105 protein-coding genes and 2 pseudogenes (1 of these 107 only partly in view) are annotated in these 112,164 nt (G+C 63.3%); 48 read left to right on the top strand and 59 right to left on the bottom strand.

The window, feature by feature from the left end; all coding sequences use genetic code 11:
• The 4 genes from kdpB to A9971_RS20560 all read left to right on the top strand — a co-directional run.
• Positions 1-673, top strand: partial view of a potassium-transporting ATPase subunit KdpB gene (kdpB, locus tag A9971_RS20575; RefSeq protein ID WP_182999942.1) — the 3' portion only. It extends 1,412 nt beyond the left edge of the window; only the last 673 of its 2,085 coding nucleotides appear in the window; its start codon lies off the left edge, out of view; it ends in the stop codon at positions 671-673.
• Between the two features lie 36 nt (positions 674-709).
• Positions 710-1,255 carry a potassium-transporting ATPase subunit KdpC gene (gene kdpC / locus A9971_RS20570; RefSeq protein ID WP_011062567.1) on the top strand — a complete coding sequence of 182 codons (546 nt, stop codon included), beginning with the start codon at positions 710-712 and terminating at the stop codon, positions 1,253-1,255.
• Between the two features lie 122 nt (positions 1,256-1,377).
• Positions 1,378-4,029: a sensor histidine kinase KdpD gene (locus tag A9971_RS20565; RefSeq protein ID WP_182999941.1), complete on the top strand. Its 2,652-nt coding sequence runs from the start codon at positions 1,378-1,380 to the stop codon at positions 4,027-4,029.
• A 101-nt stretch (positions 4,030-4,130) separates the two neighbouring features.
• The gene (locus A9971_RS20560) at positions 4,131-4,826 is read left to right on the top strand and encodes a response regulator (protein WP_011062565.1); all 696 of its coding nucleotides are present in this window, start codon (positions 4,131-4,133) and stop codon (positions 4,824-4,826) included.
• Between the two features lie 15 nt (positions 4,827-4,841).
• Here the strand turns inward: A9971_RS20560 and A9971_RS20555 are convergent, their stop codons facing one another.
• Entirely contained in the window at positions 4,842-5,876 is a 1,035-nt protein-coding gene (locus A9971_RS20555; protein ID WP_011062564.1) for a patatin-like phospholipase family protein, read from the bottom strand.
• A gap of 219 nt (positions 5,877-6,095) precedes the next feature.
• Here A9971_RS20555 and A9971_RS20550 point away from each other — a divergent pair, with 219 nt between their 5' ends.
• From A9971_RS20550 to A9971_RS20540, 3 genes are all read left to right on the top strand, one after another.
• Positions 6,096-6,374, top strand: coding sequence for a hypothetical protein (locus A9971_RS20550; protein WP_011062563.1), 279 nt, complete (start codon positions 6,096-6,098; stop codon positions 6,372-6,374).
• A 143-nt stretch (positions 6,375-6,517) separates the two neighbouring features.
• Positions 6,518-7,285: a CHAD domain-containing protein gene (locus A9971_RS20545; RefSeq protein WP_011062562.1), complete on the top strand. Its 768-nt coding sequence runs from the start codon at positions 6,518-6,520 to the stop codon at positions 7,283-7,285.
• A gap of 109 nt (positions 7,286-7,394) precedes the next feature.
• Positions 7,395-8,192, top strand: a complete 798-nt coding sequence (locus A9971_RS20540; protein WP_182999940.1) for an acyl-CoA thioesterase II — start codon at positions 7,395-7,397, stop codon at positions 8,190-8,192.
• Between the two features lie 4 nt (positions 8,193-8,196).
• Here A9971_RS20540 and A9971_RS20535 read toward each other — a convergent pair whose 3' ends face one another.
• The 3 genes from A9971_RS20535 to A9971_RS20525 all read right to left on the bottom strand — a co-directional run bounded on the left by A9971_RS20535 (position 8,197) and on the right by A9971_RS20525 (position 11,052).
• Positions 8,197-8,559, bottom strand: a complete 363-nt coding sequence (locus tag A9971_RS20535) for a terminase (RefSeq protein WP_026019949.1) — start codon at positions 8,557-8,559, stop codon at positions 8,197-8,199.
• A 119-nt stretch (positions 8,560-8,678) separates the two neighbouring features.
• Complete coding sequence (locus A9971_RS20530; protein ID WP_182999939.1) at positions 8,679-10,160, bottom strand: methyl-accepting chemotaxis protein; 1,482 nt, start codon at positions 10,158-10,160, stop codon at positions 8,679-8,681.
• Between the two features lie 85 nt (positions 10,161-10,245).
• The gene (locus A9971_RS20525) at positions 10,246-11,052 is read right to left on the bottom strand and encodes a TatD family hydrolase (protein ID WP_011062558.1); all 807 of its coding nucleotides are present in this window, start codon (positions 11,050-11,052) and stop codon (positions 10,246-10,248) included.
• A gap of 235 nt (positions 11,053-11,287) precedes the next feature.
• Between A9971_RS20525 and A9971_RS20520 the strand changes: the two genes are divergently transcribed.
• The 3 genes from A9971_RS20520 (at position 11,288) to A9971_RS20510 (ending at position 13,853) form a co-directional block, all read left to right on the top strand.
• Positions 11,288-12,709 (top strand): transglycosylase SLT domain-containing protein, encoded by a 1,422-nt coding sequence (locus A9971_RS20520; protein ID WP_011062557.1) that lies wholly within the window; start codon positions 11,288-11,290, stop codon positions 12,707-12,709.
• 103 nt (positions 12,710-12,812) lie between these two features.
• Entirely contained in the window at positions 12,813-13,247 is a 435-nt protein-coding gene (locus tag A9971_RS20515) for a DoxX family protein (RefSeq protein WP_011062556.1), read from the top strand.
• Positions 13,248-13,532: 285 nt separating this feature from the next.
• A complete protein-coding gene (locus tag A9971_RS20510; protein ID WP_011062555.1) occupies positions 13,533-13,853 on the top strand; it encodes a hypothetical protein in 321 nt (106 codons plus the stop codon).
• Between the two features lie 131 nt (positions 13,854-13,984).
• On the opposite strand, the gene A9971_RS20505 is transcribed toward A9971_RS20510, so the two are convergent.
• A complete protein-coding gene (locus A9971_RS20505) occupies positions 13,985-14,614 on the bottom strand; it encodes a response regulator transcription factor (RefSeq protein ID WP_011062554.1) in 630 nt (209 codons plus the stop codon).
• A gap of 292 nt (positions 14,615-14,906) precedes the next feature.
• On the opposite strand from A9971_RS20505, the gene greB reads away from it, so the two are divergent.
• Positions 14,907-15,380 (top strand): transcription elongation factor GreB, encoded by a 474-nt coding sequence (gene greB / locus A9971_RS20500; protein ID WP_011062553.1) that lies wholly within the window; start codon positions 14,907-14,909, stop codon positions 15,378-15,380.
• Positions 15,381-15,413: 33 nt separating this feature from the next.
• Here the strand turns inward: greB and A9971_RS20495 are convergent, their stop codons facing one another.
• Both A9971_RS20495 and A9971_RS20490 read right to left on the bottom strand, forming a co-directional pair.
• Positions 15,414-17,918, bottom strand: a complete 2,505-nt coding sequence (locus A9971_RS20495) for an ABC transporter permease (RefSeq protein WP_182999938.1) — start codon at positions 17,916-17,918, stop codon at positions 15,414-15,416.
• On the bottom strand, positions 17,918-18,601 hold the full coding sequence (locus A9971_RS20490; protein WP_011062551.1) for an ABC transporter ATP-binding protein: 684 nt from the start codon (positions 18,599-18,601) through the stop codon (positions 17,918-17,920). The genes A9971_RS20495 and A9971_RS20490 overlap by 1 nt, the downstream gene beginning before the upstream one ends.
• Positions 18,602-18,611: 10 nt before the next feature.
• On the opposite strand from A9971_RS20490, the gene A9971_RS20485 reads away from it, so the two are divergent.
• From A9971_RS20485 to A9971_RS20475, 3 genes are all read left to right on the top strand, one after another.
• A complete protein-coding gene (locus A9971_RS20485) occupies positions 18,612-19,217 on the top strand; it encodes an arylesterase (protein WP_019092884.1) in 606 nt (201 codons plus the stop codon).
• Between the two features lie 56 nt (positions 19,218-19,273).
• Positions 19,274-19,567 (top strand): hypothetical protein, encoded by a 294-nt coding sequence (locus A9971_RS20480; protein WP_007931378.1) that lies wholly within the window; start codon positions 19,274-19,276, stop codon positions 19,565-19,567.
• A gap of 134 nt (positions 19,568-19,701) precedes the next feature.
• Entirely contained in the window at positions 19,702-20,676 is a 975-nt protein-coding gene (locus A9971_RS20475; protein ID WP_015636545.1) for a L,D-transpeptidase family protein, read from the top strand.
• Positions 20,677-20,801: 125 nt separating this feature from the next.
• Here the strand turns inward: A9971_RS20475 and oprI are convergent, their stop codons facing one another.
• On the bottom strand, positions 20,802-21,053 hold the full coding sequence (gene oprI, locus A9971_RS20470) for an outer membrane lipoprotei OprI (protein WP_003448337.1): 252 nt from the start codon (positions 21,051-21,053) through the stop codon (positions 20,802-20,804).
• Positions 21,054-21,694: 641 nt separating this feature from the next.
• Between oprI and A9971_RS20465 the strand changes: the two genes are divergently transcribed.
• Positions 21,695-21,976 (top strand): GNAT family N-acetyltransferase, encoded by a 282-nt coding sequence (locus tag A9971_RS20465; protein ID WP_011062548.1) that lies wholly within the window; start codon positions 21,695-21,697, stop codon positions 21,974-21,976.
• A gap of 60 nt (positions 21,977-22,036) precedes the next feature.
• On the opposite strand, the gene A9971_RS20460 is transcribed toward A9971_RS20465, so the two are convergent.
• Complete coding sequence (locus tag A9971_RS20460; protein WP_011062547.1) at positions 22,037-23,113, bottom strand: 3-deoxy-7-phosphoheptulonate synthase; 1,077 nt, start codon at positions 23,111-23,113, stop codon at positions 22,037-22,039.
• A 140-nt stretch (positions 23,114-23,253) separates the two neighbouring features.
• The gene (locus tag A9971_RS20455; RefSeq protein ID WP_011062546.1) at positions 23,254-23,688 is read right to left on the bottom strand and encodes a PilZ domain-containing protein; all 435 of its coding nucleotides are present in this window, start codon (positions 23,686-23,688) and stop codon (positions 23,254-23,256) included.
• Here A9971_RS20455 and A9971_RS20450 point away from each other — a divergent pair.
• From A9971_RS20450 to cysB, 5 genes are all read left to right on the top strand, one after another.
• Positions 23,687-24,073, top strand: a complete 387-nt coding sequence (locus tag A9971_RS20450; protein WP_011062545.1) for a co-chaperone YbbN — start codon at positions 23,687-23,689, stop codon at positions 24,071-24,073. The two genes, A9971_RS20455 and A9971_RS20450, sit on opposite strands and share 2 nt — an antisense overlap.
• Positions 24,073-25,029, top strand: coding sequence for a putative 2-dehydropantoate 2-reductase (locus A9971_RS20445; RefSeq protein ID WP_182999937.1), 957 nt, complete (start codon positions 24,073-24,075; stop codon positions 25,027-25,029). The genes A9971_RS20450 and A9971_RS20445 overlap by 1 nt, the downstream gene beginning before the upstream one ends.
• Before the next feature lie 31 nt (positions 25,030-25,060).
• On the top strand, positions 25,061-25,966 hold the full coding sequence (locus A9971_RS20440; RefSeq protein WP_182999936.1) for a 5'-nucleotidase: 906 nt from the start codon (positions 25,061-25,063) through the stop codon (positions 25,964-25,966).
• A gap of 95 nt (positions 25,967-26,061) precedes the next feature.
• Complete coding sequence (locus tag A9971_RS20435; protein WP_011062542.1) at positions 26,062-26,562, top strand: universal stress protein; 501 nt, start codon at positions 26,062-26,064, stop codon at positions 26,560-26,562.
• 111 nt (positions 26,563-26,673) lie between these two features.
• A complete protein-coding gene (cysB, locus tag A9971_RS20430; RefSeq protein ID WP_011062541.1) occupies positions 26,674-27,648 on the top strand; it encodes an HTH-type transcriptional regulator CysB in 975 nt (324 codons plus the stop codon).
• 12 nt (positions 27,649-27,660) lie between these two features.
• Here cysB and A9971_RS20425 read toward each other — a convergent pair whose 3' ends face one another.
• Entirely contained in the window at positions 27,661-28,143 is a 483-nt protein-coding gene (locus tag A9971_RS20425) for a GreA/GreB family elongation factor (RefSeq protein ID WP_015636543.1), read from the bottom strand.
• 2 nt (positions 28,144-28,145) lie between these two features.
• On the bottom strand, positions 28,146-28,544 hold the full coding sequence (locus tag A9971_RS20420) for a hypothetical protein (protein WP_011062539.1): 399 nt from the start codon (positions 28,542-28,544) through the stop codon (positions 28,146-28,148).
• 123 nt (positions 28,545-28,667) lie between these two features.
• Here A9971_RS20420 and earP point away from each other — a divergent pair, with 123 nt between their 5' ends.
• Both earP and A9971_RS20410 read left to right on the top strand, forming a co-directional pair.
• Positions 28,668-29,801, top strand: a complete 1,134-nt coding sequence (gene earP / locus A9971_RS20415) for an elongation factor P maturation arginine rhamnosyltransferase EarP (protein WP_123472843.1) — start codon at positions 28,668-28,670, stop codon at positions 29,799-29,801.
• A gap of 48 nt (positions 29,802-29,849) precedes the next feature.
• On the top strand, positions 29,850-30,422 hold the full coding sequence (locus tag A9971_RS20410) for an elongation factor P (protein ID WP_007931398.1): 573 nt from the start codon (positions 29,850-29,852) through the stop codon (positions 30,420-30,422).
• Between the two features lie 71 nt (positions 30,423-30,493).
• On the opposite strand, the gene A9971_RS20405 is transcribed toward A9971_RS20410, so the two are convergent.
• From A9971_RS20405 to A9971_RS20395, 3 genes are all read right to left on the bottom strand, one after another.
• On the bottom strand, positions 30,494-30,913 hold the full coding sequence (locus A9971_RS20405; RefSeq protein WP_072450622.1) for an organic hydroperoxide resistance protein: 420 nt from the start codon (positions 30,911-30,913) through the stop codon (positions 30,494-30,496).
• A 220-nt stretch (positions 30,914-31,133) separates the two neighbouring features.
• Entirely contained in the window at positions 31,134-31,595 is a 462-nt protein-coding gene (locus A9971_RS20400; RefSeq protein WP_011062536.1) for a MarR family winged helix-turn-helix transcriptional regulator, read from the bottom strand.
• Positions 31,596-31,671: 76 nt separating this feature from the next.
• Positions 31,672-32,622 (bottom strand): LysR family transcriptional regulator, encoded by a 951-nt coding sequence (locus A9971_RS20395; protein WP_011062535.1) that lies wholly within the window; start codon positions 32,620-32,622, stop codon positions 31,672-31,674.
• A 105-nt stretch (positions 32,623-32,727) separates the two neighbouring features.
• Here A9971_RS20395 and A9971_RS20390 point away from each other — a divergent pair, with 105 nt between their 5' ends.
• Complete coding sequence (locus A9971_RS20390; RefSeq protein ID WP_011062534.1) at positions 32,728-33,477, top strand: sulfite exporter TauE/SafE family protein; 750 nt, start codon at positions 32,728-32,730, stop codon at positions 33,475-33,477.
• On the opposite strand, the gene A9971_RS20385 is transcribed toward A9971_RS20390, so the two are convergent.
• Positions 33,467-34,321, bottom strand: a complete 855-nt coding sequence (locus tag A9971_RS20385; protein ID WP_011062533.1) for a LysR substrate-binding domain-containing protein — start codon at positions 34,319-34,321, stop codon at positions 33,467-33,469. The two genes, A9971_RS20390 and A9971_RS20385, sit on opposite strands and share 11 nt — an antisense overlap.
• 72 nt (positions 34,322-34,393) lie before the next feature.
• Positions 34,394-34,963 (bottom strand): peroxiredoxin, encoded by a 570-nt coding sequence (locus A9971_RS20380; RefSeq protein ID WP_182999935.1) that lies wholly within the window; start codon positions 34,961-34,963, stop codon positions 34,394-34,396.
• Between the two features lie 415 nt (positions 34,964-35,378).
• Here A9971_RS20380 and A9971_RS20375 point away from each other — a divergent pair, with 415 nt between their 5' ends.
• The 5 genes from A9971_RS20375 to A9971_RS20355 all read left to right on the top strand — a co-directional run bounded on the left by A9971_RS20375 (position 35,379) and on the right by A9971_RS20355 (position 39,981).
• Positions 35,379-35,546 (top strand): hypothetical protein, encoded by a 168-nt coding sequence (locus A9971_RS20375; RefSeq protein WP_015636538.1) that lies wholly within the window; start codon positions 35,379-35,381, stop codon positions 35,544-35,546.
• Positions 35,547-35,993: 447 nt separating this feature from the next.
• Positions 35,994-37,451, top strand: a complete 1,458-nt coding sequence (locus A9971_RS20370; RefSeq protein WP_172682018.1) for a hypothetical protein — start codon at positions 35,994-35,996, stop codon at positions 37,449-37,451.
• A complete protein-coding gene (locus A9971_RS20365) occupies positions 37,448-38,350 on the top strand; it encodes a hypothetical protein (RefSeq protein ID WP_053153090.1) in 903 nt (300 codons plus the stop codon). Before A9971_RS20370 ends, A9971_RS20365 begins: the two co-directional genes overlap by 4 nt.
• 130 nt (positions 38,351-38,480) lie before the next feature.
• Complete coding sequence (locus A9971_RS20360) at positions 38,481-38,702, top strand: DUF1127 domain-containing protein (RefSeq protein ID WP_015636535.1); 222 nt, start codon at positions 38,481-38,483, stop codon at positions 38,700-38,702.
• 64 nt (positions 38,703-38,766) lie between these two features.
• Positions 38,767-39,981, top strand: coding sequence for a winged helix-turn-helix domain-containing protein (locus A9971_RS20355; RefSeq protein WP_093407882.1), 1,215 nt, complete (start codon positions 38,767-38,769; stop codon positions 39,979-39,981).
• Between the two features lie 67 nt (positions 39,982-40,048).
• Here A9971_RS20355 and A9971_RS20350 read toward each other — a convergent pair whose 3' ends face one another.
• Positions 40,049-41,395: a class II 3-deoxy-7-phosphoheptulonate synthase gene (locus A9971_RS20350; RefSeq protein WP_011062528.1), complete on the bottom strand. Its 1,347-nt coding sequence runs from the start codon at positions 41,393-41,395 to the stop codon at positions 40,049-40,051.
• A 162-nt stretch (positions 41,396-41,557) separates the two neighbouring features.
• Here A9971_RS20350 and A9971_RS20345 point away from each other — a divergent pair, with 162 nt between their 5' ends.
• Positions 41,558-42,313, top strand: a complete 756-nt coding sequence (locus A9971_RS20345) for a spermidine synthase (RefSeq protein WP_011062527.1) — start codon at positions 41,558-41,560, stop codon at positions 42,311-42,313.
• Positions 42,314-42,362: 49 nt separating this feature from the next.
• On the opposite strand, the gene A9971_RS20340 is transcribed toward A9971_RS20345, so the two are convergent.
• Positions 42,363-43,154 carry a crotonase/enoyl-CoA hydratase family protein gene (locus A9971_RS20340; RefSeq protein WP_019092873.1) on the bottom strand — a complete coding sequence of 264 codons (792 nt, stop codon included), beginning with the start codon at positions 43,152-43,154 and terminating at the stop codon, positions 42,363-42,365.
• Between the two features lie 386 nt (positions 43,155-43,540).
• Between A9971_RS20340 and A9971_RS20335 the strand changes: the two are divergent.
• A pseudogene (locus A9971_RS20335) lies at positions 43,541-45,248 on the top strand (DEAD/DEAH box helicase).
• A gap of 91 nt (positions 45,249-45,339) precedes the next feature.
• Here the strand turns inward: A9971_RS20335 and A9971_RS20330 are convergent.
• A complete protein-coding gene (locus A9971_RS20330; RefSeq protein ID WP_053159698.1) occupies positions 45,340-46,107 on the bottom strand; it encodes a class III extradiol ring-cleavage dioxygenase in 768 nt (255 codons plus the stop codon).
• A gap of 102 nt (positions 46,108-46,209) precedes the next feature.
• On the opposite strand from A9971_RS20330, the gene A9971_RS20325 reads away from it, so the two are divergent.
• Positions 46,210-46,878 carry a thiopurine S-methyltransferase gene (locus tag A9971_RS20325; protein ID WP_041119384.1) on the top strand — a complete coding sequence of 223 codons (669 nt, stop codon included), beginning with the start codon at positions 46,210-46,212 and terminating at the stop codon, positions 46,876-46,878.
• A gap of 63 nt (positions 46,879-46,941) precedes the next feature.
• Here the strand turns inward: A9971_RS20325 and htpX are convergent, their stop codons facing one another.
• Together htpX and A9971_RS20315 are read right to left on the bottom strand one after the other, a co-directional pair.
• Positions 46,942-47,829: a protease HtpX gene (htpX, locus tag A9971_RS20320; RefSeq protein ID WP_015636531.1), complete on the bottom strand. Its 888-nt coding sequence runs from the start codon at positions 47,827-47,829 to the stop codon at positions 46,942-46,944.
• A 301-nt stretch (positions 47,830-48,130) separates the two neighbouring features.
• Positions 48,131-49,342, bottom strand: a complete 1,212-nt coding sequence (locus A9971_RS20315) for a pyridoxal phosphate-dependent aminotransferase (protein ID WP_011062521.1) — start codon at positions 49,340-49,342, stop codon at positions 48,131-48,133.
• A gap of 224 nt (positions 49,343-49,566) precedes the next feature.
• On the opposite strand from A9971_RS20315, the gene msrB reads away from it, so the two are divergent.
• From msrB to A9971_RS20300, 3 genes are all read left to right on the top strand, one after another.
• Positions 49,567-49,959: a peptide-methionine (R)-S-oxide reductase MsrB gene (gene msrB / locus A9971_RS20310; RefSeq protein ID WP_011062520.1), complete on the top strand. Its 393-nt coding sequence runs from the start codon at positions 49,567-49,569 to the stop codon at positions 49,957-49,959.
• Positions 49,960-50,063: 104 nt separating this feature from the next.
• Positions 50,064-50,549: a glutathione peroxidase gene (locus A9971_RS20305; protein ID WP_015636530.1), complete on the top strand. Its 486-nt coding sequence runs from the start codon at positions 50,064-50,066 to the stop codon at positions 50,547-50,549.
• A complete protein-coding gene (locus A9971_RS20300; protein ID WP_053153076.1) occupies positions 50,546-51,007 on the top strand; it encodes a MarR family winged helix-turn-helix transcriptional regulator in 462 nt (153 codons plus the stop codon). Before A9971_RS20305 ends, A9971_RS20300 begins: the two co-directional genes overlap by 4 nt.
• Here the strand turns inward: A9971_RS20300 and A9971_RS20295 are convergent.
• A complete protein-coding gene (locus tag A9971_RS20295; protein WP_011062517.1) occupies positions 50,991-53,312 on the bottom strand; it encodes a response regulator in 2,322 nt (773 codons plus the stop codon). The two genes, A9971_RS20300 and A9971_RS20295, sit on opposite strands and share 17 nt — an antisense overlap.
• A 165-nt stretch (positions 53,313-53,477) precedes the next feature.
• Between A9971_RS20295 and A9971_RS20290 the strand changes: the two genes are divergently transcribed.
• Complete coding sequence (locus tag A9971_RS20290; protein ID WP_019092871.1) at positions 53,478-54,368, top strand: ATP-binding protein; 891 nt, start codon at positions 53,478-53,480, stop codon at positions 54,366-54,368.
• Complete coding sequence (locus tag A9971_RS20285) at positions 54,365-54,847, top strand: GAF domain-containing protein (protein WP_011062515.1); 483 nt, start codon at positions 54,365-54,367, stop codon at positions 54,845-54,847. Before A9971_RS20290 ends, A9971_RS20285 begins: the two co-directional genes overlap by 4 nt.
• Positions 54,848-54,852: 5 nt before the next feature.
• Here the strand turns inward: A9971_RS20285 and A9971_RS20280 are convergent, their stop codons facing one another.
• From A9971_RS20280 to A9971_RS20235, 10 genes are all read right to left on the bottom strand, one after another.
• Positions 54,853-57,801 carry an HD domain-containing phosphohydrolase gene (locus A9971_RS20280; protein WP_182999934.1) on the bottom strand — a complete coding sequence of 983 codons (2,949 nt, stop codon included), beginning with the start codon at positions 57,799-57,801 and terminating at the stop codon, positions 54,853-54,855.
• 120 nt (positions 57,802-57,921) lie between these two features.
• The gene (locus A9971_RS20275) at positions 57,922-59,664 is read right to left on the bottom strand and encodes a response regulator (protein ID WP_182999933.1); all 1,743 of its coding nucleotides are present in this window, start codon (positions 59,662-59,664) and stop codon (positions 57,922-57,924) included.
• A 43-nt stretch (positions 59,665-59,707) separates the two neighbouring features.
• A complete protein-coding gene (locus A9971_RS20270) occupies positions 59,708-60,334 on the bottom strand; it encodes a response regulator transcription factor (RefSeq protein WP_123431289.1) in 627 nt (208 codons plus the stop codon).
• Positions 60,335-60,536: 202 nt separating this feature from the next.
• A complete protein-coding gene (locus A9971_RS20265; protein WP_182999932.1) occupies positions 60,537-65,495 on the bottom strand; it encodes a hemagglutinin repeat-containing protein in 4,959 nt (1,652 codons plus the stop codon).
• Positions 65,496-65,599: 104 nt separating this feature from the next.
• Positions 65,600-67,324 carry a ShlB/FhaC/HecB family hemolysin secretion/activation protein gene (locus tag A9971_RS20260; RefSeq protein ID WP_011062511.1) on the bottom strand — a complete coding sequence of 575 codons (1,725 nt, stop codon included), beginning with the start codon at positions 67,322-67,324 and terminating at the stop codon, positions 65,600-65,602.
• Between the two features lie 769 nt (positions 67,325-68,093).
• Positions 68,094-69,425 carry a deoxyguanosinetriphosphate triphosphohydrolase gene (locus tag A9971_RS20255; RefSeq protein ID WP_011062510.1) on the bottom strand — a complete coding sequence of 444 codons (1,332 nt, stop codon included), beginning with the start codon at positions 69,423-69,425 and terminating at the stop codon, positions 68,094-68,096.
• A gap of 225 nt (positions 69,426-69,650) precedes the next feature.
• Entirely contained in the window at positions 69,651-70,814 is a 1,164-nt protein-coding gene (locus A9971_RS20250; protein WP_053153063.1) for an EAL domain-containing protein, read from the bottom strand.
• A gap of 125 nt (positions 70,815-70,939) precedes the next feature.
• On the bottom strand, positions 70,940-71,281 hold the full coding sequence (locus A9971_RS20245; protein ID WP_011062508.1) for a hypothetical protein: 342 nt from the start codon (positions 71,279-71,281) through the stop codon (positions 70,940-70,942).
• Positions 71,278-71,667: a phage holin family protein gene (locus A9971_RS20240; protein WP_011062507.1), complete on the bottom strand. Its 390-nt coding sequence runs from the start codon at positions 71,665-71,667 to the stop codon at positions 71,278-71,280. The genes A9971_RS20245 and A9971_RS20240 overlap by 4 nt, the downstream gene beginning before the upstream one ends.
• Before the next feature lies 1 nt (position 71,668).
• Positions 71,669-71,983, bottom strand: coding sequence for a YqjD family protein (locus A9971_RS20235; RefSeq protein WP_011062506.1), 315 nt, complete (start codon positions 71,981-71,983; stop codon positions 71,669-71,671).
• Between the two features lie 335 nt (positions 71,984-72,318).
• On the opposite strand from A9971_RS20235, the gene A9971_RS20230 reads away from it, so the two are divergent.
• Positions 72,319-73,527, top strand: a complete 1,209-nt coding sequence (locus A9971_RS20230) for an ammonium transporter (RefSeq protein WP_011062505.1) — start codon at positions 72,319-72,321, stop codon at positions 73,525-73,527.
• A gap of 62 nt (positions 73,528-73,589) precedes the next feature.
• Here A9971_RS20230 and A9971_RS20225 read toward each other — a convergent pair whose 3' ends face one another.
• The gene (locus A9971_RS20225; RefSeq protein ID WP_182999931.1) at positions 73,590-75,545 is read right to left on the bottom strand and encodes a monovalent cation:proton antiporter family protein; all 1,956 of its coding nucleotides are present in this window, start codon (positions 75,543-75,545) and stop codon (positions 73,590-73,592) included.
• 220 nt (positions 75,546-75,765) lie between these two features.
• Between A9971_RS20225 and A9971_RS20220 the strand changes: the two genes are divergently transcribed.
• From A9971_RS20220 to A9971_RS20195, 6 genes are all read left to right on the top strand, one after another.
• Positions 75,766-76,860 (top strand): acyltransferase, encoded by a 1,095-nt coding sequence (locus A9971_RS20220; protein ID WP_015636519.1) that lies wholly within the window; start codon positions 75,766-75,768, stop codon positions 76,858-76,860.
• A 36-nt stretch (positions 76,861-76,896) separates the two neighbouring features.
• Complete coding sequence (locus tag A9971_RS20215) at positions 76,897-77,868, top strand: acyltransferase (protein ID WP_015636518.1); 972 nt, start codon at positions 76,897-76,899, stop codon at positions 77,866-77,868.
• A 69-nt stretch (positions 77,869-77,937) separates the two neighbouring features.
• Entirely contained in the window at positions 77,938-78,174 is a 237-nt protein-coding gene (locus tag A9971_RS20210) for a glutaredoxin family protein (protein WP_011062501.1), read from the top strand.
• Between the two features lie 112 nt (positions 78,175-78,286).
• On the top strand, positions 78,287-78,733 hold the full coding sequence (locus A9971_RS20205) for a S24 family peptidase (RefSeq protein WP_182999930.1): 447 nt from the start codon (positions 78,287-78,289) through the stop codon (positions 78,731-78,733).
• A 40-nt stretch (positions 78,734-78,773) separates the two neighbouring features.
• Complete coding sequence (locus A9971_RS20200) at positions 78,774-79,094, top strand: hypothetical protein (RefSeq protein ID WP_011062499.1); 321 nt, start codon at positions 78,774-78,776, stop codon at positions 79,092-79,094.
• 79 nt (positions 79,095-79,173) lie between these two features.
• The gene (locus A9971_RS20195; RefSeq protein WP_182999929.1) at positions 79,174-80,064 is read left to right on the top strand and encodes a pseudouridine synthase; all 891 of its coding nucleotides are present in this window, start codon (positions 79,174-79,176) and stop codon (positions 80,062-80,064) included.
• Positions 80,065-80,137: 73 nt separating this feature from the next.
• On the opposite strand, the gene A9971_RS20190 is transcribed toward A9971_RS20195, so the two are convergent.
• Positions 80,138-80,359: a YgdI/YgdR family lipoprotein gene (locus A9971_RS20190; protein WP_015636515.1), complete on the bottom strand. Its 222-nt coding sequence runs from the start codon at positions 80,357-80,359 to the stop codon at positions 80,138-80,140.
• Positions 80,360-80,601: 242 nt separating this feature from the next.
• On the opposite strand from A9971_RS20190, the gene moaB reads away from it, so the two are divergent.
• Together moaB and glp are read left to right on the top strand one after the other, a co-directional pair.
• Complete coding sequence (gene moaB / locus A9971_RS20185; protein WP_015636514.1) at positions 80,602-81,141, top strand: molybdenum cofactor biosynthesis protein B; 540 nt, start codon at positions 80,602-80,604, stop codon at positions 81,139-81,141.
• Positions 81,125-82,351: a gephyrin-like molybdotransferase Glp gene (gene glp / locus A9971_RS20180; protein WP_182999928.1), complete on the top strand. Its 1,227-nt coding sequence runs from the start codon at positions 81,125-81,127 to the stop codon at positions 82,349-82,351. The genes moaB and glp overlap by 17 nt, the downstream gene beginning before the upstream one ends.
• A 45-nt stretch (positions 82,352-82,396) precedes the next feature.
• Here the strand turns inward: glp and A9971_RS20175 are convergent, their stop codons facing one another.
• The 13 genes from A9971_RS20175 to A9971_RS20115 all read right to left on the bottom strand — a co-directional run bounded on the left by A9971_RS20175 (position 82,397) and on the right by A9971_RS20115 (position 97,924).
• Positions 82,397-82,651, bottom strand: coding sequence for a hypothetical protein (locus A9971_RS20175; RefSeq protein ID WP_041119363.1), 255 nt, complete (start codon positions 82,649-82,651; stop codon positions 82,397-82,399).
• Between the two features lie 127 nt (positions 82,652-82,778).
• Positions 82,779-83,705, bottom strand: a complete 927-nt coding sequence (locus A9971_RS20170) for a glycosyltransferase family 2 protein (protein ID WP_011062494.1) — start codon at positions 83,703-83,705, stop codon at positions 82,779-82,781.
• A 16-nt stretch (positions 83,706-83,721) separates the two neighbouring features.
• Complete coding sequence (locus tag A9971_RS20165; protein WP_053153048.1) at positions 83,722-85,137, bottom strand: lipid II flippase MurJ; 1,416 nt, start codon at positions 85,135-85,137, stop codon at positions 83,722-83,724.
• Positions 85,138-85,146: 9 nt separating this feature from the next.
• The gene (locus A9971_RS20160; protein WP_015636510.1) at positions 85,147-85,968 is read right to left on the bottom strand and encodes an acyltransferase; all 822 of its coding nucleotides are present in this window, start codon (positions 85,966-85,968) and stop codon (positions 85,147-85,149) included.
• A complete protein-coding gene (locus A9971_RS20155; protein ID WP_015636509.1) occupies positions 85,965-87,383 on the bottom strand; it encodes an O-antigen ligase in 1,419 nt (472 codons plus the stop codon). Before A9971_RS20155 ends, A9971_RS20160 begins: the two co-directional genes overlap by 4 nt.
• A complete protein-coding gene (locus A9971_RS20150; protein WP_077934581.1) occupies positions 87,383-88,483 on the bottom strand; it encodes a glycosyltransferase family 1 protein in 1,101 nt (366 codons plus the stop codon). The genes A9971_RS20155 and A9971_RS20150 overlap by 1 nt, the downstream gene beginning before the upstream one ends.
• Positions 88,474-89,691 (bottom strand): glycosyltransferase family 4 protein, encoded by a 1,218-nt coding sequence (locus A9971_RS20145; protein WP_182999927.1) that lies wholly within the window; start codon positions 89,689-89,691, stop codon positions 88,474-88,476. Before A9971_RS20145 ends, A9971_RS20150 begins: the two co-directional genes overlap by 10 nt.
• 2 nt (positions 89,692-89,693) lie before the next feature.
• On the bottom strand, positions 89,694-90,989 hold the full coding sequence (locus tag A9971_RS20140; RefSeq protein ID WP_183000089.1) for a cellulase family glycosylhydrolase: 1,296 nt from the start codon (positions 90,987-90,989) through the stop codon (positions 89,694-89,696).
• A complete protein-coding gene (locus tag A9971_RS20135) occupies positions 90,979-92,175 on the bottom strand; it encodes a glycosyltransferase (protein ID WP_011062487.1) in 1,197 nt (398 codons plus the stop codon). Before A9971_RS20135 ends, A9971_RS20140 begins: the two co-directional genes overlap by 11 nt.
• Positions 92,175-94,169, bottom strand: coding sequence for an LPS biosynthesis protein (locus tag A9971_RS20130; RefSeq protein ID WP_011062486.1), 1,995 nt, complete (start codon positions 94,167-94,169; stop codon positions 92,175-92,177). Before A9971_RS20130 ends, A9971_RS20135 begins: the two co-directional genes overlap by 1 nt.
• An 18-nt stretch (positions 94,170-94,187) precedes the next feature.
• On the bottom strand, positions 94,188-94,964 hold the full coding sequence (locus A9971_RS20125; protein WP_011062485.1) for a polysaccharide biosynthesis/export family protein: 777 nt from the start codon (positions 94,962-94,964) through the stop codon (positions 94,188-94,190).
• A gap of 68 nt (positions 94,965-95,032) precedes the next feature.
• A complete protein-coding gene (locus A9971_RS20120) occupies positions 95,033-96,490 on the bottom strand; it encodes a mannose-1-phosphate guanylyltransferase/mannose-6-phosphate isomerase (RefSeq protein ID WP_011062484.1) in 1,458 nt (485 codons plus the stop codon).
• On the bottom strand, positions 96,491-97,924 hold the full coding sequence (locus A9971_RS20115) for an undecaprenyl-phosphate glucose phosphotransferase (RefSeq protein WP_011062483.1): 1,434 nt from the start codon (positions 97,922-97,924) through the stop codon (positions 96,491-96,493).
• A 438-nt stretch (positions 97,925-98,362) separates the two neighbouring features.
• Between A9971_RS20115 and yegS the strand changes: the two genes are divergently transcribed.
• Positions 98,363-99,262, top strand: a complete 900-nt coding sequence (yegS, locus tag A9971_RS20110) for a lipid kinase YegS (protein ID WP_182999926.1) — start codon at positions 98,363-98,365, stop codon at positions 99,260-99,262.
• Between the two features lies 1 nt (position 99,263).
• On the opposite strand, the gene A9971_RS20105 is transcribed toward yegS, so the two are convergent.
• The 3 genes from A9971_RS20105 to A9971_RS20095 all read right to left on the bottom strand — a co-directional run bounded on the left by A9971_RS20105 (position 99,264) and on the right by A9971_RS20095 (position 101,788).
• Positions 99,264-99,923, bottom strand: coding sequence for a response regulator transcription factor (locus A9971_RS20105; protein ID WP_041119345.1), 660 nt, complete (start codon positions 99,921-99,923; stop codon positions 99,264-99,266).
• Positions 99,920-100,813 carry a sensor histidine kinase gene (locus A9971_RS20100; protein ID WP_041119342.1) on the bottom strand — a complete coding sequence of 298 codons (894 nt, stop codon included), beginning with the start codon at positions 100,811-100,813 and terminating at the stop codon, positions 99,920-99,922. The genes A9971_RS20105 and A9971_RS20100 overlap by 4 nt, the downstream gene beginning before the upstream one ends.
• Positions 100,814-101,350: 537 nt before the next feature.
• Complete coding sequence (locus A9971_RS20095) at positions 101,351-101,788, bottom strand: hypothetical protein (protein ID WP_015636500.1); 438 nt, start codon at positions 101,786-101,788, stop codon at positions 101,351-101,353.
• A gap of 561 nt (positions 101,789-102,349) precedes the next feature.
• Between A9971_RS20095 and A9971_RS20090 the strand changes: the two genes are divergently transcribed.
• The gene (locus tag A9971_RS20090) at positions 102,350-103,285 is read left to right on the top strand and encodes a chemotaxis protein CheV (RefSeq protein WP_011062478.1); all 936 of its coding nucleotides are present in this window, start codon (positions 102,350-102,352) and stop codon (positions 103,283-103,285) included.
• An 82-nt stretch (positions 103,286-103,367) separates the two neighbouring features.
• Entirely contained in the window at positions 103,368-104,171 is an 804-nt protein-coding gene (locus A9971_RS20085; RefSeq protein ID WP_011062477.1) for an MOSC domain-containing protein, read from the top strand.
• 76 nt (positions 104,172-104,247) lie between these two features.
• Here A9971_RS20085 and A9971_RS20080 read toward each other — a convergent pair whose 3' ends face one another.
• The 8 genes and pseudogenes from A9971_RS20080 to A9971_RS20045 all read right to left on the bottom strand — a co-directional run.
• On the bottom strand, positions 104,248-104,532 hold the full coding sequence (locus tag A9971_RS20080) for a pyrimidine/purine nucleoside phosphorylase (protein WP_053159668.1): 285 nt from the start codon (positions 104,530-104,532) through the stop codon (positions 104,248-104,250).
• A 74-nt stretch (positions 104,533-104,606) separates the two neighbouring features.
• Positions 104,607-105,146 (bottom strand): exonuclease domain-containing protein, encoded by a 540-nt coding sequence (locus tag A9971_RS20075; RefSeq protein ID WP_011062475.1) that lies wholly within the window; start codon positions 105,144-105,146, stop codon positions 104,607-104,609.
• Positions 105,147-105,295: 149 nt separating this feature from the next.
• Positions 105,296-107,251, bottom strand: a complete 1,956-nt coding sequence (locus A9971_RS20070; RefSeq protein WP_182999925.1) for an acetyl/propionyl/methylcrotonyl-CoA carboxylase subunit alpha — start codon at positions 107,249-107,251, stop codon at positions 105,296-105,298.
• A gap of 57 nt (positions 107,252-107,308) precedes the next feature.
• Complete coding sequence (locus A9971_RS20065) at positions 107,309-108,106, bottom strand: enoyl-CoA hydratase/isomerase family protein (RefSeq protein ID WP_103289588.1); 798 nt, start codon at positions 108,104-108,106, stop codon at positions 107,309-107,311.
• The gene (gene atuD / locus A9971_RS20060; RefSeq protein ID WP_011062472.1) at positions 108,103-109,260 is read right to left on the bottom strand and encodes a citronellyl-CoA dehydrogenase; all 1,158 of its coding nucleotides are present in this window, start codon (positions 109,258-109,260) and stop codon (positions 108,103-108,105) included. The genes A9971_RS20065 and atuD overlap by 4 nt, the downstream gene beginning before the upstream one ends.
• A gap of 41 nt (positions 109,261-109,301) precedes the next feature.
• Positions 109,302-110,918: a geranyl-CoA carboxylase subunit beta gene (gene atuC, locus A9971_RS20055; RefSeq protein ID WP_053159663.1), complete on the bottom strand. Its 1,617-nt coding sequence runs from the start codon at positions 110,916-110,918 to the stop codon at positions 109,302-109,304.
• A 3-nt stretch (positions 110,919-110,921) separates the two neighbouring features.
• Positions 110,922-111,791 carry an SDR family oxidoreductase gene (locus A9971_RS20050; protein WP_019095082.1) on the bottom strand — a complete coding sequence of 290 codons (870 nt, stop codon included), beginning with the start codon at positions 111,789-111,791 and terminating at the stop codon, positions 110,922-110,924.
• A gap of 10 nt (positions 111,792-111,801) precedes the next feature.
• Positions 111,802-112,164 (bottom strand): annotated as a pseudogene (locus A9971_RS20045) (terpene utilization protein AtuA); the annotation flags it as partial.

The raw sequence follows: 112,164 nt of genomic DNA, 5'->3' as shown, positions 1-112,164 counted from the left end.
GTTGCGCAAGCTGGGTATCCGTACCGTGATGGTGACCGGCGACAACCCGCTGACCGCCGCGGCCATTGCCGCCGAAGCCGGAGTCGACGATGTGCTGGCCGAGGCCACGCCGGAGAAGAAGCTGGCGCGCATTCGCCACGAGCAAAACGACGGGCGTCTGGTGGCCATGTGCGGTGACGGCGCCAACGACGCACCGGCATTGGCCCAGGCCGATGTCGGCATGGCCATGAACGACGGCACCCAGGCGGCGCGCGAAGCGGCCAACATGGTCGACCTGGACAGCGACCCGACCAAGCTGCTGGATGTGGTGCAGATCGGCAAGGAGCTGCTGGTGACCCGGGGTGCCCTGACCACCTTCTCCATCGCCAACGACGTGGCCAAGTACTTCGCCATCCTGCCGGCACTGTTCGCGGCGATTTATCCACAGCTGGGGGTGCTCAACATCATGGGGCTGGCCAGCCCGCAGAGCGCAATCCTTTCGGCCATTGTGTTCAACGCCCTGATCATCGTGGTGCTGATCCCCCTGGCATTGCGTGGGGTGCGGGTACAGGCGGCCAGTGCCGCGCACCTGCTGCGGCGCAACCTGTTGATCTACGGCGTGGGTGGCATTGTCGTGCCCTTTGTCGGGATCAAGCTGATCGACATGCTGTTGACTGCGTTGCACCTGGTGTAACCGGACTGCAGATCTGAGCGAATCGAGGAGTGAGAAATGACTAGCGTAGTGCGTCCGGCCTTGAGCCTGATTGTGTTGATGACCCTGATCACCGGTGTGGCCTATCCCCTGGTGGTGACCGGCGTGGCCCAGTTGGCCTTCCCGGAACAGGCCAATGGCAGCCTGGTGCGCGATGCCGACGGCAGGGTGCGGGGTTCGGCCCTGATCGCCCAGGATTTCGTCGGTGATGCCTGGTTCCATCCGCGCCCTTCGGCGGGGGCCTTTGCCACGGTATCCAGCTCTGCCAGCAACCTGGCGCCGAGCAACCCGGCCCTGGCCACGCGGGTGATCGAGGATGCCGGCAAGCTCCTGGTACCGGGGCAGGGGCCGGTGCCCCTGGCATTGCTGACCACTTCGGGCAGCGGCCTCGATCCACACTTGCCACCGCAGGCAATTGACTATCAACTGGCGCGGGTCGCGGCGGCGCGCAACCTGTCGCCAGCCAAGTTGCAGGCCCTGGTGGACGCCCATATAGAGCAGCCGCTGGTGGGGCCGCCGGTGGTGAATGTACTGGCCCTGAACCTGGCCCTGGAACAGCTGTAGCCGTGCCGAACCTGCGAGGCTGCAAAATGCCCCGCAGGGGCTTCCAGCCCCAGGGAGCGCTGGCAAACGCAACTGAAGTGAGCGCAGATTGAACCGAATGTCTTGTCGCAGAGAGATAACCCATGAGTGATTCCGGTCGCGCCGACGCGCTGCTAGCCGAGCTGCCACGGGACGGCCGCGGCCGGCTCAAGGTGTTCCTGGGCGCCGCCCCCGGGGTTGGCAAGACCTACGCCATGCTCCAGGCGGCCCATAGCCAACTGCGCCAAGGGGTCAAGGTGCTTGCCGGGGTGGTGGAGACCCACGGCCGCGCCGAGACCGAAGCCTTGTTGAGCGGGCTGCCCCAGCAGCCCTTGGTGCGTTCGGAATACCGTGGCGTATTGCTGGAGGAAATGGACCTCGACGGCCTGCTCAAGGCCAAGCCCAAGCTGGTACTGGTGGACGAACTGGCCCACAGCAATGCCCCGGGCAGCCGGCACGCCAAGCGCTGGCAGGACATTCAGGAGTTGCTGGCGGCCGGGATCGACGTCTTCACCACGGTCAATGTCCAGCACCTGGAAAGCCTCAATGACCAGGTGCGCGGCATTACCGGGGTCCAGGTGCGCGAAACCCTGCCTGACTGGGTGCTGCAAGAGGCCTATGAGTTGCTGCTGGTGGACTTGCCGCCCCGAGAGCTGCTGGAGCGTCTGCGGGACGGCAAGGTCTACGTGCCGGAGCAGGCGCGGGCGGCCATCGATGCATTTTTCACCCAGACCAACCTCACCGCCCTGCGCGAACTGGCGATGCAGACCGCCGCCGCCCAGGTGGACAACGACCTGGCCCAGGGCTATCGCCAGTTGGGGCAGGCGGCACCGGCGGTGCGCGGGCGGTTGCTGGTGGGTATCGACGGCGATGCCCAGGCCGAGCGGCTGGTACGTCACGCCAGCCGTGTGGCTCAGCGTCGCCACCTGCCCTGGAGCCTGGTGCATGTGGATAACGGCCGGTTGCGCGACGAGCAGGCACGCTTGCGCTTGCAGGCTGCTCAACAACTGGCCGAGCGCCTGGGCGGGGAAGTGGTCTTGTTGCGCGCCGGCGAGGTGGCCAAGACCTTGATCCAGCACGCCGCGGAGCGTCGCGCCAGCCTGCTGCTGGTGGGGCAGTCCAGGCGCCGCTGGCGCCGGCGCTGGTTCGGTGGCGGCTTGGCGGCGCGCTTGCTGCGCAATGCCGATGGCCTGGAGATCAATGTCCTGGACAGCGAGCCCCAGCCACATCAGCCGGGCCTGCGGGTCAAGCATTCGCTGATCTGGTTCGACTACGCCCTGGCAGTCCTGGCCACCCTCCTGGCCAGCGCCCTGGCCTGGGGGGTGGCCAGTGTCCTGCCGTTGCCGAACATCTCCCTGGTGTTCCTCGCCGCGGTGCTGCTGGTGGCGGTGCGCAGCAGCCTGGGGCCGGCCCTGGCTTGCGCGGCGCTGTCCTTTCTCAGTTATGACTTCCTGTTCATTCCGCCGAACTTCTCCCTGGCCATCCAGCGGGAAGAAGATGTACTGACCCTGCTGTTCTTCCTGCTCATGGCCGCGCTGACCGGCAATCTGGCGGCCCGCCAGCGCCGGCAGTTGCAGGCGTTGCGCGATACCCAGGAGGAAACCGGCGAGCTCCTGGACCTGTCGCGCAAGTTGACTGCCGCCACTGACCGACAAGCGGTGATCAGCGCCGCGGCCCAGCATTTGAATGGTCGCGACGAGTTGCGTGTCTGCCTGATCAACCGCGACGGGCAGGGTGGATGGAAAGTCGAGACCGGTGGTTCGCCGCAGTTCTCCGAGGCCGAGCGCGCGGCGGCCGACTGGGCCTGGCAGCATGACCAGCCGGCGGGGCTGGGCACCGGGACCTTGCCCTTTGGTCGATGGTGGTGGTGGCCGCTGTCGGTGGATGACGGGCCCCTGGGGTTGCTCGGTGTCTGCCCCCGTGAGGGCGAGGAGTTCAGCGGCCAGCGCCGGCGCCTGCTCACTGCGCTCAGCCAGCCACTGGCCCAGGCCCTGGCACGGGCGCGGCTGGCCGAGGACCTGGAAGCGGCGAGGCTGCACGGGGAGACCGAACAGTTGCGCAGCGCCTTGCTGGCTTCGGTATCCCATGACCTGCGCACACCGCTGACCTCAATGCGCGGCAGTATCGACAGCCTGCTGGCCCTGGGGGAAGCGATCCCCCTGGAAGATCGGCGAGAGCTGCTGGAGGGCACGCGGGATGAGGCCGAGCGCCTGGACCGCTATATACAGAACCTGCTGGACATGACCCGGCTCGGCCATGGGGCCCTGAAGCTGGCCCGGGACTGGGTCGCGCCGGGGGATATCGTCGGCAGTGCCCTGAACCGCCTGCGGGCGGTGCTGGCGCCGTTGCAAGTGGCCACCGAACTGCCAGCGGACTTGCCCTTGCTCTACGTTCATGCGGCGCTGATCGAGCAGGCGCTGGTCAATGTGCTGGAGAATGCTGCCCGCTTCTCGCCACCCCATGGTCATCTGCAGTTGAAAGTCAGTGCCAGCGAGCAGGAATTGAGCTTCGCCGTCAGTGATGAGGGCCCGGGGATTCCCGAGGATGAGCGGGCAAAGATCTTCGACATGTTCTACACCGCTGCCCGTGGCGACCGCGGCGGGCAAGGCACCGGCCTGGGCCTGGCGATATGCCAGGGCATGGTCGGCGCCCATGGCGGGCATATCAGTGTCGCCGAGGGCATTGGCGGCAAGGGGACATGCATCACCTTGCACCTGCCGTTGCAGACCCAGCCGGAGCTTGAGTCCGACCTGTGAATACCTGTAGAACGCGCTGCGGCCTTGCCGCGTCAGCGCCACACGGATGCGGCATGCCTTGCGCTACGCTTTTGCCTCTTAATTTGTCTTGAACTGAAACCATGAGCCAGACCGCGACCATCCTGGTCATCGACGACGAGCCGCAGATTCGCAAGTTCCTGCGCATCAGCCTGGCGTCCCAGGGATACAAAGTGATTGAAGCCGGGACCGGCACCGAAGGCCTGGCCCAGGCCGCCTTGAACAAGCCGGACCTGCTGGTACTTGATTTGGGGCTGCCGGACATGGATGGGCAGCAGGTGCTGCGCGAGTTTCGCGAGTGGTCGGCGGTGCCGGTGCTGGTGCTTTCGGTGCGTGCCAGCGAGTTGCAGAAGGTCGAGGCGCTGGATGGTGGTGCCAACGACTATGTGACCAAACCTTTCGGTATCCAGGAGTTCCTGGCGCGGATTCGCGCCCTGTTGCGCCAGGCGCCGAGCGGGGAAGTGCAGGAGGCGGCGTTGCAAGTGGGGCCGCTGACGGTCGACCTGGCTTATCGGCGGGTGCTGCTGGACGGTGTCGAAGTGGCCCTGACCCGCAAGGAGTATGCGGTGCTGGCCCAGCTGGCGCGGCACCCGGGGCGGGTGATTACCCAGCAGCAACTGCTCAAGGACATCTGGGGCCCGACCCACACCGAGGACAGTCATTACCTGCGGATCGTGGTCGGGCACTTGCGCCAGAAGCTGGCGGACGATCCGACCCGGCCACGCTTCATCGTCACCGAGGCGGGGGTCGGCTATCGCCTGCTGGGCGCCGATTCCTGAGTTTCCGGCCTTTCGCTACTGGTCCTGCTCGTAGCGGTCCAGGGTATCGCTGGCAATCTCACGGCCCAGGGCGATCAGCTCCGGCGCCTTGTAGAACTCGAAGAAGCGGCAGACGCGCTTGGGCACGTTGATGAGGATATCGGGCGGGTAACCGGCGATCTTGTACTGCGCCAGGGAGGTCTGCATGACCTCGAAGCTCTGGTTGACCAGGTCCAGCAATGACGCCGGGCCGACGTTGTCGATGATGAAGGAGCCGCTGGCGGATTTCGGCGCGCCGTCGGTTTGCGGCGCGGCGGCCGGTTGCTGGGCTTCCGGTTCGGCGCCCTCGACCCATGGATTGATCTCCGCGGCTTCGCTCTTGAAGGCTTCCTGCTCGAGCAGTAGCAGTTGTTCGGCCTGCTTGCGGCGAAACGGCAGGTGTGAGCCCAGGGAGTTGATCAGGCTGTCAAAGCGGCTCTTGAACGCGGGTGGGCGCTGGATCACCGGTAACTGGTAGTGGCGCTGGTTGGTGGAGTTGAGGTTCACCGCAATGATCAGGTCGCAGTGGCTGGAAACCACCGGAACGATGGGTAGCGGGTTGAGCAGGCCGCCGTCCACCAGCATGCGGTTGCCCTGCATGACCGGGGTGAACAGGCTGGGGATCGCGGCGGAAGCACGCATGGCCTGATGCAGGCAGCCTTCCTGGAACCAGATTTCCTGCTGGTTGGTCAGGTCGGTGGCGACGGCGGTATAGGGGATGCGCAGGTCTTCGATGTTCACTTCGCCGACGATCTTGCGGATCTGGCCGAAGACTTTCTCGCCGCGAATCGCCCCCAGCCGAAAGCTCACGTCCACCAGGCGCAGCACGTCGAGGTAGTCCAGGCTTTCGATCCATTCCCGGTACTCGGCGAGCTTACCTGCGGCGTAGATACCGCCGACCACCGCGCCCATCGAGCAGCCGGCAATGCAGGCGATGTCATAACCGCGTTTTTCGATTTCCTCGATGACGCCGATATGGGCGTAACCGCGAGCGCCCCCCGACCCAAGGACCAATGCGACACGTTTGCTCATGATTCGTCCCTTCGACAAACAGGCTGCAACAATGCACCCATAGCGCCTCGTGGTTCAATTGCTGATGCGCTGCGGGGCCTGTGAGTTTTTTTCTAGGGCCGCCGGGGCCGCGAGGCTATGCTCCTGCAGCTATATTTTCCAAGGGGTGGGACTGGCACTTTTTCCTGCGGCCATCGTCTTAACCTGTACGACTGTTTTCCCTATCTTGAGGTGTCATCGATGAAAGCCTGGATCTGCCTGCCCCTGATTGCGTTGGTATTGACCGGTTGTGCAGGCAAGACTGCCTACCGTGACAGTTGCGGCACGCAGCTGGACGCTGCCTGGCACGAGCTGGACCTGGCCAAGGCCGAAGGTTTCGCTGGCACCGTGAGCTACTCCAAGGCGTTGTCGCTGCTGACCGGCGCCAAGACCCAGCAGCAGTTCGAAGCCTTCGAAGGCTGCACCAACAAGGCCGAGAAGGCGCGTTTCTACATTCGTGAATCCCGGGCCGGGCGCTGAGCCGCGACAACCGCTAAGCTGGTCCGACAATCATCACCGCGAACCTGAATGATCTGGCGCAATGCCTGTCGCCGGTTCGCGGTGCCATTCTTGGAACTGGATAAGCCGAAGTCAGGCTTTTGACTCGTGTTGGGGAAGCCTTGATGTCTGCCTTGGTTGATCGTTTGGTGGCTCAGGTTCTGGGCCTGGAAGTGAGTTTGCTGGCTTGTCAGGCCCGCTTGTCGGCTGCCACGGATGCCGAGGCCTTGCATGATCTGCGCATCAGCGTGCGACGCTTGCGCAGCCTGTTGCGCCCGTTGCGTGGCCTGCCAGGAGTGGAGCAACTGGAAGCCGCGGCCAGCGAAGTGGGGCGGGTGACCACGCCGATTCGTGATCGTGAAGTATTGGCGGCCTATCTGCATCAGCATGGCCAGCATGCTGCTGCCGACCGTCGTACCTCACAGCTGTTGCATGAGTACTCGGCAGTGGCCGCGGGGGCGGAATTGGCGCAGTTGTTTCTGGTGCTGGATGCCTTCCCCAGGTTCCTCCGGGCCTCTGAGCGCCAAGGTTTGCTGCGGGGCCTGCGCGGCAGTATCGAAAAACGCCTGGCCAAGCAGTGGAAAGCCTTGGGCCAGGCGCTGCTGGACCCTGCCCACGACCGTCATCGCCTGCGTCTGCTGATCAAGCGGGTGCGTTACGCCGCCGATGCCTATCCCGAGTTGGATCGCTTGCCCTCCCAGGCGATGAAGCGCCTCAAGGCGGCTCAGAGCGCCCTGGGCGATTGGCATGATTGCTGGCAATGGCTGGCCCAGGCCGAGCAGCAACTGGATTTACTGCCCTGTGTGGCGGTCTGGCGCAGAACCATGCTCAAGGCCGAGGCCCGCTCCGATCAGGTGCTGGAGCAACTGCATCGCGATTGCTTCAAGCGGTGAGGGCCAAAGGGCGGCTTATCTGTCCGCTGCTTTGGCCGGAATAATGGCTGTGTGGCTCTGCGACGCTGGTTAAGATCCCTCAGTCTATTTTTTGTCCCCCGAGGTTTTCATGCGTTTCTACGATTTGCTCGAAGCCGTTCGCGGCCAGCCCCAGACGCTGACCATTCCGGCGGAATGGGCCCAGGGGCGCGCCAGTTTCGGTGGCCTGGTGGTTGCTCTGCAGTATGAAGCGATGCGGGCCAAGGTTGCGGCGGACCGCCCCGTGCGGTCGCTGGCGGTCACCTTTGTCGGCCCGGTGGCGCCAGATGTGCCGGTCAGTTTCGAGGTGGATGTGCTGCGCGAAGGCAAGGCCGTCAGCCAGGTACTGGGGCGGGTCATGCAGGAGGGGCAGGTGGTGACTCTGGTGCAGGGCAGTTTTGGCGCTTCCCGTGAATCGTCCGTCAGTGTGGCCGCCGAACCAGCGCCCGAAATGAAACACTGGGATGACTGCCAGGAGCTGCCTTATATCCAGGGCGTGACGCCGGAGTTCATGCGTCATCTGGCAATGCGCTGGAGCATCGGTGGCCTGCCATTCACTGGCAATCGCTCCCGCGATATGGGCGGTTGGGTGCGCTTGCGTGGGGATGTGAAGGAAGAACCGGTCACCGAGGCGCATATCCTGGCGCTGGTGGATGCCTGGCCGCCGGCGCTGTTGCCGCACCTGACGAAGCCCGCTGCGGGCAGCACCCTGACCTGGACCATCGAGTTCGTCCAGCCGTTGCTGGAACTGAGCACTCTGGACTGGTGCAAGTACCGGGTGGAAATCGAACACGCGCGTGACGGCTACGGGCATGCGGCAGCGGCCTTGTGGAATGCTGAGGGCCAGTTGATCGCCCTGAGCCGCCAGACGGTGACCATCTTCGCCTGAGCCGTCAGTGCCGGTGGCGCTGCAACCAGGCACGCCACCAGGCACCGCTCAGGACAAAGCGCGGAAAGGTCACGAACTGTTCCACCAGCAGCCGTTGCACGGCATCCTTGCGATCACTGAAGGGCTCGGCGGCCTGGGCCTCCAGGCTGTGTCCGTGGCGCTGCAGGCCCAGGGCTGCGAGGATGCCGACCACACCGATGGCCAGGCTCAGGAAGCTCAAGGAAAACACGCCCGAAACAATCAGCAGAAAGCCGATGATGAATAGCGGTACGGCAATCAGGTGCAATACCAGATTGGCAGGGTGCTGGTGATTCTGCGGGTAGACGCGCCATTGCCAGGCGGGGAGGTTGGGGTGACGTTTGCCCATGATGATCATCCTTAGTTCTTGAAGACTCATGAACCAAGGATAGGGGCCAGTTGGGATGGCGGCGAATCAAGGCTGGCTATCGGTGCGATAGCCAGTGGAGGGGGGTAGAGGCACTCGGATCAGAGTTTCAGCTGGCCTATGGCTTTGCTCAACTCACCGGCCAGGGTCGCCAGTTCACTGCTGGTGGTGGCCGAGGCAACGGTCTGTTGCACGGTGTTCTCGGTGACATCGCGAATGCTCACCACCGCCCGGTTCATTTCTTCCGCTACCTGGCTCTGCTGTTCCGCTGCGACAGCGATCTGCGTGTTGCTTTCGCGCATCTGGGCTACGGCGCCGGTGATTTCCGCCAGTGCCGCGCCGGCTTCCTGGGCCTGTTGCACGCAGTCATCGGCCTTGAACGAGCTTTCCTGCATGAAATCCACAGCATCCCGGGTGCCGGCCTGCAGGGCCGAGACCATGCTGGTGATCTCGTCGGTGGAGGTCTGCACACGCTTGGCCAGGTTGCGCACTTCATCCGCTACCACGGCAAAACCGCGGCCCATTTCCCCTGCTCGAGCGGCTTCGATGGCGGCATTGAGTGCCAGCAGGTTGGTCTGCTCGGCGATGCTGTGGATAACGTTGACCACGCCATTGATCTTCTGGCTGTCCTCGGCGAGCTTCTGAATCATCTCGGCGGTCTGCTGCACGCCATTGGAAAGCCCGGCGATGGATTTCTGCACCCGGCCCACCACTTCATGGCCGGTACCGGCCAGGGTGTCGGCGGTCTGCGACAGGTCCCGGGTGGCACCGGCATGCTGGGCGATGTGATAGACGGTGGCGGACATCTCGTTGATGGCCGTGGCGGCCTGATCGGTTTCGCTCTGCTGGCCGAGCATGCCGTGGCGTACATCGTTCATGCTCGAGGCCAGGCGTGCGGCGCCCTGGTCCAGCTGCCGGGCGGTATTGGCCACGGTATTGACTACCCGCTGGTATCCCGCCTGCATGGCATTGAACGCGCTGGCCATCTGACCCACCTCGTCCTTGCAGGACAGCGGCACGCGAGCAGACAGGTCGCCGGTCTTCTCAACGTGCAGCATGACGTCCTTGAGGGTGTTGAGTTGGCTGAGGAGAAAACGGATCAGCAACTGCGAGGCGCAGAGCATGGCGAACATCAGGATGAACACTGCGACGGCGTAATTGGTGAAACGATCGCTGAAGACCTGGGCCAGGCTCGGGGCGTAGGCCAGTACGGCGACCTGCTGGCCGTCGGCGCGCTGGATCACGTCAGCGCCCAGTAGCGGGTTTTCACCGAACAGCGGCATAGGGTTGAACTCGACCCAGCCGTTGGCGCCGTTGAGTTCGCTGAGAGTCTGCTCGTTGAGGCTGGGTGTCTGCTCCCGGGAGAAATACAGCAGGTGTTCGGCGCTGGGCAGCGCCTGTCCGACGGGCCAGGCGCCGAGCAGCTTCGCCTCGGCCTGGGCGGCAGCCTGGGCTGTCTGGCTGCGAGCCTGTTGCTCCAGTTGCACGGCGTACAGCACCAATAACAAGGTCGTGACGAAGGCGACTGCATTGACCGCCCAGAATTTGTACTTCAGCGAGATATTGCTAAGCCAGGCACCCATGGAAGGTCTTCTCTGATTGAGCGAAACAGTATTGGCAAGGTGCCATTATTGTGCCGCCATGATCTCGGAAAAATCTTGATGTGGGTCAAGCAATCTCTGGCAAGCGAAAAAACGCCCGAGAGCAGGCGGTACTGTGGCTTGCAAGGTCTTCCAGGGTTTCACCGCGGTGCAACGCAACTTCTCGTAAAACCTCGGTCAGATAGGCCGGTTCGTTACGACCATTTTTCGGCTTTGGCCGCAAGCTGCGGGGTAGCAGGTAGGGGGCATCGCTTTCCAGCATCAGGCGCCCGCGGGGGATGTCGCGTACCAGCGGGTGCAGGTGGGTGCCGCGGCGTTCGTCGCAGATCCAGCCTGTGATGCCGATGTGCAGGTCCAAATCGAGGTAGCTGAACAGGGCCTTTTGTTCACCGGTAAAGCAGTGGACTACAGCAGCCGGCAAGCGATCACGGAAATCCCGCAGGATGTCCAGCAAGCGCAGGTTGGCGTCACGTTCGTGGAGAAACACTGGCAACTGCAACTCGACAGCCAGGGCCAGGTGTTCTTCCAGGACTTTTTCCTGTTGCGGGCGGGGAGAGAAGTCCCGGTTGAAGTCCAGGCCGCATTCGCCCACGGCGCGTACCCGCGGCTCTCCAAGTAGAGCGCGCAAGCGTCGCGGGCTGTCGGCATTCCAGTCGCTGGCGCTGTGGGGATGCAGCCCGGCGGTGGCAAACAGTCTCTGCCCGTCGGCGTCCAGTTTCTGGCACAACTCCAGGGCCTGTTCACTGCCTTCGACGCTGGTTCCGGTGAGGACCAACTGGCACACCCCAGCCTCATAAGCACGATTGAGAACGGCTTGGTGTTTTTCGGCAAAACTGGGATTGGTCAGGTTGACGCCGATATCGATGAGTTGCATGGTGCTATCTCCGCCTGCGGCCGGAAAGCATATCAGAGCTGTAGATTTATAAGAAAAACCAAGAACTACAACGAGTTATAGCTGTCTTTTGCTGCCGGACCAGAGCAACGGCCACGTTCTTCAGCGCCATTGCACGGGTCTTTCGCAGCTTGCCAGCGCTCAAGGCGCTCTGTTTCTGGCAATCAATTCTTCAAAAAGCGACGAAGGGTTGAACAGTATTCTTTGCGGAGAACGGATGACCCGATCCTCGATATTGCTCGCGCTGTGCCTGTCATTGCTGCTGCCCTTGCCGGCGCTGGCGCGCTTGCCCGGGCCACTGGAAGCACACGCCACGGGAAAAGTGCGCGACCTGGCGGAAATCCGCAGCAGCCGGGTACTCCGGGTGCTGGTCAATCAGAGCCGCAATAGCTCCGGAGAAGTCCAGGGCCAGGCCATAGGTGTCGAGTACCACCGCCTGCGCTCGTTCGAGCAGTACCTCAATGGCCATGCTCGCGACGGCCAGGAAATCAGCCTGAAGATCATTCCCAAAGCCAAGGATCAATTGCTGGGTGCATTGCAGCGGGGCGAGGGCGACCTGGTGGCGCCTGGTGAGCTGCTGGAAGCCCAGCCCGGAAATGCGGTCAGCTCCAGCGACCCGATCGTCAGTAATGTTCCCCTGCTGCTGGTCGGGATCAAGGGTGAGCGCCGTTATACACGGATCGAACAGCTGTCCGGCAAGACCCTGACCCTGACTACCGGTAGTGCGGCGGGGGACGCGGTCAGCCAGATCAATCAGAAGCTGGCCCTGCACAAGCTGGCGCCGATCAAGGTGGAGTGGGTCGACCCCAGCCTGGCGGTGGAGGATGTGCTGGAAATGGTCCAGGGCGGCATTTTCCACCTGACGGTTGTCGAGCAGCCGATTGCCGAACGCTGGAGCAAGATCCTGCCCAAATTGCGTTTGGACAGGCAGTTGAAGATCAGTGAGCCGGGTGAAGAACACTGGTTTGTCCGGCGCGATGCGTCGATGCTGCGGGCGAGTATCGACCGCTTCCTCAAGACCTATAAGGCGCCGGCGGATCAGGATGTGGCGTTCCTGCGTATCTACCGACGCCAGTATCAGGTGCACTATCCCCTGGCCCGGGCCGACCGTCAGCGTCTGGAAAAACTGCGTCCGGTTTTGCAGAAACATGCCGGCGAACAGGGCATGGACTGGCTGAACCTGGCGGCGCTGGCGTTCAAGGAGTCAGCGTTGCAACCCCCTTCCAGAAGCGGCAGCGGCCCTACCGGGCTGATGCAGATCACGCCTTCGGCAGCGCAGCGGGTCGGGGTCAACAATATTCAGTCCGTAGATAGCAATGTGCAGGCAGGGGCCAAGTACCTGGCGATGATTCGCCGTAAATTTTTTGCCAGCCCCAAACTCAATGAGCGCGAGCGCATGGCATTTGTGCTGGCGGCCTACAACATGGGGCCGGAGCGGGTCCAGGGTATGCGCAGTGAAGCCCGGCGGCGGGGGCTCAACCCCAACCAGTGGTTCTTCCAGGTGGAGCGCATCGCCATGGAGCAAGTGGGCATGGGGGCCGTCAGCTATGTTAATAGCGTCAACAAATACTATCTGGCCTTTGATCGTGAACGAGACTCCCTGGAGCCTCCGGAGCGAAAAGTTGCGTCACGTAAATAATCTAAAAAATCGATTATTAGCTTGAGCAATTTCCGCTTTTAACATGATTAAAACTGATTAGTATGACGGCCAACTTTCCTACCTTCACACAGGACTACACAGCATGAGCACACTGACCAACAAGCTACTGGGCACTCGCGCGGGCTACGGCTTGACCGTACTGCGGATCTTCGTCGGCATCATCTTCGTGGCTCACGGCTCGCAGAAACTCTTTGGCTGGTTTGGTGGTGGCGGTCTGGCGGGAACGGCGCAGTGGATGGAGAGTATCGGCCTGGCTCCCGGCTATTTGATGGCGTTGTTATCGGGGGGCACCGAATTCTTTGCCGGTCTGGCATTGATCATTGGCCTGCTGGCGCGTCCCGCTGCATTGGGCCTGTCGTTTACCTTGCTGGTGGCGATTTTCTCGGTGCATATCAGCCATGGCCTGTTCATGGCCAACAACGGTTATGAGTTCGCTCTGGCACTGCTTGGCGGCACTGTCGCAGTTCTGATTGAGGGGGCCGGCAAGTTGTCCCTGGATGCGGCAATCGCCAAGTAATTCGATGCGCGGGCGGTGTTCCAGAGGCTCTGGATCAGCCGTCGGCAAAGTTATCCCAGGCCTGCGAATGCAGGCCTTTTTCGTAGCTGACAAATCTTGACACTGACCTGTCGGCTTCTCTAGGATGCTGCTCATGCGCCGATTTAAACAGCTACTTGCGGGGCGCCAGGTGAGTCGAAAGATCACTGATAGAAGCTATAGTCAGGCTTCGAAATACCGCTAAAGCGCTGGTTCGGTGTTGCCTCTCACCTGCCCGGCAGAAATCTGAGGCAGAGACACAATACGATGAATGCACCACGCCCCCTTGTACGTCTTGCGCCGATCACGGCGAGTCTTTCCCAGCGCAATCCGAAAATCCTCCTGGGTGGCAAGCACCAGCCCACACTATTGCGTTATCTCGACGGTTGGCCACGACGCTCCCCGGGCCCAGCGGCGTTTCTGATTCAATTTGTCGAAGAAGGTGAGTCCCTGGCACGCTTTGCCAGTGACAGCTTCGATCTGGCGGTCATTCCGGCACCCAGTGCTGCGGATGCTGCTGAAGTCATCAAGCAACTGACCCGCGTCGCTCGCCAGGGGTTGATCATCCGCCGCCAGTTCAGCAGTTGACCCGCCGGTAGTGCATCACGGCTGCTGAACTGCGCCTTGTACAGATCGGAATTCCATTGAACAGAAACCGACTGGAACGTCTTCAGTCGTGGCGGCTGTCCGTCATTTGGTGGCGATTAATGGCTTGATGATCAAACAACGGCATTGCGTTTGGCCAATTCGGCCAAGGCCACCAGGTTGGAAACATTGAAACGCTTGAGTAACCGCACTTTGTAGGTGCTGACGGTCTTGTGACTGATCAACAGCGCGTCGGCAATCTGCTGGTTGTTCAGACCGGTAGCCAGCAGTTTCAGCACTGTTATTTCGCGGTCGGTCAGGCGGGAAATCAACACACTCTCCTGGTTGGCGGCGTTGGTGTTCTGCTGCAGGATATTAATGGTGTCTTCCGGAAAGTAGCTGTACCCGGAAAGGATGGCCTTTACCGCATTGGCCAATTCGTGAAGGTTCTCGGTCTTGCACAGAAAGCCTGCGGCTCCGGCTTGCAGGCAGCGCAGGGCGAAGTTTTTCGAATCACTTGAGGTCAGTACCAGGGTCTTGACGTGCAGCCCGGCGGACTTGATGTGCGCGATGACCGAGAAACCATCCAGGTTGGGGATGCCCAGGTCGAGGATCAGCAGGTCCGGCAGGTGCTTGCGCACCAGTTGCACGGCATCGGCACCGTTGTCGGCTTCGGCGACGATATTGTGATGATGAGGATCCAGTACCGACCTGATGGCCAGTCTGATCAGTGGATGGTCATCGACGATAATGATGTTGCCCATGTGGTACTTTCCCTTTGTTTTTGAGGTGTTGGTAGTTATTGGCCAGCTCTGTGGGGAATGGGTATCAAGCAGTGTGGCGTGCCGATTGCCGACGCTCTTGTCGAACCTATGCCCTGGGCCGTACGGCTCGGCTGTTTGGCCCTATGATTGGCTGACCTCTCTGAAATCTAAATCGGACAAATCTGATAGTGATGTCCATAGATCGGTGGCAGATGCCGCTCATGACGTGCCGGCTTTGTCGGCTCATACAACTAATGCGCAGCATGCATAAGGCTGGAGGCTGATTAGCCAATTGAGTACCAAGCTCATCACACAGGATGGTTACGACGCTCTGAAACAAGAGCTGGACTATTTATGGCGGGAGAAGCGCCCGGATATCACGCAGAAGGTCACCTGGGCGGCCTCGCTGGGCGATCGCAGCGAGAATGCGGACTATCAGTACAACAAGAAGCTTCTGCGGGAAATCGATCGTCGGGTGCGCTACATACGCAAGCGCCTGGAAGACATGAAGGTGGTTTCCTACGCGCCGGAACAGGAGGGGCGGGTGTTCTTTGGTGCTTGGGTCGAAGTCGAAAACGAGGCGGCCGAGATCAAGCGCTTTCGTATCGTCGGTTACGACGAGATCTACCTGCGCAAGGACTACATCTCCATCGACTCGCCCATGGCCAGGGCGTTACTGAAGAAGGAAGTGGGTGACGAGGCCGTTGTCCACACCCCGGCAGGTGAAACCTGCTGGTGGATCAACCAGATCGATTATGTGAAGTAGGCTCGCCGACCTGGGCAGGCGAGCCTTGGGCTTTCAACCTTCGCGCAATACATTCAGCGGGCTGGCGTTCAATGCTCGACGGGTACCGAAAACTCCTGCCCCGCCTACCAGCAGCGCCCCCACCAGAGGCAACAGTAACAGCCATGGATGCGGGTGCCAGGGCAGATCGAAAGCGAACCGGTAGAGCACCAGGCTGACCAGTTCGCACCCCAGTGCCGCCAGCAGGCCGCTGACTGCGCCCAGCAGGCCGAACTCGATCCGCCTGGCTTTCACCAGCAGTTGCCGCTCGGCCCCGAGGGCACGCAGCAGCGCCCCCTGGCGAATGCGTTCGTCCAGGGTGGCCTGGAGCCCGGAAAACAGCACTGCCATTCCTGCCGCCAGGACAAACAGCAACACATACTCCACCGCCAGGGTGACCTGGGCCAGGATGCTGCGCAGTTGTTCCAGCAGGGCTTCGACCTGAAGGATGGTCACTGCCGGGAAGGCCCGGGACAGCTCGACAATCTGCTGATCGTGCCCAGGGCTCAGGTAGAAGCTGGTCAAGTAGGTGGCGGGCAGATCCTTCAAGGTGCCCGGTTGGAAGATCATGAAGAAGTTTGGCTGGAAGTTGTCCCAGTTGATGCTGCGCAGGCTGGTGACCCGGGCCTCCCGGTTGGCGCCGGCGACCGTGAAGGTCAGGTGATCACCCAGCTTAAGCTTCAGGCTCTGCGCCACCTTGGCCTCGACCGAGACGCCGGGCAACCCGTCATCCGGCTGGGCTGACCACCAACTGCCCTCGATAATGCTGTTGCCGCTGGGCAGATCGGCGGCCCAGGTCAGGCTCAGATCGCGTTGTATGGCCCGATCACCGCTGGAATCTTTGCTGACGATCTCCCTTACCGGCTCGCCATTGATGCTCACCAGGCGCCCCGGAACCACGGGGTACAAGGGCGCCGAAGGGGCGGAGAGCTGCACCAGGCGCTCGCTGAAGGCCTGTTTTTCCGCCGGCAGAATGTTCAGTGCGAAGTAGTTGGGGGCATTTTTCGGCAATTGGTTTTGCCAGGTGTCCAGCAGTTCGCCCCGCAGCAGGGCAATCAGCGCCATGGACAACAGAATCAGGCCGAAAGCCAGGGATTGCCCGGCCGCAGCCAGGGGGTGACGCAGCAACTGGCCCAGGCCCAGGCGCCACGGCAGGGCGGCGCGGGCCAGCAGGCGCCGCAGGCTTTGCAACAGCAACAGCAACAAGCCACCCAATACCAGTGCCGCCAGCAGGCCACCGCCCAGCAGGGCGAAGGTCAGCACCAGGTCCAGGCTCAAGCGCCACATGATCAGGCCCAGGGCCAACAGAGCGGCGCCGTAGATCATCCAGGTGCTGGAGGGGATTGGCAGCAGGTCGCGCCGCAGTACGCGCAGCGGCGGCACCCGTCCCAGCGCAGCCAGGGGCGGCAAGGCGAATCCGGTCAGGGCCACCAGCCCGGTACCGATGCCGGCGATGGCGGGTAGCAATCCCCCGGGTGGTACGTCGTTGGGCAGCAGGTCATGTAGCAGGTAAAACAGGCCGAGTTGGGCCAGCCATCCCAGCAACGCCCCACTGAGGCTGGCCAGCAGACCCAGAACGCCGAGCTGTACGCTGAACAGCAGCATGGTTTCCCGGCGTGAGAGGCCCAGGCAACGAAGCAGGGCACTGGCATCAAAGCGTCGCGCGGCGAAGCGATTGGCCGACAAGGCTACTGCAACCCCTGACAGCAGCACCGCTACCAGGCTGGCCATGTTCAGATAACGTTCGGCCTTGCCCAGGGCTCCACCGATCTGCTGGTTGCCATCGCGGGCATCCTGCAGCCGCTGGTTGGCGGCCAGCGCCGGCTTGATCTGTTGACGATAGGCCTCAAGCGCCGGAGCCGGTCCGCGCCACAGTTCCTTGAAGCTGACCCGGCTGCCAGGCTGGACCACGCCGGTGGCTTGCAGATCTTGCAGGTTGATCAGGACCCGGGGCGTCAGGCTGTAGAAGTTGCCGGCCCGGTCAGGCTCGTAGGTCAGTACCCTGGCCAGGCGCAAGGTTTTCATGCCGACGTCGATGCTGTCGCCGATCTTGAGGTCCAGCGCAGTCAGCAAGCGCGGTTCGACCCAGGCGTCTCCGGGCGCGGGACCGCCCCCGGGCTCCTCGACCCCATAGGGGGCTGCGGCACTCTTGAGCTGCCCCCTCAGGGGGTAGGCTCCGTCGACGGCCTTGATGCTGGAGAGCTGGATCGCATTGTCGGTGGCAATGACGCTGGAGAACTCGACTATCCGCGCATGATCCAGCCCCAGTTTCAGGCCGCTGTCGAGCTGTTCCGGGCGTGCTGGGGAACTGCCTTCCAGTAGCAGATCGGCGCCGAGGAACTCGGTGGCGCGTAACAGCATGGCGCCGTTCAAGCGTGCACCGAAGTAGCCGATGGCCGTGCTGGCCGCAACCGCTACCAGCAAGGCGAAGAACAGTACCCGCAACTCTCCGGCACGGGCATCGCGCAATAGTTGGCGGACAGCGAGGCTGAACAGGCGCGGCAGCGGCAGACGTGCCATCAGGGCTCCAGAGGGGCGACCAGCAGGCCCGCTTCAAGACGGATCAGGCGCCGGCAACGATGGGCCAGGCGTTCATCATGGGTCACCAGCACCAGGGTGGTGCCGCTTTCCTTGTTGAGTTCGAACAGCAGGTCGCTGATGCGTTCACCGGTATGGCTGTCGAGGTTGCCGGTGGGTTCATCGGCAAACAGCACATCGGGTTCGGCAGCGAAGGCCCGGGCAATGGCAACGCGCTGTTGTTCGCCACCGGAAAGCTGGCGTGGCGAGTGGCTAAGGCGCTGGCCAAGGCCAACCCGCTGCAGCAGTTCGGTGGCCCGCTCGCGGGCATCGCGACGGCCGTCGAGCTCCAGGGGCAGCATGACGTTTTCCAGGGCATTGAGGCTGTCGAGCAATTGGAAGGACTGAAAGACAAATCCTACATGCTCGGCCCGGATACGGGCCCGCTGATCCTCGTCCAGCTGGCTCAGGGCCTGGCCGGCGAGGGTGACTTCGCCGCTGCTGGGCAGGTCGAGCCCCGCAAGCAAGCCAAGCAGGGTCGATTTGCCGGAGCCGGAGGCGCCGACGATGGCCAGGCTGTCGCCCTGGTTCAGCTCGAGGCTGAGTTCATGCAGGATGGTCAGTTCACCTTCCGCGCTGGGAACCACTTTGCTAAGGTTCCGCGCAGTGAGAATGCTTGCGCCCATGGAGAATCCGATGCGTGTATGGTTTTTGAGTGCCGGCCTGGCCTTGATGTGCATGGCCCAGAACGCAGCGGCGGGTACGGTCCTGATCGTTGGCGATAGTATCAGTGCGGCTTTCGGCCTGGATACCCGTCAGGGCTGGGTAGCCCTGCTGGAAAAGAGGCTCAAGGACCAGGGTTTTAACGACAGGGTAGTCAATGCCTCGGTCAGTGGTGACACCAGTGCCGGGGGCCAGGCGCGGCTGCCGGCGCTGCTTGCAGAGCATAAGCCTGAAGTGGTGATTCTCGAGTTGGGGGGTAACGATGGCTTGCGCGGCCAGCCGCCCAGGCAATTGCAACAAAATCTTGCTTCGATGATCGACAGCTCCCAGGCCCAGGGTGCCAAGGTGCTGCTTTTAGGCATGCAATTGCCGCCCAACTATGGCGTGCGCTATACCCAGGCCTTTTCCCAGGTCTACAGCCAGTTGGCCAGCGAGAAAAAGGTAGCCTTGGTGCCGTTTTTTCTTGACGGGGTCGGGGGGCATCCCGAACTGATGCAGGCAGACGGTCTGCACCCTGCGGCAGCGGCCCAGGGCAAGTTGCTGGAAAATGTCTGGCCGACGCTAAAACCGCTGCTTTGACGCTTTTCTAGTGACAGTGTTTCGGCTAATGTGGCGCCCCCGATTTGGAGCCCCCGATGCCGCGTCCCGCCTGGTCCCTGTTTGCCTATCAACTGATCGAGCCTGATGAGCAGCTTGACCTGTTCGCCTGCCAGGAAGTTCGGGTGCATCTGGTGACGCGTCAACTGGAGTTGGGCGGCTCTGCCGACCGCACCTTGTGCGGCACTTTGTTGCCCGCGCAACCGCGCTGGTCGAGCGTGGATCGGACGATTTTCCAGGACCAGCGACTCTGCCCGTTGTGCCGGGCGATTCTGGAGTCGCAAAAACGTGGCACTCCGCCAATCTGGCCTGAGCTGCGTTTCGAGTTGTAGGCGGTCGCCAGCAGGCCGTTTCGACAGGGAATTCATGTGTCTGCGCTTGTCTCCCCGGCCTGGCTGCCGTAGCCGGAGGGCGGGGTGTACAATCGTGTTTCTTTCATTCGTTGTTCATGCGAAGGATTATCCGGATGTTGCCCCGCCTCCCTGTCGTCACCCGCTGCCTGACACTCGCCGCCTTGTGTGTGGCCGGTCCTGTTGCCGCATTGGAATTGCCTCTACCGCCGCCGGGTGAAGACATCGTCGGCCAGGTACAGGTGATCAAGGCCAAGTACGAGGATACCTTCGCCGACCTGGGCACGACCTACGACCTGGGTTACCTGGAAATGGTCGCGGCCAACCCGGGGGTCGATCCCTGGCTGCCGGGGGCGGGCACCGAGGTGATCCTGCCTACGCGTTTCATTCTGCCGCCCGGGCCGCGCGAAGGCATCGTGATCAACCTGGCCGAGTATCGACTGTACTACTACCCCAAGGGTCGGAACGTGGTCTACACCTTCCCGCTGGGTATTGGTCGTGAAGGCTGGGGGTCACCGATCGCGCACACCAGCATTACCGCGAAAACCCCGAATCCGACCTGGACGCCCCCGGCGTCGATCAAGGCCGAGCATGCCGCCGACGGTGACCCCTTGCCGAACGTGGTACCGGCCGGGCCGGACAACCCCTTGGGGCCATTCAAGTTCACACTTGGCACGCCGGGTTACCTGATTCACGGTTCGAACAAGAAGTTCGGTATCGGCATGCGCACCAGCCACGGTTGTTTCCGCATGCTCAACAACAACGTGCTGGAAATGGCCGGCATGGTGCCAGTGGGAACTTCGGTGCGCATCATCAACGATCCGTACAAGTTCGGTATCAGCGGCGGGAAAGTCTACCTGGAAGCTCATACGCCGTTGGATGACAAAGGCAATCCTTCGGTGGTCGACAAGCACACTGCAGTGATCAATGCCTTGCTCAAGCGTGAGGACCTGGCTAACAACCTGCGCATGAACTGGGATGTGGTGCGTGATGTAGTGGCAGCCGAAGATGGCTTGCCGGTGGAGATCGCCGTGCCGACGACAGCGCCTGTGACAACAATGTCCAACGCGACCTACGATTTGCAGCAGTAAGCGCTTAAGTGCAACCCGCCGATACCTGCTGGTAGCGGCGGGTTTTTTATTGCCGGTGAAGAACTCCGGGCAATAAAAAAGCCGATCCAAAAATGGATCGGCTCGATAACAATCCCGAGGGACTATTACTTGCGGCTAGCTTTTTCCAGCATACGCAGAGCGCGCTCGTTAGCTTCGTCAGCAGTCTGTTGTGCTTTTTGAGCAGCAGCCAGAGCTTCATCAGCTTTACGATAGGCTTCGTCTGCACGAGCCTGAGCACGAGCTGCTGCGTCTTCAGTAGCAGTCAGACGAGCTTCGGTTTCTTTGGATACGCTGCTGCAACCGGTAGCCAGAACTGCGGCCAGAGCCAGAGCAGAGAATTTCAGAACGTTGTTCATCGTGTTCCCCTTCAAGGACTTTCTATTAGTAGCTATCACCTCAGAGTGAGGAAATAGCCGGCGTACATACTACCCATTACTTGTAGTAAGTAAACTGACGTAGCGCAAGAAGCAAAAAAAATTCTAGGCGCTGTTTCTTTTTCGAGCAACTTTTTAGCGGGTTGTATAAAAAATATTCAGCGGCGAAGCTCCGGGGCCGAATGCTGCTTGTTTGCCAGCATCGTTATCGGAGTTTCCGGGCGCTGTTTCAGAGCCTAGGCTAAAGTCGGTCTATATTGTGTCGACTGCACTTTTCTTCAGAATTTGTTCAGCCCTGAACCTATGTTTAAGCATCTTGTGGGTGACTTTAAGAGGCGTCGCTCGTCTTATGTTTCAGCATCCGGCGATGTACCGTCTCAAGACGTTTAGGTATCGATCCCGACTAAGGTTCGTACTCAGCCTCAACAAGGTTTTGCGCCGATCTGTGACGAGTGTGGCTTGAGCATTTGTGCCAATGGCGCCTATATTTTGTAACGTGCTGATGGCGCAAGAGCGAGAGCTTCTACGGGCGGCCGACAGGCACGAGGTGGCGTAAGTTGTTCCTTCGCCGGAAAAACATCGGTAAGGTAGGGGTCAGCATTCCAGACCCGCAAGGAGTAGTGATGAGCGAGGCGTTGTCCATCCACCATGACCAGGCTGGTCATCAGTTCGAGACCAATGTGGACGGTCATCGTGCCTACCTGACCTATATGGACCTGGGTAAGCAGACCCTGGATATCTATCGCACTTTCGTGCCCAACGCACTGCGTGGGCGCGGTATTGCCGCGGCGTTGACCGAGCAGGCGCTGGAGTACGCCGAACGCATGGGCTACACAGTGATTCCGTCCTGCTCGTACGTAGAGCGCTATATGGAGCGTCATCAGCGTCACGCAGCAAAGCTCTGACCGGGGCGACCATGAAAAACGCCGGGCTTGGCCCGGCGTTTTTGTGTCTGCAGGAAAGGGTCAGCTGCGATCGCGTTTCGGCAAGACGTCCTTGAGCTTGGCGTGCATGCCGCGCAGGGTCTTCTCGGTACTTTCCCAGTCGATGCAGGCATCGGTGATCGATACGCCGTACTGCAGTTCCGACAGGTTCTTCGGAATCGCCTGGCAACCCCAGTTCAAGTGACTTTCCACCATCAGGCCGATGATCGACTGGTTGCCCTCGAGGATCTGGTTAGCCACGTTTTCCATGACCAGCGGCTGCAGTGCCGGGTCCTTGTTGGAGTTGGCGTGGCTGCAGTCGATCATGATGTTCGGCTTGATCTTGGCCTTGCTCAGGGCCTGCTCGCAGACGGCGACGCTGACCGAGTCATAGTTGGGCTTGCCGTTGCCGCCGCGCAGTACCACATGGCCGTAGGCGTTGCCTTTGGTGGTGACGATCGACACGCCGCCCTGGGGGTTGATCCCCAGGAAACGGTGAGGGCTGGAAACCGACTGCAAGGCGTTGATTGCCACAGTCAGGCCACCGTCGGTGCCGTTCTTGAAGCCCACGGCCGAGGACAGGCCCGAAGCCATTTCGCGGTGAGTCTGGGATTCGGTGGTACGTGCACCAATGGCCGACCAGCTGATCAGGTCCTGCAAGTATTGCGGGGAGATCGGGTCCAGGGCTTCAGTGGCAGTAGGCAGGCCCATTTCAGCCAGGTCCAGCAGCAATTGGCGACCAATGTGCAGGCCGTCCTGGATCTTGAACGAGTCGTCCAGGTAAGGGTCGTTGATCAGGCCTTTCCAGCCGACGGTGGTCCGCGGTTTCTCGAAATAAACGCGCATCACCAGGTACAGGGTGTCGGAGACTTCAGCCGCCAGTGCCTTGAGCCGCTCGGCGTATTCGTGGGCTGCCTTGATGTCGTGGATCGAGCAGGGCCCAATGACGATGAACAGGCGGTGATCAGTGCCGTCGAGGATATTGCGGATCACTTCGCGACCCTTGGTCACGGTGCGCAAGGCGGTGTCGCTCAGCGGGATGTCTCGTTTGAGTTGATCAGGGGTGATCAGGGTCTCGTTGGAGGCGACGTTAAGGTCGTTGATCGGTAAATCAGCCATCGTGTTACTCGTCAGGTCACGGGTGCCGGCCGCCAGCGATCCCCGCGCGGCGGAGCACAGCGGATTTGAGCGCGTCGGGGAGCGGAACCTTAGCGCGTTAGCCGGTGACTCTACAATGGGCAGGTGGCGGTTTTATTGGGCTATGGCTGCACAAAAGCCTGGTGCACACGGTCTTCGGAATAGTCTTCTGCGTGCTGCTCGACCCAATCCAGCGCCAGCGCCTCAATGCATTGCTGTTCGCTCTGAGGTTCATGCAGGCGACAGTAGCGGGCGATCTGGCACACCTGCTCACCCATGCGCGCGCCGAACAGCGTTTGTTCGTCGACGAACGCGATGCCCACCAGGTAGCCACGCTTGCGTTTCAGGCACCAGGCGACATAGCCGTTGTAACGGGCGTTATCCCCCAACGTTGGCATGTACACCTCCAGCGCGGTACCGCGGCGCCAGGCACGGTGGTAATTGCACGCCATGCCACCGAGGCTGATAGTGTGCAACCGCTGGCGTGAAATACAGGCGTGCTTGCGCAAGGTCAGTTCAACCGGAACATCATCAGGATGAGGCAGAAAACGTCCCATGACCGCAGACTCCGAGTGTCGTCCATTTGACATTGTTTCCCCCAGTATAGTGCTCGAATTGGAACTGACCGATTTCGATATCGACCAGCAATTACTGGGCCTGGGCGGCGTTTCCCTGGTTGTTTTCACCAGTGTCGGCTGTTCCAGTTGCCGTTGGGCCCGGGCGCGGCTGCCGGAGTTGGAGCTACCCATCGACCGTCTTTGCTGGGTCGATGCAGGCGATAATGGCGGTGCGGTTCAGCGCTATCAGGTGTTCCACTTGCCGGCTTTGTTCGTGGTCCGCGACGGTGAGTTTCATGGAGCGCTACAGTCGCGCCTGACGCAGCAGGATCTCAGCGAGAGCCTGCGTCAGGCGCTTAATCGAATACCAGAGGAGTTGCCTTGATGGGTGCAGGCCGTAAACCGCGTGTAGGCATTATCGGGACCGGAGCGATCGGAGGTTTTTACGGGGTGATGCTGGCACGTGCCGGTTTCGACGTGCACTTTTTATTGCGCAGCGAATATCCGGCAGTGCTCGAGCATGGGCTGCAAGTCAACAGCAGCCAGCACGGCAAGCTGACGTTGAAGCCGGCGCAGGCCTACGCCAATGCCGAACAGATTCCGCCTTGCGACTGGCTGCTGGTGGGCGCCAAGACCACCAGCAACCTTGATCTGGCGCCGGCGATCATTCAGGCCGCGGCCACCGATGCCAAGGTTCTGGTACTGCAGAATGGGCTGGATGTCGAAGACGACCTGCGCGCGGTGCTTCCCGATTCGCTGCATCTTCTGGGCGGCTTGTGCTTTATCTGTGTGCACCGCGCCGGGCCCGGGCAGATCGAGCACCAGGCGCTTGGCGCGGTAAACCTGGGTTACCACAGTGGCCCGGCCAGTGCCGATGCGACCCTGAGCCAGGCGATAGTCGAGGAGGGCGCCGCGCTGTTTCGCGAGGCGGGGCTCGATTCCCAGGCCATGGGCAACCTGCAGCAGGCGCGCTGGCAGAAGCTGGTGTGGAATGTCCCGTATAACGGCCTGTCGGTTCTGCTCCGAGCCAGTACCACGCCACTGATGGCCGACCCCGCCAGCCGCGAGCTGATCCAGGACCTGATGCAGGAAGTGCTGCATGGGGCGGCGGCTTGCGGGCATGTCATCCCCGCGGCCTATGCGCAGCAACTGTTCAAGTCCACCGAGCACATGCCGGATTACTGGCCCAGCATGTACCATGATTTCCTGCACCAGCGTCCTCTGGAGCTGGCAGCTATCTATGCTGCACCCTTGGCGGCAGCGCGGGCCGCAGGTTGTGAGCTGCCGAAGATCCAGGCGTTGTACCAGGCCTTGAGTTTCATCGACCGGCACCACGCCTGAGTTGGGCTTATTACCTTTAAGGGGATGAAATATGGCAAAGGGCCTGGATGGCAAGCTGGTGGTGGCGATCTCGTCGCGGGCGCTGTTCGACCTGGGCGACAGCCACAAGGTCTATCTGGCCCAGGGGGTCGAGGCCTATCGGCAGTACCAGATCGAACATGAAGAGGAAGTCCTCGAGCCCGGTGATGCCTTCCCTCTGGTCAAGAAACTCCTCAGCCTCAATGCCAGCCTGGGCCGAGCCCGGGTCGAGGTGGTGCTGGTCTCGCGCAACAGTGCCGACACCGGGTTGCGTGTGTTCAACTCGATCGAGCACTACGGCCTGGGCATTTCCCGAGCAGCCTTCGTCGGCGGGCGCAGCCCTTATCCCTATCTGGCGGCCTTTGGCAGCGACCTGTTTCTCTCCACCCATGCCGATGATGTGCGCAGTGCACTAGAGGCCGGCTTTGCTGCGGCAACCATTCTGTCCGGCGGCACCCGGCGCGCTGAAAATGGCGAACTGCGCATCGCGTTCGACGGTGATGCGGTGCTGTTTTCCGATGACTCGGAGCGTATCTACCAGTCCGGCGGCCTGGAGGCATTCCAGGCCAGTGAGCGGCAGTCGGCACGAGAGCCGTTGCCGGGCGGGCCGTTCAAGGGTTTTCTGGCGGCACTCAACCTGCTGCAGGGAGAGTTTTTCGATGAGGCCAGTCCGATCCGTACCGCCTTGGTGACAGCCCGTTCCGCGCCGGCCCATGAGCGGGTAATCCGCACCTTGCGCGAGTGGAACATCCGCCTGGACGAATCGCTGTTCCTTGGCGGGCTGGAAAAAGCCGCCTTCCTCGAAGCCTTTGCAGCCGACGTGTTCTTCGACGACCAGGCCGGTCACTGCGAGCTGGCTCGCGAAGTGGTCGCCACCGGTCACGTGCCGCACGGCGTGAGCAACGAAACCAAGGCTTGAATCCTAAAATCCGTGGTTTTTCCTCGGACCTCCCACAGTTCCAGGCACTGCTAAGCTGAATCAATCTCCGCCATCTTGGCAGTTGAGGAGGTCATATGATTCGTTCGATGCTGTATGCCACTGACCTCGGTCTGTATGCGCCCTTTGTGATGCAACATGCCCTGGAGCTGGCTCGAACGTTCAATGCCGACTTACATGTAGTGCACGCCGTGGAGCCCATGGGCCTGTTCGCCGAATCAGTGTTGCAGAGCTACCTGGATGAGCAGTCGTTGAATGAGTTTCACCGCCAGGGCCTGAATACAGTGATGGCCAATATAGAGCAACGGGTGCTGGACAGTTTTCGCGAGGAGCTGGGGGAGGGGATGCAGGACCTGACCTTGATCCAGTCGGTGCGGGTGCTTCAGGGGGACCCGTCCCAGGTGATTCTGGAGCAGGCGGGGAAACTCTCTGTGGATTTGCTGATCGTAGGAAGTCACAGCCATGGGGTGGGGGCGCAAACGCCTTTGGGGCGTACCGCAACGCGAGTTCTGCAACTGGCCAAAGTCCCGGTTTACCTGGTGCCTCTGGTGCAGCGTCGACGTCAGGGCGATACCTGAGGATGGAATGGAAAATTCTGAATAAAAGTTCTAGATTTATTCTCCTGACCATTAATATAGTTATATACCGTCGCTGATACCCGTGGCGTCTACCTGCTTTGAGGGATTGATATGAAGCTTCAACAATTGCGCTACATCTGGGAAGTGGCGCACCACGACCTCAACGTCTCCGCTACCGCGCAAAGCCTTTACACATCGCAACCGGGTATCAGCAAGCAGATCCGTCTGCTCGAGGACGAACTCGGGGTCGAGGTCTTTGCCCGCAGTGGCAAGCATCTGACCCGCGTGACCCCGGCCGGCGAGCGCATCATCACCACCGCCGGCGAGATCCTGCGCAAGGTCGAAAGCATCAAGCAGATCGCCCAGGAGTTCTCCAACGAGAAGAAGGGCACCCTGTCCATCGCCACTACTCACACCCAGGCGCGCTACGCCTTGCCACCGGTGATCAGCAGCTTTATCAAGCAGTACCCGGATGTGGCCTTGCACATGCATCAGGGTTCGCCGATGCAGATTGCCGAAATGGCCGCTGACGGCACTGTGGATTTCGCCATCGCTACCGAGGCCCTGGAGTTGTTCGGTGACCTGGTGATGATGCCGTGCTATCGCTGGAACCGCTGCGTGGTAGTGCCTCAGGGCCACCCGCTGACCAAGCTGCCGAAGTTGACCTTGGAAACCCTGGCCGAGTACCCGATCGTCACTTACGTGTTCGGTTTTACCGGTCGTTCCAAGTTGGACGAAGCCTTCAGCCATCGCGGCCTGACGCCCAAGGTGGTATTCACCGCTGCCGACGCCGACGTGATCAAGACCTATGTGCGCCTGGGCCTGGGCGTGGGCATCGTGGCCAAGATGGCGGTCGACACCAAGCTCGACAGCGACCTGGTGGTGCTGGATGCCAGTGAACTGTTCGAATCGAGCATCACCAAGATCGGTTTCCGTCGCGGCACTTTCCTGCGTGGCTTCATGTGCGATTTCATCGAGAAGTTCGCCCCGCACCTGACCCGCGAAGTCATGGCCAAGGCCATTGCCTGCCATAACAAGCAGGAACTGGAAGAGCTGTTCGACGGCGTCGAATTGCCGGTCCACTGATCCCCAGCCTGCCTAGCGGACCTCGGTGACAGTGAACTGTTGCCGGGCGCCCGCCACCACGATCTCCACCTCATCGTCCTCGAACTTGCCCAGCAGGCTGTTGCCCAGGGGCGAGCGGGGGGTGATGACGGTCACTAGTTGCCCCACCACGTAGACCTTCAGGCCCGCGCCATCCGGGCCGAGAAACAGCCACTGTTCGTGGCCGTTTTCATCTTCCAGCCCCAACAGCGCACCGATCTGAATCCCCTTCTGCGGGTCATGAGGGCGCAGGCTCAGGTTCTGCCAGAGGCCCAGGGCCTGGCGGATTTCCTCGACCCGTCGAGCCTGGCCGGCGGCCAGGTAGGAAGCTTCCAGCCCCAGGGTGTCGTACTTGTTCTCGGCGATATTTTCTTCGTGGGTGGCGGTTTCGTAAGCGGTTTGTGCCGCTCGCACCGCGACCTCCAGGTCGTCCCGGAGCTGTTGCAGAATCAGTTGGCAGACGGACTGTTTATTCATGGTCAATTACAGAATTGCAGGACGTTGGCCCGGCTTTTTTCGCTCGGCGCGGTCTGGTCCTGCTGCAACCAGAACTGGCATTTGGGGTTGGACAGGTTGCGCAGGTTGCTGCGGGCGTTGTCCAGGGATTGCAGTTCCTCGTTCTTGCGCAGGTTTTCCTGGTACTGCTCGAACATTCGGTTTTGTGGCTCAGGTGGCGCGGCCACCGGTGGTTTTGCCAACTGCTGCACCGCTTGTGCGACCGGAGCCAATTGCTGGCTGAAAAGGTAGTGCGAGGCCAGCCAGCAGGTCAGGGCGATCGCCAGGAAACCCAGCCACAGGCCCAGGGCAATGCTGGCGGTGAGCGCCAGGAAGTTGAAACTGATGCGCAAGGAGCGACGTGCGGTGGGACGATGGGACATGGCTGCCTCCTGGCGGGCGGTGTTGGGCAAGGGCCGATTGTCGCACGAAGATAATCGCGGTTGGCTCTTCTGCGCAGGAGCATTTATGCGGACAATCGGCGCCTTTGCCAATCGGGGAGTGGAATGAAAGCCTCCTGGGATATTTTCTGCAGCGTGGTCGACAACTACGGCGACATCGGCGTGACCTGGCGCCTGGCCCGGCAACTGGTGGCCGAGCATCAATGTGCGGTGCAGCTGTGGGTCGATGATTTGCGCGCTTTCGAAAAGATCTGCCCGCAGATCGATAGCCAAAAGGCCAGCCAGATTCAGGATGGCGTCCAGGTGCGGCACTGGCCCGCCCAGTGGCCGGACGAGGCGGCGGCCGATGTGGTGATCGCGGCTTTCGCCTGCCAGTTGCCCCACGCCTACATGGACGCCATGGCCGACCGTGCGCGTGCGCCACTGTGGCTGAACCTGGACTACCTGAGCGCCGAGGACTGGGTCGGCGGGTGCCATGGCCTGCCTTCCGTGAAGTTTCGCGGGGTGCAGAAGTACTTCTTCTTTCCCGGATTCCAGGCCGATACCGGCGGCTTGCTGCGCGAGGCCGGGCTGCTCGAGCAGCGCCGGGATTTCCAGGGCAGGCCCCAGGCCCGGCTGGATTTCCTGAAATCCCTGGGCGTATCGCCTGTTGCCGGCAGTCGCTTGATCTCGCTGTTCGCCTACGAAAATGCCGGGGTTGCCAGTTGGTTGCAGGCCCTGGCCGACGACGGGCAGCCGACTCATCTGCTGGTGCCCGAGGGCCGCGTGCTGGCCGATGTGCAGCGCTGGCTGGGAGAGGAACCGCTGGCGCCGGGCTGTCCCCAGGTACGCCAGTCGCTGACCGTTCAGGTGTTGCCCTTCGTGCGCCAGGAGGATTACGACCGGCTGCTCTGGTGCTGCGACTTCAACGCGGTGCGCGGGGAGGACTCCTTCGTTCGGGCGCAATGGGCCGGGCGTCCGATGCTCTGGCACATCTATCGCCAGGATGAAGACATCCACCTGGACAAGCTCGAAGCTTTTCTCGGCCTCTATACCCGCACCCTTTCCCCGGGGGCCAAGGCTGCAGTGCTGGCCCTGTGGCAGGCCTGGAACAGCGAAGCATCGATGGCCGAACCCTGGAAAAACCTGCTGCAATACTGGCCGGAAGTCGCCGCGCACGCCGAGCAATGGTGTCTGGAACAAGGCTCCCAGCCCGATCTTGCTGCGGCGCTGGTGCAGTTTTACCTAAATTGGATATGATACGCGGCCTAGATTTTTGTAAATCCCATCCAAATTCGGATATTCGCAATGAAAACTGGTAAAGAACTCAAACCCGGTACCGTGATCCGTATCGACAACGATCCTTGGCTGGTTCAGAAAGCTGAATTCACCAAGTCCGGTCGTAACAGCGCGATCATGAAGACCAAGCTGAAGAACCTGCTGACCGGTTACAAGACCGAAACCGTTTACGGTGCGGACGACAAACTGGACGACGTGATCCTGGATCGCAAAGAAGCGACCCTGTCGTTCATCAGCGGCGACACCTACACGTTCATGGACACCACTGACTACACCATGTACGAGCTGAACGCCGAAGACATCGAAGCGGTTCTGCCGTTCATCGAAGAAGGCATGACCGACGTTTGCGAAGCCGTGTTCTTCGAAGACCGTCTGGTTTCCGTTGACCTGCCGACCACCATCGTGCGCCAGGTTGACTACACCGAAGGTTCCGCGCGCGGCGACACTTCGGGCAAGGTGATGAAGCCTGCCAAACTGAAAAACGGTACCGAGCTGAGCGTTGCGGACTTCATCGAAATCGGCGACATGATCGAGATCGATACCCGCGAAGGCGGTTCCTACAAAGGCCGCGCCAAGGTTTAAACCTGGCTCGCCCCTGTAGACGAAAAAGCCCGACCTTGAGTCGGGCTTTTTTATGCCTGGAATTTGCCGTTTCAGACCGAAACGTGCAGGCGCACATCCACATTGCCACGGGTGGCATTGGAGTAGGGGCAGACCTGATGCGCGGCATCCACCAGGCTTTGCGCTTCGTCCTGGGCCAGGCCGGGCAGGCTCACATGCAGGTCGATATCCAGGCCGAAGCCGCCGGGGATCTGGCCGATGCCGACATGGGCAGTGATCGAAGCGTCGTCCGGGATCTTGCGCTTGCTCTGGCTGGCGACGAACTTCAGGGCACCGATAAAGCAGGCCGAGTAACCGGCTGCGAACAGCTGTTCAGGGTTGGTCGCCTGGCCACCGGCACCACCGAGTTCCTTGGGGGTGGCCAGTTTGACGTCGAGGATCTGGTCATTGGAAACAGCGCGGCCATCACGGCCACCGGTGGCGGTTGCAACGGCGGTGTAGAGAGTTTGCATGGTGGAAGCCTCGTGGTAGGTGATTTTCGCGCTAATTATTTGCGCGCTAAGTAATTGCGAAATAAATGTATCTCGCTAATATTTAGCGCGCAATATAAATTTTGCTGAAAACCCCTCCATTAACCTTGAGTCATGGGCAACTCATTGATTCTGAAAAAGATATTTTTTTCGGTTGAGAAGCTAGCCCCAGCCGTAGGGGGGCTGGCTTGCCAGCAAAGCGTCAAAGACTGTCCTGCAGATGCCCGCGCAACACCTGCAAATCTTCCTGCAACTGACGCAATTGCTCCACGCTCCGGCCGCTGGCCCCGAGGATGCACTGGGGAATGTCCCGGGCTTGCTCGCGCAGCACCCGGCCCTGTTCCGTCAGTTGGACAATCACCACCCGCTCATCTTCCCGACTGCGGGTGCGGCTGAGCAGACCTTCGGCCTCCAGGCGCTTGAGCAGCGGAGTCAGGGAGCCGGGGTCTGTCAGCAGGCGCTGGCTGATCTCGCCGACCGTCAGCCCGTCCCGTTCCCAGAGCACCAGCATCGCCAGGTACTGCGGGTAGGTCAGCCCCAGCTTCTGCAGCAGAGGCTTGTAGACCTTGGTCAGCATCAGCGAGGTGGAGTGCAGGGCAAAGCACACCTGGTTGTCCAGCAGGAGTTGATCGCAGGAGTCCAGGGGGGAGCGTTCGGTGGTCATGGTGGCGGCCTTGATCATTAATGGTCATGAATCTAGCGGGCGAGTCTTTAATGCGCCAGATAATTTTCCTCAGGTCTCAGCCCATCGCGCTTTGCAATGCCAGGTCCCAGGGCGGAACCGGGCTGAAGCGGCTTTTCAGGTACTCCAGCAGTAGGCGGCTACGGGCATTGGGGTGCTGTTCCATGCGCAAGGCGTAGATGCCGGCGGTTTCCGGCTTGGGCAGGCCGCCTTCGCAGAATAGCGGCACCAGTTCGCCGCGCAGCAGGTATTCACTCACCAGCCAGGTGGGCAGGTGGGCAATGCCCAGCCCGGCCAAGGCCCCGGAAAGCAGGGCTTCAGCGTTGTTGGCACCAAGGCGTATACGCTGCGGACGATGGCTCTGCACCTGGCCGTCAAGCTCGAAGCGCCAGGCGAACAGCGGCGCCAGGCCATCCCAGTCGAGGCCGTCGTGCTGGCTGAGTTCGGCGGGGTGGCTGGGGGTGCCGCGGCTTTTCAGGTAGGAGGGGCTGGCACAGGCGATACGCACGATGCTGGCCAGGGAGGTGGCGACCATCCGCGTGTCCACGCGCTGGCCGGCGCGCAGCACCAGGTCGACCTTGCCCAGGTGGGAGCCCTGCATGTCCACAAAGCTGTCGATCAGGTGCAACTGCACATCCAGCCCGGGGTAGAGCACCAGGAAATCGGCAATGGCCGGCGCCAGGTGGCGGCGCCCGAAGGCAGCGGGGGCGTCGATGCGGATCAGGCCCTCCGGGGCATGGCTCAGGGAAACTGCCTCGGCCCGAGCCAGTTGCAGCTCGGCAACGATACGCCGGGCCCGTTCGGCAAAGGCCTGGCCGGCGGCGGTGGCGACCACGGCGTGGGTGGTACGCATGAACAGAGTGGTGCCCACGGCGTTTTCCAGGCTGTCGATGCGCCGGGCCACGGCGGAGGGCGTCAGCGGATGGCGGCGTGCCGCGGCGGAAAAGCTGCCCGCCTCCAGCACATCAAGAAACAGCCCCAGTTGTTCGGTCAGTGTATTGGGATTCATGATCAGCTCGCTTATGCGAAAACGGCAAAGCCATTGTGCGTTGCTATGCGTTTCCGTGCCAGGGCCGACTGCGTAGCATGCAGCTCTCAGGTGAGGAGAGCGGTTGTGATCGAGTTGATGATGTATCTGTTGTTGGGCGCGGCGTTGGGTACGGTGGGCGGGCTGTTCGGTATTGGCGGTGGCTTGATCGCGATTCCGGTGCTCGGCGTGCTGTTTGGCCTGGACCAGCAGATTGCCCAGGGCACGGCGCTGGTCATGGTTGTACCCAATGTGCTACTCGCGCTGTGGCGCTATCACCAGCGCAACCGCATAGAGGCGCGCCACGCCTTGCCCCTGGCCCTGATGGGGTTCAGTTTCGCCTGGCTGGGCTCGATCTGGGCGGTGGGCATCGATGCCCAGAAGATGCGCATCGGCTTTGTCGCCTTTCTTCTGGTGCTGTCGGCCTACAACCTGCTGCGCATGTTCATGGCCAGTGCCCCGGCCAGCAGCGAGATGCGTTACCCCTGGCCTTGGCTCGGGGTATTGGGCGCCGCTTCCGGGGCCATGGGCGGGCTGTTCGGGGTGGGGGGCGCAGTGGTTGCCACGCCGGTACTGACCAGTGTCTTCGGCACCACCCAGGTGGTAGCACAGGGTTTGTCCCTGGCGCTGGCGCTACCCAGCACCGGGGTCACCCTGGTGACCTATGGCTTTCACCATCAGGTGGACTGGGCGATCGGTCTGCCGCTGGCAGCCGGTGGCTTGCTGAGCATCAGTTGGGGGGTGAAGGTCGCCCACGCCTTGCCCGAGCGGCTGTTGCGCGGCCTGTTCTGCGGCTTCCTGGTGGTGTGTGCGGTGATGCTGGCGTTTAAAGTTTGAAGCCTTCGACGATGTGTTCGGCCAGGCATTCGGTGATGGGCGAGGGCTGGTTGAGGTTGCGCAGCAGCATGATGCTGGCCTCGGGCAGCTCCGGCAGCCCTTCGTTCTCGCCGAGGATGCGCAGGTCCGGCGTGATCAGGCTTTCCAGCTGCGCGGTGATCGCCAGCCCGGCGCTGACCACCGCCATGATTGCCGACAGGCTGGAGCTGTTGTAGGCAATGCGATAGTCGAGGCCGATGGCATCCAGGGCGTTGCAGGCCCACAGCCGGCAAAAGCAGTCGCTGTTGAACATCGCCAGCGGCAGTGGCGTCTGTTCATGGGGCGTGAAGCACTGGGCCACGGCCCAGACGAAGCGCTCCTTGCGCAGGAGTTGGCCGATCTCGTTGCCCGGCTCTCGGGTGACGATGGTCAGGTCCAGGTCCTGGCGTTGCAGCAGTTGCTTGGACGATTCGCAATGCACTTCGATCTGGATCAGCGGGTAGCTCTGGGCGAAGCGCGACAGAATCCCCGGTAGAAAACGCATCACATAGTCATCCGGCGTGCCGATGCGCACCAGCCCCACCATGTGCGGTTCGCGCAGGGTATTGAACACTTCGCTATGCAGTTTAAGGATGCGCCGGGCATAGCCCAGCAGTACCTGGCCCTCGGCGGTCAGCTTGACCTGGCGTCCGTCGCGCTGGAACAGCTGGCGTTGCAGCACGTCCTCTTCCAGGCGCTTCATCTGCATGCTCACCGCCGATTGGGTGCGGTTGACCCGTTCTCCAGCCCGGGTAAAACCGCCTTCATCGGCGATGGCGACGAAGGTGCGCAGCACTTCGGTGTCGATGCTGGGGAACTGGGACATTGATCAAATCCTGAGATGCATGGGGCAGGAAGCATTCCTGGGCCTGATCTTATTCCTCGAAAGGCCACGGCGTCATCCCTGGCGTTGCGCTTGCAGCCAGGCCAGCACCTGCCGGGCGTTCTGGTCCGGTGGAAACACCGGGTAGAACACCTTTTCGATCTGCCCGGCCTTGAGAATCAGAGTCAGGCGTTTCAGGAAGCGGGTGGCGTTCAATTCGAACATCGGCAGCCCCAGGGCTTCGGTCAATTGCCCCTGTGCATCGGAGAGCAGGGCAAAGGGCAGGTGCAGCCGCTCGACGGCTTCACGTTGATAGTCGCTGTCCTGGCTCGAGAGGCCGAACAGGTTCGCCGCCCCGGCGGCCGCGAGTTCCTCGGCCAGGTCGCGAAAGCCGCAGGACTGCGGGGTACAGCCGCGGGCGCCGGGGGTCATGTCCCAGCCCTCCAGCAGCGGCAAATCCGGTCGTCCCATGCGCGGGTAGACATAGAGCACCGTTATGCCGGGCAACGTCGACAGGTCGACCCCTTCGCCCGAGGTGGAGGGCAACCGCAGCCCGGGCAAGTGCAGGCCTTGCAAGTGACGGGCTGCGCCATCGTCCTGGGGGGCCGGGATACGCGACCAGTCCACGCTCAACATGTCTCTCATGACGCTTCCTCCTGATCAGTAGCGCTGGGCAATCGCAATAGGGATAGCTGGATAACAGAGTGTCGATAGTGCTCCTTCAGTTCAAGTAGTACTGCGGATAAATGATGTTCGATCCAGCAATTAATGCTCGTGGCTTTTATTGGTTTTGTCTTTGGCTTTAGTTGTGCTGTGTTATTGGCGATAAGCCTTATCGGTGCTGGCTATAAGTTTTCAAAAAAGGTCTGGAGTGTTGGCTATAAGTTGTCGTTTGCTAATTTCGCTGCGCGATAAAAATCAATGAATATGCCCTGGGCCGATTAATGGTCAACTTTGTCGTTGTTTGGGTTTGCCTAAAGAAACATCCGCTACTAGTGTTGCGCTTGCCATGTACAGATGGTCTGTACTGGGATTGCGACCAACTTTGGAGGGTCCTTTCATGAACGTGAAAGCGGAACACACTGAGCCAACCACTGCCGAGCTGACACAGCTCAAGACCAAGCTCAAAGCCGGCAAGCTGGCGCCGGAAGACCTCAAGGCGCTGGTGGGCCTGGTGGAACGTACGGAGAAGGCGGCGAAGCAACTTAGGGCAGCCATCGTCGAGTAAATGACGCTAACGCTTTGGAGGGCAGGATCAGAAATGGACCTCACTACTCGAACTACTCATATCGATATATCTGAACCGTTGCGTAGCCCTCCATTTTTAGCGCGCAGCACTATCGGCAGTCACTCGGTACTGCTGCTGGGAAGTCTGGAAGCGCCTATCTCTACACTTAGTGATAATGCTTTTATTGTCGAACGCATTGCCCAGAGTCTCAACTTGTCGGCGCTGGGCGCCCAGTTCAATGCGGAAGAAGTTATTTTTCTGCTGAACGAGCAATATACCGCTGCAGAAGAGTTTGTTTATGGTCACCCCATCTGGCGAAAGATAAGAGAGGGTGATCAAGCTGCGCTCTACGCTTATATCCTGGAAACCCGGCACTACCTGGCTGCCGCGGCCTCGAGGATGTGCCCCTCGGTCAGCCCGGGCATAGGGTTGTCGCCGATCTCCCTGATGCTGTCCAGGCATGCGCTGGAGGAGTGGGATCATGCGCAGTTCTTCAATGAGGCCCTGGAGCTGATCGGCTGTTCCGGCGACATGGTCAGGCTGGCCCGGCCTTTGCCCGCAACCCTGGAGTGGATTCACCTGTCCCGGCAGATCGCGGCCATGGGCGAGCTGGTGTCGGCGGCCTGCTCCGGTTTCATGGAGCACTCCTCGGTGGAGCAGGAGGCGGTGCTGGGTTGGCATGAGTTGCTGGTGGGCCACAACCTGTTGAGCCGCAAGGCGACAGACAAGGTGCTGGGGCATTTTTCCACCGACATCCAGTATGGGCATTCGGATAACTGGAAGAAGGCCGTGCGCACCCAGGACTGCTATCCCGCGCCGGTGGTGGCCACGGTGCTCAATGCAGTCTGCAGCCTCAGCGAAATGATCTACCGCTGGCTGACTGCGCTGGAGCAGGGATGTGCCAGCTCCATTGTCACCGCGGCCCAACTGGTGGCCGAGGAGGGGCTGGACCAACTGTTGCACGCCGCTGATTCGCCCCTGGACGTGGAAATTTTCCAGGGCCTGCCGGTCTGGCCGTCCAGTGTGATGAGCCTGGTCAACGGTGAGCGTTCCGGCGATGACAACCCTGCCGATACCGTCGTTGCGTCCTGCTATGCCCTGGGGCCGCGAATGACGCAACTGGTCATGAGCCCGGCGCCTTTTGGCGCACTGATCACCCAGGTGCATGAGCAGTTGCTCAATGGGCAGAGCTCCAGCGCCGAGAGTGTGGCGGCCATCGAACAGATGACCACCGACTGGCTGGTATCGGTGGACGGCCACGGCCTGTGGCAACAGATGACCGAGGGCTGCGCGGATGAGCTGATCATCGGCTACATGCTGGAGAACTATCATTACCTGGCCTCGGCGACCCGACATGTCAGCCCGGCCATTGCCGCCTGTGCGGATGCGCGGATCCGCGAGAACCTGTTGCAGCACCTGCAGGATGAGCTGACCCACTGCGACATCCTCAAGCCCAGGCTGCGCGAACTGGGAGTCCGGCGCCCGGAAGCGATGCGACCCTTGCCGACCACCACTGCCTTTGTCGGTTATCTCAGCGACCTGGCACGGCATGACTGGAAGGGCTACCTGATCGGTTCGACCTACCTGCAAAAAAGCCTGAGCGAATGCCGTGGCGATGATCGTCACCTGCGTTTCTACTCGCAGGTGTCCGCCAACAACCCGCGCTGTGCAGCGTTGCTGGGGGCCATGGCAGCCCATGACGAACTGGATGACGAGCTGGGCCACGATCAGCGGCCGTCGCTCAACATCGAGTACCTGCTGGCGCGGGGCGACGTGGGCGGTGACTCGGTGGCGCGTGCGGCCATGCTGCCGTCACTGGCCTGGAGCTTTCTGGATGGCATCCGCCAGCACTATTGCACCGGCAAGGACGCGGTGCTGCAGCGCCAGGCCTGGAGCGCAACATGAACCAGCCCTATTTCCAGAACCTGGAGCCCCTGGCGCAGTTGCAGGAATTGTTATTCGAGCGTGATGACTTCGAGGCCCTGGCCAGGCGCTTGCCGGAACCCAGGATGGCTCTGGAAAAGTGGCGCGATGTGTTGCATGGCGAGCTCCTGTCGCTGTTTCGCTGGGGGCTGATTCGCGCCAGGGAGAGCCTGGATGACCAGGGGGCGGGCCAGGGCTATGGCCAGGAAGTCCTGTGCCTGCTGCCCTATTACGGCTTTTGTCTGCATGCAATCCGCCGCGCCGCGCCCTTTGCCTTGATGGGCATACCCACCACGGTGTCGGTGCGTCACGACCGTTATCAGGAGGCCAGTGCAGTGATTGGCGAGTTGGCGGCCGTGCTTGGCGTAAAGGATTGGCTGCGGGTCAGTGAGGAATCCTCGGCAGAGCTGGTGCGGCAGTTTCATGGGCGCGATGGCCTGATCGTGCTCACCGGCAAGCAGTCCACCTACACCAGCCTGCGAAACCACTACCCGGACGCGCGGATCATTGCTGCAACCGGCTGTTGCGGGGTGGTCCTGTCGGTGGAGGAGCAGCCGGCCCGCGTCATCGAGGAACAGCGCCAGGAACACCGGTTGCCGGTCAGTTGCAGCAACCATGGCTACACCGTCCTTGCCGAAGCCCTGACCCCGCAGGCGGCGGTGCTGGCCATCAACGGCGCCCGGCCCGCGGTCAGCAGCACGGTGCAAGAGTTGCTCGGGCAACTGCACCCGTCCATTGTCCTGACTCCCCCTTCGGCTCTGCCGTTGCCCGATGATCTTGGCGGCTACAGCCTGCTGGCCTGTGAAGAGTCGGCGGCGGCCAGCCTCGATGGTTTCGGTCGCGACCCACTGGGCGGCTGGCCGGGGGATTACCGGATCTGAAAGCGGTCCCTGGAAACACCGGCGGGGAACCAAAGCATCAAACCCTGAGATGTATTGCATAATAAACATTCGTTGGATTGATCCTTGTTCGGGGAAGAGACTGTGCTCATCCCCACTGGAGGACAGGATCATGAAAGCGCAAAAGGGTTATCTGCTGGTTCACAAACTGCCAATTCAGGCGTTGTCGTTACGTGCACTATGGCACCAGGTGGTCCGCTGGCACGAGTTGGCGCAGGAGCGCCGGATGCTTGCCGGCCTGAGCGATTCGGCCCTGCATGACCTGGGGTTGAGCCGGGCGGATGTGGAGCATGAAGCGGTCCGCCCGTTCTGGGACGACCCGATGCACAAATAACCCGGTGGCCACTACACAAGCCGGTCCAGGGTGCGCTAGCGTGCGGGCAGACCAGGAGACGCTCATGCCCGCACTACCTTCTTTCTCGCTCAAGCAGGCCCGCCGGCTGGCGCTGGCTGCCCAAGGCTTCGGCGGGCGCCAGCCGCCGGCATCGATCAAGGCCTCCCGACTCAATCAGCAGATCGAGCGCCTGGGCCTGTTGCAGATCGATTCGGTCAACGCCCTGGTGCGCGCCCATTACTTGCCGCTGTTTTCCCGTCTTGGCAGTTATCCACAGCAGCTGCTCGATCAGGCCGCCTGGAGCCAGGGGCGCCAGCGCACCTTGTTCGAGTACTGGGGGCATGAGGCCTCGCTGCTGCCGATGTCCATGTACCCCTTGATGCGCTGGCGCATGCAGCGCGCACGCCAGGGGCAGGGTATCTACTCGCAACTGGCGCGTTTCGGCCAGGAACGCCAGGCCACTCTGCGCCGGGTGCTGGCAGCCGTGGAGCAGCAGGGCGCGCTGGGGGCCGGCAGCCTCTCTACCCGCGAAGAACGGGCCGGCCCCTGGTGGGACTGGAGCGATGAAAAGCATGCCCTGGAATGGCTGTTCGCTGCCGGTGAGGTGACGGTGTCCGGCCGCCGCGGTTTCGAGCGTCTGTATGACTTGCCGGAACGGGTGATCCCGGCGGCGATCCTCCAGCAGATGCCGTTGGAGGAAGCCCAGGCCCAGCGCCGGTTGCTGCTGCAGGCGGCCGGGGCACTGGGGGTAGCCACGGAAAAGGACCTGCGGGACTACTTTCGCCTCGATCCCGGCGATAGTCGCGCGCGGCTTGCCGAGTTGTGCGAGTCCGGCGAACTGCTGGGCTGTGAGGTCCAGGGCTGGAAGCAAAGTGCCTATTGCCTGCCCGAGGCGCGGGTGCCGCGCAAGGTCGAAGCCAGCGCGCTGTTGTCACCTTTCGATTCCCTGATCTGGGAGCGTAGCCGTACCGAGCGGCTGTTCGATTTCCGCTACCGCCTGGAGATCTACACGCCTGAGCACAAGCGGGTCTATGGCTATTACGTGCTGCCGTTCCTGCACAACGAGCGGATTGCCGCCCGGGTCGACCTGCGGGCGGAGCGGGCCCAGGGGCGTCTGGCGGTGCACGCGGTGCATGAGGAGCCATTCGGTCTGGACGACGAGGGTGTCCGGGCATTGGCCCTGCAATTGCGAAAGATGGCCGACTGGCTGGGGTTGGAACAGATTCAGCTCAATTGCCAGCGTGATGGCGCGCGACGCCTGCGTGAGGTGCTGGGGTGAAGAGCTTCGCGGGCCAGCCCGCTCCTACACAGCCCTTGCAGGAGCGGGCTAGCCGGCGAAAGCGCTCTTAGCGCTTGACCTGCTTCAAGGTCTCGGCAATCAGGAAGGCCAGTTCCAGAGACTGGTCGGCATTCATCCGCGGGTCGCAATGGGTGTGGTAACGGTCCGACAAACCATCCTCGGTAATCGGCCGGGCACCGCCGATGCATTCGGTGACGTTCTGCCCGGTCATCTCGATATGGATGCCACCGGCATAGCTGCCTTCGGCCTGGTGGACCTGGAAGAACTGCTTGACCTCGGTGAGGATCTGCGCGAAATCCCGGGTCTTGTAGCCGCTGCTGGCCTTGATGGTGTTGCCGTGCATCGGGTCCGAGCTCCACAGCACCTGCTTGCCTTCGCTTTCCACCGCGCGAATCAGCTGTGGCAGGTGATCGCCGACCTTGTTGGCGCCCATGCGCACGATCAGGTTGAGGCGGCCGGGATCGTTTTCCGGGTTGAGGATATCGATCAGGCGGATCAGTTCGTCGGTGTTCATGCTCGGGCCGACCTTGACCCCGATCGGGTTGTTCACCCCGCGCAGGAACTCCACGTGGGCGCCGTCCAGTTGTCGGGTGCGATCGCCGATCCACAGCATGTGCGCCGAGCAGTCGTAGTAGTCGTTGGTCAGGCTGTCGCGGCGCACGAAGGCTTCTTCATAGTTGAGCAGCAACGCTTCGTGGGCGGTGAAGAAGCTGGTTTCGCGCAGTTGCGGCGCGCTGTCCAGGCCGCAGGCACGCATGAAGGCCAGGGTTTCGTCGATGCGGTCTGCCAGTTGGCTGTACTTCTCGGCCAGGGCCGAGTTGGCGATGAAATCCAGGTTCCACTTGTGCACCTGGTGCAGGTCGGCGAAACCGCCCTGGGCGAAGGCTCGCAGCAGGTTGAGGGTGGCGGTGGCCTGGTGGTAGGACTGCAGCAGGCGGTCGGGGTCCGGCACCCGGCTTTTTTCATCGAAACCGATGCCATTGACGATGTCGCCGCGATAGGCCGGCAAGGTCACGCCATTGATGGTTTCGTCGTTGGCCGAGCGCGGCTTGGCGAACTGGCCGGCCATGCGCCCGACCTTGACCACCGGGCAGCCGGCGGCAAAGGTCATGACGATGGCCATCTGCAGCAGCACCTTGAAGGTGTCGCGAATCTTCGCCGCGGAGAATTCGGCGAAGCTCTCGGCACAATCGCCACCCTGCAACAGGAATGCCCGGCCCTGGGTGACTTCGGCAAACTGGCGACGCAACTCCCGGGCTTCACCGGCAAACACCAGCGGTGGATAACTGGCCAGGCTTTGCTCGACCTGCAGCAGGTGCGCGGCATCGGGGTAGTGGGGTTGTTGCTGGATCGGCAGGGCGCGCCAGCTGTCGGGGCTCCAGGGTTGGCTCATCGCGGACTCGAGTGCTTTAACGGTGGGAGGGGCATGTTAGCAGCAAATTAGTGCGTGACCTGCTCCTCTCGCTTGGCCGACAATCGCGCCTTTCCCGCTCGCTGCCGAGCGGTTGGTTTATCGCGCCGGCAAGGTTCTGTGCCCGCGCGGCTAGGAGATGAAATGACTGAGGAGCGCGTCGAGCGCCTGCTCGCCGAAGTGCATGACGAATTCGGCATGATCCGGGTCCTGGAAGTGGCGGACTATCGTTTTCTCGAATTTGGCGATGCCATCGAGCAAAGCTGTGTGTTCACGGCGGACCCCAGTTGGCTGGAGTACGACTACACCCGGGCCATGCTGATCGGTGCCCTGTGCCATGAGGCGCCGGAGAGCGCGTTGTTTCTCGGGCTGGGCGCCGGCACCCTGACCCAGGCTTGCCTGAAGTTCCTGCCCCTGGAAGATGTGGAAGCCATCGAACTGCGACCGGACGTGCCGCGCCTGGCTATCGAGTACCTGGGGCTGGACGACGATCCGCGTCTATATATAAGAGTCGGCGATGCCCTGGAGCTGCTGGACAGTGCTGAATCCGCCGACCTGATCTTCGTCGACCTGTACACCGACGTCGGCCCCGGCGTCGGGCATCTGGCCTGGGGGTTTCTGGAGAACTGCCAGAAGCGCCTCAACCCCGGCGGCTGGCTGGTGATCAACCAGTGGGCCACCGATGATGGCAAGCCCTTGGGCGCCGCCCTGTTGCGCGGGCTCTATCACCGCCATTACTGGGAGTTGCCGGTGAAGGAGGGCAACGTGATTCTGATCGTGCCGTCCGACCTCGACCAGGAGCTGGACCTGCCAGGCCTGAATGCCCGCGCCCAAGCCCTGGCCCCACGCTTGGGCTACTCCCTGCAACCCTTGATCAAGGCGATCCGCCCGGCCACATAAGCCCTTGCTGGCGCCGGCTGGCCGGCGAAGCCGATCTGCCGGCCCCTGTTCAGCAGCCCTTGAACACCCCGGGCCGTTTTTCGATCATCGCCCGCACGCCCTCTTTGGCGTCCTCACTGTTCATCAGTTTGTGCACCAGCGGCGCCAGCCCCTGGGCGGCCGCCGTTTCCCCTTCGAGCCTGGCCTGGCGTGCCGACATCAGGGTCGCCTGCACCCCCAGCGGTGCCTGGCGGGCAATCCGTTCGGCCAGTTCGATGGCCCGGGGCAGCAGGTCTTCGCTGGCCATGACCTCCTGCACCAGGCCCAGGCGCAGGGCTTCATGGGCATCGAATTCGTCCCCGGTCAGCAACCAGCGCATGGCATTGCCCCAGCCGGCCAGTTGATGCAGGCGCAGGGTCGCGCCGCCGAAAGGGAAGATTCCGCGTTGCACCTCCATTTGCGCGAAGCGGGTATTGCTGGCGCAGAGATTGATGTCGGAGGCCAGCATCAGCTCGATGCCGATGGTCAGGCAGTAGCCTTGTACGGCGACGATCACCGGCTTGTTCACCTGTGGGCCGCTGAACACGCCCCAGGGGTCGCAGCCACCGGCTGGTGCTTGCCAGCCCTGGGCCAGGGCGGCGCCGACATTGGCCAGGTCCAGGCCTGCGGTGAAGTGCTCGCCGTGGCCGAACACCACCGCCACTCGCGCCTCGCTGCTGGCTTCGAACTCGCCGTAGGCCAGGCTCAACTGGTTGAGCAGCTCGAGGTCGAAGGCATTGCGCTTGGCCACCCGGTCCAGGCCGATAAGGAACAGGTGACCACGTAGTTCACGGCTGACACGGCTGGCACTGGGCTGATTCATGAGCGCTGTCCTGGGAAGAAAGAGGGGAGGTTGGCGCGGGCGGTTTCGTGCACAAAGGTGAACCGTTTAAGCGCGATGACCAACAGCGCCGGGCCTGAGCAAAATAGCGCGCCGCCGAAGTCTGCGCAAAGCCCATGACAATCGGGTGTTCAGCGGATTTTTCCGATAAAAAAAACTCCCTTTTTTGAGTAATTCCGGTATAGTGCGCGCCGGCCTTTAGCCGGGCCACGTTTAGGTAATGCAATTCCCCGAAGTCAGCTTCGGCTGCTTGTCCGCTGCGCGGACTATCCTTGACGATCCATTCATCCAATCGTTTTCGCAAATCCCCGCCGACAAAGCTGCCAGGGTGACTCTTGAGTCTTACACGGCATGCGCAGCTTTGGAGCATGGGTCTTTGCGGATGCACTTAGAGGCAGACCCATGACCCAGGAAATCGGCGGCTTCGCCGCTCTTGAACTTCATCCCAATATTGTCGCTGCAGTAGTCGCTACCGGCTATGAAGAGCCTTCGGCTATTCAGCAGCAGTCGATCCCGATCATCCTTGCCGGTCACGATATGATTGGTCAGGCGCAAACCGGTACCGGTAAGACCGCTGCCTTTGCCCTGCCTATCCTGCACCGCATTGATCCGTCCAAGCGCGAGCCGCAAGCTCTGATCCTGGCCCCAACCCGTGAGTTGGCGCTGCAAGTAGCAACCGCTTTCGAAACCTACGCCAAGCAAATGCCGGGCGTGACTGTTGTGGCCGTCTACGGCGGTGCGCCGATGGGCCCACAACTGAAAGCAATCCGTAATGGCGCACAGATCGTTGTCGCCACTCCGGGCCGTCTGTGCGACCACCTGCGTCGCGACGAAAAAGTCCTGGCCACCGTGAACCACCTGGTTCTCGACGAAGCCGACGAGATGCTCAAGCTGGGCTTCATGGATGACCTGGAAGTGATCTTCAAGGCCATGCCGGAGACCCGCCAGACCGTACTGTTCTCGGCCACCCTGCCGCAGTCGATCCGAGCCATCGCCGAGCGTCACCTGAAGGACCCGAAACACGTCAAGATCCAGAGCAAGACCCAGACCGTCACCGCGATCGAGCAGGCTCACCTGCTGGTTCACGCCGACCAGAAGACCTCTGCCGTTCTGAGCCTGCTGGAAGTTGAAGATTTCGACGCCCTGATCATGTTCGTGCGCACCAAGCAAGCGACCCTGGACCTGGCCAGTGCCCTGGAAGCCAAAGGCTACAAAGCCGCTGCGCTGAACGGCGACATCGCCCAGAACCAGCGTGAGCGCGTGATCGACTCCCTCAAGGATGGCCGCCTGGACATCGTTGTGGCGACCGACGTAGCCGCCCGTGGTCTGGACGTACCGCGCATCACCCACGTATTCAACGTGGACATGCCGTACGACCCGGAATCCTACGTGCACCGTATCGGCCGTACCGGCCGTGCCGGTCGCGAAGGCCGCGCGCTGCTGCTGGTGACTCCACGTGAGCGCCGCATGCTGCAAGTGATCGAGCGTGTAACCGGTCAGAAGGTTGCCGAAGTTCGCCTGCCGGACGCCCAAGCCGTTCTCGATGCCCGCATCAAGAAGTTGACCAACAGCCTGTCGCCGCTGGTGGCTGATGCTGAAGCGACCCACGGTGATCTGCTTGATCGCCTGACCGCCGACATCGGTTGCAGCCCGCGTGCCCTGGCCGCAGCCCTGCTGCGCAAGGCTACCAACGGTCAAGCGCTGAACCTGGCCGCGATCGAGAAAGAGCGTCCACTGGTGCCCAACAGCGCTCCACGTGGCGATCGTCCTGAGCGTTCCGGTGACCGTCCTGATCGTGGTGACCGTGAGCGTCGCGCGCCAATGCCTCTGGGCGAAGGTCGTGCACGCTGCCGTACCGCGCTGGGTGCCCGTGACGGCATCGCTGCCAAGAACCTTCTGGGCGCGATCCTCAATGAAGGCGGCCTGGCCCGTGAAGCTATCGGCCGCATCCAGGTGCGTGACAGCTTCAGCCTGGTCGAGCTGCCGGAGGACGGTCTGGACCGTCTGCTGACCAAGCTCAAGGACACTCGCGTTGCCGGCAAGCAGCTGAAGCTGCGTCGCTATCGCGAAGATTGATCGGCCCCTGGGCTGATTGATCAGGCATAAAAAATCCCCGACTGGTTCGGGGATTTTTTTTGCCTGTCATTTGCCTTGGAGCTGGCGGCCATCAGCCAAATCGGTAGATGTCCATGCCCAGGGCGCCCAGGGTGAAGCCCTGGTGGGCCACGCTGAATTCGCCACCGGCGCCCCGGGCGAAATACAGCGGCAGCAGGTGTTCATCACTGGGGTGGCTGCGCACGGCATTCGGTGCCTGCTGGCGGTAGTCATGCAGGGCCGCCTGGTCATCGGCCGCCAGCTTGTCGATCATCCAGTCGCGAAAGGCCTTGGCCCAGGGTTCGACGCTTTCCGGGCCAGCGTGCCAGTCCAGGTCCCGCAGGTTGTGGGTGATGCTGCCGGAGCCGATCAGCAACACGCCCTGTTCCCGCAGGCCCGCGAGGGCATGGCCGATACGGGTCTGCAGGGCCGGGCCCAGGCGGCTGGGCAGCGACAGCTGGACCACCGGGATGTCCGCCTGCGGGTACATCAGCGACAGCGGTACCCAGGTGCCGTGGTCGAAGGGGCGCTGGCTGTCCAGTTGGGCGGGCAGACCTTCGGCTTGGAGCAGCTCCACTACCTGGGCTGCCAGTTCCGGATCGCCCGGGGCCGGGTATTGCACGGCAAACAGCGCGGCGGGGAAGCCGCCAAAGTCGTGCCAGGTTTCCGGGTGCGGGTTGCAACTGACCCGCAGATCGGAGCTTTCCCAGTGGGCCGAGACCACCAGGATCGCCCTGGGCCGTGGCAGCTCGGCTGCCAGGCGAGCCAGGGCCGGGCCGCTGGCGCCGGGTTCCAGCGCCAGCATGGGAGAGCCGTGGGAGATGAACAGGCTGGGAAGCATGAAGAGGCTCCTGAAGGTTAAGATGCGCCATCTTCAATCAGATCAATGATCTAAATCTAATATAAGTTTTAACGCTTTTTGATCGAATTTTAAGGACTTCTCATGCAAGCGGACTTTTGGCAAAAGCGCTGGGAGCGCGATCAGATCGGCTTTCACCTGGCCGAGGTCAACCCTTACCTGCAGCAGTACTGGCCGGCCTTGGGCCTGGCGGCGCAAAGCCGCGTGCTGGTGCCCTTGTGCGGCAAGAGCCTGGACCTGATCTGGCTTGCTGACCAAGGGTTCGAGGTGCTGGGCATCGAACTGGCGGAAAAGGCGGTGGAGGATTTCTTTCGTGAGCACCAGTTGCAGCCGCAGATCAGCCAGCACGGGGTGTTCAAGGTCTACGCCCACGGGCCCATTGAGCTCTGGTGCGGTGATTTCTTTGCCCTGACCGCCGAGGACACCGCTGATTGCACGGCTCTGTATGACCGTGCAGCCATGATTGCCTTGCCCTCGCCCATGCGACAGCGCTATGCCGCTCACCTCAATGGCCTGTTGCCGAATGGCAGCAAGGGGCTGCTGATCACCATGGATTACGCCCAGGAGCAGTTGGACGGCCCGCCATTTGCGGTGCTCGACGATGAGGTCCGGCAACGTCTGGGGGGCGTCTGGCAACTGCAGGTAGAAACGGAGCGCGACATTCTTGGCGAGAGCTGGAAGTTTCTCCAGGGTGGCGTGACCCGGCTGGTGGAGAGGGTTTATCGCCTGAGCAAGCAGGGGCGCGCGAGATAGGTTTTTGGCGGCCAAGCAAAAGGGCGACTTGCGTCGCCCTTTTGGGTATTGCCTTGCAGTGGATCAGCCGCGACGACGCAGGGCTTCGATACGCTCTTCCAGCGGAGGGTGGCTCATGAACATGCGAGCCAGGCCCTGCTTGATGCCACCGTTGATGCCGAAGGCATTCAGGGTGTCGGGCATGTGCACCGGCAGGCCCTGTTCCGAACGCAGGCGCTGCAGCGCGCCGATCATCGCGTTGGTGCCGGCCAGACGGGCGCCGGCTTCGTCGGCGCGGTATTCGCGTTTGCGCGAGAACCACATGACGATGGCGCTGGCCAGGATACCCAGAACCAGTTCGGCGAAGATGGTCGCCACGTAGTAGGCGATGCCCTGGCCTTCTTCGTTCTTGAAGATCACCTTGTCGACGAAGTTGCCGATGATCCGTGCGAAGAACATCACGAAAGTGTTCACCACACCCTGGATCAGTGCCAGGGTCACCATGTCACCGTTGGCGACGTGGCCGATCTCGTGGGCCAGCACGGCTTTCACTTCATCGGGCGAAAAACGTTCCAGAAGGCCCTGGCTGACGGCTACCAGCGCATCATTCTTGTTCCAGCCGGTGGCAAAGGCGTTGGCCTCATAGGCTGGGAAAATACCCACTTCGGGCATCTTGATGCCCGCTTCGCGGGACAGTTGCTCGACGGTCTGCAGCAACCATTGCTCATGGCGGGTGCGCGGTTGGGTGATGATCTGCGTGCTGGTGCTCATCTTCGCCATCCACTTGGAGATGAACAGCGAGAACAGCGAACCGGCAAAACCGAAGACCGCACAGAAAATCAGCAGCTGATTGAGGTTCAGATCAACCCCATTGGCCGCCATGAACCCGTTGAAGCCGAAAAGGCTCAGGGTGATGCTGGCAATCAGCACGACCGCAAGGTTAGTGGCCAAAAACAGCAGGATTCGCATCATGGTTGTAGAAATCTCCTCAAGCTAAAGATGTAGCGTACTGCGGGGTATATAAGGTGCGGCAACCGCCTATTCAATACGGCTTCTATTTCAAACTGTGTCGCACAGGCCGGGTCTAGACGCTTGTAGTTCAATGCCATGAGCCAACGCCAGGGCGGCCGCCACCCGGCTGCGGTGCAGAGGTGTGACAGTGGGCAGGACGGAAAGTGCAAGCTTATAGAAGGGGAGTGGAGCAGGGCAGTGAAGATGTGTTGCTGAATTAATCGCAGTGCGACCAGAGAAGGATCGCACTGCGATTTTTCCGTTACTGGCGGTAGGACTTGAGGAAGCTGCCGATCCGACCAATGGCCTGCTCCAGGTCATCCACCCGCGGCAGGGTCACGACGCGGAAGTGATCCGGCCATGGCCAGTTGAAGGCCGTGCCTTGCACCACCAGGAGCTTTTCCGAGAGCAGCAGGTCGAGGACGAACTTCTCGTCGTTGTGGATCGGGCAGATCTTCGGGTCGATCCGCGGGAAGGCATACAGCGCGCCCATGGGCTTGACGCAACTGACCCCGGGAATGTCGTTGAGCAGTTCCCAGGTGCGGTTGCGCTGTTCCAGCAGGCGGCCCGGGGGCAGCACCAGATCGTTGATGCTCTGGTAGCCGCCCAGTGCGGTCTGGATGGCGTGCTGGCTGGGCACGTTGGCGCACAGGCGCATGTTGGCCAGCATGTCGATGCCTTCGATGTAGCTCTGGGCGTGCTGCTTGGGACCGGAAATGGCCACCCAACCGGAACGGAAACCGGCTACCCGATAGGACTTGGACAGGCCGTTGAAGGTCAGGCACAGCAGGTCCGGGGCCAGCGAGGCGGTGCAGATGTGCACGGCGTCATCGTAGAGGATCTTGTCGTAGATCTCGTCCGAGAACACCACCAGGTTGTGCTGGCGGGCCAGCTCCAGCATGCCCAGCAGCACTTCCCTGGGGTAGACGGCGCCGGTGGGGTTGTTCGGGTTGATGATCACCAGGGCCTTGGTGTTCGGGGTGATCTTGGCCTTGATGTCGGCCAGGTCCGGCCACCAGTTGGCCTGCTCGTCGCACAGGTAGTGCACCGGGTTGCCGCCGGCCAGGCTCACCGCGGCGGTCCACAGCGGGTAGTCGGGGGCCGGCACCAGCACTTCGTCGCCGTTGTTGAGCAGGGCCTGCATGGCCATCACGATCAGCTCGGAAACACCGTTGCCCAGGTAGATGTCTTCGATACCGATGCCTTCCACCTGCTTCTGCTGGTAGTACTGCATCACCGCCTTGCGGGCACTGAACAGGCCCTTGGAGTCGCTGTAGCCCTGGGCAGTGGGCAGGTTGCGGATCACGTCCTGGAGGATTTCGTCCGGCGCTTCGAAACCAAAGGGCGCCGGGTTGCCGATATTCAGCTTGAGGATGCGGTGGCCTTCCTCTTCCAGACGTTTGGCGTGCTTGAGCACTGGGCCGCGTATGTCATAACAGACGTTGGCGAGCTTGTTCGATTTGCTGACCTGCATGGCGATGTGTTCCCGAAAATGAACGATCCAGGCGGAGGATGAACTACCGTACTGGGAATCCTGCCGTGTCACACCGGCCTGTAACCCGCACCGGCTGCGGCAAAATCCGTTTGAATGGGTGTAACGCGGCTGCCAGACTGGCGTCTGACGAGGCGCAATCATACGTGCCGCCCGATCCGTGGAAAAGACACAGATCGGGCTTTTTCCGTTGCAGAGGAAGGACCATGGAAAAGCTGGAAAAAACCCTGGAAGAATGGCGGTCGATGCTCGACCCGGAGCAGTACAACGTCTGCCGGCTCAAGGGCACCGAACGGCCCTTCTCGGGCAAGTACAACGGCACCAAGACCGATGGGGTCTATCACTGCATCTGCTGCAATGAGCCGCTGTTCGATTCCAAGGCCAAGTTTGATTCCGGGTGTGGCTGGCCGAGTTTCTACGAGCCCATTGCCGACAGCGCCATGGTAGAGATCCGTGACATGAGCCACGGCATGATCCGTACCGAAGTGGTCTGCGCCAAGTGCGACGCGCACCTGGGCCACGTGTTCCCGGATGGCCCGCCGCCCACCGGCCTGCGTTACTGCATCAACTCGGTGTGCCTGGACCTGGTGCCGCGCTGACCGGTTGGCGATTCTTCGGAATCGCCTTTTGTTCAATTAAATTGCATACAATTTAATTGAGCGCTATTTTGCTGCCTCTTACTTCCACACATGGAGTTGCCGTCATGACCGACTCACTGCTGACCATTCCCTGCACCACCATCAAGGGTGAACAAAAGACCCTGGCGGACTTCGCCGGCAAGGCCGTGCTGGTGGTCAACACTGCCAGCAAGTGCGGCTTCACCCCGCAATACAAGGGGCTCGAAGAGCTGTGGCAGACCTACAAGGATCAGGGGCTGGTGGTATTGGGCTTTCCCTGCAACCAGTTCGGCAAGCAGGAACCAGGCAACGAAGGGGCGATCTCCGAGTTCTGCGAGCTCAACTACGGTGTGAGTTTCCCGCTGTTCAAGAAGATCGAGGTCAATGGCGCCGGGGCCCATCCACTGTTCGCGCAGTTGAAAAAGCGCGCACCCGGCGTGCTCGGCTCCCAAGGCATCAAGTGGAACTTCACCAAGTTCCTGATCGGCCAGGACGGCAAGCTGGTCAAGCGTTTCGCTCCGGCAACCAAACCCCAGGACCTGAGCCGCGAGATCGAAGCCCTGCTCAAATGAACGACCTGTCCATGGATTCACTGAAACTCGATTCCCAGCTGTGCTTCAAGCTGTACGCCGCCTCGCGGGCGGTGGTCCGTGGCTACAAGCCGATGCTCGACCGCCTGGGCCTGACCTACCCGCAGTACCTGGTGATGCTGGTGCTGTGGGAATGGCAGGCAACGCCTCCGTCCCTGCCGACGGTCAAGGCCCTGGGCGAGCGCCTGGCCCTGGATTCCGGGACCCTGACCCCGTTGCTCAAGCGTCTGGAGCAGTTGCAACTGGTGCAGCGCCAGCGGTCCGGGCGCGACGAGCGCGAGGTGCACTTGAGCTTGAGCGAGCGCGGCCTGGCGCTGCGTGAGCAGGTGCCGCCGCTGAAGGCGGCGTTGCTGTGCGACAGCGGGATCGATCTGGACAACCTCGATCAGCTGCGCGCCGGCCTGGATCAACTGCTGCAGCAGATCAAAGCTTTGTCGTAGTCGGCACCCAGAGGTCGAGCAGGGCGATCAGTTCCTCGCGACGGAACGGTTTGGCCAGGTAGTCGCTCATGCCGGCGGCGCGGCAGCGTTCACGCTCCTCGGGCATGGCGTTGGCAGTCAGGGCGATGATCGGCAGATCCGGCCAGCGCCCGCTGCGCCGGATCTGCCGGCTGGCTTCGTAGCCATCCATGACCGGCATGTTGCAGTCCATCAGCACCAGATCGAAACGATGCAGCTCCAACTGGTTGAGGGCTTCGGCGCCATGGGCGGCCACGGTCACCGCGCAGCCGAGCTTGCTCAGCATGCCCTTGGCCACCAGTTGGTTCACCGGGTTGTCCTCCACCAGCAGAATGTCCGCCCGGCGCCGTTGCACCGGCATTTCCAGCTGGGCGTCGTTGAGGGTGATGGTTTCCCCCAGCAACGAGCGTCGCAGGGTCTGATACAACGCATTGCGCGCCAGGGGCCGGGCCTGCTGTTGCAGTGGCGCCAGGGCGTTGGCCTCTTCGCTGGGCAGGAAGCTGCCATAGGCGGTCACCAGCAGGATTGGCGCGCGGATCGCCGGGCGCAGGCCGAACAGGCATTCCGGGCAGTCGGTGATCAGCAGGTCGGGGTCGAGGCCGGCCAGGGAATCCTCGATATCACAGCGCTGATAGCTCAGGCCCCAACTGGGCAGCAGGCTGGCCAGCAGCTCGGCGAGGCCGCTGCCGGCCTCGGTGATGGCGATGATCTTCCCGGCCAGCGCCGGCGGCGGGGCGGCCGGAGTGTGGCAGGGCAGCGGCAGGTCGGCGCAGAACTGGCTGCCGAAGCCGACTTCCGAACTGATGCTCAGGCGGCCGTCCATGGCTTCGCAGAGGTTGTAGGTCAGGGCCAGGCCCAGGCCGGTGCCGCCGTATTGGCGAGTGATGCCGGCGCCGGCCTGGGTATAGGGCTGGAAGATGCGCACCTGGGCTTCCTGGGCGATGCCGATGCCGGTGTCGCAGATCTCGATGCGCACCCCGTCGCCCAGGGTGCTCAGGCGCACATCGACGCGGCCGAAACGGGTGAACTTGAGGGCGTTGGACAGCAGGTTGCTGACGATCTGCCGCACCCGGGTAGGGTCCCCCAGTACCAGGGCGGGGAAGTCCGGGGCGATCAGGCAGGCCAGCTCCACGCTGGCCGCGGCGTTTTGCGACAGCAGGTTGGCGGTGTCCTCCACCAGTACCCCGAGATCGAAGGGAATGCGCTCCAGCTCCAGTTGCCCGGCGTCGAACTTGGACATGTCGAGAATATCGTTGAGCAATTCCACCAGCACCTTGCCGGAGTCGTGGGCAATCGACAGCTGCTGGCGCTGCTCGGGGTTCAGCGGGCTGTCCAGGGACAGCGCGATCATCCCCAGCAGGCCATTGAGCGGGGTGCGAATCTCGTGACTCATGTTGGCCAGAAACGCCGCCCGCGCCTGGGCCATGTCCAGGGCAGTGCGCCGGGCGATCTCCAGTTCCTCGTTGGACTGGCTGAGCCGGGCATTGCTGGCCTTGAGCTCGGTGGTGCGGGCCGAGACGATGTTCTCCAGCTGCCCGAGGTATTCGGTCAGGCGGTTTTCGGCGTTGCGTCGCTGCTGGATCTCGGTGGCCATGATGTCGAACTGCTGGTTGGCCACCTTGACCAGCACCCCGACCTCGTCGTTCTCGTGGCCATGGGGAAAGTCCAGCTTGGCCTGTTTCGGGCTGCGCGGGTCGCGACTGCTGAGCTCGCGGATCACCCGCACCAAAGGCTTGGTCAGCATCACGTAGAACAGCGCCAGGAGAATCCCGGTGAGGATCAGGCTGCGGGCGAACCCGTTGATCAGGGTGACTTCGGCACGCCGCAGGAAACGGCTGCCGAAGGCGTAGGTATCCACATCCAGGTGCAGGGTGCCGAGGGACTCCTCCGGCAGGTGGCTCAGATACAGGCGATCCTCGAACTGGCGATCGGCGCCGAACAGGAAGTCGCTGATGGCCCGATAGCGGCTCTGTTGCGGTGGCCGTTCGACGTTGGCCAGCAGGGTATTGTTGTTGTCGATCAATTGCGCGCGAATGATCGCCGGGGAGCGCAGCAGGCCCAGGGTCAATTCCTGGGCCAGCTCGGCGTCGATGTTGTAGGCGATGCGCGAGGCCGGATTGTGGCTGATTTCCAGCAGCGATTGGATTTCACGATTGATGGAGGCGTCTTCGCTGGCATAATCGATGCCGATTTGCAGCAGACTGAGCGCGGTCCCCAGAATGAAACCCACCAGCACGGTGAGCCGGGCCTGTTTATAGGACAGGCGGTTGGTGAACTTGATATCCATGGGGGGTTGAACCACTTTCGTTTCCCTTCGCTGCGCAAGCATAGCTGATCATTTTTGGTTGCCGGGCTGGCCGGGCAGCAGCTGATAAAGCGATAGACCCCTTGATCGGGATTGCGTTTGCTCTGTGTGCCGCATCATTACCTTGAACGTGCCTGAGGAAAAGTCGTGGATGCTCGATTGAATGCATTTCTTGAACGTGCCGATGCGGTTCTGGCGCGGATTGAACCCTTGTTGCCCACCCTGCGCCAGCCCATCGACTGGAATCAGTGCCTGGCGGCCCGCTGGCAGCGTGAAGGGCGCAGCGGTTTCCTGCTGCCGCTGGAAGTCAGCCTGGACATGCGCCTGAGCGACCTGATCGGGGTCGACAAGCAGCGTGAGCAACTGGCGCGCAACACCCAGCAGTTCCTTGACGGCCTGCCAGCCAACCATGCCCTGCTCTGGGGTTCGCGTGGCACTGGCAAGTCTTCCCTGGTACGGGCCCTGCTGGCCGAGCACGCCAAGGGCGGCCTGCGGCTGATCGAGATCGAGCGTGACCACCTGGCGGACCTGCCGCGGGTGGTGGAACAGCTGGTCAAGCTGCCCCAGCGTTTCGTGCTGTTCTGCGACGACCTGTCGTTCGAGGCCGGCGAGGGCGATTACCGGGTGCTCAAGAGCGTGCTCGACGGCTCCCTGGAGCAGGCCCCGGAGAACGTGCTGCTGTACGCCACCTCGAACCGCCGGCACCTGGTGCCGGAAAAGGAAAGCGACAACGAGAACTGGAAGCGCGTCGACGGCGAGCTGCATCCCAGTGAAGCCGTGGAAGACAAGATCGCCCTGTCGGACCGTTTCGGCCTGTGGCTGTCGTTCTATCCCTTCACCCAGGAGCACTTCCTCAACGTGGTGGAGCACTGGATCGGCGAACTGGCGCGCAAGGCCGGCCTCGACTGGCAGCGTGACGAAGAACTTGACATCCTCGCGGTACGCTGGGCCACCGGCCGGGGCAACCGCAATGGCCGTTGTGCCTATCAATTTGCCCGCTATTGGGTGGGCCTGCAGTTGTTGGAGCAAAAAGCATGATCGATTTGCAAAGCGCCGGCCAAGGCCTGGACGGTTACGGGCTGCTGTGCGCGCAGTTGGAGTCGCTGCTGGCCGATGAGCGTGATTTCATCGCCAACGCCGCGCAGTTCTCAGCCTTCCTCTATAGCCAGCTGGAGGACCTGAACTGGGCGGGGTTCTACCTCAACCGCAACCAGGAGCTGGTGCTCGGGCCGTTCCAGGGGCAGATCGCCTGCGTGCGGATTCCGTTTGGCCGCGGCGTCTGCGGTACCGCGGCGGCGACTCTGCAGACCCAGCGGGTGGAAGATGTGCACGCCTTTGCCGGGCACATTGCCTGTGACAGCGCCTCCAACAGCGAGCTGGTGGTGCCGCTGGTCAAGGACGGCCGGTTGATCGGCGTGCTCGACCTGGACAGCCCGAAGCTGGCGCGCTTCGGTGTTGCCGACCAGGCGGGAATCGAGCAACTGGCGGCGATCTTTCTGCGCCTGAGCGACTGCTGAAGCCCTCAGGTGCTCAAGCCCGCCTTCTTGAGCAGTGAATCCTGGTCCACCGGGTCGACCTGTTGCGGCGTCAGGAAACGCTCCGCGTAGCGCTGGTAGATCCGCTGCTGGATGAACAGCTCGAACAGCTCGGGATCGATATGGGCATCGCGGCACATCATGGCCATGATGTTCAGCGCCTCGCTCAGGGTCTTGCCCCTTTTGTAGGGGCGGTCTGCCGCCGTCAGGGCCTCGAAGATGTCGGCGATGGCCATCATCCGCGCGGGCAGGCTCATCTGTTCGCGCTTGAGCTGCTTGGGGTAGCCGGTGCCGTCCATCTTTTCGTGGTGGCCGCCGGCGATCTCCGCCACGTTCTGCAAGTGGCTGGGGAAGGGCAGGTGCTCGAGCATGATGATGGTCTGCACGATGTGGTGGTTGATCACATAGCGTTCTTCGGCCGTCAGCGTGCCCCGGGCAATGCTCAGGTTGTACAGCTCACCACGGTTGTACTTGTGGCTGGGCACCTGCAGTTTGAAGCCCCAGGGGTTGTCCGCCGCCATGACTTCCGTGGCGCTGCGCTCCAGCAGGTGTTCGGGCTTGTCCGCCAGTAGCGGTTCCAGCACCGGCAGGCTCGGCGCCGGGGTGCGTTCCTGGCGCTGGTTCTCCTCCCAGGAAACCCCCAGGCGATCGTCCAGGGTCCGGCTCCAGGTGCGCTGGGCGATGCGCTGCAGGCGCTGCTGATCGGCCTCGGCCATGAATTCGGTGCCCATGTTGCAGCGGGCGACAAAGGCGAAGTCATCGTCCAGGGCCAGCAGCCGGGCCTCGCGCTCGGCGGCAAGAGGCTGTTCGTCGCCGCCCAGGGCCAGGGCGCGCCAGTAGTCGATCCAGGCGTCGCGCTTGAGCACCTCGAAGCGGGTGCGGATTTCGTGGATGCGGTTGTTCAGGGTTTCCAGCTTGGTCGCTTTGTCCACCACGTATTCCGGGGTGGTGACCTTGCCGCAGTCGTGCAGCCAGGCGGCGATGTGCAAGGCTTCCCACTCGTCCTCGCCGGGCTGGTAGGCAGCGAATCGCGGGTCCTGGCTGGCGGCGGCCGCCTCGGCCAGCATCAGGGTCAAGGCCGGTACCCGCTGGCAGTGGCCGCCGGTGTAGGGGCTCTTGGCGTCGATGGCCCCGGCCAGCAACTGGATAAAGGCATCCAGCAACTGTTTCTGCTTGTTCTGCAGGCGCTGGCTCTCGATGCACAGGGCGGCGGTGGCGGACACGGCCTGGATAAAGGCGATGCGGTCCGGGCTGAGTTTGTCCAGGTCGGCCTCGGCGCCGCTGTCCACCAGGAACAGCAGGAGCATGCCTATGGTTTCGTTGTGCCGGTTGCGCAGGCGGATGCCCACCAGGTGCGCACTGGGGCTGTCCAGGGCCAGCAACACGCTCTGCAGGTCCGCGGCCTGATCGAATCCCAGGGTGGTGACCACGCTGTCGTTGTGGGTCAGCTGGCTCAGCCACTCGGGAGTCCGGCTGTCCGCCAGTTCCTGGGAGCCGATGGGGAACTGCGTCATGTCCTGGGGCTGGCCATCGATGATCAGCCCATGGGGCTCCAGGCGCGTGCCCTTGCTTTCACAGAGGTAGATCAGGCCGGCCTGGGCCTGGGCGATCTTCACGGTCTCGAACAGCACCCGTTGCAGCAGCGGGTCGAAACGGGTTTCGGCGGACAGGCTGGCGTTGATCTCGAAAAAGCTCGCCAGGGTGTCTTTCATCCGCGCCATCGAGATGCTCAGTTGATCAACTTCCAGCACCGGTGAACGCCGGGAAACCGGATAGTCGAAATCGAAACTGCGGATCGCGTCGGCCTCCTGCACCAGGGCGTGTAGCGGCCGTACCAGGACCCGGGAGATCAGCCAACCAAGGGGCAGGCACAGCAGCAGGGTGGTGAGGGTAATCAGCGCGCCTTGCCAGCGCAGGCGATAGGCGTCGGCCAGAAGTTCGTCCTCGGGCACCAGCAGCGCCAGCTGCAAGCCGCCGGGGCCACCCTCGGCGATATGGCCGCTGGCGACAATCCAGCTGCGCCCCTGGGCCTGCAGATGGCCGCCTTCGGTCTGGCCACGCATCAGGGCAGCGAGCGCCGGGCTCAGGTCGTTCGCCTTGACCAGCCGCGCACTGCGTTGTTCCGGCAGCAGCTTCTGGCTGTCCGGGTAGGCCACGACGTTGCCCTGGTCATCCAGCAGGGCAACCTCGGTGGAGGGTGTGACGCGGTGCTTGGCCAGGGTCGAGGACAGCTGTTCCAGGGTCAGGTCGGCGGCGATCACGGCCATCTTGCCGCTGTGCCGGGCCAGGGTGGTGCCGACGTTCTGGGTGGAAAAGAACACATAGGGGCGGGTAGTGATCTGGTCGGCGTCGCCCCGGGCGCTGGAGAACCAGTCGCGGTTACGTGGGTCGTAGCGCTCGTCGGGGTGCTCCAGGCGGTCGATCAATACCAGCGCGGGGTCATAGAACAGCGATTGGGAATGGACTTGGCCGGTGCGGGAGTCGCGTTCGATGCTCCACACCTCGTAGGCGCTGTTCTGCGGGGCCTGGCGCCTTTCGCGGATCTGCGGATTGCGCAGTGGCCGCACCATGAAGAAATCGCCATTGGCGTAGCCCAGGTACAGCGAAGCCAGGTCCGGGTTGTCCAGCAGGGCCTGGCTGAAAGGCCGCAGCAGGGTCAGCCGGTCTTCCAGGTTCGCCGCCTGGGCCGCCGGCGAACCCGCCAGCAGGCTGAGCAGATGGCGCATGGGATCGTAGGTGGCCTTGACGTCGCTGCGTACATCCAGCTCGATGCGCTGGAAAAGCTTTTCACTGCTGTCGAGGATCAGCCGCGTGGTCTGCTGGTAGTTGTAGAGGCCCAGCACCACACCCGTCAGGAGCAACAGCAAGGTGAACATTGCACTGATATGGATATGCAGAGGAAAGCGGCGTTGTGCTAAGGCAGGGGTGCTCAGCATTCCAATTCACTCCAAAGGCACACGAGGCATGGCTCAGGACCCAAGCATAGTTAAGGCTGGCATTGCCTGCCTTGGCTTTACCGGGGGCCGAGGGTGTCGAGGAAACCGTCGCTACGGGTTTCATGGGTGTGGCTGACGGCGAGGCAATACTGGCCTTTTGCTATTTTCCTGGCAAGAGGCAGGCCGGGTTGCTTCGCGGGGCAGCGCAGGTTGCGATTGAGCCTGGCCTTCGAGGTGTCGGTGCAGGGATTGGGCAAGGCGTATCAGGGCCAGGTCCAGGGCGCGCACAGCGGTGCTGATGACGGTAGCCCCGGCCCGTTCCAGGCAAGCCCGCTCCAGGTTTTCACAGCAGTTCTGCAAGGGGGTGGCCCGGACCATCAGCGCCGAGCCCCTGATCTTGTGGGCCAGCTCCAGCAGGGCGGTGAAATCGTCGGGCGGGATCCTCCCCAGCAGGTGGCGATCCTCACGGCAACACTGCGACAGTTTTTCCAGCATGCTCCGGACAAGCTGCGGCTTGCCATGGGTCAGGGTGAACAAGGCCTCGATGCTGAAACTGTCCGGCCTTGGCAGGGGGTGCAGCGTCGCCAGGCGTGAGCCCAGCAACTCCAGCCCCAAGGGCTTGCACAGGCAATCGTGCGTGCCGGCATCCAGGCCACGCTGATGCGTCTGCGGGTCGTTGCTGGCGCTGCAGCCGATCAGGTTGACCGCCGGCCCGGAGCCTTCGCTGCGGCGTATGGCCTCGGCCAGTTGGTAGCCATTCATCAAGGGCATGTTGCAGTCGACGATCAGCAGGTCGAAGTCGCCCTCGTGCCATAGCTGATAGGCCTGCAACCCGTTCCCGGCGCAGGTGACCCGGTGCCCGAGGTGCTCCAGTTGCCCTTGCAGCAAGGTCAGGCTGGCAGGGTGATCGTCTGCCAGCAGCACATCCAGCGGCAGTTGGGCAGCAGCCGGCGTGGCGGCGACGGGCCTGGGGGCGACGGCCGTGCGGCCGGGCAAGGTCAGCCTGACCTGCACTTCGCATCCGGGGCCCGTGCGGCCGTGCAGGCTCAGGCTGCCCCCCATCTGCAGGCACAGCTGATGGCTGATGGGCAGGCCGAGGCCACTGCTGTCCCGTGGCGACTGGCTGGTCGGTTCCACCTGGGCGAAGGGCTGCAACAGGCGCTGGCGCTCCTGTGGGGGAATGCCGATGCCGGTGTCCAGCACCCGCAGCAGCAGGTCGAAGTGCCCGGGGCGCGCCGCCGGCAGCAATTGCAGCTTGACCTGCACCTTGCCCTGTCGGGTGAACTTGAGGGCATTGCTCAACAGGTTGGTCAGGATCTGCTTGAAACGCAGGCCATCTACCAGTACCTGGGGTTCGAGGGACGGGGCCTGGAACTCCAGGCTCAGGTCCAGGTTCTTCTGCCGGGCCAGGGCCTGGAACACCCCCAGCACTGCCTCGGCGCTGTGGCTCAGGCAGGTCCAGGCCGGGTTCAGTTGCAGTTGCCCGGACTCGATCCGGCTGATGTCCAGCAGGTCGCCGAGCAGCTCCCGCAGGTCACTGGCGGCACCCAGGGCCAGCTCCAGGGAACCACGGTTGGCTGAGCCGTCCTCGGTGCGTTGCAGCACCAGTTCCAGGAGGCCGATGAAGGCGTTCAGTGGTGTGCGGATCTCATGGCCAAGGTGGCCGAGGAACTGGCCTTTCAGGCGGTTGGCCCGCTCGGCCTGCTGCAGGCTGGTGCCCAGGGTTGCCACCGTCTGTTGCAGCGCCTGGACCTGTTGCCGGTGTTGGCGCAGTTGCCGGTACAGGCAGGCCAGGCCCAGCCCGGCCGCCATCGACAGCAACAGCAGGGCAGCGACGCCCATCGGCAGCAGGGCCGGGGTCATGGCCAGGGTACCCGGCACATCGGGGAAGGGGCTGGCTGGCGGTTCATATCAATGCGTTACGCTTGGCCATGTCCACCAGTTCACTCATCGAGGTGGTCGCCAGTTTCTGCATGATGCGTTTCTTGTAGGTGCTGACGGTCTTGTTGCTGAGAAACATGCCGGCGGCAATTTCCTTGTTGGTCTGGCCCATGGCGAACAGCTGCAGGACCATCAATTCCCGGTCATTGAGTGAGTTGAACTGCGCCAACTCCAGCGGCGAGCCAAAAGTGATGCGGTCAACCTGCAGGGCCTGGCTGGGGAAGTAGTTGTAGCCGCTGCAGATTGCCTTGATGGCGCTGAGCAGCTCGCTCATGTCCTCCTGTTTGCAGACGTAGCCGCAAGCCCCGGCGCGCATGCAGCGGTTGGCGAACAGGGCAGCGGACTGGGCGGTCAGGACCAGGATCCGCGAGGGCTTCGGCATGTTGCCGAGGCGCTCCAGCAGCTCCAGCCCGTCCAGCTTGGGAATGCAGATATCGAGGATGACCAGGTCCGGTTCGCAATCACGGACCATTTGCAGTGCATCGACGCCGTTATCGGTTTCACCAACGATCGAATACCCCTCGTGCTCCAGCAGGATGCGAATGGCCATGCGCACCACGGGATGATCATCAATGATTAGTACCGAGCCCATACAGGCCTCCAGCCGACCAATGGAAAGCCCGAACGTTAGCCCAGCTGGTGGAGGGGAAAAGTGGCGAAAGAGCGGTTAGACGCAATCTAGGAAGCGCCTTACACAGAATAAGGGGAGGGATTACAGGCGGGTGGCATCTAATGGAAGTTCAACAGGGTGGGGCACCCAGGCCGCCCTCCCAGGAAGGAGGGCGGCCATGACCTCATGGCGTTTTCTGATCGATACCGGCTTGCAGCAGCTGGCTGTTGCTGTGGCCGCCGACACGCAGCGGGCCGAGGTTGAACACCTGGTCCTTGCTGGTGGCCTCGTCCTGTTTGCGGGTCAGCTCGCTACCGGCGCCCAGGGCCAGGTTGACCGGTGACTTGGACAGGTTGAGCCCGGCGTCGACGCGGTAGTCCGAGCCGGCCAGGGCGTTGCTGGTGACCTTGGAGCCCCCCAGGTCGACCCGACCCTCGCTGGCACCGATGCGTGCACCGGTGAGCGTGGTTTCGCCGCTGACCCGCAGGTTCACCCCTTGCTGACCACGGATGCCCGAGGCCTGCTCCACACTGTCCTTGCCAGCATGGCTGAAGCCCAGGTTCAAGGTCGGGGTGTAGGAGGTGTTGCCGCTCTTGTCGCCGAACAGTACGCCTTCAGCGGTGTTGGCCACCTTGCTGCCGGTGGTGTTCTTCTCGCTGACCGAGTAGCTGTCGCTGGTTTTCGGCCAGAAACGTTCCTTGAGGCTGGAGAAGCCATTGCCCACGGCGTCGGCCTTGTCGGCCAGGTAGCTCTTGGCCTTGTCCACACCGTTGCCAAAGGCGCCACGGGGCTCGGGGTTGACGTCGTAGCTGCCGCTGCGGCTGAGCTTCTCGCCCAGGCGCTCCTTGGCGTTGCTGGCCTGGGCGACCACGCTGTCCTTGGCCGAGCCGAGTTTGTCGACGCCCTTGTCCACGGCGTTCTCCAGTTTTTCGCGGTGCTTGTCGAAGCCTTTCTCGGCCTTGGCCTTCAGGTCGTCCTTGAGCGGGCCGGCCGGCTTGGCCAGCTTGTCCACCAGCCCGGGCTGGTTCTTCGCCACCTCCAGCTTGGCGTCGATATTGACCTGGGTGCTGCGCAGGCGGTCCTGGCGGCTTTCGATGTCGAGGCGGCCACCGATGGCTCCGTCGACCCGTTGCGCCTCGATGTTGGCCCCGGCCAGATGCACGTTGCCGGCGCTGTTGAGGACCACCTGGTCGGCCTTGATCAGGCTGTTGTGCTGGGTAGTGCTCTGGCGCTGGTCGACGTCGATCTTGGCCCGGGCGTTGATCCCGCGGTCGATTTTCGGCGAGTCGTGCTCGCTGGCATCGGCCAGGGTGGTCTTGCCCATGCTGCCACCGGCGCCCAGGGTCAGGCCCCAGTTGTCATGGGCCTGGGTAGAGTGCGCCGACTCCTGGAAGATGCCGCCCTGGGCCGCATCCAGGACGACCTTGCCGGCATCGATCCGGGTGCCCTGCAAGTGAATCGCGTCGTCGCCGGTGGCGGCGCTGCCCAGCAGGACCTGGCCCTGGCTGTAGAGTTGCGCGCCGCGCTGGCTCTGGTCGTTTTCAGAGACCCGGCCAATGTTGAAGTTGGCGCTGAGGTTGGCGCTCTTGCCGCTGCTTTGCTCGCTGCTGGTTTTACTGGCACCGGCGGTGAGCCCGCCACCCAGGTTGCTGCCCTGGCTGGTGTGGGTGTCCACGGCGGCTTGCAGGTCCAGCTTGCCGCCAGCGTCCAGGCGGATATCGCCGGTAGGCCGTGCCGCGTTGCCGATCTGCGTGCCTTGCAGCGTCAGGTTGGCGCCGCTGTCGAGCTGCACCGGGCCCTGGCCCTGGATGCTGGCAACCCGCGCCTGGCTGTCCTGCTGCTCCAGGCTCTTGTGGTCCAGCTGGACACCGGCACCCAGGTTGAGGTTGCTGCCGTTGCTGCCCGGGGTGGTGCCCAGGGTCAGCGAGGCGTCGCCACGCAGGCTGGAGTTGCTGCTGCTCTGGCGGTCATTGGCCTGGTTCAGCGCCAGTTCACCGCCGCTCTTGAGCGTCACGCCACCCTGGCCGCCGTTGAACTGGCTGCCTTCGAAGCGCCCGTCGCCGGCCAGCTGGATGTCCACGCCCTGGCTGGCGTTGTAGCTGCCGACCTGGGCCTGGTCCTTGCTGCTGGTGACGGTACTGCTGCCACCGGCGCCGCTGCCGCGAATGTTCAGGTCCTCGCCGGTATTGGTGTAGACCCGCACGCCGGCCTTGGCATCCAGGGCCTGTTCGCTGCTGCTGGTGCTGTTGCTGGCGGCGCTGGCCAGCAGGCTGTCGGCGCTGATTTTCACCGCGCCATCAGTGGCACGGTACTGGGTGCCCTGGTCCTGCAGTTGGCCTTTGACCTTGACCTCGACCTGGCCACCGCTCAACTGGCTGACCACCGCGGTGCCGCTGCTGCTGTCCAGCTGGCGGTTCTGGTGGCTGACGTCCACGTCCAGCCCGACGTTGGGCTGTTCCAGGGCATCGAGTACTCCCGGTTGATGGAACTTGCGTTGGGCCACGCCCTGGATGGCCTTCTCGATCGGCCGGGTGACGCCCTTGTATTCAACGTTGGCGCCGACATCCACTGCCCAGTTGTTGTCCTGGTGGTGGCTGGTTTCGCTGTTGCGGGCGGCCTTGTTCACCACCTCGCCGGCGTTGACCTGCAAGGTACCGCCAGCCTTGACCTGGGCCCCTTCGGTGGTCAGGCGGTTGCCGGCGTTGATGGTCAGGTTGCCGCTGGCGCCGATGTTGCTGGTTTGCGCGGTGCTCTTGCTGCTGCTGTCCTGGCTGCTGTTGTGCGCCACTTCCACGCCGTTGCCGGCCCGGTCCAGGCCGCCGGTGTAATAGAAGCCGCCGCCGGTGGTGGTGCTGTCGCTGTGCTTCTCGGTTGTGGTGTCCGCGGCCAGCAACTGCACATGCTTGCCGCTCAGGCTGGCATCGCCGGCCGTGGCCGCAAGGTCGCTGCCTTGCACCTTGAGATCTTCGCCGGCAGTGACCGCCAGGGTGCCGCCGGTGAGGCTGGAGGCCTGTTGCTGGGTGCTGTCGCTGCTGTCGTTGCGCTGCTGATCCTGGTAGCGCACCCCGGCCCGGTATTGGCCGGTGCCCGGTGCATTTTCCTTGGCGTAGGCGTCGAAGCCGCGCTTCTGGGTGCTGCTGCTGTCGTGCTGGGTGTCTTCGGCGGCCGCGACCTTGATCGTGCCCTTGGCGCTGGCGTCCAGTGCCCCTGCTGCGGCGACCTGGGAGCCGCTGACGGTCAGGTCCTCGGCGCTCTGCAACTTGAGGTTGCTGTCCGAGCGCAACTGGCTGCCGACCGTGGTGCTGCCCTTGTTCTGCTGGCGGCTCTCGTCCTTGGCAATGCCGAAGAACTTGCTGTCCTTGCTGTGGTTATTGCTGTGGGACGTGTCCCGCACGCCGTCGATGGTCAGCGCGCCCTTGTCACTGATGACGCTGGCCTCGGTGCCGCCGCGGGCCTGGCTGCCGCTGATGCGTACGCTGTCGGCGCGCACGATCAGCTTGCCGTCGGCGTTGACCTTGCTGCCCTGGTTCTGGGTCTTGCCCTGGTCGCCGTCGGCGTTCTTGCCGAAGAAGCCACCGCCCACCAGGTCGCCGGAGTAGCGCTGGTTGCTCTGGCTCTGCTGGCGGCTGGCGCTGGTGATGTCGACGTCCTTGGCGCTCAGCAGGATGTCGCCCTGGCTGTGCAGCTCGGCGCCCTGCAGTTGCAGTGTCTGCTGGCTGGTCAGTTCCAGCTGCTTGCCGCTCTTGAGCTGGCTGGTGACGGTGCGCTGCTCGCTGCTGGCGTTGTCCCAGTTTTCCTTCCACAGGTGCTTGCGATGCTGGCCCTGGTCACGCTGGGTGTGGGTCTCGGTGGCAGCGGTCAGGCGCAGGTCGCCGCCGCTTTGGGCGCTCAGGCGATTGCCGGCCTCGACGCTGCTGCCCTGGATCTGGGTGCTGGCGCCGGAATTCAGCTCGGCATCCTGCCGGGCGACGACCTTGTTACCGTGTTGGCGGCTGTCGCTGTCGGTGTGGGTACTGTCGTAGGTTTCCCAGGTGATGCCGATGGTGCTGTTTTCCCATTGCTGGCGTTTTTCCTGGAGCTTGCGGCTTTCGATGCTGCTCAGGGTCAGGTTGCGCCCGGCGTCGAGCTTGACGTTGCGGCCACTGACATCGGTGGCGGCCAGGGTCAGGTCCTTGGCTCCGTGCAGCTCGATGTCGCCCTGGCTGCTGACCCCGGCACGGATCGCGTCGAGGCTGTTGTCCACGGCCTGGCCACGGATGTCCAGGTCACCGGCGGAACTCAGCTTGACCCCGTCGCGGCCGTCCACCTGGACGGCGCCGACACGCACCCCGGCACCTTCGGCGGTGCTGACGATATTGATCCGCCCGGCCTGCATGGCACCGAACAGGCTGGCGTCGATGCGCTGCTCCTGGGTGCGGCTTGCCGGGTCGACGTTACGCACCTGGCCGCTGGGGTAGTCCAACTGGTTGCGACCGACGGTGACATTCAACTGGTCCCGGGCCTTGAGGGCGCCCTGGCTGTCGATGCGCGGGGCGATCAGATTGATCGAACCCTCGGCGTTGCGCAGGCCACCGCCCTGGATAGCCAACTGGCCGTGGGCATCCTGGGTGTTGAGCCCTTGCAGCTTGCCGTCCTGGAGTTCCGGGCGGCCCACCACCAGGCTGGCATTGGGGGTGTTGATGAAGCTGCCGCCATTGACCGAGATGCCATTGGGGTTGGCCAGCACGAAGTCGGCGGCGTGGCCGAAGATCTCCTGGGCACCATTGAGTTGCGAGGCATTGCGGCTGATCACCTCGTTGAGGATCACGCTGGCCGCCTGGCCGTGGAACTGCTGGTTGGCCGCCAGTTGCCCGGCCAGTTGCGACTGCCCGGCCTGCAAGGCGTTGTTCAGTACCACGCCCTGTTGCCCGACGTTGTAGTCCAGGAACTGGTTGTGGGACAGGCCGCCGGCATTGGGCGCGACGATGTTGACGATGGGTACGCCACCCTGGTTTTGCAGCTGGGGGATGCCGCCGGGCCCCTCGGCCACGGTGATCCCGCCGGCCAGGGCCAGGGGCAGATGGGAGACCAGCAGCAGGCCGGCGATGGTCCAGCGCAATGTGCCCTGGGGCGAAAGGTGGAACCTGTGAGTGTTGTCAGGCATGAGAACCTCGTTCTGAGTGGGGTGAGCCGGGCGTTGCTTTCTAAGGGGGCAACGGCGCGTGATGCTCAGGTTCGTCGGTTGATTCAGGCTAATCGGCGGTCGGGTCAAATCTGCAGGCTGAACCTGGCCAGCCAGACTTCCGGCTCCGTTCGGAAACCTTCTGGGGTGTTGAGGCTGCGTTGGTAGTCCAGGTCGACCTGGAGTTTTTTCCAGCTCAGGTTGAGCCCCAAGCTGGCACCGCTCAGCTGCCGGCTCCGGGCGCCGTGCTCGGCCTTGATCCAGCCGTTGTCCAGGCCCAGGCGCGGGGTGATCTTGACCGGCAGGTCGTTGTCGAGCGGCAGGCGCAGGGTGTTGCGCCATACCGCGCCAATGGCGCCGGAAGCACTGTTGATGCGATAGCCGCGCACCGCCGAATCGTCGGTGCCCAGCAGTTGTTCGATGGCCGGCAGCGGGTCCGGGCTGTACTGCGCCGAGAGCTGGCTCTGCCACTGCCAGCGCTGGGTGCCCAGCTGGCCGTTGCGCCACTGGCTGAGGCCGGCGCGGTACTTGCGGAACTGCGCCTGGGGCAGGTTGCGCTGTACCTGCTGCGAGTCGCGGTCGGCGCCGAACCAGGTCAGGCCCTGGGCGTAATTGACATCCAGGTTCCACACTGCGCTGTCGAGCCAGAACAGGTTGAGCCCGGCTTCGGCCACGGTCAGGGTCGGGCTCTGGATCTGCAGGTGGGCCTTCTGCAGGTAGCTGTCCACATCCTTGTAGGCCAGTTGCAGGTTGGCGCTGAGCTGGTGGCTCTGGTCGCGCCACAGCACCCGGTCGGCGCGGCCGCTGACCATGTCGGTACGCCCGCTGTTGTACAAGGTGGTGCGGGGCAGCTTGAGCGGCGCACGGTATTCGGCATGGCTGGCGAACAGGCTGTAGGTCCAGTAGCCGTAGGGCACCGAGTAGAACAGGCTGCTGCTGCGGCTGTAGCGCGGGCCGTGGTTGAGGGTGTCGCTGTAGTTCAGGTTCAGCGCATCGTTGATCTGCAACGGGCTGTCGAGGTTGAGGTTGATCGACTGCCGGTCACGCCCGGTGCCGGCGCTGCCCAGGTTGTCCACCCCCAGGCCCAGGCCCCAGCGTGCGGCGCTGCTGCGCGAGCGCAGGATGATCCGCGAGGCCCCGGGCTGGCTGCCGGGGGCGATGTCGGCGGTCAGGTCCAGGGAGCGCAGGCGGTTCAGTTGATCCAGGCCCTGCTCCAGGTCCCGCAGGTACAGGGGCTTGCCGAGCATGCCCGGGAAAGCGCCGCGCAGGGACACCGGCAGGCTCTGGTCGGCCAGTTCGATGGCTTCGACGTAGCCTTCCTCTACCAGGATATCCAGGCTGTGCCCGGCCGCCGGAGTGCTGGCCAGGTAAGGGCGGCTGGCGATGTAGCCGGCCTCTACATAGAGGCGAGTGATGGCCGCCAGCAGCTGGTTGATCTGGTTGGCCCCCATGCACGGCGCGACATACGGCTTGATGTAGTCATTGAGCCGGGCCTTGTCGAACAGGCTGACGCCGCCGATGCGGGTGCCGCTCAGGGGCCAGCAGCGCTCGTCGCTGGCAGTCTGCGCAGGTTGGCTGGGGGCCGCCGGGGTGCTGCTGAAACTGCCGCGCTGCATCTGCCGCTGGCGCTGTTCCAGTTGCAGTTGTTGCAGGTCCCGTTGCTGTTGTTGCTGCAGGCGCAGGGCTTCCTGGCCCGGTTGCAGGTTATCGGCCAGGGCCGGCGTCAGGTACGTCAGGCCCAGCAGCAGTCCCAGGCACCAAGTGCTGGTGTGGGGGAGAAGGGAGCGGTCAGTGCGTAATGAATAGGGCACTTGGCATCCTTACTGTAATAAGACGAAGTGACAGGCACTCGGAAAGCCGGGTATGAGGCTCAACTAGTGGCGTCGCTTTTAGTTCTGCCCTGTGAACGCTAAATACCTACGATATCTATATCTGAGGTTCAGTGCTCAAGTGCTCGGAAGTGACAGTTCCTGAGTAAGTGCCGGATGGGTTAGTGCAAATTCAGGTATGACAAAAGGGTTGAGTGAGTTGCAGTGGAAACGTTACAGCGCAGTGCAAAATTAATTTTTCCGGGGGTGGTCAGCGGGGGGGAATAGCCTGTGAAATCGAGACTATCCGAAACCCAAAAGGCTATTTGTACGTAAATTGTAAATACATAGAAGGCTAATGAAATTTGCTTGTCAGCCCTGATTGGCAAGGGGTGTGGCGCTCGGGTGAATTATTCAAAGGTAGGATGTTTGGTTGAATGGCTAACTGGATGTTTAATTCTGTAATCGTCAGTTCGTATATCAACTTGCGAGCGTCAAGTGTTTTCGGCTACTTGCTCTTTCTGTTTGAGTAGTTGCTCTATTGTTGTTCTTGTCTAATCGGGCTGTTGTTGCTAGGGGATCTCCTTAGATGTCTTGGTGGTAAGAATTCTGCACTGCACCCATAGTTTCTGGTGGTGTCGCCGGTGAAATTATCGACGTATAGAAAACTATATAGCGATACTCTGGCTAGGGGATTCCCTTAGTTGCAGATTGGATGTCGCAGGTCATATCAAGTGCCTGGCACAGTGGCCGGGCACTTGATGAATGACGGTTATTGCGGGCTGGAGCGCCCGGTCATTTCCCGGGCCATCTCACTGGCATAGCTGTCGGTCATGCCGGCGATGAAATCGATCATGCGCAGGAACGAGGTATGCAACGGCCAGTTCGGGTCCGGCGCGTTATTGCCCAGCAGATCGAGGATCCGCCGGTTCTTGAACGAGGGGGTCTTGCCGCCGTGCTGTTCCAGCGCCGCGCCGCAGAAGGAGTTCAGCAGGATCTCCAGGGTGGTGTAGGCGCCGATCTCGTGCAGGGTCTTGCGCTTGTCCTGGAAGATCTTGCGTCGCGCCACATCCTTGGCATTGAGTACGCAACGCTTGGCCGGACCATGCATGTGCTCCACCAGGTCGCCGTGCAGGGTGCCGGCCAGCAGGGCGTCCTGCTGTTCGACAAAGGCCCGGGCGGCGGCGTTGGTCAGGTGCTCGATGGCCTTGCCCCGCAGGATCGCCAGGCGTCGTCGGCGCGAATCGCTGGGGCCCAGCTGGCGATAGGTTTCCGGCAGGTCGTCGCCCACCAGGCCGAGTAGCAGCGCCTCGACTTCGGCGTACTCCAGCAGGTCCATCTCCAGGCCGTCCTCAAGGTCGATCAGGGCATAGCAGATGTCGTCCGCCGCTTCCATCAGGTACACCAGCGGGTGCCGGGCCCAGCGCTGGTCTTCCAGCTGGGGCAGGCCCAGCTTGTGGGCGATCTGTTCCAGCAGCGGCAGCTCGCTCTGGTAGCAGCCGAACTTGTGCTTCTTGTAGCCCAGGGAGTCGGCATGGCGCGCGGTCCAGGGGTACTTGAGGTAGGTGCCGAGGGTGGCGTAGGTGAGCCGGGTGCCGCCATCGAACTGGTGGTATTCGAGCTGGGTGAGCACCCGGAAGCCCTGGGCGTTGCCTTCGAAGTTGAGGAAGTCCTGGCGTTCGGCCTCGCTCATAGCATCCAGCCAGCCCCGCCCGGCGGCTTGCTGGAACCAGTGGCGGATGGCGTCTTCCCCGGAGTGGCCGAAGGGCGGGTTGCCGATGTCGTGGGCCAGGCAGGCCGATTGCACCACCATCCCCAGGTCGCTGGGCTCACACCAATCGGGCAGGGCGCTGCGCAGGGTCTCGCCGACGCGCATGCCCAGGGAACGACCTACACAGCTGACTTCCAGGGAGTGGGTCAGGCGGGTGTGGATATGGTCGTTGCTGGACACCGGGTGCACCTGGGTCTTGCGCCCCAGGCGGCGGAAGGCACCGGAGAAGATGATGCGGTCGTGGTCTTTGTGGAAAGGGCTACGGCCGAGTTCTTCCGGGCTGTGCACTGGCTTTCCGAGGCGTTCGCGGTTGAGCAGGGTCTGCCAATCCAAGGCGGGTCTCTCCGAAAAAAACTGAAGGGCAGAGCTTCCGGTTTCTCGAGCGTGGCCGCAAGAGGCGTATGGTCTGCGCTTGTGTCGACGCCTTCGCTGGCAAGCCAGCTCCTGCACGGAAATGACATGGCCTGCGGCCCATCTGTAGGAGCCGGCTTGCCGGCGAAAGGGCCCGCAGTTCGTGCATCCATCGTGGCGCTGCGTTCGCCGGCAAACGGGACGGGGTTACAGGCCGGCCGCGTCGATGTCGATCAGCAGCAGGCGCTGGCCGTTGTCGAAAAACTGCCCGGCGGTCAGGCAATACTGGTTGCTGGTGGCGTCGCGGTAGGTGTTGGACAGGGTCAGGCGTCGCTCCTCCCAGCCTTCGGCCAGCAGGTGATAGAAGTACGGGCGCCAGGACCAGTTGTGGCCAACGTAGCTGCTGTCGGCCTGCCAGCTGTTGTGGCGCCATTCCAGGTTCGGGGTCAGTTGGGTGCCATGGCGGTCGCACTGATAGAAACGCAGCAGCCAGGGAAAGGCCTCGACCCGGGGCAGTTGGCTGATGGGCGCCTGGGCCTGGGCCCAGGCCTGCAGCAGGTTCATCAGCTCGGCCAGTTGCAGGCGCATGCGCATCAGCCGGTTGCGTTCGGCCAGCTTGTGCCGCACGTAGCGCTCGCGCAGGCGGGCGAAGGGCTGGACGAAGGCATCGCTGGGGTAAAACTGTTGTTCGGCCTGGGCAAACAGGAAGCCCTGTACATAGCGCGAGCCGCACTCCAGGGCGAAATCCAGTTCGGCTTCGGTTTCCACACCTTCGGCGATGATCCAGCAGCCGGTCTTCTCCGCCATCTGCGCCAGGGCCTTGACCACGTCGCTGCTGGGGCCACCCCGGGCCGCGGCCTGGAACAGGCGCATGTCGAGCTTGAGGATGTCCGGTTGCAGGGCCAGCACCCGGTCCAGTTGCGAGTAGCCGGCGCCGAAGTCGTCGATGGCGATCCGTGCCCCGGCCTGGCGATAGCGCGCCACCACTTCGCTGAGGCGTTGGCTGTTGCCCCCCAGTTCAGTGATCTCGAACACGATGCGCCGCGGGTCTACGCGGTTCTGCTGCAATTGCTTGAGGCTGGGCAAGGGCTGCCCGGGGCGCAGGCGGCTGATCCATCGGGGGGAAATGTTCAGGCTCAGGAACCAGTCCGCGGGTGCCTCGTGCAGGCGCCGCAGGGCGTCGTCGCGGATCAGCCGGTCAAGGCGGCGCAGGGCGCTGGAGGGGGTTCGAGGATCGGCGAACAGCGGCCCCACGGACGCCAGTTGGCCATTGTCCTGGCGCAGGCGGCCCAGGGCTTCGACCCCGGCGATACGCCCGGTGGCGGTGTCGATGAAGGGCTGGAAGCAGGCGAGCGGTTGCCCGTCGATCACAGGGCCTCCTTACAAGAGTCTGGGTGGAGTAGGGCCGTGGCTGACGGGGAGGCGGCCACGAACCGGCCCCTGGGTAAAGGGGCCGATCCGGGTTGCTTAGCAAGAATGCAGCCAGATAGCGCCGCTCAGGATTTGCGCGAGGAGCCTTGCATCACCAGCTTGATCAGCGGCACCAGCGTGGTGCCCAGGCGAACCAGGCGTGTGAGGCCGCCGGCACCGCCGCTCTTGGCACCCTTGCCGGTGATGAAGCCCAGGAGCGTCACCACTGCCACGCCCCAGAGCGGGGCGTGCTTGATGCCCAAGCCTTCCTGCCAGCTCTGCCCCAGGCCGCGGACCCGTTGCAGGGGTTGCAGCAGTTGCTGGGACTCGTGGCGGATTTCCTGGCGGTGCATTTCCATGCGCAGGCGGATCAGTACCTTGCGCATTTCCCGGCGTGAAGTGTTCTGCGGGACTTCAGGCAGTTTCATGGCAGGAGGCGCTCCCGATCATTGGCCAACTCTTCGAGGGTGGCGTGGAAAGGTGAGGATTCATCGAAGATCGCTGCCTTAAGGCGCAATCCGCAGAAGATCGCCGCCAGGGTGTAGAACACGCACAGGCCGATGATTCCAGCCAGGCGATAGCTGTCCCACAACAGGATCAGCACCAGTGCCGACAGCCCCACCAGCAACAGCAGGGCGAACACCAGGGCCAGCCCGGCGAACAGCAGCAGGCTCACGGTGCGTGCTTTCTGCTCCTGCAACTCGATGCCGAACAGCTCGACATGGCTGTGCAGCAGCCCCAGGACTGCCGCCCCCAGGCGCCGCGAAGACGCGCTCGGGCCGCTGCCGGACGAAGTGGATTCGCCGATAGCCATATCAGCGCCGCGTCGCCAGGAGGCCGATCAGGAAGCCCACGCCGGCAGCGATGCCCACCGATTGCCAAGGGTTGCTCTGCACATAGTCCTCGGCGGCGGTGACCGCTGCCTGGCCCCGCTGGCGCAGGGAGTCTTCGGTCAGTTGCAGGGTCTCCCGGGCCTTGAGCAGACTGTCGTGGATCTGCTCGCGCAACTCGTCGGCCTGGTCGCCGGCCAGGGTCGCGGTGTGTTCCAGCAGACGCTCCGTGTCACTGACCAGTGCCTGAAAATCCGCCATCAGTACTTCTTGAGCCGTCTTTGCCGTTTTGCTGGCCATGGTTCCATCTCCGTTAGTTGCTTGTGTGAGCTATGAGTGTGAGCCCTGGGCGAAGGTTCACTGCAATTGTCTGGTACAGCTTTTGCTTTGTCCTGGTGCGCCAGGCCCCGGGCCTGCGCCGAAAACGAGCGAGGGTCGCGCTGTAGCCCGCGTAAACCCTGGCCAAGAAAACCATAACCTCAGGTCAGTCCTCACCCCGTGGTTTGTCGTGCCGCCCCCGGCGCGCCAAAACGGTTCACCGAATGCGTGCAATGGCGCGCCCGGGAGCCAACTTGGTGCAAGGAGCGGGACGCCCTGCCAGGGAACGGCTGGCCGATTTCGGATCTGCCTACTCCATGGAAAATCTGCAAAGCGCTGTGGACACCCTGGTCCACGGTTCCAACACCCTGTTCATCCTGATCGGGGCGGTCATGGTCCTGGCCATGCACGCCGGCTTTGCCTTCCTCGAAGTCGGCACCGTCCGGCAGAAGAACCAGGTCAATGCGCTGTCGAAGATCCTCAGTGACTTCGCCGTCTCGACCCTGGCCTATTTCTTTATAGGCTATTGGATCTCCTACGGCGTGAGCTTCCTGCAACCGGCGGCGGTGATCAGTGCCGATCACGGCTACGGCCTGGTGAAGTTCTTCTTCCTGCTGACCTTCGCCGCGGCGATCCCGGCGATTATCTCCGGTGGCATCGCCGAGCGCGCGCGTTTTGTGCCGCAATTGTGCGCCACGGTGCTGATCGTGGCCTTTGTCTACCCGTTTTTCGAAGGGCTGGTGTGGAACGGCAACTTCGGGGTGCAGGCCTGGTTGCAGCAGCGCTTTGGTGCCGGCTTCCATGACTTTGCCGGCTCGGTGGTGGTGCACGCCATGGGAGGCTGGCTGGCCCTGGCCGCGGTGCTGTTGCTGGGGCCGCGCAATGGCCGCTACCGCGACGGCAAGCTGGTGGCGTTCGCGCCGTCGAGCATTCCGTTCCTGGCCCTGGGGTCGTGGATCCTGATTGTCGGCTGGTTCGGCTTCAACGTCATGAGCGCCCAGACCTTGCAGGGCGTCAGCGGGCTGGTGGCGGTGAACTCGCTGATGGCCATGGTGGGCGGTACGGTGGCGGCGCTGATCGTCGGCCGCAACGACCCCGGCTTCCTGCATAACGGCCCGCTGGCCGGGCTGGTGGCGATCTGCGCCGGCTCGGACCTGATGCACCCGGTGGGCGCCTTGATCACCGGCGCCATTGCCGGAGCGCTGTTCGTCTGGTGCTTCATCGCCGCGCAGAGCCAATGGAAGATCGACGACGTGCTCGGGGTCTGGCCGTTGCATGGCCTGTGCGGTGTATGGGGCGGCATTGCCTGCGGGATCTTTGGCCAGAGTGCCCTGGGCGGCCTGGGTGGGGTCAGCCTGGTCAGCCAGTTGATCGGCACCGGCCTCGGGGTGGCGGTGGCGCTGCTGGGCGGCCTGGCCGTGTATGGGGTGATCAAGGCGGTCTGCGGGCTGCGCCTGACCCAGGAACAGGAGTACTACGGCGCCGACCTGTCGCTGCACAAGATCGGTGCGGTGAGCCAGGACTGAGACGACGCCCCTGGTATTGATGACCCTGGGCGCTCGCCGCCCGGGGTTTGGCCTGGGTGGCTTCAACCGGCTTGCAGGCGTGCTTCGCAAGCCTCGATGGCCGCCTGCGGGCCGGACACCAGCACCCGGTCGCCGGCTTGCAGGCGCGGGCTGGGGTTCAGCGGCAGGTCGTTGCCATCGCGTTGCACCCCGCGTATATCCACGCCCAGTGCCTCCAGGCCCAACTCCTGCAATGGCCGGTTGCAGGCGTAGGCATCGGCGTCGAGGCTGACCGCGTGCATCTGCACCGCCGGCGGTTCGCGGTTGTCCTGGGCGCTGTTCTGGGTGCCGTGATAGAAGCCGTGCAACAGTTGGTAGCGGCTGTGGCGCACTTCATCCACGGTGCGCTGCACTCGCTGCTCCGGCAGGCCGAGCATGATCAGGGCATGGGAGGCGAGCATCAGGCTCGACTCCAGCAGTTCGGGCACCACTTCGTTGGCGCCGGCGGCCTTGAGTTCCGCCAACTGGCTGTCATCGCGGGTGCGCACCAGGATCGGCACCGTGCGGTCCAGGCGGCGCGCCACCTTGAGCACCGTCAGCGCGATATCGCTCTTGTCCACTGCGATCACCAGCAGCCGCGCCCGTTCCAGGCCGACTGCGGCCAGGAGGTCGCCGCGCCGGCAGTCGCCGTAGTGCACGCAGCTTTCTCCCGCAGACGCTTCCTGGACCCGCACCGGATCGTCGTCCAGGGCGATGTAGCGCAGTTGCTCGTGGCGCAGGAAGCGGCCAATGGATTGGCCGACCCGGCCATACCCGCAAATCAGTACATGGCCTTGCAGCTCGGCGTTCTGCGCGCTGATTTCCTCCAGTTGCGCGGCCTGGTTGGGCTTGCGGTGCAGGCGGGCGGTGATGACCGGTGCCGCTCGCAGCAGCAGCGGGGTTACCAGCATCGAGCAGAAGGTGGCGGCCAGCAGCAGGCTGCTGATGTCGGGCGGGATCATCTGGCTGAGCTGCATCTGCGCCATCAGAGCGAAGCAGAATTCACCGCCCTGGGCCAGGGCCAGGCCGCTGCGCCAGGCGGTTTCGCCATCGCTGCCGCGCAGCTTGAGCAGGGTCGCCACCACCGAACCCTTGATCAGCAGCAGGGCCAGGGTCAGGCCGGTGATCAGCAGGGCATGGTCGATGAACAGTTGCAGGTCGATGAGCATGCCGATGCTGACGAAGAACAGCCCCAGCAGAATGTCGCGGAACGGGCGGATGTCGGCCTCGATCTGATGCCGGTAATGGCTTTCCCCCAGCAGCATGCCGGCGAGGAAGGCCCCCAGGGCCGGTGACAGGCCCAGCAGGTGGGTGAGCCAGGCGGTGAGCAAGACGATCACCAGAGCCAGCAGCACAAAGAGTTCGGCGGAGTGCGAAGCGGCCACTTCATGGAACAGCCGCGGCAACAGCCAGCGGCTGGCCAGCAGCAGGCCGACGAACAGCACCACGGTCTTGCCCAGGGTCGCCGGCAGGGCCCAGTACCAGGCGTGCTCGCTGCTGCCGGCGAAGACCGGCACCAGGGTCAGCAACAGCACCGCCACCACGTCCTGGAACAGCAGCACGCCAATGGCGTTCTGCCCGTGGCTGCTGAAGATCTCGCCAAGGCTGGTCAGTTCTTTGCTGACGATGGCGGTGGAGGACAGGGCCAGCCCGGTACCGAGCATCAGCGCTGCGGTCAGGGGCATGCCGAACAGGGCCAGGAGGACCCCGAGGATCAAGCCGGTGCACAGCACTTGCAGGCTGCCCAGGCCAAACACCACGTGGCGCAGGGCAAGCATCTTCGACAAGGAGAACTCCAGGCCCAGGGAGAACAGCAGGAATACCACCCCCAGTTCCGCCAGATCGGGCAGGTCTTCACTGTCGTTGACCCAGTCCAGCGCGGTGGGGCCGACCATCAGGCCCACCGACAGATAGCCCAGCACCGGGGGCAGGCTCAGGCGCCGGAACAGCGCAATCACCACCAGCGAGGAGGCAAGAATGATCAGCAGATTGGCAAACAACGGGCATCTCCGGACAGGGGGCGGGCAAGGCAAAGCCTAGAGGCAAAAAAAGGCGCGAGGATTACCCGGGCCGCAGAGAGTGACGCTGATTCAGGTCATTGTTTGTCGAGAATGTCTCATATTCATGAGCCTTCGCTATGCTCAGAAATTGTCGATAAAGGCGGTGCCCGGGTGACGGGGTTATCCACAGGACCCTGCCAGTGAGGTGTCGGAGAGGTGTATGGAGCGTCTGTATTCACTGCAAGGGTTGCGGGGCGCCGCGGTGTTGGGCGTGGTGCTGTTCCACATGATGTCGGTGGAAATCAAGTATTCGGGCGGTGACATCCTGCTGCCGGTCATGCTGAATTTCTTCCAGCTCGGGGTCGACCTGTTCTTTGTCATCAGCGGCTTCGTGATGGTCATCGTCAGTCGTGGGCGCTTTCAGAAAACCGTCGAGACCCAGCGCTTCCTGTTCAACCGCCTGTCCCGGATTTACCCCACCTACTGGCTGTATTTCTTCATCACCCTGGGGGTGTATCTGTGGCAGCCGGCGCTGGTGAACAGCTCCCACGGCGGCTCCAACCTGTGGATGTCCTTCCTGCTGCTGCCCAATGACCGGGTGCTGCTGGTGATGGTGGCCTGGTCGCTGCTGTTCGAGCTGTGGTTCTACCTGATGTTCACCCTGTTCCTGTTCTTCAAGGAAAAGCGCCTGCCGCTGATCCTGCTGCTGTGGGCGGTGGCGCTGGTGCTGTTCAACCTGCTGCAGAACTGGCAGGACTATTCCCCGGCGCTGAAGATCATCCTCCATCCCTACGCCCTGGAGTTCATTGCCGGCAGTGCCCTGGCGCTGTTCTTCTACGGACCCCATAGCGCCAGGGTGCCGACGGCGCTGGTCTGGGTCGCGCTGGCGGCGGCTCTGCTGGTGGGGTTTCCGCTGATCTACGCCTACCAGCTGTTCTTCACCGAGGGCTTGCCGAGGATGCTCGCGGTGGGCCTGACCTTCGGTACCCTGACCCTGTCCCTGGCCTTGCTGGAGCGGCGGCAACTGATCCGTATGCCAGGGTTTCTTACAGCCACCGGTGATATGTCTTACACCATCTATCTATCCCACTTACTGGTGCTGGGGGTCGTCGGCCGGGCCTGGCAGGTGATCGGCGCCTGGCCCGAGAGCTATGTGGATAACCTGGCCTTCATCGTGCTGATGATGACGGCGGTGGTCTGCTATGGCTGGGTTGGCTATCACTTTTATGAAAAGCCGATCCTCGATCGTGCCACGGCCTACTGCAAGCGCCGGTTCAGTACCGCCCCCCGTCGCAAACACTACGATCCGGTGTAGTCGTCCGGTCCTTCCTGCTTACTCGGGTAGCCATCGATGCCGAAAGTGCTCAACGCAAACCTCGACGCGCTGAAAGTCCTGCTGGCGGTGATGGTGGTGGCGCTGCACTGCAAGCTGCTGGGGGGCAATTACACCTGGGTCGGCTACTTGCTGTGCAACGGCCTGTTCCGGGTGGCGGTGCCGACGTTCTTCATCATCAACGGCTACTACCTCTTCCAGACCCTGGAGAGCGGCCACTCCTTCGCCCAGTGGTTCAAGCGCGGCCTTCTGCTCTACCTGTTCTGGATGCTGGTCTACAGCCCGCAGTACATCGACCCGAGCACGATCGCCAGCCTGGGCGGGGTGCTGGGGGTCGTGAAGAAGCTGCTGATCGGCTATTTCCACCTCTGGTACCTGGTGGGCATGCTCGGCGGCGCAGCGATGCTGCTGGTGCTGCGTCGCTGGCGTTCAAGTGCGCTGATCGGCCTGGCCCTGACGGCGTTCCTCATCGGTCTGGGCCTGCAGTACGCGCGGGTCTACTACGAACTGCCCAACGGCTTTCTCCAGCACTTCAATCAGAACGACTACACCGCGCGCAATTTCCTGTTCATGGGCTTCCCGTTCATGGCCATCGGCTTTCTTTGTGCCCGGCATCGCTTGGCAGAGCGGCTCAGCCGGCGCGGGGTGTGCTGCTGGCTGGTGCTGGGGTTGGGGCTGATCCTGGCCGAGGCGGCGCTGAACTTCGCCCTGCGCGCCGATGTAGAGCAGAACTTCGACTTCCTCGCCTCGTTGCTGGTTATTGCCCCGGCCCTGTTCCTGTTGCCCCAGGTGTACTTCCGGGCCTCCCACAGCAACTTCGCGGCCAAGCTGTCTTCGGCGGTGTATTACGTGCATCCCTGGTTCATCTTCGGCGCCTTGTCCCTGGGCATGCCCTATGGCAACGGCATGGCCGGGCTGGTCCTGCTGCTGGCCTTTGGCGTTGCGCCGCTGTTGATCATGGTCAGTCGCCGGGTCCGTTTCATTCTCTGAGGGCGCTTGGTCGACGGCTTTTTCTCTCGGGCCTAGAATAGGCACCTGTTCTTTTTTGGTTGCCCAGTCATGCCCCCTGAATGCCAATTGTTCGGCACCCTTGGATGCCACCTGTGCGAGCTGGCCGAGGCCGAGCTGATGCCCCTGGTGGAGCACGGCCTGATGGTCGAACTGGTGGATATCGCCGACAGCCAGCAACTGTTCGACAGCTACGGCCTGCGCATCCCGGTACTGCGCCGGGTGGATACCGGCGCCGAGCTGGGCTGGCCCTTCGACGCCGAGCAAGTGGTGGCCTTCCTGCGCTGATGCACCAGGGGGGGCGGGCAGGGTTTCCGCCCGTCGCTCATCGTGCGAATTCATTGGCGAGAGCTCTTGATTGGTTTACTGTATGCATATACAGCTATCGAGGAGTCTCGCCATGTCTCTCACTTTCCTGACCGGTACCGAACGCTCGCAACCAATGCCAGCCCGCTTTGCGCCGCTGGGTGACAGCGAGTCTGCCGCGTTGGCCGATGGCCCCAGCGGCAGCGGTTTTTCCCTCGACCGGACTCTGGGCCTGGGCGCGCCGCAGATCCATGGCCTGCTGGTGGACGATGACAACCTGCTGGGGTTCGGCATCTACCCCGGTGACCGGTTGATCGTCGACCGCTCGGCCACTCCGGCGGTCGACCAGTACCTGGTGGTTCGGGCCCAGGGCGCCAGCGAATACTCGCTGCGCCTGCTGGCGCCCGATCCTCGTGGCGGCTTGCTGCTCAAGGCGGCGCGCCCTTCAATCCCCTCCATCGTTCTGGATGACCTGGGCTCGATCGAGATCTGGGGCGTGGTGTTGTGGGTGGTCAGTTATGTGGGGCGCAAGCAGCCCTGATGAGTGTGGTGGACGCTTCAAACCGTTAAAGGAATAGATGATGGTCAATGTCGAACAACTGAAAAACAGCGTGAACAGCATGCCCACCGATGTGGTGCGTGAAGCGGTGCTTGAGCTGCGCCTGGACGGGTTGGTCACCGAAGGCAAGACGCCCTTCAACAAGCTGCACTTCAACACCTGCTTTGCCGAGATCGAAGCCTTGTTCCAGCGTGCGGGCTACCACCGGCAACTGGACGTGGTGGGTTACCAGGGGCTGTTGTACGCCCTCTACGATCCGGGCCGCTGGGAGGCGGTGGATGTATTGCGCTGGCTCAAGGAGTTCACCGAGGCCGCGGCCCAGGCCAAGCAGTCCTGCGCCTGAAACCTCGGAAACTGTTCCTAGGTTCCTTGTGGCGGCTGTTGGATAATGCCGCCCTGCATTGATCCTTCGAGCTTTTTGTATGTCATCCGCACCTTTTTCCGCTGCACAGCATCAGGCCAGTACCCTGTACCTGCCCCCGGGCTCCTGGGCGACGGTGCTGGATTGCCTGTGTGATCACTTCAAGGCCATCAGCCGCGAGCAGTGGCTGGACCGTATCGCCCGTGGCCGGGTGCTGGACGGGCAGGGCCAGCCCATCAGTCTGGAGCTGGCCTATCGCGAAGGCTTGAGGATTCACTACTTTCGCGAGGTGCCGGATGAAAAGGTGATTCCGGTCGAGGAAACCATCCTCTACGCCGATGAGCATCTGGTGGTGGCGGACAAGCCGCACTTTCTGCCGGTGACCCCGGCAGGAGAGTACGTCGAGCAGACGTTGCTGCGGCGCTTGATCCGGCGCCTGGGCAACCCGCACCTGGTGCCCCTGCATCGTATCGACCGGCATACGGCTGGGCTGGTGCTGTTCTCCGCGAACCCAGACAGTCGCTCGGCCTATCAGTCGCTGTTTCCCACCCGCAAGATAGAAAAACGCTACGAGGCGATTGCCGCTGCCTTGCCGCAGTTGAACTTCCCGCTGCTGCGCAAGAGCCGGCTGCTGGACGGTGAGCCCTTCTTCCGCATGCAAGAAGCGCAGGGGCCAAGCAATACCGAAACAGCCATCGAGGTCAGGGAGAAACACGGAGAGCTGTGGCGTTACGCCTTGTACCCGGTCACGGGCAAGAAGCACCAACTGCGGGTGCATATGAATGCCCTGGGAGCGGCGATCTGCAACGATCCCTTTTATCCCGAGGTGCTCAAGGACATCGAGGACGACTATGCCCGGCCGCTGAAGCTGCTGGCCCAGGGGCTGCGTTTCATCGACCCGTTGAGCGGGCAGGAACGCGAGTTCGAGAGCCGCATCAGCCTGCAGTGGTGAATACCCCAGGCGCAGAAACAATAAAACCCGCACCAGGCGGGTTTTATTGTTTTCAGGTCGACAACCGTCAGGCTTACAGCTCTTTGACGGTACGGACCTGATCCTTGTTGATGCGAGTCTGCTTGCCGTCCAGCTGTTCAAACTCGTAGAAACCGGAATCCTTGTCGTATTTAGGGGTATCGACGGCCTGGATTTCGCGACCGTCATTCAAGGTGATCACTGTCGGCGAGGCGCAACCGGCGAGAGTGGCCAGGCCCAGTGCGAGCATGAGAGTGGCGAGGGTCCGTTGAGTCATTGTGTGTCTCCGAAATGAGTACTTTTGAGTGCTGGTCTTCAGACGTATACAACGTCTGCAAGTTCCTTGGCCAGGGACATTCTGCCACGTTGCCGGGCAGATCGCAGGCGTTCGCCGCGGCAGATTAGCCGAGTTCGCAACAGCGTCTACCCACTGGGGGCTATTGCCGAGGCCACAGCGGCGGCAGGCCGGAGCGCTGTGATATAACAACGAGCTGTTTCTCCTACCTTTGGATCGAGCCTATGAAAGCCAAGGCTGATGTACCTTTTGCGCCGCTGAACATTGCGGTACTGACTGTTAGTGATACCCGCACCCTGGAAACCGACACCTCCGGGCAGGTCTTTGTCGAGCGCCTGGGCGCCGCCGGCCATCGTCTGGCGGCACGGGTGCTGCTCAAGGACGATCTGTACAAGATCCGCGCCCAGGTCGCGACCTGGATTGCCGACGACGTGGTGCAGGTGGTGCTGATCACCGGCGGTACCGGCTTCACTGGCCGTGACAGCACCCCGGAAGCCGTGGCCTGCCTGCTGGACAAGCAGGTCGACGGCTTTGGCGAACTGTTCCGGCAGATATCGGTCGCCGATATCGGCACCTCCACTGTGCAATCCCGGGCACTGGCAGGGCTGGCCAATGGGACCCTGGTGTGCTGCCTGCCGGGTTCCACCAATGCGGTGCGCACCGGCTGGGACGGCATCCTCGCCGAACAGCTGGATTCGCGGCACCGGCCGTGCAATTTCGTTCCTCACCTGAAACAGGCGGCACCCTGTGAATCCCGCGGGTAAGCTGGGCAAGCAGGGCGCCCTGATGCCGGTGGAAGAGGCATTGGAGCGCCTGTTGGCGATGGCCGGTTCGGCCCCCATCCTCGAGCGTGAGCGCTTGCCGTTGGCGGCGACTCAGGGCCGGGTGCTGGCCGAGGCGCTGATCTCCAGCCTGGACCTGCCGCCCTGGCCCAACAGCGCCATGGACGGTTACGCCCTGCGCCTGGAGGACTGGCGGGGGGAACCCCTGCCGGTCAGTCAGCGGATCTTTGCCGGTCAGGCGCCTGAGCCACTGCAGCCCGGGACCTGCGCGCGGATTTTCACCGGTGCGCCGGTGCCGGCCGGGGCGGACTGCGTCGAGATGCAGGAAAACGCCCAGGTCCAGGACGATCAGCGCGTGCTGTTTAGCGAACCTCTGCAACTGGGTCAGAACATTCGCCCTCAGGGCCAGGAAACTACGGTGGGCGAGCAGGTGCTCGCGGCTGGCACTCGCCTGGGACCGATCGAGCAAGGCTTGGCTGCCTCCCTGGGCTGCGCCGAGCTTGAAGTGGTGCGCCGGGTCCGGGTGGCGGTGCTGTCCACCGGTGACGAACTGGTGGAACCTGGCCAGCCCCTGGGGCCGGGCCAGATCTACAACAGTAACCGGGTGGTGCTGTGCAGTTGGTTGCAGCGCCTGGGCTGTGAGGTGCTGGATGCGGGAATCCTCCCTGACGATCTGGCCGCGACCCGCCAGCGCCTGGCGGAACTGGGGGAGGTCGACCTGATCCTGTCCACCGGTGGTGTCTCGGTGGGAGAGGCGGACTTCCTGGGCATCGCCCTGCGCGAAGAGGGCGAGCTGGCCCTGTGGAAGCTGGCGATCAAGCCCGGCAAGCCGTTGACCTTCGGCCATTTTCGCGGCGTGCCGGTGATCGGCCTGCCCGGCAATCCGGCATCGACCCTGGTGACCTTCGCCCTGCTGGCGCGCCCCTACCTGTTGCGTCGCCAGGGCGTGCAGCAGGTGCAGCCCCTGAGCTTCCAGGTGCCGGCGGGTTTTGTCTGGCCCCAGCCCGGCAATCGCCGCGAATACCTGCGGGGGCGCCTGGAGAACGGGCAGGCGACTATCTACCGCAACCAGAGCTCGGGCGTGTTGCGCAGTGCGGCCTGGGCCGAAGGGCTGGTGGAGGTGCTTGAAGGGCGGACCCTGGTGCAGGGCGATCGAGTCAACTTCATTCCCCTGAGTGAAGTGCTGGATTGACCCCGGCAGCGCGGGCCCGGCTGCCACCGGCCCGCGCCGAGCGGTTTAGCGCAGCAGCAACAGCAGCAACAGGCCGAAGCGGCTGTGCAAACCCCAGGTCACCAGGCCCGCCAGCAGTGCAGCGGCCAGTACCGCCCTGGCCAGGCGCTTGAGCCACGACAGGTGCCGACAATGACGCGGCAGCGGCTGCGAGGAGAGAGGCAGGTCGAGCTCCCGGGGGGAGCGGGCGGTCACCCAGGGCTGGCCCTGCAGATGCTTGAGCGGTGATCGCGCTTGTGGATAAAACTCCTTGTCTTTCATGACGGTGCACTTCCTTGTATGAGGCGTCAGTGCCTGACATGCACAGTCACTGATTGGCCCCGCAGGGTCAATTCAGGTGATTCTCTTTCTTCGGTCAGAAAATTCACTTTAGGCCTGGGGGCTCGGTTCAGGCATAGGGGCTGTCCCAATAGCGCTTGTACATGCCGAGCTTTCTTTTCAGGCCCAGGGGCAGGTAGCGCTCCTGCTGGCTGAGTTTGTAGGCGAAGAGCTTCACCGCGTTGCGCAGCAGCGACCCGGGCCACTGCCCCAGGCGTCCGGGGCCGAGGAAGCGCAGTTCGGACTGGACGTAGCGCAGGCCTTCGCCACCGGCGCCACCGAAGGCCTGGCGGATCCAGGGTTCCCGGGCATGGAATACGCCAATGTCGAAGTAGCGGCGGAACTCTTCCTTGAGGCTGTAGTTATGGGAGTGGCGGCAGCAGGCGCTGCCTTCATAGGCAACCTTCCAGCCGGCCAGCAGCATCTTCGCGCCCACATACATGTCTTCGGACAGGATCACGTGGTTGGGAAAGCCGCCGACCTGCATCAGCGCTTCGCGCCGGTAGGCGGAAAACGAGTTGGACATGAAGGCGGTCTTGATCCCCAGTGCCGGCACATCGGCCAGGCTTTTCACCTGGGAAGTCGGCGGGTAGTTGAACAACCGCGCATGGCTGGCCAGGGGGCTGGCATCGAGGTGCGGCAACTGGCGACCGCATACTGCTCCCACTTGCGGGTCGGCGAAGGGCGCGACGATGCGGGCGAGACCTTCGGCATCCTCCAGGTAGGCATCCTGGGTCATGAACACATAGAGGTCGTAATCGGCGTTGCGCTCCACCATCAGTTGCCGGGTTCCGCCGTGGTTGAAGTCGCGGCTGTCGATGCGCAGCACATTGGCGCAGCGTGCCAGCGCCAGCTCGTAGGTGCCGTCGCTGGAGCTGGAGTCGACGATCAGGGTATCGAAGGGCGCGCTCTGGATTTCCAGGGAATCCAGCAGCCGCGCCAGGTCCTGGCAACCGTTGTAGGTGGGAATCACACAGGCCACGCGCAGTGTCGACATTGTCCAAGCCTCCGGTTCAGGTCAGGTTCTGGCGCCAGGGCCGCAGCCAGGCCGCGAGGATCAGCAACAGCAGCAGGCCGCAGGCGCTGCTCAGGCCCAGTTGCCACCAGATCGAGGTCAGCGGATGCAGGAACAGCGCCGCCAGGGCCATGCCACCCAGGCCGATCAGCCAATGACTGCGCCAAGGCACCAGCCCCAGCAACTGCTGGCGGCGCATCAGCAGCAGGCCGGTGAGGATCACCCCGCAGATCGCCGCCAGGGCGATGCCGATCAAACCGAGGAGATACGGCAGCGCCGCCAGCAGCAGGGCATTGAGCAGGCTGCCGGCCAGTTCGCAATTGAGCGGCATGCGGGTGTCGCCGGCGGCATAGGCGTAGCGCGCCAGCAGGGCGTTCCAGGCGCCGAACATCAGCGGTACCGAGAACCAGGCCAAGAGCTCCGGCAAGGGGCTGTCCGCCGCTTGATTGGGCAGCAGCAGGTGCACCAGCGCGGCGGCGGCGCCAATCAGCCCGACCACCGCAGGAATGGTCAGCAGGGTGGCGCTGCTCAGGCCTTTGCGCAGCAGGTCCAGGCGCTGTTCGCCGGAGCTGCCGCTCATCAGCCCGAGCAGCACCTGGTTGAGGCTCATCAGGGCGATCAGCGGCAGGTTGATCAGCTTGCGTGCCAGGTTGATCCAGGTAACCGCCCCTTCACCCAGCAATGAGGCCGCCATGCGCTCCAGCAGGGCCAGGCCCTGGCTGGCGAGGTTGCTGCTCAGCAGCGGGCCGATGCGTTGCAGCAACTCGCGCCCGGCCCCGGGCGCGGCCTGCATGCGCCAGGGCCGCCAGCCATCGCGCAGCAGGCTCGGCAACAGCACCGTTGGCATCAGCAGGCTGCCGAGCACACAGGCCGCGGCCAGCCCGGTGGGGGTGGCGGCATGGTGCAGGCTCGCCAGGTAGATCACTGGCGGCAGGTTGAACAGCAGCGAGCCCAGGCCCGCCAGGACAAAGCGGGCGCGAGCCTGCAGAGGGACGCAGAACAGGCCGTGGAGAATCAACCCCGGCGCGCACCAGGCCAGCCAGTGCAGGCCGCCGCTGGCCAGGGCATAACCGTCGCTGCCCAGGCCGGGGCCGATCAGGCGTACCCATAGCGGCGCGCCGAGGCTCAGCAGCAGCGCCAGCAGCAGCCCACACAGCAACAGGCGGGGGGCCAGGGCACTGAGCCAGGCCTGTTGCTCCCCGGCCGAGCGCTGCTGGTACAGCGGCAGCGCGGCGGCGCTCAGCAGGCCCGCAGCCAGGGCCATGCGCAGGGCCTCGGGCAGGAACATCGCCACCAGGAAACCATCGCTCTGGCCACCGGCGCCCCAGGCCGCCACCAGCAGCCATTCCCGGGCAAAGCCGGCGGCCAGCCCGGTCAGGGTGGCCAGGGTCAACCACAGCGTCGCGCCGAACATGGGCCGGGCTTAGTGGAACAAAGTGAACAGGCCTTTGCCGCCCACTTTGTAGTTGAGGTTGCGGCAGCGCTCGCCCTTGATCGCCGCGTCCGGCCCGCTGACGATGGCGTAGGGCGGTACCGGCTTGGACACCACGGTCTGCCCGCCGACCACCGCGCCTTCGCCGATCTCGGCGCCAAACGACAGCAGGGCGCGGCTGGCGATCCAGGCGTAGTCATGGATGTAGATCGGCCCGCCTACCGCCCAGAATTCCGGCTCCTTGAGGTCGTGGCCACCGGCGATGATCAGCACATGGGAGGCGATGGTCACATGGTCGCCAATGATCAGCCCGCCCCGGGCGTCCAACTGGCAGTGCCAGGCCACGGTACTGTCCTGGCCGATGCGCAGGCTGTCGACACCCAGCACCTCGGTATTGCGCCACACCGTGGAGCCCTTGCCGATCTTCGCGCCGCCAAGGCGCAGCCAGAACAGGCGCAGGGTGTGGCTGGGGATCTTGCAGATGAGGATGTTGTAGATCTGCTCCCAGACCCGCAGCATGCGGTCGCGCAGGGTCGGCCAGTTGATTCCGTACATGGGAATCAGCGCCCCCTTGAGTTCGCGGCCCAGCAGTTTGTAGAAGCGCCGGGGCAGGGGCGGCTCGATCTTCGATTCGATGTTCAGGTAGCTGATGTAGGTCAGCACGTTGCCCTTGAGCGGTTGCTCGAACACGACATCGTTCTCCAGCATCCACTGATAGGCCGCCTCCAGTTCTGCAAGGCTCACCCCCATTTTCTGCGCATAGTCAGGCAAGGCCTGTTTCAGGTTCTGCGAGTGGAAGAGGCGATGTTTCATGGCTGGATTCCTGAGGGTGGGGAGTCTGGAGTAACCCTGGGCGCCGCAGCGCCGGCCTTGAGTCGCAGGCGTCTGGCTTCATGCAGGTTCAGGCCCAGCAGCAGCCAGAACAGGGCGATCAACACCTGGGTGAAGCTGAAGTAATGGTCGAACAGGCCGCTGATCAGTGCGGCGCTGAGGCCGGCGCCGCTGCCCAGCCAGAGGGCGTTGTCCCGATTCAACTGGATGGCCACCCCGGGAACCCGGGTTTCCCGCCACCAGCTCCAGATCACCGCGACGAACAGCAGCATGCCGGGCACGCCGATCTTGTAGATGTAGTTCAGCCACAGGTTGGAAATCCCCCACAGGCCGGTGCCGGGCACGGGTGGGTCGACCTTGAAGCCGATGCCGAAGGGGAACATCGCCATGGCGGCGGGGAAATGCGAGTACTCGTCGACCCGCACGCTGGTGCTGGCATCGTTGGAGGTGAACAGGGTCAGCAGGCGGTCCTGCAAGGGCGGATAGGACATCAGCAGCAAGGCCCCGAGAACGAAGCCACCCATCAGCATGCGCCCGGTGTAGGGCACCCGCTGGCGGGCCATCCAGATCAGCACGATCAGCAGGCTGAGCAGGGCTCCGCGAGAACCGGAGAGCAGCAGCCCGGCGGCCCCCAGCAAGGCCACCGCCAGGCCGAGGTTACGCTGCCAGCCGCTGCGGGTCAGGCCGAAACAGAAGGCCAGGGGCAGCAGCAGGGCCATGGCGCCGCCGGTGACGTTGGGGTGCATCCACGGCGAGCCCATGCGATTGGCCAGGGCGCTGAGGCTGTCGCCCAGTACCGCGATGCCGCCGTAGCCGAGCTTTTCGAGGATCGGGGTCATGGCCGTGGCGCTGCCGTTCTTCAGAAACACCGGGATCGACAGCAGCAGGAGCAGCAGGGTCCCCAGCAACAGGCCACAGACCAGTTGCTCCCGGGCCTTGGCTTGCTGCAACAGGCGCCGCACCAGAAACAGCGCCGAGAGGTTGAGCAACCAGCGGACCCAGTTCACCGGGCCATTGCCATCGGCGTTCACCGTCACCTGGCCGATGATGAAGGGCAGGGCACTGAAGGCCATCAGGGCCAGCAGCAGCTTCTCGGTACGCAGCAGCCTGGGCGGCCGGGGCAGGTTGGAGAACAGCCCCTGGGCCAGGATGCTGGCCCAGACCAACAGCAGCAGGGCTTCGGAGACGGTGGTGCGCAGGCCGATCTGCACCGTCGAATAGGGCAGGAAGGTCGCCAGTACCGCGAACAGCAGCAGCCCGCGCATGGGCTGGCGGACCACGGTCACCGCCGCTGCGATGCCGACCATCAGCACCAGCACCTTGAGCGCTGGCAGCAACCAGATCAGCACGCCGAAAACCAGGCCGAAGATCAGCGCCAGCGGCAGGGCGATGGGCATTACTTGAGCTCCTCGAGCAATTCATTGAAGCGCTGGCGATAGGCATCCTCGGCGTAGCCGGCCGCCCAGGCCTTGAGGGGGGTGGGGTCTTCCGGCGGGGCGCTGGCCAGTTGCACCATCAACTGGCTCAGCGCGGCGCTGTCGGTGGGCGAGAAGCGCGGGCTGCCCGCCGGGGTGATCTCGTCCAGGGCCGAGCCGCTGGCCACCGCCACCGGAGTGCCGACACTCAGGGCCTCGATCACCGGCAGGCCGAAGCCCTCGGCGTAGGAGGGCTGCCACAGGCGCTGGGCCTGGCGGTACACCCCATGCAACTGGCTGTCGCTGAGGTCGCTGAGAAAGTGCAGGCCATGCACGGCGCGCAGCTCGCTGGGCAGGTGTTCCGGTGCGCCGATCAGCACCAGTTCCGGTACATCCGGGGATTGCTGGCGTGCGGCCTGCCAGGCAGCGACGAACCAGGGAATGTTCTTGCGCGGCTCGCGGGTGCCCACCGCCAGCCAGTAGCGCTCGGGCAGTTGCAGGTCGCGGATGTCGGCGGGTTCGCCCTGGAAACCGGTAACCAGGTTGGGCAGCACCCGGACCTTGTCCCGGGCCTGGGGAAAGAGCTTCACCAGTTCGTCGGCGGTGTACTGCGAAGGTGTCCAGATGCGGTCCGCCTGCTTCACCGAGTGGCCGATGGAGAGCTTGTCGGTGAGGCCATAGACCCGCTCCTTGAGCCGCGAGCCATGGCTGTTGGTCAGGGTCAGTTGGAACAGGTCATGCAGTTGCAATACATAGCGCAGGTTCTTAGGTTTCCTGCCCAGGGGCAGGCCCATGTTGAAGTTGCAGATGTACAGCTCCACCTCGGCCTCACGCAGGGCCTCGGGCAGAAAACCGCCCTCGAAGCGCAGCCGGTTTGGCAGGCGATGCACCCCCTGCAGTGGTGCGCCCCACCTGGGGCAATGCACCCGGCGGCGCAGCGGATGGTCTTCCGGGGCGACGCCGAACAATTGCAGGCTGACCTGCGGATTGGCGCGCAGGGCGTCTTCCAGTGCCAGGTTCTGCCGGCCGATACCACTGTTGCTGTAGCCCGCGGCGGGGCGGTAATCCAGACCTATGCGCATACGGACACTTCTTCTTTGTCAGAGGGGAGTTGGTGATAGACCGCTTCCAGCTGGGCCGCGGCGGCGCTCCAGTCATGGTGGGCCAGCACGTAGTCGCGCCCGGCGGCGCCGATGCGTTGCAGGCGCTCGGGGTCGGCCAGGGCCTGGGCGAGAATCTGCGCCAGGGCCCCGGGGTCTTCGCTGCCCAGGTAATGCTGGCCGTTCTCTACCTGCAGCCCGGAGCTGCCCTGGGCCGTGGTAACTACCGGCAGGCCGGCGGCCATGGCCTCCAGGACCTTGAGCTTGGAGCCGCCGCCCTGGCGCAGCGGGGCGAAGAACAGCGCGGAGCGCCGTTGCAGGTCCCGCAGGTCGGGGACAAAACCCTGCCACTCGATGCGCGGGTCGGTCCAGCGCTGGCGGAAACTGTCCGGCAGGGCGTAGCCGCAGATGGCGAAGTGCACCTCGCGGTTGATGGCCCACAGGCGCGGCAGTATCTCTTCCAGGGCCCATTGCACCGCATCCAGGTTGGGGCTGTATTCGTAGTTGCCGATAAACAGCAGGCGCTGGCTGCCAAGGTCCGGTTGCACCGCGGCGTAGTGCCCGCAATCCACGCCGTTGACCACCACCGCGGCCGGTTTGCCACTCAGCCGGGCCAGGGTCAGGGCGTCCTGTTCGGTCACCGCGATGACCCGGGCCGCCTGCTGGAACACCCGGCGTTCCCAGCGCCGGTAGCGCCATTGGTCGTAACGGGTAAAGGGTTTCGACCAGGCCGGCAGGCGGTCGTAGCTGGCGGCACCGAGGGCCGACTCGACGTTGTGTTCGGTGAGGATGAATGGGCGCTGCAATTGCTTGAGCGGCTGTTCGAAGGGCTGGAAGCTGTAGCTGTGCTCGATCTGGATCACGTCCCAGGGTTCCTCCAACAGCTCGCGAAAACGCTGTTGCAGCGGCGCGGCCAAACCGTTGACGTCGGCCAGCATGGGGTAGGGCGCGAACAGCACCGAGAACAGGGTCTTGAGGCTGCGCAACGGCCGCCGCGGCAGCACGATCAGGCGTTCCAGCCAGGGCTCCAGGGCCGCGCGGGTGGCGTCGTCCAACGGGGTTTTCGATTGCACCAGCAAGGTGATGCGGTGCCCGCGGGCGGCCAGGGCCCGCAGCAGGTGGTATTGCCGGGTCTTGCCGCCGCTGGTGGCGGGCCAGGGCAGGTAGGGCAGGGTCCAGAGGATTTTCATGCTCACCACACCAACAGTTGCAGGCTGGTTTTCAACGGCACGCTCAGGCCCGCTTGCCCGCTCAGCTCGGTGCGGGTGCCGGTCAGCGGATCATGCAGCGTGGCCGCGTTGAGCCCGGGAACCTGCAGGCTGGCGCCGCTGGCGCTCCAGAACATCCAGACGTGGGAGCCGTCGGGCCGGGTCCAGGTGATGCTGTACAAGTCGCTCGGGGCGTTGCTCAGGCCGGGGGGATCAGCCGGGGCCAGGCTCGGCCCGGTGGTATCGAGAAAATACTTGAGGGCGTTGTAGACCGGCTTGGGTTCGCCGGCCAGGTCCACCAGCCCGTAGGACTGGTCGCGGTTGCTGGCGCGGGCATCCAGGTCGCTGAGGTTGAACAGGAAGATCCGCTGGTAGTCCATGGCCGCCATCAGGGCCAGGCGGCGCAGGGTGTAGTCGGCCTGGCCGTTGACGCCGATCATCGCCTGCATTTCCCGGGCTCCGCTGGTGTAGCTCGACCAGCCCCACTCGGTGGCCCAGACCTGTTGCACGCCCTGGCTGTGCAGCGCGTTGTTGAGGAAGTTGCCGCGTACGAGGAAATCCTGGGCCGCGGCATCGTCGCCTTCCGGGAGCTCGGAATAGGGGTGGTAGGCGGCAATCAGGTTTTCCGTGCCCAGGCCCTGTTGCAGCAGGTCTTCGAGCATCAGCCCCGGGGTGCTGCGCATCTGGCTGTAGTAGGCCATGCCCGCGGTCGCTACAGGCTTGTCGGGAATCGCCGCGCGAATGGCGCTGGTGGTGGTCGTGAGCAACTGGTCGTAGGCGTCGGGGTCTTCCTTGGGCAGCCAGACGATGTTGGGTTCGTTCCACACCTGCCAGGTGTTCACCTGGGGATAACGCTGGGCGAGCATTTTCATGCGCTGGGCGAAGACGTTGAAGTCCTTGGGCGGGTACTGGTCGGAAGGGGGCGAGCCGCTGGGCACGTTGGCGGCGAAGGGCGCCGAACCCACCATGTAGGCCAGGACCCGGTACTGGCGGCCCTGCATGGCGTTCATCGCGGCGTCCAGGGTGTCCAGCTGCAGGTCATTCTCGCTGGGTTCGATCATGGCCCAGTGAATGGCCAGGCGGACCCAGCTCAGGCCCAGGGCATCGAGCCGGTCCATTTGCTTCTGGTAGACGCCGGGGGCGAAGTACTGGAACTGCGCGTTGACCCCGAGAAAATCCTTCCACACCACCGCTCGCGGCGCGCGCAGGGTGGTATCCGCCAGGGCGTTCCAGGACAGGCAGGCGAGCACCAGCAGGGCAATCGCCGAGCTACGTCGCATAGGCATGGGCCGGGCCTCCACAGGCATCGCTGAACACCCGGGCAAAGCGCTCGGCGGTATGGCTCCAGACCCGCCGGGAGCCGATCACCGCTGCGTGCTCGGCCCAGCGCTCCACCCGTTCCGGGCTGGCGCACAAGTGGCTGAGTTCGGCGGCCAGGGCGGCGACGTTGCCCTGGGGAAAGATCACACCGTTGTCCTGGGCCACCTCTTCGGCGAAGGAGCGGGCGTCGGAGGTGATGGCGCCGCGGCCGCAGGCCACCGCCCAGGACAGGGCGCCGCTGGTCCCCCGCAGCGTGCCCAGGAGCTTGAGTTTGCTCGACTCGCGGTAGGGCAGGACCATTACGTGGTGGGCCTGGATCACCTTGGGAATGTCCGTGGCCGGCAGGTCCAGTTGCCAGTCGATGCTGTCCTGCAGGTTCAGGCGCTGGATGTGCTGGCGCAACTGGTCGAGGTAGCTGCCGGCGCTACCGAAGGCCATTTCCGGTTCACTGCCCCCGGCCAGGGTCAGGCGCATGCGCTCGCGCATTGCCGGTTGCTGGGCGAAGGCCATGGCCAGTGCATCCAGCAGATCCTCGATGCCCTTGCCGCGGTAGATGAAGCCGAAATACAGCAGCCTCAACGGGCTCAGCGGCGGCAGCGGCCGGGCGGGGATGGCCAGGTTGCCGTGGGGGATCACCACCATCTGCTCCGCACGCAACCCCATGCGCTGGCGCAGGCAGGCGCCGCCGGCGTGGGTCAGGGTGATCAGCCGGGTGAGGCTGCGGGCCAGCTGCTTTTCTTCGTGCAGGCACAAGGGGTCGGTCAGTACCGTGGCGATCTGTGGCAGCGGTGAGGGCAGCCGCGTGGCCAGGGACAGCGGCCAGGGCAGGCTGGCCCGGCGCCAGACCAGGCGTTCGGGGTCGTGCACCGTGGCGCTCAGCGGCAGGCTGGGGAAACGCTCGCGCAACGCCTTGAGGGCATGAAACTCCGCCAGCCGGCCACCGCCCAGCTCGGCGTGCACCAGGTCGATCCCCTGCCAGTCACTGTGCGCCACCCGCTCAATGGCGCGTTGCGGGTCGTTGCCCAGCCCGGCCAGGGGCGTGCTGACTTTCAGCCCCAGGCCTTCCAGGGCGGCGCGCAGGTGCGCGGCGTAGTCGGCAATGCCGTTCTGCTCGGGAGGCATGGGTGCCAGCAGGGCAATGTGCATCAGTGGGGGCTCCTGATCCGCGCCAGGAAGTTCAGCACGTTCTCCGGGATGCCGAAGCGCCGGCGGTTGATGATGATGCCGTCGACCCGCTTGAAGGCGGTGGTGAGAATCGACAGGGCGTTTTGCAGCACGGGCACCGTGGTGGTTTCGGCTTCGACGATCAGGGCGATCAGGTCGGCCTCGCGCAGGCTGACGAAGGCTTCCTGGTTGGAGAAGAAGCCCGAGGCTTCCAGCAGGACGATTTCGCCGGGCACCGCGTTGGGTGCGCCATTGACCCGCACCACGTGCCCGCGCTCCTGGAGCAGGTCGCGCAGGTGCGCGGTGACGAAGCTCACGCCTTCGCCTCGGCGTGCCGAGGTCAGGCCGATCACCAGCCCCTGCAGTGCCACCTGCTTGAGGGGCAGGATGCCGTACAGGCGGTAGAGGCTGGCGGTGAAGGCGCTGTTGCGTTGCGGCAGGTGGCTGTCGAGGTCCTGCAGGCTGGTCCAGACCTTGACCCCGAAGCGCTCCTCGATCTGGTCGCCGTCATGGATGCGCTGGTCCAGCAGATAGAAGAAGTACAGCGCCAGCAGGCCCACCGCCAGGCTCAGGGGGATGGCGGCGAGCAGCATGCTCAGGCTCTTGGGAAAGACCCGGCTGGGTTTGAAGGTGGCTTCTTCGATCACCGCGATGTTGCTGATCTGGCTCTGGTCCAGCTCGCGGTCGATGCGGGCTTTCTCGGTGCTGTCGCTGTACAGCGCGAAGCTTTTCTCCGCCGCGCTCAGTTCCCGTTGCAGGCGTGCCAGTTCAGGTTCCACGGCCAGCGCCTGGCGCCGTTCCTGTTCGAGCTTGAGCAACTGGGTTTCCTGCTGGGCGGCCTGGGTCTGCAGGCGGCTGAGGCTGGCCTGCTGGTCGGCGAAGCTGTTCTGCAGGCGGGTATAGACCGGGTTCGGGGCCAGGTTTTCGCTGCGTTGCACAGTGCCGCTTTCCGATTTCAGCAAGGCTTGCAGGTTGGCGATTGCCGCATCCATGGCGCGGACCGGAGGGGCGCCTTCCTTGAAGGTGCGGAGCATTTCCTGACGCTCGATCTGCTTAGCGTTGATCCGCTGCTGCAGGTCCTGGCGGTCCGGGTTGAGGCTCATCTGGCGGCCGATGCTGATTTCTTTCTTCATGCTGTTGAGCTGCTTCTGGATGGTCTCCAGGCCGCTGCGAGTGGACGCCACTGCTCGGGTGGTATTGAGGTGTTCGCCCTTGAGGTTGTTGAGGTTGCGCGAGATATCGTTCAGGCGCTCCTCGATGCTCACCGCCCCCAGTTGGTTCAGGTAGTCGGCGATCTGCTTCTTGTAGCCGAGGATGCGCTGGTTGGTGGCGCCACTTTCGGTTTCATAGAAGGCGTACAGGCTTTTGCGCCCGAGGGTTTGCGCGCGTTCCTGCTGGTACTGCTCGATCCAGCTCTTGACCACTGTCTGGGCCACTTTGGGGTCGTTCCAGGTAAAGCTCACTTCCATCACCGAGGAGCCTGCGGCGTGGGTCACGCTGAAGCTTTTCAACATGCGTTCGGTCAGGCGTTCCACCGGGGTCTGCTTCTCCACCAGGCCCACCAGTTGCAGGGCCCCGCGCAGCAGGTCGACGATGCCTTCCACCGCGCCTTTCACTGCGTTCTTGAGGGTGGCCAGGGCACCACTTGGTTGGGGCTGGCGGGACAGGTCGTCGAGGTACTTTTCCGCCACTTTGCGGGCGATGGGCTCGCCGCCGAGGATGCGCTCCTCATCGATGATCGGATCACGCTGGGCGCTGGGAATCACCACAGCCTGGCGATCGGCGATCTCGATCGGCAGGGTGCTGGTGTCGCGTCCGGGCTTGACCAGCAGCAGGGCGGTGGATTCGAAGCGGTTGGGCAGCAAGAAAGCCCCCAGCACGATGATGATGAAGGTCACCAGGACGGTGATCTTGACCTCGCGCTTGAAGATGAAGAACAACCGCAGCAGATCGCGAAAGGAACGGATATTGATCATGAGTGCTGTCCTTGGCGATCAGTTGGCCGACTGGCGATTGATTTCGTAACTCGCCCCGATGCCGATCGACTTGGTGAACGGAATCAACTGGTTGAGGTACACATCCACCCATTCAATGCCGTTGCCGACGCTGGACTTGGGCACGAACACCACGTCGCCGCGTTGCAGCAGCACCGGCGCGGCTCCGGCGTTGCCGGCGATCATGAATTTTCGGTAGTCGAAAAAGTAGGTCTTGTAGCGACCGTCCTCGCCCTCGCGCAGCAGGGCGATATTGCGGCTGTCGCCCACCGACAGCAGGCCGCCAGCGCCGACGATCGCCTGCTCCAGGGTGGTGGTCACGGTCACCGGCAGGGACGCCGGGTTGCGTACCGAGCCGCCGACGAACACGGTGTTGCCCGGTGCCTGGTTGATGTTCACGGTCAGTGCCGAGTCCTGGTAGATGTTCTTCAGCTTGTTTTCCAGGACCTGGGTCAGTTGCTGCGGAGTCAGCCCCGCGGCCTTGACCTGCCCGGCATAGGGATAGGCGAAGGTGCCATCGTTGAGCACGGTGAACAGCGTGAGTTCGTAGATCGAGTTGGCGGTGAAGGCCGAGATCGATGGCGCCTCACCCGTGTTGCGGACGATGCGCAGGGTGTCCCCCGGGCGAATCCGCTGGGGCGGCAACGGCTGGCCGGCCAGGGCATCACCGGCCCGATGGGCGGCCTCCAGGTCCTGGCTGGGCGGCAGTTCCACCTTTGCCGGAATGGAGCAGGCGCAGAGCATGAGAACACTGGAAATCAGCAGGAGTCTTTTCATCGAGCGGTCTTCCTGGCGTGCATAGTCACAACTCCCTGTCGGGCCAGATTGCTGCTTGGAGCGTCAGTTCAGGTCTTGGCGGCTTCGGCGGGAGCCCGCCCGTAAATGTCGTTGAAGCGCACAATGTCGTCTTCGCCGAGGTACTCCCCGCTCTGTACTTCGATCATCACCAGGTCGATCACCCCGGGATTGACCAGGCGGTGAGTGCGGCCGGGCTTGATGAAGGTCGACTCGTTGGTATTGAGCAGGAATTCGTCCTCGCCATTGGTGACCAGGGCCATGCCGCTGACCACGATCCAGTGTTCGCTGCGGTGGTGGTGCATCTGCAGCGACAGCGAGGCATTGGGCTTGACCATGATGCGTTTGATCTTGAAGCGCGGCCCTTCCTCGAGCACGGTGTAGGTGCCCCAGGGACGGGTCACGGTGCGGTGCAGCTTGTAGGCGTCGTGGCCCAGGCGCTTGAGTTCCTGGGCGATCAGCTTGACGTCCTGGCTGCGGTTGCCGTCGGCCACCAGCAGGGCGTCCGGAGTGTCGATGATGATCAGGTTGTTCAGCCCGACCCCGCCCACCAGGCGCTTGCGCGAGTCGATATAGCAGTTGCTGACATCGTGCAGCACGGTCTCGCCGTTGCACTGGTTGCCATGTTCGTCCGCCGGGGTCAGCTCGCGCACTGCCTGCCAGGAGCCGATGTCGCTCCAGCCCAGCTGGCAGGGCACCACGGCGACTTTCTTCGAGCGCTCCATCACCGCGTAGTCGATGGAGATGTCCGGGGCCTGGGCAAAGCTGTCGCCATCCAGCTCCACTTGCAGTTCGTGCTTGCCCTCCTTGCGGTGGCTCTGCTCCAGGCAGTGTTCGACGGCGCTGACCACCTCGGGCACGAACTCGCGCAGTTCCTGCAGGATCACGTCGGCACGCATGCAGAACATCCCGCCGTTCCACAGGTGCAGGCCGCCATCGACATAACGCTGGGCGGTGGCGGCGTCGGGTTTTTCGACGAAGCGGCTGACCTGGAAGCTGTCCTTGTTCAGGCCCTGGCCTTTCTCGATATAGCCAAAGCCGGTCTCGGCGTGGGTGGGCACCAGGCCGAAGGTCACCAGCCAGCCTTGCTCGGCCAATTGCCGGGCGCTGTCCACGGCGTTGGCGAAAGCCTGCACATCCTTGATCAGGTGGTCGGCGGGCAGCACCAGCAGCTGTGCATCATCGCCATACAGGCGGCTCACGTGCAGGGCGGCGGCAGCGATGGCCGGTGCGGTGTTGCGCCCGAACGGCTCAAGGATGAAGTCCAGCTCCACCCTGGCCTTGTTCAGCAGGCGATAGTCGTCGAGGGTGCGAAAGAACACCTCGCGGTTGGTCACCGTCAACAGGCGGCCGACGTCCTTGAGCGCGGTGGCGCGCACGAAGGTTTTCTGCAGCAGGCTTTCGCCGTCTGGCAGGCGCATGAAGGGCTTGGGCATCGCCTCGCGGGATACCGGCCACAGGCGGGTGCCGGCGCCGCCAGCAATGATGCAGGGAATGAGTGTGCTCATTCAGAAGGCCTCGCGGGTCATGATCACGGACGGAACAGTGCGGAAGAGGATGTACAGGTCGAACCAGACCGACCAGTTTTCAATGTATTCCAGGTCGAACTCGACACGTTTCTCGATTTTTTCCAGGGTATCGGTTTCGCCCCGATAGCCGTTGATCTGCGCCAGGCCGGTGATCCCCGGCTTGACCCGGTGGCGCGAGGTGTACTCCTTGACCGCTTCTTCGAAGAGAATGCCGGCGGCCTTGGTCGCGGTGGCATGGGGGCGCGGCCCGACCATGGACATGCTGCCGCCGAACACATTGAACAGCTGGGGTAGTTCATCGAGGCTGGTCTTGCGAATGAAGCGCCCGACCCGGGTGATGCGCGGGTCGCCCCGGGTGGTCTGCTTTTCGGCATGGGCGTCGGCCATGTGCTGGTGCATCGAGCGGAACTTGTAGACCTCGATCAGCCGGTTGTTGTAGCCGTAGCGCTTCTGCTTGAACAGCACCGGGCCGCTGGAGTCCAGCTTGATCGCCAGTGCCACCAGCAGCATCACCGGCGACAGCAGCACCAGGGCGATGCTCGACAGCACCATGTCTTCCAGGCGCTTGAAGAACGGCGACCAGCCCCGCAACGGCACTTCGGAGGCGTTGAACATCGGCAGGTTGGCGACTTCGGTGATGCGGTTGTGGGCGTGCCGGAAGGCCACCATGTCGGGCACCAGCAGCACGTTCACCGGCAGCCTTCGCAGCTCGCGGATGACATAGGCCATGCGGTTTTCCGCCGACCAGGGCAGCGCCACCAGGACCTGGGTAACCTTTTCCTCGCGGATCAGCCGTTCCAGGTCGCTGGAGTTGCCCAGCAGCGGCAGGTTGCACAGGGTCTTGGGCAGGCGGCCGATGCGGTCGTCGATGAAACCGGTCACTCCGGAGCGGATGTCCTGATGCTGGGCCAGGTATTCGGCCAGGCGCTGGCCGTTTTCCGTGGCGCCGAGAATCACCGCGTTCTGCAGGAACACGCCGCGCTGCATCAACTGCTGGAACAGGGTCAGCAGCACCAGGCGCTCGATGCCGAACAGCACGAAGCTGCCGGCAAACCAGCCGAACAGCTCGGGGTTGCCGATGGTGTTGAACATCTGCATCGAGTGATGCATGAACAGCAGCACGCAAAAGGACGAGGCCCAGGCGAAGAGGGTCAGCTGGAAGCGCAGCTGGTTGCTGAAGATGGATTCGGCGTACACCCCCAGGGCCTGGAAGATCAGCACGCTGATGAGGGCGAAGAACACCAGCAGGGTCAGGTCGCTTTTCAAGGCTTCCTGGCTGTTGTTGGACAGCAGGATCAGCAGCAGCCCGGGAAGGATTGCAGTCAGCCCATGAACCACACGGATGCCGAACAGGAAGTACTCGACCATGCTGGGGCGAGTCAGTAACAGGCTGTCTACAGGTTGCAACCGCATAAGATCAATTCCCTCGACCTAAGGCACACCGGTTGACTGGAGAGATCGCGAGGAAGTTCGCAATGTTTGCGACTTCCCACCGTCTGGTCCCGGCACCAAAAAAAGCCACGTCCCTTCATCCCCAGGCGTGGTCGGCATTCAAGTGGGAAAACCGTGCCCTCTGCGTATTCAGGTGGGGCCCCCGGCGCCGGTCAAGGTGATGACCTGCACTTCCTCATCTAAACGACAGGGGTCAGTAAAGCTCATGAAACAGCGACTCGCTAATTGAAAGCCGGACCGTGCCGGACGAATCCTTGCTTCCCTGCGGCTAAGCTGCCGGATTGCCAGGGGGGCAAGGCCAGACTGCTTCCGGCAAAAAAATAAATTCCGACGACAGACTTTTTTTGCGGGCGGCAGGGTCAACATCCTTCATGGAATCCATAACCGGAGTCAGGGCTGATGAGTGAGCGCAAGGCATTGTTGATACTGCACGGCAAACAGGCCCTCAACGAGGAGGTGCGCGCGGCCGTCGAGGCCCGGCGCGCCGCCGGCTGGGACTTGCAGGTGCGCCTGACCTGGGAGGCGGGGGATGCCCAGCGCCTGGTGCAGGAGGCGTTGGCTGCCGGCCATACCCGGCTGGTTGCCGGCGGTGGCGACGGCACCCTGCGGGACATCGCCGAAGCCCTGGCCAATGCCGACGCCCCGGCCAGCCTGGTGCTGTTGCCGCTGGGCACGGCTAACGACTTTGCCCGGGCTGCCGGCGTGCCGCTGACCCCGGCGGCGGCCCTGGACCTGCTGGATGTGCCGGCGCGGGCGATCGACCTGGGGGAGGTCGGCGGGCAGATGTTCCTCAACATGGCCACGGGCGGCTTTGGCAGCCAGGTCACCGCCAACACCTCGGAGGATTTGAAGAAGGTCCTGGGGGGCGCGGCCTACCTGTTCACCGGTCTGTCACGTTTTGCCGAGCTGAGCGCGGCCTATGGCGAGTTGCAGGGGCCGGGTTTCCACTGGCATGGCGAACTTCTGGCCCTGGGCATCGGCAACGGCCGTCAAGCGGGCGGCGGGCACGAGTTGTGCCCGGGGGCCCTGGTCGATGACGGCTTGCTGGATATCAGCATCCTGCCGGCGCCCCAGGAACTGGTGGGTACGCTGAAGAACCTGCTGGCGGGCGGGTTGGGGATCGACAATCTGTTTGTCCGGGCACGCCTGCCCTGGGTCGAGATCAAGGCGTCCCGAGGCCTGGACATCAACCTCGACGGCGAGCCGCTGCAGGGCGATACCTTGCGTTTCACCGCCCGTGCTGGCGCGTTGCAGGTGCATCTGCCCGAGGATTCGCCGCTGCTGGGTAGCGCCCGCTGAGTCAGTCGTCGAGGCTGATGATGCGTTCGCGCACGGCGAACAGCACCAGCCCGGCAACGTCGAAGATCTGCAGGCGCTTCATGATCTGCGAGCGGTGGGTTTCCACGGTCTTGATGCTCAGGCCCAGGCCCAGGGCGATCTCCCGGGTGGATTTGCCGCGCACGATCAGCCGCAGGATTTCCAGCTGGCGGGCCGTCAGGTTGTGGTTCTGCTCCGGTGGCGGAGGTTGCTTCTGAGCCCGGGTCAGGGCCTGGTTGATCACCGTGTGGGCGATGGCCGGGCTCAGGTAGCGTTCATTGTTGCGCAGGGCCTGGAGGGCGTGTTCGAGTTCTGTGGCGGTGGTGTCCTTGAGCAGGTAGCCGTGGGCGCCGCACTCCAGGGCCTGCATGATCAGGGCCGGGTCGGTGTGCATCGACAGGATCAGCACCTTGCTCTGCGGGTGGAGCGCCTTGAGCCGGCGCAGGGCTTCGAGGCCGCCGGTGTGTTTCATCGACAGGTCCAGCAGGATGATGTCCGGATGCAGCCTTTCGACCATTTCCAGCAGGAACGAGCCGTCATCCGCTTCACCGATCACCGCGTATCCGGGAATGTCCATGACCAGGGCACGCACGCCAGCCCTGATGAGCGAGTGGTCATCCACCAAGAGTAAATTACAGGTCAATGTAAAACCTTATTCGTGCTGGCCCGCTCCAGAGTGCGAGGGGCCCAGGGAAAGAGTGCTTCGATCTGTGTGCCTTGGTCGGCCTCGCTGGTGACCTTCAACAGGCCGCCCAACTGACTGATTCGTTCCTGCATTCCGGCCATGCCGCGCTGGCCCTGGGCGCCCGGGTCGCTGGCCGGGGCGAAACCCTGGCCATCATCGCTGATGAACAGCGACAGGCCTTCGGGCAGTCGTTGCAGGCGTACCAGCAGGTTTTTCGCCTGGGCGTGGCGCAGGATGTTGGTCACGGCTTCCTGGGTGATGCGAAACGCCGCGACGGCCATTTCCTCGGGAATGCCCGCCAGGCGCTGGTGGCACTCCAGGCTCCAGTGCACCGAAGTGTTTTCCAGGGTCTTGAGCAGGTGGGCGCGCAGGCTGGCTTCCAGCCCGAGGCTGGCCAGTTGCCGCGGGTTGAGGATGGCGGAGACGTCCCGCACCTTGGCCAGGGTCTCTTCCAGGGTGGTGCCCAGCACCGCGCAATGTTCTTGCAGCTCGTCCGGCAGGCGGCGCTTGAGCCAGTCGGTCTGCAGCTTGGCGGCGGTCAGCAGTTGGCCGATGTCGTCATGCAGTTCACGGCTCAGACGGTGCCGTTCGTTTTCCTTGACCTCCAGCAGGCGCTCGGCGAGTTCCTGGGGCTGGAAGCGGATGGATTTGCGCGAATAACCGTATTGCATCCAGATGCAGGCCAGCGCCGCCACGTTGATGACCAGCAACCCCAGAGGCAGAGGCCGGCCCAGCCAGTAGACCAGCACACTGGCCAGGGTCGAGCAGGAGCACAGCAACAGGCTGAGCCAGCGCAGGTGATCATGGGAGGGGGGCCAAGAGAAGAATGACTTGAGGCTGGCGTACATAGCGGATGGAGCCAATGGATGTTCGCTGCGAAGAGCCCGGTCAAGTATGGATGACGAGGCTTGTTTGGGAAACGGTGCTCTTTGAATACCCGGTTTCAATCAACGCTGTCTGTTCGTGTTGTACAGGCTGAGTAGTAACTGCCGCCATTGGAATCAATGTGCCATTAACTGTGTCCGTTTATGCGCCGCATAATACCACCGAAGATACCGTCGGTCGCGTTTATACGCTCAGTCATATAGGACTTCAGAGTCAGGAAATGGAGGGTAGCGGTACGTCGGTACCATGGGCGTCACGTGCCCCCGAACATCGCGCAAAGTGTGCTGGGGAGCGGGTTTTCCCGCATGCACAGCGCGTTGAACAGCAAGTCCCGGTGACGTTGCTAGTTGGCTTTATGGAGTGATTGATGTCGCTCTTGGGTATGAATTAATCAATAACGACCGGGTGCTTGGCAGTTGGCCCGATATTTTGTCGATGTTGTGCAGTAGGGCGGTGATTGGCGAGAGTTTTATCCGCTGCCCCGCCGGATAAATACAACTTCAGTGGCTGCAAGATGGATATGTGCAGTTACAGTTTTGTCCCACTTGCTCTGTCAGTTCTTCGATCAGCATGACTTGTTCGCTGTCGTCCAGATTGAGCTGGCCGTTGCGCGGGTCGATCAGTTCCAGTTGCCAGGCCATCAGCGTCAGGCAGCTCTTCAAGGCGTCGAGGATCGGATCGTTGAGGTCCAGGGGATGGGGGGTGCGCTTGAGCACGCCATGAATATGCAGGGAGAATTCGGCCAGCGGGCTGACTGCGTGGCGGGCCGCGGCCTGGGCCAGACTCAGCAGGCTGGCGAGCAGGCAGTTGATGGCTTCTTCATCGTTTCTGATCAGGTGCAGGTGGCTCAGGCAGTCTTCCGATCTGGCCAGCAGGGCCTGGGCTTCAAGCAGGAACTCGGGCAGCGGTGTGGCGCACTCGTGGCCGTCCTTTAGCATGCTTATCTCCATGACTGCGTGTCCGATGGCTTGATAGGGCGTTGGCTGAACGGTTTGCAAGTTGGACGCGATGGGTGCACCTGGATTGACGTTATAGCTGAATGCTTGCCTGCGGTCGCAGCCTGCCGAGCGAGTCGAGTGGCCTCGAACCCGGTCCGTGCGCGCATGCCGGCCACAGCAAGGCGACGCAAGCGCGCTGGGGCAGGATGAGCGAGGGTAGTGGGGCTTGAAAGGGGGCCAAGCCACCTTTCTGCGATCAAAAACAAAAGCCTGACTCCGTTCATGCAATGAGAATGGCGTCACATTAATGGCTATTGGATATCGCGAATATCAGGCTGGTCCTGATTGTTGATAGGGGATTCCCCTAGGCACGGGAACCTTGCACCGAAATAGAGGTCTGGCCGGCGCAGAGGGTGGTGCTGAATTGACCGCGCCAGTAAAGCATGATGTTAATGTGACATCAACGGCTTTGTGTGGCAATTTGCATGCGGGTCAAGATACGGCAGACCCGGCCGATATCTGTCTTTAGTGAATTCATCAGAACAAGCCCAGGAGTCATTAATGGCCGGCATTCTCGACACGGTAGATCAACGCACGCAACTGGTGGGTGAGAATCGCCTGGAAATCCTCATGTTCCGCCTGGCCGGCCGGCAACTGTTCGCGATCAACGTGTTCAAGGTCCAGGAAGTGCTGCAACTGCCGAAGCTGACGCTGATGCCTCAGCGCCATCCCTTTGTCTGTGGGGTGGTCAATCTGCGCGGGCAGACCCTGCCGGTCATCGATCTGTCCCAGGCCATTGGCATGCGCCCGCTGGTCCCGGGCCCCAACAGCACCATCATCGTTACCGAGTACAACCGCTCGGTGCAGGCGTTCCTGGTCGGTGGCGTGGACCGCATCGTCAACATGAACTGGGAAGCCATCATGCCCCCGCCCACCAGCGCCGGGCGCCAGCATTACCTGACCGCCATCAGCAAGGTCGATGACCAGTTGGTGGAAATCATCGACGTGGAAAAGGTCCTGGCGGAAATCGTGCCCTACAACGCCAAGGTTTCCCGGGACAAGCTGGAAGATCCGGTGCTGGAGCGTGCCCGTGGCCGCGAAGTGCTGCTGGTGGACGACTCCAACGTGGCCCTCTCGCAATTGCGCGACACCCTCGGCCAGCTCGGGGTCAAGATGCACATCGCCAGTGATGGCCTCAAGGCCCTGAACATGCTCAAGGCCTGGGCCGACACCGACGTGGTGATGACCGACAAGCTGCTGATGGTGTTCACCGATGCGGAAATGCCGGAAATGGACGGCTACCGCCTGACCACCGAGATCCGCAACGATCCGCGTTTGCGCGGGCTTTATGTGGTGCTGCACACCTCCTTGTCCGGCAGCTTCAACGAATCGATGGTGAAGAAGGTCGGTTGCGACAACTTCCTGTCCAAGTTCCAGCCGGACAAGCTGGTGGACGTGGTCCGCCAACGGCTGATGCTGGACGAAGCCGACGCCTGACACGGGCCCTGCGCCGGCGCTCCTTTGTTTCGGCTAAATGCTGGTATAGGGTGAGCGCTTTTGCCCATACAGGGAGCTGGACATGCGTCTTAGCGCGCTTTACCGATACCCGTTGAAATCCGCCAGGGGCGAAACCCTGCAACAGATCGGCCTGGACAAGCTCGGGCTGCAAGGGGATCGCCGCTGGATGTTGGTGGATGAGGCCAGCGGGCGTTTTCTGACCCAGCGCGCCGTAGCGCGGATGAGTCAGCTGTCGGCCTTGTGGAATGACCAGGGTGGCCTGACCCTGAGCGCCCCAGGCCACTCCACCCTTGAAGTAGCGCTGCCGGGTGCGGATGCACCGTTGCGCGGCGTGACCATCTGGCAGGACACCTTGCGGGTTCCCGATGCGGGGGACGAAGCCGCGGCCTGGGTCAGCGAATTCATCGGCAAGCCCAGCCGCCTGGTGCAGGTTCCTGCGCAGCGGGCACGGAGCACCGCCGCCGGTTATGGCAGGGACGATGACCAGGTGGCCTTCGCCGATGGTTTTCCCCTGCTGCTGATTGGCCAGGCCTCCCTGGATGACCTGGTCGCTCGCGTGGGCCGGCCCCTGGAGATGCTGCGGTTCCGACCAAACCTGGTGGTCGAGGGCAGTGCGGCCTTTGCCGAGGACGACTGGAAACGCGTGCGTATCGGCGATGTCGAGTTCCGTGTGGTCAAGCCATGCTCGCGCTGCATTCTCACCACCATCGATCCGCAGACCGGCGAGCGCAGTGCCGACCGCGAACCGCTGGCCACCTTGCAGAAGTACCGGGCCCAGGCCGATGGGGCGATGTTCGGCCAGAACCTGGTCAATGATGGCAACGGTCGCTTGCAGGTAGGGATGGCGGTGACGGTCATCGAATAACCGGTGCCACCTCGAAAAATGCCCGTCTCCTGGGAGACGGGCATTTTTTATTCCTGGGTAACGCCGCGATGCTCGATCAGCCGCGGTATTCGCACAGGTAGGCGGTGTCCACCGTGACTTTGAGCTGGAACTTGCTGTTGGCCGGAACGTTGAACTGGCTACCGGCCGGGAAGGTTTCCCAGTCTGCGCTGTCTGGCAGGCGCACGGTCAGGGCGCCGGAGACCACGTGCATGATTTCCCGTTGTGCGGTGCCGAACTCGTATTCGCCCGGGGCCATGACGCCAATGGTGGCTGGGCCTTCGGCCGTGCCGAAGGCAATCGACTTGACGGTGCCGTCGAAGTACTCGTTGACTTTAAACATGGGCGATTCCTCAAGAAAGGGTCAAAAAGGGCGGCCAGTATGCACAAGGCCTTCAGGGCCGTCACCTGCCGCCGTCAAGGAAGAATCAGCGGTAATAAGCGTGCTGTATTGCGCGCATCTTCCAGGGCCCGATGCTGCTGGCCGGTGAACTGCATGCCGGCCAGTTGCAGGGCTGCATTGAGCCCCAGGGGCCGCTCCAGGCGCCGGGCCTTGGCGAAGCGCTGCTTGAGGTTCATGTGCGGCACCTCATTGAGCAGGCTGTGCAGCTGTTGGTTGTGCCATTCCAGCTGCAACTGCTTGCGGTCGTAGTCGCCCCAGCTGGCCCAGCCTTCCAGGCGCGGCTGATGCTGGCCGAGCCAGCGCTCGAACAGGCCCCAGACCTCGCTCAGGGGCGCGGCGCTGTCGATATTGGCCTGGGTGATGTGGGTCAGTTCGCGGCAGAACGGCGTCAGCATGGGGCGCCGCAAGGGGCGGACGAAACGCTGGAAGTGGTCCTGTTCCCGGCCCTGACGGTTGACCAGGGTGGCGCCGATCTCAATGATTTCCATCTCGCTCACCGGCCAGCCCCCTTCATCCGTCGTGGCTTCCAGATCTATTACCAGCCAGTGGGGCATCACGAATTCCAGCCTTGAAACATCCTGAAGAGGCTTGAGCGTAGCCAAAGCCGAGGCATCCGCCTAGGGGGACGGCTGCTTGAGCGCATCGAGGGGGCATCGTCCCGACCGATGCCCCGTCTGCCTGGATCTGCTGGAAGGTGCCCGGGCTACTCCACCTCCACCAGTACCTGGCGGTTTTTCACCTGTTCCCCGAGGTTGACCTGGACCCGGGTGATCACTCCGTCGATCCCGGCCTTGAGCGGGTGCTCCATCTTCATCGCCTCCAGCACCAGCAGCAATTGGCCCTTGCTTACGTGCATGCCCTCACTGACCAGTACATCGACGATCGCCCCGTCCATGGGCGCCTTGAGCGTACCGCTGGAGGCAGTGTTCTGGCCCTGGGCCGGGGCATGGGTACGATCCACCAGGTGCAGGCTGCCCTTGGCGTTGCTCAGCCACAGCTCCCCACCCTCCAGCCGATAGGCGCACGGGCGGCGAATGCCGTTGATCTCCAGGCTGGCCCGCCGGCCATCGGCGCTGCGCACCTTGAGCTCCAGCAGCCCATCGCCCTGGCGCACCTGCACAGCGCCCGAGGGCAGTGCGTTCAGGTGCAGCGACCATTGTCGGTCCTGCACCCCGAGCCGGTAGTCCAGGGGCACCCCGGCGTTGTTGCACCAGGCATTGAGCGCCGGGCCATGGGCGCTGGCGCTGTGGTGGTGGAACAGCGCAGCGGCGATGGCCAGTTCCTCGGTAGTGGGCTCCTGGGGTTGCAGGCTCGGGTCCTGGGCAAAATGCTCGGCAATGAAGGCGGTGCTGAAGTGGCCGCTGGCGAACACCGGGTGGCGCAGCAGGTTGGCCAGCAGCCGGCGGTTGCTTTCCAGCCCCAGCAGCACGCAATCCTCGACGCCACGCAGCAGTTTGCGCCGCGCCTCTTCGCGGGTAGCACCGTGGGCGATCAGCTTGCCCAGCATCGGGTCGTAGAACGGGCTGATCCATTGGCCCTCCTGCAAGCCATGGTCGGTGCGGATCCCTGGTGCCGGCTCCCAGCGCAGGATCTGGCCGGTCTGCGGCAGGAAGTTCTGTGCCGGGTCCTCGGCATACAGCCGCACTTCAATGGCGTGGCCGTCGAGGCGCACCTGCTCCTGGCCCAGGGGCAGCGGCTCGCCGGCCGCCACTTGCAGTTGCAGGGCCACCAGGTCCAGGCCCGTTACCAGTTCGGTGACTGGGTGCTCCACCTGCAGCCGGGTATTCATTTCCAGGAAATAGAACTGCCCGCTCGCATCCAGGAGGAATTCCACGGTACCGGCGCCCACATAGTTCACCGCCCGCCCGGCCTTGAGCGCTGCCTCGCCCATGGCCTGGCGCAGCTCCGGGGTCATGACCGGGCAGGGCGCCTCTTCGATGACCTTCTGATGGCGGCGCTGGATCGAGCAATCCCGCTCACCCAGGTAGATCAACTGGCCATGCTGGTCGCCGAACAGCTGCACTTCCACGTGCCGGGGCTCGATCAGCGCCTGCTCCAGGATCAGTTCGTCGCTGCCGAAGGCGTGCAGGGCTTCGGAGCGGGCCGTGCGGATCTGTTCCAGCAACTGGCCGGCCTGGTGTACCAGGCGCATGCCACGCCCGCCACCGCCGGCGCTGGCCTTGATCATCAGCGGATAGCCGATGCGCTGGGCTTCGCGCTGCAAGGTGGCGTCGTCCTGTTCCGCCCCCTGATAGCCCTGGATGCACGGCACGCCGGCTTCGAGCATGGCGATCTTCGAGCGACGCTTGCTGCCCATCAGCTCGATGGCGGCAGCGCTGGGGCCGATGAACACCAGGCCGGCGCTTTCACAGGCGGCGGCGAACTCGGCATTTTCCGAAAGAAAGCCGTAGCCCGGGTGAATGGCGTCGGCACCGGTGCGCCGTGCCGCTTCCAGCAGCGCGGCGCCGTCGAGGTAGGACTGCTGTACCGCGGACGGGCCGATATGCACCGCTTCGTCAGCCAGTTGCACATGCAGGGCCTCGGCATCGGCATCGCTGAACACGGCCACGGTGCGATAGCCCAGGGCCTGGGCGGTACGCTGGATGCGGCAGGCGATTTCGCCACGGTTGGCGATCAGGATCTTGTTGAAATTGGGCATACAGGCTCCCGGGAATCGGTGGGGGGCGTTCGCCGGCAAGCCGGCTCCTACAAGGGCTCAGTTGGCCCAGGCCGGTTTGCGTTTCTGCACGAAGGCCAGGGTGCCCTCGACCCCTTCCTCACCCAGGACTGCATTGGCGAAGTCGTTGGCGGCCTGGTCCAGCAATGGCCCCTGCGGTTGGTCGACACTCGCCAGGAGCAAGGCCTTGGTCGCCGCGTTGGCCCCCGGGGCGCAGCGCAGCACCAGGGAAAGCTGCTGCTCCAGGCGTTCGTGCAGGGCCTTGGCATCGTTCTCGACAAAGTGCACCAGGCCCATGCGCTGGGCTTGGGCGCCATCGAAACGGGCGGCGGTCAGGGCCAGGCGCCGGGCCTGGGCCAGGCCGATGCGCTGCACCACGAACGGGGCAATTTGCGCGGGCAGCAGGCCCAGGCTGGTTTCCGGCATGCCGAACTGGGCCGAGTGCTCGGCGATGGCGATGTCGCTGACACAGGCCAGGCCGAAACCGCCCCCCAGCACCGCGCCCTGCAGCACACACACCAGCACCTGGGGCAGGTGCTGCGCTTCTTCCAGCAGGGCGCCGAAGGCGCGGTTCAGTTCACGGTAGGCGGCGCTGCCATGGGCACGGGCGCCGGCCATGTCCTTGAGGTCGCCACCGGCACAGAAGTGCTCGCCGGTGCCGCGCAGCACCAGGGCACGGATGCTGCGCCGGTCACGGACCGCGGCCATCACCGTGCGCAGTTCGGCGACCATCTGCAGGCTCATGGCATTGCGGTTTTGCGGGCGATTGAGGCTGATGAACAGCACGCCGTTGCGCGGCTCCAGCAGCAGGGTCTGGCAGGCAGGGAGCGGGTTCATTTCTTTTTCCCCGGCAGGATGCCCATGAGCTTGCAGATGATCCCCAGCATGATCTCGTCGGCACCGCCGCCGATGGACACCAGGCGCACATCGCGATAGGCCCGGGCCACCGGGTTGTCCCACATGAAGCCCATGCCGCCCCAGTATTGCAGGCAACTGTCGCTGACCTCGCGGCCCAGGCGCCCGGCCTTGAGCTTGGCCATGGAAGCTAGCCGGGTCACGTCCTGGCCGCGTACATACTGCTCGGTGGCCTGGTAGACCAGGGCCCGCAGGCACTCGATCTCGGTGGACAGCTCGGCCAGGCGGAAGTGGATCACCTGGTTGTCGATCAGCGGGCTGCCGAAGGTCTTGCGTTCCTTGCAGTACTCGATGGTGCTGTCCACGCAGTACTCCAGGCCCTTGATCATGTTCGCCGCGCCGAACAGCCGTTCCTCCTGGAACTGCAGCATCTGCATCATGAAACCGGCGCCTTCGTGGCCGATGCGGTTGCGTTGAGGCACTCGCACATTGTCGAAGAACACCTGGGCGGTTTCCGAGCTGCGCATGCCGAGCTTGTCCAGATGCGAGCTGAGGCTGATGCCCGGGGTGTTCATCGGCACCATGATCAGCGACTTGTTGACGTGGGGCTTGTCGTCCGAAGTGTTGGCCAGCAGGCAGATGAAGTCGGCGCTGGGGGAGTTGGTAATCCACATCTTGCTGCCGTTGATCACGTAGTCGTCGCCGTCCTTGCGGGCGTGGGTCTTGAGCCCGGCCACATCGGAACCGGCGCCGACTTCGGAGACGCCGATGCAGCCGACCTGCTCGCCCGTGATGGCCGGCCGCAGAAACTCGTCGCGCAGTTCATCGGAGCCGAAGCGCGCCAGGGCCGGGGTGCACATGTCGGTCTGCACGCCGATGGACATGGGAATGCCGCCGCAATGGATGGTGCCGAACTCCTCGGCGGCGACGATGGAGTAGCTGTAGTCCAGGCCCATGCCGCCGAATTTTTCCGGCTTGGAGATGCCCAGCAGCCCCAGTTCACCGGCCTTGCGGAAAATCTCGTGGATGGGAAAGCGCCCGGCCTTTTCCCATTCCTCGACGTGGGGGTTGATCTCGCGGTCTACAAATTGGCGCACTGTGCGCCGCAGTTCTTCGTGTTCCTGGGTGAAGATCATTGTTGTTCTCCTCAAGTGGGGTCAGACCGCGAAATGTCCTATCAAAACCGCGCCACGCCAAAGCTGTTGGGCGCCAGCTCGCGCACCTGCGCCTCATGGCAGATGTCCAGCAGGTAGCCCAGCAGAGTGCGGGTATCGCGCGGGTCGATCAGCCCGTCGTCCCACAGGTTGGCGCTGCCGTAGAGCGCCGTGGACTGGCTGTCGAGCTTCTGCGCGGTGACCTGTTCCAGCATGTCGAGCATCTTCGGGTCGGCTTCCTGGCCGTTCTTCGCATGCTTGGCCTCGGTGACGATGCGCAGCACCTTGCCGGCCTGGGCGCCGCCCATCACCGCGGTGCGGCTGTTGGGCCAGGCGAAGATGAAGCGTGGGTCCAGGCCACGGCCGCACATCGCATAGTTGCCGGCGCCGTAGGAGCCACCGACCACGATGGTCAGCTTCGGCACTCGGGCATTGGCCACTGCCTGGATCATCTTCGCCCCGTGCTTGATCACCCCCTGCTGCTCGGATTCGGTGCCCACCATGAAGCCGGTGGTGTTGTGGAAGAACAGCAGCGGGGTCTGGCTCTGGTCACAGAGCTGGATGAATTGCGCTGCCTTGCTCGCGCCCTGGGGCGTGATCGGGCCGTTGTTGCCGATAAAGCCGCAGGGCCGGCCCTGGATCTGCAAGTGGCCGCAGAGGGTCTGGGCATCGAACTCGCCCTTGAACTCCAGGAACTGCGAGCCGTCTGCCAGGCGGGCGATGATTTCCCGGGCGTCGTAGGGCTTCTTCGGATCGTCGGGAATCAGCCCGAGCAACTCGTCGATGGGGTACAGCGGCTCGTTCCAGGTCCTGGCGGGCTGCACTGGCAGTCGGGCGTTCCACGGCAACAGGTTGACGATCTCGCGGACGATGCGGATGCCGTCGGCGTCGTTTTCCGCCAGGTATTCGGCGGTGCCGGCCACCTGGGCGTGCATCTCGGCGCCCCCCAGTTCTTCATCGGTGGCCACTTCACCGGTGGCGGCCTTGAGCAGCGGCGGGCCGGCGAGAAACAGCTTGGCCTCGCCACGCACCACCACCACGTAGTCCGAGAGCCCGGGCTGGTAGGCGCCGCCGGCGGTGGCCGAGCCGTGGACCACGGTGATCTGCGGCAGGCCCATGGCCGACATCCGCGCCTGATTGGCGAAGCTGCGTGCACCTTCGACGAAGATTTCCGCGGCGTAATTGAGGTTGGCGCCACCGCTTTGCGCCAGGGTCACCACTGGCAGTTTGTTCTCCATGGCGATCTGTTGCAGGCGCAGGGATTTCTTCAGGCCGCTGGGGGAGATGGTCCCGCCCTTGATCGCGCAGTTGTTGGCCACCACCAGCATGCGCACGCCGCACACATAGCCGATGCCGGCAATCAGGCCGCCGCCGGCCTGGGTACCGTCCTTGTCGTCGTGCAGCTTGTAGCCGGCCAGGCTGGCCAGCTCGAGAAACGGCGCGCCCGGGTCCAGCAGCAGGTTGAGGCGTTCGCGGGGCAGCAGTTGGCCGCGCCGGTCGAACTTGGCCCTGGCTTCGGCGGCCTTGGCCAGCAGGTTCTGCTGCAGTTCCTGCAACTGTTGCAGGCCCGCCAGCATGGCTGCGCGGTTTTGTGCGAACTGCGGGCCGTGGGGGTCGAGTTGGGACTGGATCACCGGCATGGCTTATTCCTCGCCCTTGAGTACGTCGGGCAGGTAGGCGCGATGGAAGCCGTTGTAGGACTCGCTGTTGCGTGCCTTGCCCAGGGGCCAGGCACGGCTGCCCAGGCTGGCGGCGCCGTCGATGCGCAGGGTGCTGCCGCTGATGAAGGCCGCGCCGGGGCTGAGCAAGAAAACGATGGCGGCGCTGACTTCCGATTCGCTGCCGATGCGCTTGAGCGGCACGTGTTCACGCAGGGTGGGGATCACTGCCTTGAACGCGCCTTCATAGGTGTCCATGCCGCTGGAGGCGATCCAGCCCGGCGCCACCGCGTTGACCCGCACCCCGGCGTGCCCCCATTCGTAGGCGGCGGTCTTGGTGAAATTGTCCATTCCCGAGCGCGCCGCACCGGAGTGGCCCATGCCGGGCATGCCGCCCCACATATCGGCGAGCATGTTGACGATGCTGCCGCCGTGGCGGCTCATGGACTGGTTGAACACTTCCCGGGCCATGAGGAAGCCGCCCACCAGATTGGTACGCAGCACGGTTTCGAAACCCTTCTGGTTGATCGAGGCCAGGGGCGCCGGGTACTGGCCGCCGGCATTGTTCACCAGGCCATGGATCGGACCAAAGCGCTCCATCAGCCGGGCCACCAGGGCCTTGACCGCTTCCTCGTCGCGGATGTCGCAGGCCTGCCAGTCGGCCTTGCCGCCGTCCTCGGCAATTTCGCCGGCGACCTTCTGCAGTTTTTCCGCCTTGCGCCCCACCAGCAGCACCTGGGCCCCCAGGGCCGCCAGTTCGTGGGCAGTGCAGCGGCCGATACCGCTGCCGCCGCCGGTGACGATGATGGTCTGGCCGGCGAACAATTGCGCTTTGAAAATCGAGTCGTACACCACGGCAGCTCCTTTAATTGACGGCGTCGGCGATGCTCTGCGGCACCGGGATCTGGATTTCCAGCAACTGCTGGGCAAAGGCCTTGCCTTGCGGGTCGATGCGCAGGCTGGCGACGCCGCCGCCGCCCAGGGCGTTCTCCAGCAGGAAGTTGAGGCTATGGGTGCCCGGCAGGTACCAGCGCTGGACCCGGCCATGCACCGGGTCCAGCACATGGCCCATCCAGTCCACCAGCACCTCGGGGGTCAGGGCTTCGGCGATCCACGGCAGGTAGTCGGGGTGGCGCGCCATGACCCCGATATTGCTGTGGTTGCCCTTGTCGCCGGAGCGTGCCACCGGGATCTGGACCAGCAACGCTGGCAAAGGCCTGCCGCGGGT

Source organism: Pseudomonas sp. UME65 (assembly GCF_014170225.1).
GTDB classification, from domain to species: Bacteria; Pseudomonadota; Gammaproteobacteria; order Pseudomonadales; family Pseudomonadaceae; genus Aquipseudomonas; species Aquipseudomonas protegens.
This window is presented reverse-complemented; position numbering and strand designations above follow the sequence as displayed.

Bases quoted from the DNA above. Each gene is read 5' to 3' on its own strand.
- kdpC (WP_011062567.1), top strand. From the start codon at position 710: ATGACTAGCGTAGTGCGTCCGGCCTTGAGCCTGATTGTGTTGATGACC.
- A9971_RS20565 (WP_182999941.1), top strand. From the start codon at position 1,378: ATGAGTGATTCCGGTCGCGCCGACGCGCTGCTAGCCGAGCTGCCACGG.
- A9971_RS20560 (WP_011062565.1), top strand. From the start codon at position 4,131: ATGAGCCAGACCGCGACCATCCTGGTCATCGACGACGAGCCGCAGATT.
- A9971_RS20555 (WP_011062564.1), bottom strand. From the start codon at position 5,876: ATGAGCAAACGTGTCGCATTGGTCCTTGGGTCGGGGGGCGCTCGCGGT.
- A9971_RS20550 (WP_011062563.1), top strand. From the start codon at position 6,096: ATGAAAGCCTGGATCTGCCTGCCCCTGATTGCGTTGGTATTGACCGGT.
- A9971_RS20545 (WP_011062562.1), top strand. From the start codon at position 6,518: ATGTCTGCCTTGGTTGATCGTTTGGTGGCTCAGGTTCTGGGCCTGGAA.
- A9971_RS20540 (WP_182999940.1), top strand. From the start codon at position 7,395: ATGCGTTTCTACGATTTGCTCGAAGCCGTTCGCGGCCAGCCCCAGACG.
- A9971_RS20535 (WP_026019949.1), bottom strand. From the start codon at position 8,559: ATGGGCAAACGTCACCCCAACCTCCCCGCCTGGCAATGGCGCGTCTAC.
- A9971_RS20530 (WP_182999939.1), bottom strand. From the start codon at position 10,160: ATGGGTGCCTGGCTTAGCAATATCTCGCTGAAGTACAAATTCTGGGCG.
- A9971_RS20525 (WP_011062558.1), bottom strand. From the start codon at position 11,052: ATGCAACTCATCGATATCGGCGTCAACCTGACCAATCCCAGTTTTGCC.
- A9971_RS20520 (WP_011062557.1), top strand. From the start codon at position 11,288: ATGACCCGATCCTCGATATTGCTCGCGCTGTGCCTGTCATTGCTGCTG.
- A9971_RS20515 (WP_011062556.1), top strand. From the start codon at position 12,813: ATGAGCACACTGACCAACAAGCTACTGGGCACTCGCGCGGGCTACGGC.
- A9971_RS20510 (WP_011062555.1), top strand. From the start codon at position 13,533: ATGAATGCACCACGCCCCCTTGTACGTCTTGCGCCGATCACGGCGAGT.
- A9971_RS20505 (WP_011062554.1), bottom strand. From the start codon at position 14,614: ATGGGCAACATCATTATCGTCGATGACCATCCACTGATCAGACTGGCC.
- A9971_RS20495 (WP_182999938.1), bottom strand. From the start codon at position 17,918: ATGGCACGTCTGCCGCTGCCGCGCCTGTTCAGCCTCGCTGTCCGCCAA.
- A9971_RS20490 (WP_011062551.1), bottom strand. From the start codon at position 18,601: ATGGGCGCAAGCATTCTCACTGCGCGGAACCTTAGCAAAGTGGTTCCC.
- A9971_RS20485 (WP_019092884.1), top strand. From the start codon at position 18,612: ATGCGTGTATGGTTTTTGAGTGCCGGCCTGGCCTTGATGTGCATGGCC.
- A9971_RS20480 (WP_007931378.1), top strand. From the start codon at position 19,274: ATGCCGCGTCCCGCCTGGTCCCTGTTTGCCTATCAACTGATCGAGCCT.
- A9971_RS20475 (WP_015636545.1), top strand. From the start codon at position 19,702: ATGTTGCCCCGCCTCCCTGTCGTCACCCGCTGCCTGACACTCGCCGCC.
- oprI (WP_003448337.1), bottom strand. From the start codon at position 21,053: ATGAACAACGTTCTGAAATTCTCTGCTCTGGCTCTGGCCGCAGTTCTG.
- A9971_RS20465 (WP_011062548.1), top strand. From the start codon at position 21,695: ATGAGCGAGGCGTTGTCCATCCACCATGACCAGGCTGGTCATCAGTTC.
- A9971_RS20460 (WP_011062547.1), bottom strand. From the start codon at position 23,113: ATGGCTGATTTACCGATCAACGACCTTAACGTCGCCTCCAACGAGACC.
- A9971_RS20450 (WP_011062545.1), top strand. From the start codon at position 23,687: ATGACCGCAGACTCCGAGTGTCGTCCATTTGACATTGTTTCCCCCAGT.
- A9971_RS20455 (WP_011062546.1), bottom strand. From the start codon at position 23,688: ATGGGACGTTTTCTGCCTCATCCTGATGATGTTCCGGTTGAACTGACC.
- A9971_RS20445 (WP_182999937.1), top strand. From the start codon at position 24,073: ATGGGTGCAGGCCGTAAACCGCGTGTAGGCATTATCGGGACCGGAGCG.
- A9971_RS20440 (WP_182999936.1), top strand. From the start codon at position 25,061: ATGGCAAAGGGCCTGGATGGCAAGCTGGTGGTGGCGATCTCGTCGCGG.
- A9971_RS20435 (WP_011062542.1), top strand. From the start codon at position 26,062: ATGATTCGTTCGATGCTGTATGCCACTGACCTCGGTCTGTATGCGCCC.
- cysB (WP_011062541.1), top strand. From the start codon at position 26,674: ATGAAGCTTCAACAATTGCGCTACATCTGGGAAGTGGCGCACCACGAC.
- A9971_RS20425 (WP_015636543.1), bottom strand. From the start codon at position 28,143: ATGAATAAACAGTCCGTCTGCCAACTGATTCTGCAACAGCTCCGGGAC.
- A9971_RS20420 (WP_011062539.1), bottom strand. From the start codon at position 28,544: ATGTCCCATCGTCCCACCGCACGTCGCTCCTTGCGCATCAGTTTCAAC.
- earP (WP_123472843.1), top strand. From the start codon at position 28,668: ATGAAAGCCTCCTGGGATATTTTCTGCAGCGTGGTCGACAACTACGGC.
- A9971_RS20410 (WP_007931398.1), top strand. From the start codon at position 29,850: ATGAAAACTGGTAAAGAACTCAAACCCGGTACCGTGATCCGTATCGAC.
- A9971_RS20405 (WP_072450622.1), bottom strand. From the start codon at position 30,913: ATGCAAACTCTCTACACCGCCGTTGCAACCGCCACCGGTGGCCGTGAT.
- A9971_RS20400 (WP_011062536.1), bottom strand. From the start codon at position 31,595: ATGACCACCGAACGCTCCCCCCTGGACTCCTGCGATCAACTCCTGCTG.
- A9971_RS20395 (WP_011062535.1), bottom strand. From the start codon at position 32,622: ATGAATCCCAATACACTGACCGAACAACTGGGGCTGTTTCTTGATGTG.
- A9971_RS20385 (WP_011062533.1), bottom strand. From the start codon at position 34,321: ATGTCCCAGTTCCCCAGCATCGACACCGAAGTGCTGCGCACCTTCGTC.
- A9971_RS20380 (WP_182999935.1), bottom strand. From the start codon at position 34,963: ATGAGAGACATGTTGAGCGTGGACTGGTCGCGTATCCCGGCCCCCCAG.
- A9971_RS20375 (WP_015636538.1), top strand. From the start codon at position 35,379: ATGAACGTGAAAGCGGAACACACTGAGCCAACCACTGCCGAGCTGACA.
- A9971_RS20370 (WP_172682018.1), top strand. From the start codon at position 35,994: ATGCTGTCCAGGCATGCGCTGGAGGAGTGGGATCATGCGCAGTTCTTC.
- A9971_RS20365 (WP_053153090.1), top strand. From the start codon at position 37,448: ATGAACCAGCCCTATTTCCAGAACCTGGAGCCCCTGGCGCAGTTGCAG.
- A9971_RS20360 (WP_015636535.1), top strand. From the start codon at position 38,481: ATGAAAGCGCAAAAGGGTTATCTGCTGGTTCACAAACTGCCAATTCAG.
- A9971_RS20355 (WP_093407882.1), top strand. From the start codon at position 38,767: ATGCCCGCACTACCTTCTTTCTCGCTCAAGCAGGCCCGCCGGCTGGCG.
- A9971_RS20350 (WP_011062528.1), bottom strand. From the start codon at position 41,395: ATGAGCCAACCCTGGAGCCCCGACAGCTGGCGCGCCCTGCCGATCCAG.
- A9971_RS20345 (WP_011062527.1), top strand. From the start codon at position 41,558: ATGACTGAGGAGCGCGTCGAGCGCCTGCTCGCCGAAGTGCATGACGAA.
- A9971_RS20340 (WP_019092873.1), bottom strand. From the start codon at position 43,154: ATGAATCAGCCCAGTGCCAGCCGTGTCAGCCGTGAACTACGTGGTCAC.
- A9971_RS20330 (WP_053159698.1), bottom strand. From the start codon at position 46,107: ATGCTTCCCAGCCTGTTCATCTCCCACGGCTCTCCCATGCTGGCGCTG.
- A9971_RS20325 (WP_041119384.1), top strand. From the start codon at position 46,210: ATGCAAGCGGACTTTTGGCAAAAGCGCTGGGAGCGCGATCAGATCGGC.
- htpX (WP_015636531.1), bottom strand. From the start codon at position 47,829: ATGATGCGAATCCTGCTGTTTTTGGCCACTAACCTTGCGGTCGTGCTG.
- A9971_RS20315 (WP_011062521.1), bottom strand. From the start codon at position 49,342: ATGCAGGTCAGCAAATCGAACAAGCTCGCCAACGTCTGTTATGACATA.
- msrB (WP_011062520.1), top strand. From the start codon at position 49,567: ATGGAAAAGCTGGAAAAAACCCTGGAAGAATGGCGGTCGATGCTCGAC.
- A9971_RS20305 (WP_015636530.1), top strand. From the start codon at position 50,064: ATGACCGACTCACTGCTGACCATTCCCTGCACCACCATCAAGGGTGAA.
- A9971_RS20300 (WP_053153076.1), top strand. From the start codon at position 50,546: ATGAACGACCTGTCCATGGATTCACTGAAACTCGATTCCCAGCTGTGC.
- A9971_RS20295 (WP_011062517.1), bottom strand. From the start codon at position 53,312: ATGGATATCAAGTTCACCAACCGCCTGTCCTATAAACAGGCCCGGCTC.
- A9971_RS20285 (WP_011062515.1), top strand. From the start codon at position 54,365: ATGATCGATTTGCAAAGCGCCGGCCAAGGCCTGGACGGTTACGGGCTG.
- A9971_RS20280 (WP_182999934.1), bottom strand. From the start codon at position 57,801: ATGCTGAGCACCCCTGCCTTAGCACAACGCCGCTTTCCTCTGCATATC.
- A9971_RS20275 (WP_182999933.1), bottom strand. From the start codon at position 59,664: ATGACCCCGGCCCTGCTGCCGATGGGCGTCGCTGCCCTGCTGTTGCTG.
- A9971_RS20270 (WP_123431289.1), bottom strand. From the start codon at position 60,334: ATGGGCTCGGTACTAATCATTGATGATCATCCCGTGGTGCGCATGGCC.
- A9971_RS20265 (WP_182999932.1), bottom strand. From the start codon at position 65,495: ATGCCTGACAACACTCACAGGTTCCACCTTTCGCCCCAGGGCACATTG.
- A9971_RS20245 (WP_011062508.1), bottom strand. From the start codon at position 71,281: ATGAAACTGCCTGAAGTCCCGCAGAACACTTCACGCCGGGAAATGCGC.
- A9971_RS20240 (WP_011062507.1), bottom strand. From the start codon at position 71,667: ATGGCTATCGGCGAATCCACTTCGTCCGGCAGCGGCCCGAGCGCGTCT.
- A9971_RS20235 (WP_011062506.1), bottom strand. From the start codon at position 71,983: ATGGCCAGCAAAACGGCAAAGACGGCTCAAGAAGTACTGATGGCGGAT.
- A9971_RS20230 (WP_011062505.1), top strand. From the start codon at position 72,319: ATGGAAAATCTGCAAAGCGCTGTGGACACCCTGGTCCACGGTTCCAAC.
- A9971_RS20220 (WP_015636519.1), top strand. From the start codon at position 75,766: ATGGAGCGTCTGTATTCACTGCAAGGGTTGCGGGGCGCCGCGGTGTTG.
- A9971_RS20215 (WP_015636518.1), top strand. From the start codon at position 76,897: ATGCCGAAAGTGCTCAACGCAAACCTCGACGCGCTGAAAGTCCTGCTG.
- A9971_RS20210 (WP_011062501.1), top strand. From the start codon at position 77,938: ATGCCCCCTGAATGCCAATTGTTCGGCACCCTTGGATGCCACCTGTGC.
- A9971_RS20205 (WP_182999930.1), top strand. From the start codon at position 78,287: ATGTCTCTCACTTTCCTGACCGGTACCGAACGCTCGCAACCAATGCCA.
- A9971_RS20200 (WP_011062499.1), top strand. From the start codon at position 78,774: ATGGTCAATGTCGAACAACTGAAAAACAGCGTGAACAGCATGCCCACC.
- A9971_RS20195 (WP_182999929.1), top strand. From the start codon at position 79,174: ATGTCATCCGCACCTTTTTCCGCTGCACAGCATCAGGCCAGTACCCTG.
- A9971_RS20190 (WP_015636515.1), bottom strand. From the start codon at position 80,359: ATGACTCAACGGACCCTCGCCACTCTCATGCTCGCACTGGGCCTGGCC.
- moaB (WP_015636514.1), top strand. From the start codon at position 80,602: ATGAAAGCCAAGGCTGATGTACCTTTTGCGCCGCTGAACATTGCGGTA.
- A9971_RS20175 (WP_041119363.1), bottom strand. From the start codon at position 82,651: ATGAAAGACAAGGAGTTTTATCCACAAGCGCGATCACCGCTCAAGCAT.
- A9971_RS20170 (WP_011062494.1), bottom strand. From the start codon at position 83,705: ATGTCGACACTGCGCGTGGCCTGTGTGATTCCCACCTACAACGGTTGC.
- A9971_RS20165 (WP_053153048.1), bottom strand. From the start codon at position 85,137: ATGTTCGGCGCGACGCTGTGGTTGACCCTGGCCACCCTGACCGGGCTG.
- A9971_RS20160 (WP_015636510.1), bottom strand. From the start codon at position 85,968: ATGAAACATCGCCTCTTCCACTCGCAGAACCTGAAACAGGCCTTGCCT.
- A9971_RS20155 (WP_015636509.1), bottom strand. From the start codon at position 87,383: ATGCCCATCGCCCTGCCGCTGGCGCTGATCTTCGGCCTGGTTTTCGGC.
- A9971_RS20150 (WP_077934581.1), bottom strand. From the start codon at position 88,483: ATGCGCATAGGTCTGGATTACCGCCCCGCCGCGGGCTACAGCAACAGT.
- A9971_RS20145 (WP_182999927.1), bottom strand. From the start codon at position 89,691: ATGAAAATCCTCTGGACCCTGCCCTACCTGCCCTGGCCCGCCACCAGC.
- A9971_RS20140 (WP_183000089.1), bottom strand. From the start codon at position 90,989: ATGCGACGTAGCTCGGCGATTGCCCTGCTGGTGCTCGCCTGCCTGTCC.
- A9971_RS20135 (WP_011062487.1), bottom strand. From the start codon at position 92,175: ATGCACATTGCCCTGCTGGCACCCATGCCTCCCGAGCAGAACGGCATT.
- A9971_RS20130 (WP_011062486.1), bottom strand. From the start codon at position 94,169: ATGATCAATATCCGTTCCTTTCGCGATCTGCTGCGGTTGTTCTTCATC.
- A9971_RS20125 (WP_011062485.1), bottom strand. From the start codon at position 94,964: ATGAAAAGACTCCTGCTGATTTCCAGTGTTCTCATGCTCTGCGCCTGC.
- A9971_RS20120 (WP_011062484.1), bottom strand. From the start codon at position 96,490: ATGAGCACACTCATTCCCTGCATCATTGCTGGCGGCGCCGGCACCCGC.
- A9971_RS20115 (WP_011062483.1), bottom strand. From the start codon at position 97,924: ATGCGGTTGCAACCTGTAGACAGCCTGTTACTGACTCGCCCCAGCATG.
- yegS (WP_182999926.1), top strand. From the start codon at position 98,363: ATGAGTGAGCGCAAGGCATTGTTGATACTGCACGGCAAACAGGCCCTC.
- A9971_RS20100 (WP_041119342.1), bottom strand. From the start codon at position 100,813: ATGTACGCCAGCCTCAAGTCATTCTTCTCTTGGCCCCCCTCCCATGAT.
- A9971_RS20095 (WP_015636500.1), bottom strand. From the start codon at position 101,788: ATGCTAAAGGACGGCCACGAGTGCGCCACACCGCTGCCCGAGTTCCTG.
- A9971_RS20090 (WP_011062478.1), top strand. From the start codon at position 102,350: ATGGCCGGCATTCTCGACACGGTAGATCAACGCACGCAACTGGTGGGT.
- A9971_RS20085 (WP_011062477.1), top strand. From the start codon at position 103,368: ATGCGTCTTAGCGCGCTTTACCGATACCCGTTGAAATCCGCCAGGGGC.
- A9971_RS20080 (WP_053159668.1), bottom strand. From the start codon at position 104,532: ATGTTTAAAGTCAACGAGTACTTCGACGGCACCGTCAAGTCGATTGCC.
- A9971_RS20075 (WP_011062475.1), bottom strand. From the start codon at position 105,146: ATGCCCCACTGGCTGGTAATAGATCTGGAAGCCACGACGGATGAAGGG.
- A9971_RS20070 (WP_182999925.1), bottom strand. From the start codon at position 107,251: ATGCCCAATTTCAACAAGATCCTGATCGCCAACCGTGGCGAAATCGCC.
- A9971_RS20065 (WP_103289588.1), bottom strand. From the start codon at position 108,106: ATGAACCCGCTCCCTGCCTGCCAGACCCTGCTGCTGGAGCCGCGCAAC.
- atuD (WP_011062472.1), bottom strand. From the start codon at position 109,260: ATGATCTTCACCCAGGAACACGAAGAACTGCGGCGCACAGTGCGCCAA.
- atuC (WP_053159663.1), bottom strand. From the start codon at position 110,918: ATGCCGGTGATCCAGTCCCAACTCGACCCCCACGGCCCGCAGTTCGCA.